This is a genomic window from Prolixibacter denitrificans (assembly GCF_003014495.1).
Taxonomy (GTDB): Bacteria; Bacteroidota; Bacteroidia; order Bacteroidales; family Prolixibacteraceae; genus Prolixibacter; species Prolixibacter denitrificans.
The window spans coordinates 57,672-173,014 of record NZ_PYGC01000007.1; the positions used below are offsets into that span (position 1 = coordinate 57,672).

Genomic DNA, 115,343 nt, shown 5'->3' on the forward strand with positions numbered 1-115,343 from the left:
CGGTTTTATTGTTTTATTTCCGTTCAATCCATATATCAGTGCTGTCGCGTTGTACTTTGATGGGAATCGTTAGGTTGACCAAATCAAAGAACTTTTCAATATTATCGTCCTTGTAGGCGGCTCCCGAGAAGACTTCTTTGCCCAGTTCTGCATCCCGGAAGTGTATGTTTACTTTGTACATCCGCTCCAACGTTTTCGCTATCTCGTTTAACGGTTGCCGGTTAAAATGATATTCGCCGGTTCGCCAGGTGGTCACCAAATTGGTGTTGGCTTGTATCACCTTGTCCTCTCCGGTACTCTTATCGTACCGCCACTGTTCGCCGGGCTTGAGCATCACCGGTGCTTCTTTTTGCGGAATATCTTTAATTTCCACAACTCCTTTCAATAGCGTGGTTTCTGTTCGGTTGTCTTCCGGATATGCTCGTACATCAAACTGTGTCCCCAGCACGTTGACACTCATATCGGGCGTGATGACCCGGAATACGCGTGATTTATTATGCGTCACTTTAAAATAGGCTTCTCCAACCAATTCGATTTCCTGTAGTTTTTTGTCGGGCGAAATGTGGTATTTCAGTTTGGAATCGTAATTCAGCGCCACAAACGTTCCGTCGGGAAGCGTTACCTCCGATTGCTGTCCACGCGGTGTTTTGAATTCAATGACCTGGGCTTGCCTATCACCAGGTGAGAAGAAGTGCTTTTCTCCGAGCAAATAGCTCGCTACTCCAAGGATAATTAGTATGGAAGCTGCTGCTGCAATACGGGGAAGTCGCCTGATGGTAAAACCAGATGAGCTTGAACGGCGGAAAATCTCAAGAGACTCGTGCTTGATTTTTTGGAAATCCTTTTCTCCAATATGTGAGTGGTCAATTTCTCTTCTTTTCCATTTCAGCACATAGCCAATCAGCATGGCCAATGCCGATTCTTTGTCCTTTGTCTTCTCTTCCGGGAATTTCTTCAAAGAATCCTTCGTCAGGCTTTCCTTAAACTGCTTGTCAAACAAATGATCAGAGGTTTCCTTCTTCATGGTGTTCGTATTGCTCTTTGTAAGAAAAAGCAGTTACACTCAGAATATACCCCTGACTATTTTATGCTGTAGAACATATTTCGTGGAAAATGTGATTGGAGACAGGAACAACAAGTTTTGCAATAGAAAGGACATCAAGGGATTGCTGTCTGCAGAAATAATAAAATAGATTCGCAAGAAGTATCTAATATTTTTTTCAGCTTAGCTATTGCTTTCTGAACGCTGTTGCCAACCGATTGATAATTCACCTGCATTACTTCCGCCACCTCTTTGTTCGACAGGTTTTTATAAAATTTAAGGTAGATGGTTTCTTTCAGACGAGGAGGAAGCTGATTGAGCGCATCAGCCACCAAATCTAGCCGAAGCTCTTTTTCTTCCGGATTAACTTCCGTTGAATAACTCAATCGGAACGCGTCGATACGTTCATCATCCAGTTCTGTTTCGGCTATTCTGTGAGACTTCCGGATGTTGGCAAAAATCTTTATTCGCAGAGATTTCAGCAAGTAAAAAAGGATGTTGTCAGTGGGAGAGAGTCGATCCTTTTTTCGGGCTAATTCGAAAAAAACATCCTGTATGCTATCGCGAACCAAAAACTCATCGGACGTGAAACGCTGCCCGTACTCACACAACGCCAGGTGGTACGTGTCGAAAATGTAGGAAAAGGCTTCTTCATCGCCACGTTTAAAGCGCTCCCAGATTTCTGCATCCAGATTTCGTTGCATAGGTTTCAATGTCGCATCCCCAAAGTTTAGTGGTGGTACAAAACTAACTGAAATTTTTCAATCCGGTTACAGGCCCGTACATTTCTGTTTTCTGATAAGGGGGGTGAAATGGAGAACAAGTGGCATAATGCGAACAGGAAAAACCGAAACATTCGGACACAAAAAAAGCTCCCTTGTCGAGGAAGCTTTATCGAAAAGTGACTGAGCTGGGGCTCGAACCCAGGACCCACGCCTTAAAAGGGCGTTGCTCTACCAGCTGAGCTACTCAGTCATCCTTTGTAGTACCCTTGTTTTTCAAAGGCGGTGCAAATATACGGTCATTTTTCTTTTATGCAAAAGATGAATTACAAAAAATTGACACTAATTGACCGATGATTTTCGACTTTGCCGTTATTCATCTGAAACCCATTCAATTCCCATTGGCGCGCAATGTAAACTCACCGGTAACATTTTCAGTTTTGATGGTAAATTTCCAGTTGCCGGTAAATTCTGAGTGGTTTTCTTTCACATTGACTACACGCGACCAGCTGGCATAATTTCCGTTTTTCATGTGTATGCTGGCCATTTTATTTCCATTGGGCGTCAACAGCTCGATTTCCATATTGCCAATGGTGCTGTGTCCGTTAATCGACAGTTCCAGTTGATCGACTTTTCGGTTCACCCGGAATTCAATCTCTTTCTGTAACGTGTTGTTGTGAAGTTTCTGGTGTTCCTGTACCAGATTGCCTGGCTCGGCTTCCTGACCGGAGGTTTGCTTCATTTCATCCCGCATGTCTTTCATCGCCGATTCCATTTTTTTGTGGAATTTCTCGGCCTGCTTCTGAATTTCAGCATGCGGATCCTGTGCTTTTGCAAATAGGAATATGGCCATAAGCGGGAACATTAAAATGATTTGTTTCACGTGCTTGCTTTTTATGGTTACACAATTGCTGGTTGGGGCTAAAATAATAATCTAAAAATACAACGGATTCAGGTCGATTAAAAGTATGTCCCTTCTTTTTATCCCACATTTAAACTTGCAAAAACGACCGGTTTGCGAAAAAAGCATACTTTTGTTTACCATAAAACAAACCGGTAGAAGACAGTTCCGGTTTCCTAATTTTCGGATTTTTGTACAATGAAAAATAAGGTAGTAATTATTACCGGAGCTTCTTCCGGAATTGGACGAGCACTGGCTGTGGAATTTGCTTCACGCGGCGCGAAACTGGTTTTGGGAGCACGCCGGACTGATCGTTTACAGGAACTGGAACAAGAGCTTCCGGGTACGGAAATTCTTTCGGTCAAAACGGATGTTTCCGTCGAGGAGGAGTGTAAGAACCTGATAAAACAGGCTGTTTCGCGCTTTGGGCACATCGACATACTGATTAACAATGCAGGCATTTCCATGCGGGCCAATTTTCAGGATATGGACCTGGAAGTGATGCATAAGGTGATGGATGTGAACTTCTACGGGACAGTTTATTGCACCAAATATGCTTTGCCATATCTGCTCGAAAGCAAAGGTTCGCTGGTTGGGGTGATTTCTATTGCGGGCCATGTGGGCCTACCGGGAAGAACCGCTTATTCGGCTTCGAAGTTTGCCGTTCGCGGATTCTTGGATACTGTTCGCATCGAGAACCTGAAAAAGGGGTTGCATGTGCTGGTAGCCGCTCCGGGCTTTACTGCTTCCGAAGTGAGAAAATCGGCGCTTACCGCCAATGGAACTGCTCAAGGCGAAACTCCGCGTAAAGAGGAGAAAATGATGACTTCGGAAGAGTGCGCCCTACATATTGCCAACGCGGTAAAAAAACGGAAGCGGCAGTTGATTCTCACTTTCGTGGAAGGAAAATTTACCGTTTTCCTGGGCAAGTTTTTCCCTTCGCTGCTCGACAAGTTAACCTTTAATCACATGGCCAAAGAGCCTGATTCACCCATCAAGTAAAGCAATATGTTTTCATTCGATACCCAATACCGGGTTTGTTACGGCGACACCGACAAAATGGGCGTGGTTTATTATGGCAATTATCCTCGCTTCTACGAAATCGGGCGAACCGATATGATTCGCGAAATCTACAAATCGTACCGGTTACTCGAGGAGGAGGATAAGATTTTTCTTCCCGCACGGTCGCTTCATATTAATTACCACAAACCAGCTTACTACGACGAGTTGCTGACGATTCGTACCGTTATTAAGGAAATGCCCAAAGTGAAGTTTCCTCTAATATCTGAAATTTACAACGAGGCGGGGGAATTGATCAACGAAGGGAAAGTCGTACTGGCTTTTATGGATTTCAACACAGGCCGGCCGTGTAAAATTCCGGACCAATTTGAAGAAATTCTTCGCGAAAGGCTGGGAGAATAATCAGTCGAACCGCAAATAGATAAACGAAGCTACGGCAAAAACGATGATCATGATACCAACGATTTTGTTGGCCCACCACAGCATGTGAAGATTGATTTTGTGGCGGAACAGATTTACCAGGCCGGTTAACACAAACCACCAACTCGACGCCCCGCCGAATACGCCGGTAATAATCATCAGCGATTTAATCGGCGCAGACAGTTTCAATGCCAGTCCAGAGCCGGCAAATACGGCAATGAAAACAAAGACGGCCATCGGGTTGGAAACAGTTAGTAGCAAGGTGAAAAGATAATCCTGTAGGTAGGTCGATCCTTTCTTCTTGAACTTTTGTAACTCCTGCGACGGATTGGATTTGAAGATGTGCAGTCCGAGGAGAATAAGGATAATCGCACCGGAAATTTCGAAATAGATGGAGTGTGCCGTGATGAAATCGATAATCATCGTCATACTGAAACCGGCTATAATCGCATAGATCGTATCAGACGTTGCAGCTCCCAGCCCTGACGACATACCGGAACGCCAGTTTTTGTTCACTGTACGTTGTATGCAAAGCATTCCGATTGGTCCTAAGGGAACGGAGACAGCAATTCCAATAATGAATCCTTTCCAGATTAATTCCAGTTCCATGGCCGCAAAATTAAGTTAAAAATTGTAACACCTCCCGATTTCGTTGGTTAAAAATGAGTCTATGTTTGTGGACAAATATTCTGTTTTTAAAAGAATTTAAAATAAGTTTATGGCTTCCGTTCGGATACTCACAACCTGCTTCATACAATAAGCAGAAAAACTAATGGCAAATCCAGTGTTATGAAGAATCTCTTGCTACTTACCCTATTGTTTATGTTTAGTTTACAGCCTTCTTTCTCACAGGAAACGTTAAAGCTTTGGCCTGATGGAGTTCCGGGGCCCAATGTTTCGCCCAAACCTGAAGAGGTATTTGATAGTGTGCGGGTCCGTTATGTTTCGGAGCCAACGCTGACCGTTTATCTTCCGGAAAAGAAAAAAAACAGTGGAACGGCTGTGGTTATATGTCCCGGAGGAGGTTATTGGATTGAGGCAATGGATCACGAGGGATATGATTTTGCAAAATATTTGCAGGAGCGTGGAATTGCCGGTATCGTATTAAAGTACCGCCTCCCATATGGCCATTCAAATATTCCACTGCAGGATGTGCAACAGGCCATCCGAACGGTTCGGGCTAATGCCCAAAAGTGGGGGATTGACCCGAATAAAGTGGGAATTGCAGGATTCTCTGCTGGTGGACACCTGGCATCGACTGCCGAGACACACTTCGACGCTGGAAACCCGGATGCTTCTGAGCTCATAGCTCGGGAGAGCAGTCGCCCCGATTTTGCCATTCTGGGTTACCCGGTAATTACCATGAATAAAGCCTGGACGCATTTGGGATCGCGGGAAAATTTACTCGGGAAGAATCCGTCAAAGGAATTGGTTAAAAAATATTCAAACGAACTGCAGGTAACTCCGCAAACTCCGCCTACTTTCATTTTTCTGGCGGATGATGACGATGTTGTTCCTCCCAAAAACAGTGTTGAGTTCTATATGGCTTTAAGAAAAAACAAGGTGCCGGCTGAGATGCATATTTTCGCAGAAGGCGGGCACGGCTTTGGAATGCACATTAGCGGAAAACCACACGACCAATGGCGAAATTTGGTCATCGATTGGATGCGCGTCCGTAAATTGATTCCTTAAATATGGAGAACCTGTTCAAACTCCCAACTTATTGTTAAGTTTATTGTCTATGTTGTCTGACACACATCCTCACAAAGTCATAAATCATTGTCCCCGTTGTGGTTCAAGCCAGTTTATTAGTAGGGAAGAAGGTATCTCTTTTTCTTGCGAAGATTGTGGCTTCGTTTATTTCGTCAATAGTTCGGCAGCGGTGGCTTGTCTTATTTTTAATTCGAAAGGCGAATTGATGCTTTCGCGAAGAGCGATTGAACCGAACCGCGGAATGCTGGACTTGCCGGGAGGATTTGTTGATGTGATGGAAACCGCAGAAGAGGCGGTTCGAAGAGAAATCAACGAAGAGTTGGGAATTGCAGTTACCGGTTTGCAGTATCTCACGTCCTTTCCCAACGAATATGTCTTTTCGGGCTACAGCGTTTTTACGCTCGACATGGCTTTTGTTTGCCGGGTCGATGACCTCGCTTCTGCCCATCCCAAAGACGATATTTCAGCCATCGAATTTTACGATGTGAAAACTGTTCCGTTCCAGGAATTGTGTTCCGACAGCATGCGAAATATTATTGAGTTCTATCTTGAAAATAAAATAAAATGACTGTACCAGAACGTCTTGCTGCTGCAAGAGATTTGATGAAACAGCGTGGAATCGATGCGTGGATTATCTCCGGCACCGATCCGCACATGAGTGAATATCTTCCAAAACATTGGTATACAAGAGAGTGGATATCCGGATTTACCGGCTCCTATGGAAAGGTGGTCGTTACACAAAACGAGGCCATCCTGTCTACCGATTCGCGTTACTTTTTACAGGCCGACGAGCAATTGGCCGGAACCGGAATTCAACTGATGAAGGATCTTCGCCAGCCGGGCGATGCGCCTTACATCAGTTGGCTGAAAAAATCGCTTCCGGAAGGAAGTAGAGTTGCCATCAACGGACTGACAATTCCGGTAAACAAAAAACGCAGTTTGGAGGCTTCATTGGGTGCGAAGGGCATTACTTTGGATATTACCATTGATCTGGTCAGTGAACTGTGGGATGACCGACCATCGCTTCCCAACTCGCCGGCTTATGAGTTAATGCCCGAATTTGCCGGTACTTCCCGCAAGGAAAAACTGGCGACGTTGCAAAATAGTCTGCTGGAAAAAGAGGCGGACGGATTGGTGATAACAGCGTTGGATGAACTGGCCTGGATTTTCAATCTTCGCGGTAGCGACATCGATTACAATCCGGTTTTTGTTGGGTATGGATATATCGACAGGGAAGAGGCGCATCTTTTCGTTCCGGAAGGAAAGATTGACAGCGCATTAAGTGAAAAACTGGAGTCGGAAGGAATTCGCATCCATGGTTATGACGAATTTCTCTCTTTCGTGAAGAATGTAGAGGATAAAACGTTGTTAATCGATCCATCACGAACCAGCGCTTTGTTGTTCGAGTCGGTTCCGAAATCGTGCCGAATCGTAGAAGCTTCATCTTTAGCTAATTTACTGAAGTCTGTTAAAGGACCGATCGAAATAGAAGGAATGAAAAAGGCGCATGTACGCGACGGTGCTGCGATGGTGAATTTTCTGTATTGGTTGGAAAATCACCTGGGAAAAGAGAAAATAACCGAGCTGACAGTCGACGGAAAACTGAGGGAATTCAGAGCTGAGCAGGATTTGTTTGCCGGCGAAAGTTTCCATTCCATTGTAGGGTATGCCGACCACGGTGCGGTTGTTCATTATAGTGTGACCGAAGAAACCGATAAGGAAGTATTGTCTGAGGGTTTCTTGCTCATTGATTCTGGAGGTCAATATCTTGACGGAACGACAGATATCACAAGGACGGTTGCTGTTGGTCCACTTTCGGACCAGCAGAAACGCGATTTCACGTTGGTACTAAGGGGCATGATCGGTTTAAGTCTGGCGCGTTTCCCGGAAGGAACACGTGGGGTGGCGTTGGATATTCTGGCCAGAAAGCCATTGTGGGACAACGATATGGATTATGGTCACGGAACAGGTCATGGCGTCGGACATTTTCTGAATGTGCACGAGGGGCCGATGAGCATCCGACAGGATTTGAACCCTGAACCGATTCGCCTGGGTCAGATTTTGTCGAACGAGCCGGGCATATACAAGACTGGTCAGTATGGTATCCGAACGGAGAATATGATTCTTTGTGTCCCTGGAAATGAGTCGGAGTTTGGCCAATTTCTGAAATTTGAAACATTGACTCGTTGTCCGATTGATACGAGTGCTGTAATTCCTGAATTGTTAACAACGGAAGAGCGTGAGTGGCTGAATGACTATCACCACACCGTTTTGCAGGAAGTCGGACCGCTGGTTTCTACACCGGTAAGAGAATGGCTGACAGCCAAATGTGCGCGAATCTGACATCTTAATTTTTAATATTGATTGTGTAAATCATTCTGAATATGAGGAGATTTTTCGTGGTTTTCATCCTGCTGATAAGCAGTTTGACGTCGTACGGCCAGTACTACGTTAACGGGCAGGATCCTGCTTCGATTCACTGGGGACAAATCAATACGCCAAATTTCCAGGTAATTTACCCGGATGATTTTGAGCAGAAGGCTCAGCAGGTGGCCTATATCCTGGAAAAGGTTTATGGCTATGCCAGTGAAACGCTACAACATCAACCAAGAAAAATCTCTGTCATTTTACATACGAAAACCGTTCATGCCAATGGTTTTGCCGCCTGGGCACCTGCCCGGGTCGAAATGTTCCCTACGCCATCGCAGGATATTTATCCACAGAAATGGCTGGAACAGTTGGCTATTCATGAGTTTCGGCATGTGGTGCAGATTGATAAAATCGGTGAGGAGTTGCCCGGTATTTTCAAGGTGATTCTCGGTCAGCAAGCTGCAGCTGCAGTGGTTGGTGCTTACTTGCCTTTTTGGTTTCTGGAAGGTGATGCCGTTTCAACAGAAACCACTCTTTCACACGCTGGTCGGGGACGCCTGCCTTCTTTCGAAATGCCTTTACGGGCGCAGGTTCTTCAGAAAAAGATCTATTCCTACGACAAGGCTTATCTGGGGTCTTTCAAAAATTTCATTCCCGATCATTATGAATTGGGTTACCAACTAGTGGCTGGAGCCCGTAGCCGTTATGGTGCCGATGTGTGGGCCGGTGTGCTGGACCGCGTCGCCCGGCAGCCTTTGTCGCTGACGGCTTTCGATAAGGGATTGAAACTGGCTACCGGAAAGAACAAGATTGGCATGTATCACGAAATATTCAACGGACTGAAAGCCAAATGGCAACATCAGGATAGCCTGAACGAGTTGACCCCGGTTCAGGTTCTTTCGGCTAAGCCAAAGTATTTTACGAGTTACCGGTATCCTTATTATGTGAATGATTCAACGGTCGTTGCCCTGAAAACTTCCATCGACGATATCGACCGGTTTGTTCTGATTGAACCCAATGGCAAAGAACACAAGCTGGTTGCACCGGGTCCCTGGTTTCGCGAATCGGTGACATACGGAAACAACCGGATTTACTGGGTCGAACAGAAATCGGATGTCCGCTGGCAACATCGTGAATTTTCGTTGCTCCGCGTATATGATATCAATCGGGGAATGGTTTGGCAACGACGCTATCAGGTAAAAGTGCTGGCACCCTCGGTTTCGAAAAATGGAAAACAATTATGCGCAGTGAAAGTGGGGAGCGAAAATCAAAGTTCCATTGTGTTGCTTTCGCCGGAAAATGGTGATATCATCAAATCGTTTCCGGCTCCTGACGGGCAATTGTTTCTGACACCTTCGTGGAGCCAGGACGGGAAACATATTTTCACGGTAGTGTTAGGCGACAAAGGGAAGACACTCGCCGAGCTGAATGTAGCGACCGGCAAACTCAAAACATTGATGCCTTTTTCGTATGTGGAAATCCGCAGGCCGGTGCAACAGGGGAATTACCTATTCTATGCTTCGGCTCAAACGGGGATCGACAATATTTTCGCATTGGATCTAAAGACCGGTGAAAACTTCCAGGTAACGTCTTCGCGTTTTGGTATCCGGGATATTCAGTTTTCTCCGAACGGAAAGAAACTATTGTATGCCGATTATTCTGCTAATGGTTTCCGGGCGGTTCAGGCAAACGAGAAATCATTGCTTTGGAAGAGTTCGCCACAGCAGGAAGAGGTGCATATGGAACCGGCACAGACGATTGCCCGGCAGGGACCGGGGGCTGTGCAACTGGATGAGCCGGATTCGGCTTTATATCCATCAACAAAATACAGTAAGCTGGGACATCTTTTCAATATTCACAGTTGGGCACCGGTTTATGTGAACACGACGGATTACACGATTCATCCCGGAGTGTCGATCATGTCGCAGAATAAGCTGAGCAGCATGATTGCGCAGTTTGGTTACGATTACTCGGTGAATGACAAAGAGGGTAAGTGGTATGCAAACCTCGAGTATGAAGGTTGGTTCCCGATTTTTAAACTGGAGACTAGTTTCGGAAAACAAAAATCGCAGTATTACCAGGTAACCAATTATACCAATCAGGCCGGCCAGGTGGTCCGGTCGGATACTTCGCTGGTCGATTTTTCCTGGAATCAGTGGAACATCGATCTGGATGCCCGGATTCCGCTGGATTTGTCGAGAGGGAAATGGTACCGGCTCCTTCAGCCCGAAGCAAAAATGGAGTTCACGGGTATTCAGCACAATTCGACTACGCCTTCCCAGTTTTTCTCGGGCAGCATTGTACCGATTACTTACCGGCTGTATTTTCATAACTTACTGCGACAGAGCATGCGGGATTTGCAGCCTCGCTGGGGACAGATTGTGGATTTCAGTTTCCGGCATACGCCTTTTGGCAATTTGGATTATGGAACGGCCTGGTCGGCTGAGGGATATGAATACCTTCCCGGATTTTTCCGCCACCATGGAATCCGGGTGTATGGTGGTTACCAGCGGAAGGAGCTATCGGCAACCGGGAATATGTTGTCGGACCTGATTTTGTACCCGCGTGGTTACAAGAGTTTTTCCAACCGGCAGTTGTTTACACTTCGAACGGACTATACGCTGCCGTTGCTGTACCCGGACTGGAACCTGGGACGGTGGATTTACCTGAAGCGAATCAACCTGCGCGGTTTTTATGATTATGGATGGACAGAGGCACTTGCTTCTCAAAACAACCAGACAATCAACTATAATTTTAGTTTTCAATCTTACGGGGCAGAAGTAACAACCAATTGTCATTTCCTTCGATTTAAAGCTCCGGCCAACTTAGGAGTCAGGTATAGTTACATGCCCGATTTAAATGACTACCGTTTTGACGTACTTTTCTCCATCAACTTTTCAGCGCTGTAGTTTTTGACAAAGAATATAGAACTGGAAGCCGTTCATCAAGCGGAAATGAACGGCTCGTTTTTTACGCAGTCATCTGACGTTGATTCATTGATTCCTGCGCCTAAAAATCCGCATCATTACCGGACGGACTCGGAAACATGCAATTCTCAACAGGTTTATGACACTTAAATCTCATTGTATTGGGCTGATTGTACGCTAATTAATATCTATCCATATAAAGAGAAAACGATCTCCAAATAAGAGCTTCAAGCCGTTTGAGTTGCCAATTTGCTTAAATTCCCACTTATCGATCCGATTGACACGTTGAAACCGGATCTCCTTTCCTGGAAAAACGCCATTTTCGATTTACAAGAAACAATCGCTGTAGTCATACTTGTTGTTCTTCAACATAAGCAGAAAAGACAAATGTCAACCAAACGTATGAATACATATGTAAATAATGTATTTTTGAAACATTTGTGATTTAACCATCTGTTTTACTAATGTAATCAATCAGAATTTACATAAAATGAATTTAAATTCACATTTATTATTACTGATAGTGTCTTATTGTAAATAAGATTCATTAGTCAATAAATACGCCACATACGAACATATTAAGCCCACTAAATCAATGACTTAACATCAAAACTATAAGTTTAACTTTAAGTATTTGGATACATTTGTATGCAAATAGGCTTTAAATCACACATATACCGCATAAATTAATAATTAATAGACTAATATTCAGTTATTAATGAAAATTAGTAATACTAATACTTTAAGTATTTCATTTTATTATTCCGGATATTCTTTGTGTATGATTAAAGTATAGAAAAACAACACATTAGGTGTATATGCGAGTAAACATGATGTTTTAATCAACTTGTATTCATGTAGTTTGATATATTTTCAGAAGATACAATTGTAAATTGCAATGTGTATATCAAATCTATTGTTTGTTCGATTCTATATTATTACATTTGTCACAGATAGAGTTTACAAATGAGTGGTCGTAGATAAATAACATTTCTGTATCGTCAGAAGCTGGCTGCTAAATGTGAATTCACTCAATTACCAAAATTCAACTGTAAACAGATGAAGGAACGGATCAATGAGTTTTTGCTAAGTGAACATTTGTCTCCGGCTGAATTTGCCGACCGGATTGGAGTGCAGCGCTCCAGTGTTTCACATGTGCTGAACGGACGAAATAACCCCAGCGCTTCGTTTATTCAGAAGATGATTGCTGCTTTTCCCGGACTGAGCACTCGGTGGCTGTTGCTTGGCGAAGGAAACATGACAGAGCAATCAACCAGGTCGGGCAGTGACTTATTCACCGAGCCAAGGCAGCCGGAAGCTACGACAACCAACCATGAACCGGTTCAAAAGAAGGCGGAAGGTCCCGAAATTACGCAGAAACCTACTCACGAACCGTCAGTGGTCCAATCGGAAGAACCAATCTCTTATGCATCGAAAAAAGAGGTACAGGACATCTGGGATGACGGCCCGGGCGAAATCGAACGTATTGTGGTGTTTTATTCCGACAAAACTTTTAAAGCATACAAACCCTCAAAATAGTTTTTTCGGCTATCTTTGCCCTTCAAATAGTGGCTCAAGATGATGAATAAGACTGTTCAGAACCTCAGGGTTTTATCGAATATCCAACTTAACCGGGACCATCATCTCCTGGAGTTGCAGGCTCCCGTCAAGTTGGAACAGATCGCCCCCGGCCAGTTTGTGAATGTTCGTGTTGAGAAATCACAAAGTACGTTCCTTCGCCGACCGTTTTCTATCTACGGGGTTGATTACGAAAAGAATACTATCTCTTTGTTTATTAAAGATGTGGGCCCAGGTTCGCATGTGCTGACATCAACGCCTGAAGGTGAGGAGGTCGATGTGGTTTTTCCGCTTGGAAACGGCTTCTCGTACCCCGAAGAGAACGAACGTATCCTGCTGGTGGGCGGCGGTTTTGGTATCGCTCCTTTACTTTTCTTCGCCAGAGAACTGAAAAAACGCAACCTTGATGTGCATATCCACGCTCTGGTTGGTGCCCGCACTTCGGATGATCTGATGGAACTGAATTCGTTTGCTCAGTGTGGTGAGGTTTATTCAACGACTGAAGATGGTTCGCACGGTGTGAAAGGCCGGGTGACTGACCATCCGGCTCTAAAGGATAGATTACAAAAGTTTGACAGAGTTTACAGTTGTGGACCAGAGCCAATGATGGAGGCTGTGGCGGCTAAAGCTGCCGCGGTTGATGTCTTTTGTGAAGTATCGCTGGAGAATACAATGGCTTGTGGTTTTGGAGTGTGCTTGTGTTGTGTAACCGATACGACCAGCGGTCATCAGTGCGTTTGTACAGACGGGCCGGTATTTAATATAAAGGATTTGAAATGGTAGATTTAGGTGTAAAAATAGGCAATCTCGACCTGAAAAACCCGGTTATGACGGCTTCCGGGACATTTGGGTACGGCCTGGAATTCGAGGATTTTTTCGACTTAAACCGACTGGGTGGCTTTGTGGTCAAGGGTACAACCTTGCATGCACGCCAGGGAAATCCTTATCCGCGTTCTGCTGAAACACCTTCCGGTATGTTGAATGCGGTGGGTTTACAGAATCGTGGAGTAAAGTACTTTGCCGAAAATATCTACCCGAGACTGGAGAAATTTCAGACCAATGTGTTGGTCAATGTTTCGGGTTCTACCGTGGAAGAATACGTGGAATGTGCCGAAGTGATTAACGAACTGGAACATATTCCCGGTATCGAACTAAATATTTCCTGCCCGAATGTAAAGGAAGGCGGAATGACTTTCGGAACAAGCTGTCCGTCGGCTGAAGCGGTAGTCCGTGCAGTACGGAAAGTTTACGATAAGCATCTGATGGTGAAGTTGTCGCCAAATGTAACTTCCATTGAGGAGATTGCCCGTGCGGTAGAAAATGTGGGTGCTGATAGTGTTTCACTTATTAATACATTGCTGGCTATGGCCATCGATGCTGAATCGCGTAAGCCTTTGCTTTCGACGATTACCGGTGGATTATCAGGTCCAGCTGTGAAGCCTGTAGCACTGCGGATGGTCTGGCAGGTGGCCCAGGCGGTGAAAATTCCGATTGTCGGTATGGGAGGTATCATGAATGCCGCGGATGCAGTTGAGTTTATGCTAGCGGGTGCTTCTGCCATCCAGGTGGGAACGGCTGGCTTTGTCGACCCGCTTGCTCCGGTAAAGATTGTGGAAGGGATTGAAGATTACCTGAAACGTCACAAAATTGAATCGGTCACTGACTTAGTGGGCAGTTTACAATTGTAATTACATCTGTAAACATACGAATTAATGAATTTTAACGTTATATAACATGCAGCCTGTTTTTTGAACAGGCTTTTGTTTATAAAATTGCGCACGTTATTAAATTGTGCTACGATATTTTAGTGAATTTTCGAAATATTATTTCCAGAACAGTGCCTATGAGGTATTTATTGGGATCTATTTTGGCATTACTGTTTGTCATGTCCGACTTTACACCCGGCTTTTCTGACCTGGGTGTTCCCAAACACAGCTTTTCGGTTCCAGATATGAAACCGCTTAATGAGCGGTTGACCAACGATTTATCGACGTTTGAATATTCCGATTACATCGAGCGTACGGTCGATCGGTTTATGGAACGGAATGAACTACGTGGCGTTTCCATCGCCGTAGTAAAGGATGAGAAGCTGGTATTTGCACATGGATACGGTTATGCTGACAAAGAAAACAATGTCATTACCGAACCTCGTAATATTTTCAGAATTGCCAGTGTTTCTAAGTTGGTCACAGCGGTGGCTATTTTTAAACTCATCGAGAGTGGCAAATTATCACTCGACTCAAAGGTGTTTGGCAAGGACGGCGTTATCAACGACGAAAAATATATGCCATATCGTGATCGTCGCATGAAAGATATTACCGTGCGGGAATTACTGAATCACTCTGGCGGCTGGACGCAAAAATATGGCGACCCGATGTTCATGCCTGATGTCATTGCCCGTAAAGTGGGCGATCCACTTCCGGCGACCATCGATACCTATTTAAAGTTTGTAACCAGCCACCGGTTGCATTTCAAGCCGGGTACCATGAGTTCGTATTCGAACCTGGGCTTTGTGTTGCTGGGCGAAGTGATTGCCCGTGCTTCCGGAATGTCGTACGAAGATTATGTGCGGGCCAATGTTTTATTGCCTGCCGGGATTACCGATATGCACATCGGGCATAATACTTATAAGGACAAATATCCAAATGAAGTCAAATATTACGAACAACGGGGATCGCTTCCGGTAACGGCCTGCGACGGTTCGGGACTGATTCTTCCGAAATCGAACGGTGGAAACGATATTACACTGCTGAGTTCTGCGGGTGGATGGGTCGCATCCCCTGTTGAACTGATGAAGTTACTGGTGGTCATTGATGGTTTTCCCGGTGTACCGGACATTCTTTCGCCTGAAAGCATCCGGGAAATGACAACGCCTAATCCCCGCGGATTCGAACCGCTTGGTTGGCGCGGTACTACAGCTTCAGGGTATTGGTGGCGAACTGGCAGCATGCCTGGTACAGCTGCAATCATGAAACGTCGTCCGGACGGTCTTGAGTATGTGATCATTTCGAATACAAGTAGCTGGAAAGGGCCGAACTTTACACGGGACCTGAGCCACCTAATGGACCGCATTTGCCGCCGGGTAAAAGAGTGGCCCGACCAAAATTTGTTCGAATATCACCGTCCCAAAGATATGTTGGCAATTAATTAATACACAATATAATCGAATTGAAAAGAGCACCACATTTTGGTGCTCTTTTTTTTAATTGATATCTCCACATTACATTTTTATACATTTTTTTTAAAGTAGAATGAACCCTTTTCAAACCTTTCAGGCTTTAGTGTGTTAAAGGAGGTGAAAAAAAAATTGATTTATAATCATTCACCATAAAACCGTTTAATTACAATGTCTGATTTTCAAGTGATGATGCCCAAAATGGGTGAAAGTGTCCAGGAGGCTACAATCACCAAAATGTTTGTCAAAAAGGGCGATACTGTTGAAGAGGACGATGTTCTTTTCGAAATTGCTACCGATAAGGTGGATTCGGAAATTCCCTCGCCGGTTGCCGGTAAGGTAAAAGAAATTAAATACAACGAAGATGACCTGGTTGCGGTTGGGGAAGTTGTTATGTTGATTTCAATGGATGGGGAAGACGAAGGAGATGATACTTCTTCGGAAGAGACTACCGATAAAAAGGCAGAGGAACAACCTGCCGCCAAGGAAGAAAAATCGGAAACACCGAAAGATTCCGGTGCTCCGCAAGGAAATGTAAACAAACAATCGGGCCGGTTCTATTCACCGCTGGTTCGCAGCATTGCCGATAAAGAAGGCGTTTCGTTTGACGAGCTCGAATCGATTGAAGGAAGTGGCCAGGGAGGTCGTGTTCAGAAGAAGGATATTCTGGCTTACCTCGAAAACCGTGGCTCCGGAAAAGCTGCTCAACCCGCAGCGGCCAGTGCACCTGCACAGGAAGCCAAAGCTGCTCCCCAAGCTCAACAACACAAAGTATCGGTTTCCATCGGTGCCGAAGATACTATCGTGGAAATGGATCGCGTGCGCAAGATGATTGCCGACCACATGGTGACATCGAAACATGTAGCACCTCACGTAACTTCAGTTGTCGAAGCCGATATGACCAATATGGTGCTGTGGCGAAACAAAGTGAAGGGCGAATACCAGGAGAAATACGGTGAGAAAATTACGTTCATGCCCTTGATTACGGAAGCTGTTGCCAAAGCATTGGCTGAGTTCCCGTATGTAAACTCTTCGGTTGACGGTTATAATATTGTTCTGCGCAAGCATGTAAATATTGGTATGGCGGTAGCTACCGAGAATAATAACCTGGTAGTTCCGGTTATTAAAGATGCCGATACGAAGAATCTGCTTGGTTTGACCAAAGACGTGAATCGTCTGGCTGCGCTGGGACGTAAGAACAACCTGGGGCCCGACGATCTGCAGGGCGGAACATTTGCCATTACCAACTTCGGTTCGTTTGGTAACATCATCGGAACTCCGATTATCAACCAGCCGCAAACAGCTATTCTGGCTGTGGGTACCATCGAAAAGAAACCGGCTGTTATGGAAACACCTACCGGCGACGCTATCGTGGTTCGTCACAAAATGTTTCTGTCGCTGTCATACGACCACCGTGTGATTGACGGAATGTTGGGTGGTAAATTCCTGCGCCGCGTGGCTGATATTCTGGAAGAACATGATCCCAACCGCGAAATCTAATTGACAAACGGATAAAAGATTATTACTACAAAAGGAGATAAAATGAAAGAGAATCTTCACGAACTTGAAGTTCCCAAGAAATACCATATTAAGAAGACCGATAAGGAGACCCTGGCTAAGTGGTTTTACCTAATGACCGTTGGTCGTGCTATTGATGAAAAGGCTCCCAATTACCTGAAACAGGCGATTGGATGGTCGTACCATGCACCATACGCCGGTCACGATGGAATCCAGCTGGCCATTGGTCAGGTTTTCGATAAGGAAACAGACCACCTGTTTCCTTACTACCGTGATATGCTGACCAACCTTTCGGCTGGGATGACTTCCGAAGAGTTAATCCTGAACGGAATTTCGAAAGCAACTGATGTTACTTCGGGTGGCCGGCACATGTCGAACCACTTTGGTAAACCCGAGTGGAACATTCACAACGTTTCATCGTGTACCGGTAACCATACGCTTCATGCTGTTGGTGTGGGACGTGCCATGCGTTATTACAAACACAAGGGCGTTTCCATCAGTTCGCAGGGAGAATCGTCGGTGTCTGAAGGATACGTTTATGAAGCCATCAACGGTGCTTCGAACGAGCAACTACCCGTGATATTCGTTTTACAGGATAATGGTTACGGAATTTCGGTTCCGAAACGTGACCAGACGGCCAACCGAAAAGTGGCTAATAACTTCACCGGATTCAAAAATCTGCGTATCATCCATTGTAACGGTAAGGACGTATTCGATTCGATGAATGCCATGGCTGAAGCAAAAGCGTGGTCGATTGAGAACCAGATGCCGGTGATTGTTCAGGCCAACTGCGTGCGTATTCATTCACACTCGAATTCCGACCGTCACGAACTGTATCGTAACGATTACGAGTTGAATTATGTGTCGGAATACGACCCGCTGGGCAAATTCCGCCGGATGTTGCTTCGTTACAACCGCTTCACGGAAGATGAGCTGGACGAGTTGACCAACAAGGCTTTACAGGAAGTTAAGGATGTACACAAGAAAGCGCTGAAAGCTCCGGATCCGGATCCGGAATCTATCTTCGATTTTGTACTTCCCGAGCCTTACGTGTCAGAAAATTACCCTGACGGAACCCACAACGAAGACGGCGATAAAAAGAAACTAATCGAAGCTTTGAACGGTACCTTGAAAGAGGAATTCCGTCGCAACCCCGATACTTTTATTTGGGGACAGGATATGGCCAACAAGGACAAAGGCGGTATCTTCAACGTTTCGAAAGGAATGCAGCAGGAATTCGGTATCGAGCGCGTATTTAACGGCCCGATTGCCGAGGACTATATCACAGGAACAGCCAACGGAATGTCCCGCTTCAAAGAGGATATCCGTATTGTGGTAGAAGGGGCTGAATTTGCCGACTATTTCTGGCCGGCAATGGAGCAGTTTGTGGAAATGACGCACGAATACTGGCGAACCAACGGTAAATTTTCTCCGAATGTGACCATTCGTCTGGCTTCCGGAGGATACATCGGTGGTGGTTTATATCACTCACAGACCATTGAAGGTGCTCTATCGACATTCCCGGGTATCCGCATTGTGTATCCGTCGTTTGCTGACGATGCAGCCGGACTGCTTCGTACGTCCATTCGTTCCAAAGGACCGACGTTATTCCTCGAACCGAAAGCGCTTTACAACTCACCGATTGCCGCTACGCCAATCCCTGAAGAATTTGAAGTACCTTTCGGCAGGGCACGCGTGCGCAAAGAAGGGTCCGATTTGACTGTTATCACTTATGGTAATACAACCCATATGTGTCTTAATGCAGCTAACAAACTGGAAGAAGAAGGCTACAGCGTAGAAGTAATTGACCTGCGTTCACTGATTCCGCTCGATAAGGAAACCATTCTCGAATCGGTTAAGAAGACCAACAAGGCAATTGTTGTTCACGAAGATAAAGTGTTTGCCGGCTTTGGTGGCGAAATCGCTGCGACCATTACGTCGGAAGCGTTCGAATACCTCGATGGTCCGGTGCAACGCGTTGGTTCAACCTTCACACCTGTTGGTTTTAACCGTATTCTTGAAAAAGCCATTCTTCCGAACGATGATAAGGTTTACGATGCGATGGCCAAATTGCTCAAGTACTAAAACTTTAGTTGAAGATTAATCAGTAGAAAATGAAAAAAATAGGATTATTCTATAGTTTCCATACACAGAAAACCGCTAAAGTGGCCGAGAAAATACAGAAAGCTTTTGACGAAAAAGGCATCGAGGCCATTAATGTGGAAGAAGTGGATGAGAAGACTTTCTTGAAATATGACAATTTGATTCTGGGCGTTCCAACCTGGTTTGACGGCGAATTACCCAACTACTGGGATGAATTTGTTCCGGCCATCGAAGAGATGGACCTAAAAGGCAAAAAAGTTGCCATTTACGGATTGGGTGACCAGGTCAATTATCCCGAAAATTTCTGTGACGGAATTGGCATTCTGGGCAAACTGATGGAACAGCAGGGCGCTGAGCTCGTTGGTTTTGTTTCGGCCGATGACTACAACTTCGAAAGCTCAAGAAGCGTTCGGGGTGACAAATTTGCAGGACTTGCGCTTGACCAGGAAAATCAGGCACGTAAAACCAATAAACGTATCGAAGATTGGGTAGCTGACCTTAAGAAGTCATTTAGCTGATTACCAGATACAATTTATTGACAAGATAAACGATACCATGCTGCGGGAGGTTCTCCCTGGCATGGTATTCGTATATTTAGGCTACATTTGTAGCATAATTTCAACTTATGAAACTAAGGCAAAGAAACAGACTATTTCAAATTATTGTTGTTACCGGAATAGTGATATTAGTTGCTTTACTGACCCGAACACCCGAATTCAAAACCCGAAATATACAGATGCTGGAGAAAAACATTACCAGCGTCGACAGCATTATTCCACCCGGCGATTCCACTATTGTTCCGGTTAAATACCAGGGAGTTCCCGATTTTACCGATCTCGATCCACAGGTTCGCAAAGAAAAATTTATCCAGTTTATGCTCCCGGCCGTTCTGATCGTTCGCCACCAGTTACTGGAAGACCTGCGGCATGTCGAATACATTGAGGACCGGAAAGCTAAAGGTGATCCGATCGCTCCGGCTGATACCGTTTTCCTTCATCGTATGTTCTCGAAATATCGGACTGATTCCGTCAATGTGCTGAAACGGAGGATTTACCCCCATCCTGTGAGTCTGGTAATTGCGCAGGCAGCGCTGGAATCAGGTTGGGGTACCTCTCGGTTCTTCCGTAAGGGAAATAACATTTTCGGCGTCTGGTCGTTCAACAGCGACGATTCACGTATTGCTTCGAAATACAAGCGCAACGGACGGACGGTCTACCTTAAGAGCTATGACTCTTACATTCAGTCCATCAGCAACTATTATCTAACCATTGCCCGAGTACCGTATTACAAGAAGTTTCGGAAGGAACGTTGGAAAGGCGCTTCGTCGCTTGATTTGCTGCCATATTTGAGTCGGTATTCGGAAAAAAGCCAGTACGCCCAACTGGCTGGTTCCATTATCCGTGAAAACGGAATACAGAAATACGACAAGTACTCATTAAGAGAATATGAACACAAATCGGGCATTATGTTGCTTATTCAGGATAAGTTGAAGTTTTGGTAAGCATTTTTTCGTCTCTGATGTTATGTTTATTTATTAGTTTTACGACAAAATAATATCAGGATTTACCGCCTGTGTGGAATAAATCAGGATATAATGACAGAAATAATGAAAAAGAAGAAAAGAATTGCACTGGTTGCCCATGACAACCGGAAGAAAGATATGATCGAATGGGTTAGCTACAACTGGAAAGAGCTGGCTCAGCATTCGCTGGTAGGAACCGGTACTACGGGTAGATTGGTAGAGGAAACCATCAACCAGAAATGCATTGAAAACGATGCGGTTCCACCCGAAGTAACCCGCTTAAAATCAGGACCATTAGGTGGAGATCAACAACTGGGTTCAATGATTTGCGAAGGCTTGATCGATATGGTTATCTTTTTCTGGGACCCGATGCAACCACAGCCACACGACGTCGATGTGAAAGCTTTACTGCGTATCTCAGTATTGTACAATATCCCGACGGCTTCAAACCGTTCAACGGCAGATTTTCTGATTTCATCAGAACTGTTTCACAAAGAATACAAGCCGCGTATTAAGGATTATTCAGGCTACATTACCCGTTCCATTGATATGGAGTAGGAGCCTCTGTGATATTTATTTAACCTTTACATAACAATTTTATTCATTTCTCTCTGACTGAAAGGCCGTAACTTTATATTGTTAACCTCTAATCCCTTGAGTTATGAGAAGAAAGAGAGAGAAATTGAGAAAAATGATTAAAGCCATGTATCTTCTGAAGGAAGTTATTGGCGAGAAGCAGGAAAATGACGTGTCGTTCAGTAAAACTCCCAAAAAGAAAATCATTGCCGATCTCAACGAGATTATTGATTTGAGCCTGGAAGATTATTATTCGACAAATTTATCCTGATGAAATACATGTTATTACGTAACACCAACTGAAAACATCGCCACAGATTGCTGAGACGGTGTTTTTTTATTTTACTGATTCAGCCGCAGTATCGGGTACAAATTTTAAGGCAGCAGAATTAATACAGTAACGCAGGCCCGTTGGTGGCGGGCCGTCATTGAAAACATGCCCTAAATGAGCACCACAGTGTGCGCAGCGTACTTCCGTCCGAATCATACCGTGACTGGTATCTCTTACTTCCTTGATGTTTTTGTTATTCGCGATATCGCTAAAGCTGGGCCAGCCACAACCTGACTGGAATTTGGAATCGGAATCGAACAGCAAAGCACCGCAACAAACACAGTGATAGGTACCTTTTTGATAGAAATCGTAGTAAACGCCGGTAAATGGTCTTTCAGTAGCCGATTTCCGCGTAACTTCATATTGCAACGGCGTCAATGTTTCTTTCCATTCTTGGTCAGTCTTCTTTACCATAGTTTGCTCGCTTTGTTTCGATTTATGACTTTGTGCCTGGGATGTAAACATTCCAGACCAAATTATACCGATAATGAGAATAGTCCGTTTCATGCTACTACATACGTAATCCAGACAATTTTGTTTATTCGCTGGCATTTTATCTCAATGAGATTTTCATATTTACTAAAAGCTGCACGTTGCACATAAAGAAAGCCGCCTGAATCGGTATTTTGTAGTGATAAGTTGTGTTGAGTGAATTGATTTCTGTTAATATTCACTCCTTACTCACTTTTCAACATGCTTGTCTTATAATTAATATTATGTTATTTTTATAAACAGAAAAACAGGGAAGCGATTTGGCCTCCCTGCTCTTATGATATTATTTACAGATTATTTCAAGCTGTCGAGCTTTGCTGACACTTCTTTGAATTTATCCATCATTTTCAAACGGTAGTACAAATTCTTCAGGTGCTCCAGGATAAAACGATCCTTCGGATTCAGCGTACTGGCTTTTTCCATATAAGGAATTGCTTTCTTGAACTGAACATCAGCTTTTGCTTTTTCTGCTTCGTACTTGTCCTGTTCTGTCGGCGGAATTTTCGCAGCAACTTCCAGCTGTTTTACACCACGGTTGAAATAAACCACACCCATGTTGTAATAAGCGTCGGCAAATTTCGGATTTACTTCCGTTGCCTGCTGGTAAGCTTTCAGTGCTTCATCCGAACGGCCCAGTTTGTCGAGAGCGGCTCCTTTAGCAAAATAGAAAGTCGGGTTTTTCGGATCTTTCTCAATTGCTTTGTTAAGATACGAGATGGCATCTTCTGATTTGTTTTTCGACATGTAGTAGTTAATCAGAGAAACCAGAATATTCTGACTTTCAGGATAAGCTTCGAAACCTTCTTTCATTGCATTAACAGCAGCGGTGGTATCCCCCATTGCTTCGTATGCATTGATGATCTGGCCATAAGAAGCGCCGCCGTTATAGTCATACTTGATGCACTGCTTAAAGTAATCAATTGCTTTCTTGTACTGCTTGGCATTGGTTGCCGCCAAACCAGTGTTGTAAATAATTACTGTATCAACCGGTGTATCTTTTTTGAACATATCGGTTTTCTCGACATCGAGAATGTTTTCGAAGTACTTGGTCGCTTCGTCATATTTCTCTGCCTGGAAGGCGTTCACAGCAGCCTTTGTCAAATCCTGAATCAGGAATGTGAGCTTAATTTTAATGGCGTTGGTATAACGGCCTTTATCATCCAATGACAAAGCTTTCATATATGACTTGTAAGCTTCTTCCAAAGGATTATCGCTCAGCTTTTTATAGTTTTCGTCTTTTGAGGCGAAAATTGCCTGATAGATTTCACCGCGAACTTCCCAGGTACGAGGCCAATCAAGTGTTTTGTCTGATTTTGGATTATCCGGACTAATTGTATACTCAATTGTCTCCAAAGCCTTGTCGAGCTTTCCGCTTTCCTTGTAATTTTCAGCGCTGGATACTTTACCTTTCTGCGCGAATACAGTAGTCCCCGCGAGAAGTAAAATGGCTACAAAAAATACTTTTTTCATGTTTGAATTGATTATCATTTTGCTAATTACAAATTTGCTTGATTTTTCAGAAAGTACAAACTTTCCAACCAATTATTCTGATACTTCATCATTTGATTCATTATCAGCCTCTAATACATCATCTGAAGCTTCAATTTCAGTCTCGGATGCCTTCACCCGGGCAACAGATGCAATCTTATCGGTATCTTTCAGGTTGATCAGTTTAACTCCCTGAGCTGCACGACCTGTCATCCGAATATCCTCGACGGGAACACGAATGGTCACACCTGTTTGGGTAATGATCATCAGGTCATCATCGTTGCTTGCGCTTTTAATCGCTACCAACGATCCGGTTTTCGGGGTAACATTCAGCGTTTTAACTCCTTTACCTCCCCGGTTGGTAATCCGGTAGTCATCAATCTTAGAACGCTTTCCGAATCCATTTTCGGAAACAACAAGGATATCCTCGCTTTCATTCTCTACACAAACCATACCAACCAGCTCGTCGTTCTCTCCTCCCAGTGTAATTCCGCGGACTCCAGCGCCTGTACGACCAATGGCCCGAACCTTATCTTCGGGGAAGCGGATGGCTTTTCCAGTACGAACCGCCATCATAATTTCGTGATTACCGTTGGTCAGACGTGCTTCCAGCAACTGGTCATTTTCACGAATGGTAATGGCATTTACTCCGTTTTGACGCGGACGGGAATATGCTTCAAGCGAAGTCTTCTTGATAACTCCCTTCTTGGTACAAAGAATGATGTAGTTATTATTGATGTACTCTTCATCCTTCAGATTCTTGACATTGATGAAAGCCTTGACGTTGTCATCCGGTTCAATATTCAGGAGGTTCTGAATAGCACGGCCTTTGGAAGCCTTCGCCCCTTCCGGAATTTCATACACTTTCAGCCAGAAACATTTACCTTTTTCGGTAAAAAGAAGAATGGTATTGTGCATCGTAGCGATGAACATGTGCTCGAGGAAGTCTTCATCACGGGTTGTCGAACCGCGGGAGCCAACGCCTCCGCGCGATTGTGTGCGGAACTCAGTCAATGGAGTACGCTTCATGTATCCCATGTGCGAAATGGTAATTACCATTTCATCATCGGCGTAGAAATCTTCCGGGTTGAATTCTTCTGCTGAATGGATGATTTCCGTTTTTCTTTCATCCCCGTAGCGACTTTGGATCTCAGCTAATTCATCCTTAATAATCTGCATCCGAAGTGGCTCGTTGGCCAGAATATCTTTCAGATGTTCGATTTGCTTCATCAGCTCATCGTATTCTTCGTGCAGCTTATCGCGTTCAAGTCCGGTCAGCTTCTGAAGACGCATATCGAGAATAGCGCGCGCCTGAATTTCGTCCAACTCGAAATTGGTCATCAAACCTTCTCTCGCTTCTTCCGGCGTTTTGGAACCGCGAATCAAACTGATGACAGCGTCCAGATTGTCGATTGCGATAATCAAACCGCGCAAGACGTGTGCTTTCTTTTCTGCCTGATCCAGCTCATATTGTGTGCGACGCACAACCACTTCGTGACGGTGCTCGACAAAATAGTGAATCAGGTCACGAAGGTTCAGCATGCGGGGCCGGCCTTTAACCAGTGCAATGTTATTAACGCTGAAAGTCGACTGCAGCTGTGTGTATTTGTAAAGCTTGTTCAGCACCACACTGGCCATGTCATCGCGTTTGATATCTACCACGATGCGCATTCCTTTGCGGTCCGACTCATCATTTACGTTGGCAATTCCATCAATTCTCTTTTCATTAACAAGGTCAGCGATTTTGATAATCAATTCAGCCTTGTTAACCAGGTATGGAATCTCTGTAATAATCAGCTTTTCTCTTCCGTTCGGAGCTACCTCGATCTCTGATTTACCACGCATCACAATCCGGCCGCGACCAGTCTCGTAGGCTTCGCGCACTCCAGAGTAGCCATAAATGATTCCTCCTGTCGGGAAATCAGGTGCTTTGATTAAATCAATCAACTCGTCCATTTCGATGTCCGGGTTGTCGATATAAGCATTGATCGCCTCAATGGTATCGGTCAGGTTGTGTGGCGGCATATTCGTTGCCATACCGACAGCAATACCTGATGCACCGTTAACCAAAAGGTTCGGAAATTTGGCCGGGAGAACGGTGGGTTCTTTCAACGACTCGTCGAAGTTGGGTGCAAAATCAACCGTATTCTTGTCCAGGTCGGCTAATGCCTCTTCGGCAAGTTTCTGGAGGCGAGCCTCCGTGTACCGCATGGCAGCAGGACTGTCACCGTCAACTGAACCGAAGTTTCCCTGCCCATCAACCAGCCGGTATCTCATGGACCATTGCTGTGCCATACGAACCATGGCAAAATATACCGAGGAATCACCATGAGGGTGATATTTACCCAGCACTTCACCAACAATCCTTGCTGATTTCTTATACGAGCGATTGGAGTAGATTCCCAACTCTCCCATCCCAAACAAGATTCTTCGGTGAACAGGCTTCAGCCCGTCCCGAACATCCGGAAGAGCTCTCGATACAATCACCGACATCGAGTAATCGATGTAGGCAGATTTCATCTGCTCTTCGATATTTATCTTAATTATCTTTTCTCCGTCAGCCATTTATTTTAAATTAAAAATTTCTAACGTGTCTTTTAAGGTCACACAAAAATAGTAAAATATGGGTATCTCAGTGAATTATTTGCGCTTCAATTTACTAACAAATTCAAGTTGCTGCTTTACATATTATTTATGCATTTTAATGACGAAAAGACAGTTATTTTACCTATTTTGACAGCTAATAAATTATGAATAGGTAAACTTTCTCGTTTACAGCGCAAATCCACTGAACATGCATGTACAGTCGGTTGTTAATTTGGCTAAAACATCATGAAAAAACTGAAATAATAGCTATTTTAGTAATTCCGGATTCCCCGGAACAGTATTTGATAAGCAATTGCAAACACAGTTAGCTGATGAGTATGGATTCAAAATTTTCACCCAGAATAAAAGACGTCCTTTCCTACAGTCGTGAAGAAGCCATTCGGTTGGGGAATGATCATATAGGCACCGAACACCTTTTCCTCGGGATTCTCCGGGACGGTGAAGGCGTTGCCATTGATATTATGACCCAATTAGGAATTGACTTTTCCGGCATTAAAAAGGATGTGGAGAAAGCAGTTATTAATGATAAGCCTTTGGAACCTGATGCATCGGTACCATTGATGAAAAGTACCGAAAAGGTCCTCAAAATAGTGTACCTCGAAGCGCGCTCATTGAACGAACAGACCATTAGTACCGGACATCTGCTTCTGGCTATTTTGAAAGATCAAAATAGTCTGGTTAGTCAGTTGTTTAACGACTATGGACTCGGTTACGATGACGTGAAGACGGAATTGGAGCACCTTTCGAAGACAGAAAACAAATCCGATTTTCCGGAAGACAGTGATGACCAGGATGAAATGTATGGTGGTCGTGGCAGCGGTACAGGCGGTTCCGGAAGTGCCAAAGGTTCTTCCCCTAAAACAGAAACACCGGTACTCGATAATTTCGGTATTGATATTACCAAGGCTGCGGTTGAAGGAAGTCTTGACCCGATAGTTGGCCGCCAGAAAGAAATTGAACGGATTGCCCAGGTGCTGAGTCGTCGTAAAAAGAACAACCCTGTACTGATTGGTGAGCCTGGCGTTGGTAAATCGGCCATTGTCGAAGGTTTGGCATTGCGCATTGCTCAGAAGAAAGTTTCCCGTGTGCTGTTTGACAAGCGCGTGGTTAGCCTCGATTTGGCTTCAATCGTAGCTGGCACCAAATATCGCGGTCAGTTCGAGGAGCGAATGAAAGCAATCCTGAATGAACTTTCAAAAGTGGACAACGTGATTCTTTTCATCGATGAGATTCACACCATCGTTGGTGCCGGCGGAGCAACCGGTTCGCTGGATGCAGCCAATATGCTGAAACCGGCCTTGGCACGTGGTGATATTCAATGTATTGGCGCAACCACACTGGATGAGTACCGTCAACACATCGAAAAAGATGGTGCACTGGAACGTCGTTTTCAGAAAGTGATGGTTGAACCAACCAGCATTGAGGAAACCATCGAGATTCTGAATAATATTAAAGAACGTTACGAGGATCACCACAACGTGATGTACACCCCGGAAGCTATTGACGCCTGCGTTAAGCTGACGACTCGCTACATTACCGACCGGCATCTTCCCGATAAGGCTATTGATGCGCTGGACGAATCGGGTTCCCGCGTTCATATTTCCAACATTACGGTTCCCGATCGGATTGTGAAGTTAGAAGAGGAAATTGAAGATACCCGGAACGAAAAAATCCAGGCGGTAAAAAGCCAGAATTTTGAATTGGCTGCCAGCTTCCGTGACAAGGAGAAAAACCTGCTTGCAAACCTCGACAAAGAGAAGGAAGATTGGGAAAAAGAGCTGGAAAGTCATCGTGAAACCGTTGGCGAAGAACAAGTTGCCGATGTTGTTTCCATGATGTCGGGTATTCCGGTACAGCGTATCGCCGAAGCGGAAGGTAAAAAGCTGAAAAATATGCTGGCCGACCTGAAAGCAAATGTGATTGGTCAGGATGAAGCGCTGACAAAAATTACCAAGGCAATTCAGCGTAACCGTGCCGGACTGAAAGATCCGAATAAACCGATTGGTACCTTCATTTTCTTAGGTCCAACCGGTGTAGGTAAAACCCAGTTGGCAAAGGTTTTGGCTGAATACCTGTTCGATACAACCGAAGCGTTGATTCGTATCGACATGAGCGAATACATGGAGAAATTTTCCGTCTCGCGTCTGGTTGGTGCACCTCCGGGATATGTCGGTTACGAAGAAGGTGGACAGCTGACCGAGAAAGTCAGAAGAAAGCCCTACGCGGTTGTACTGCTCGACGAAATCGAGAAAGCGCATCCTGATGTGTTCAACCTGTTGCTTCAGGTACTCGACGAAGGACGCTTAACCGACAGTTTAGGCCGTAAAATCGATTTCCGGAACACGATTATTATTATGACATCGAATATCGGAACCCGCCAGTTGAAAGACTTCGGACAGGGGCTGGGATTCAATATAAGAAAGTCTCCGGATGAAGAAAACGAGCACGCCAAATACATCATTCAAAAGGCCTTGAAACGCGCGTTTGCACCTGAGTTTCTAAACCGTGTAGATGATGTCGTACTCTTCAACACCTTGTCGAAAGAGCACATTAGTAAGATTATCGACATTGAGCTGAAAGGACTGTTTGAACGCGTTGAAGCATTGAATTACAAGCTTAAAATCACTGCGAAAGCGAAAGATTTTATTGCCGGAAAAGGCTTTGACCCGCAGTTTGGTGCACGTCCGTTGAAACGGGCTATTCAGAAATACCTGGAAGATGAAATGGCTGAAGCCATTATTCAGAACCGGATTGAAGATGGCTCGACGATAACGATTGATTACAATGCCAAAGAAGATAAGATGGTGGTGAAAATTGTTTCTCCGACAGAACCACCCAAAGCTTTGGAAAATAACAATAACAACTAAAAAAAGCGGTCCTTTCGGGGGCCGCTTTTCTTTACATCAATTTATTTACCACGATTACTTCTTATCAAGCTTTTTGGCCTCTTCCCAGTAATGATCCATCTCTTCCAGGCTCATATCATGAAGTGAGCGCCCGTTTCCCAGTGTTTTTTCTTCCAAATAATTGAAACGACGAATGAATTTCCGGTTAGTTCGTTCCAGCGCTGTTTCCGGATCGATATCGTACAACCGTGCGGCATTGACCAGCGAGAAAAGCAAATCACCAAATTCCTGTTCCAGCTTTGCCTGATCATTTGCTCTCATTTCGTGTTCAACTTCCGACAACTCTTCTTTCACCTTGTCCCAAACCTGTTCGCGTTCTTCCCAGTCGAAGCCTACTCCCCTCACCTTTTCCTGAATACGATTGGCTTTTATCAATGCTGGAAGCGAAGCCGGCACACCTTCCAATACTTTCTTTTTGCGCCCTTTCTCTTTTAATTTGAGCGCTTCCCAGTTCTCTTCTACCTCGGAAGCATCTGCCACTGAAACATCGCCAAATACGTGCGGATGACGGTAAATCAGCTTTTCGTTAAGCGAGTTGATCACGTCTTCGATGTCAAACGCTTCCATCTCGTCACCGATTTTGGCATAAAAAACGATGTGCAGTAGAATATCGCCTAATTCCTTTTTTATTTCCGCCATGTCGCGCTCAATGATGGCATCTCCCAGTTCGTATGTTTCTTCAATGGTCAACTTGCGAAGCGATTCAAGGGTTTGTTTGCGGTCCCAGGGACATTTTACCCTAAGCTCATCCATAATATCCAGCAACTTTCCGAAGGCCTCCAGCTGTTCTTTCTTCGCCATTTATTGATTATTTTTTGGTAATAAAATTCATTTTCTCTGAACCAATTCGGCTTTCCCGAGTTTTGATTTGCGAACGAAGTTAACAAATTCTTGTGTAGGGTTAATCTGTTGGGCTGTTACCTTAGCAACACGAAAAAAAGTGTTTATTTTGTAGTGCCTCTCAGAAAGGTGATAATAACTGTTTATGATCGAAAAGATTTTTGAACTCGAAGGCGTAGAACATACTTCTTTCTTTGGAGTAAGGAACAGTAAAATTGAACTGATAAAATCCTACTTCCCAAAACTCATCATCACAGCCCGCGGGCACAATGTTAAAGTAAAAGGTGACCCTGCAGAAATAGAGGAATTTACCACAAAATTTCAGCTGGTTCTTGACCATTACTACCACTACAATTCCTTGTCGGAAGAAAGCATTCATCAAATTATGATGGACGCGGTGACGACAATCGAGCAACAGTTTCCCGGACAGGAAGATATTTTACTCTTCGGAAATTCCGGAAAACCGATACGTGCCCGCACGCCCAACCAGCGAAAACTGGTCGAAAAAGCAAAGAACGACGATTTGATTTTTGCCATCGGACCGGCTGGTTCCGGAAAGACCTACACGGCCATTGCCCTGGCCGTTCGCGCGTTGAAAAACCGTGAAATCAAGCGGATTATTTTGAGTCGTCCGGCAGTGGAAGCTGGAGAAAATCTGGGGTTCCTACCGGGAGATTTAAAAGAAAAAATCGATCCGTACCTGCAGCCATTGTACGATGCGCTGCTCGATATGATTCCTCCGCGTAAGCTGGAAGAGTTCCTGAAAGATGGTGTAATTCAGATTGCACCGCTGGCATTTATGCGGGGGCGAACGCTCAGCAATGCCTACGTCATTCTGGATGAAGCACAGAATACATCCATCCCCCAGCTGAAAATGTTTTTGACCCGGATGGGACTGAATACCAAGTATGTAATTACCGGCGATATTACACAGATTGATTTGCCGAAAAAGCAGCCGTCGGGTTTGATAATGGCACTAAGGATTTTAAAGAATCTGGAAGGAATTTCCATCATCGAATTCGACAAGGGCGATATTATCCGGCACCGTTTGGTACGCGACATTGTAGAGGCGTACGACCGTTACGACGATTCGAAATAAGCAATATAAAAACCGTTAAACTTAATCAACATGAGCAGTAAAGCCATTACTCAGACAGATTTCAATTTTCCCGGACAAAAAAGCGTTTACAAAGGAAAAGTACGTGATGTGTACAACATCAACGACGACCACCTCGTAATGATTGTATCCGACCGTATTTCTGCCTTCGATGTGGTGCTCCCTGAAGGGATTCCTTACAAAGGACAGGTTCTGAACCAAATTGCAGCCAAGTTCCTGGATGCAACTTCGGACATTGTTCCGAACTGGAAAATTGCTACTCCGGATCCGATGGTAACCGTTGGACATATGTGCGAACCGTTTAAGGTTGAGATGGTCATTCGCGGGTATCTCACCGGTCACGCCTGGCGCGAATACCGCGACGGAAAACGCTCGTTGTGCGGCGTTCCACTCCCGGAAGGAATGATAGAGAATCAGAAGTTCGATCAACCGTTGCTCACTCCTACTACCAAAGCCGATGAAGGCCATGATGAAGATATTTCCCGTGAGGAAATTCTGGCCCAGGGATTGGTAAGCGAGGAAGACTACGTATTACTGGAGAAATACACACGCGAATTATTTCAGCGGGGAACGGAAATGGCGGCCGAAAAAGGATTGATTTTGGTGGATACCAAGTATGAATTCGGTAAGAAAAATGGAAAAATCTACCTGATCGACGAGATTAATACGCCTGATTCATCGCGCTATTTCTATGCCGATGGATACGAAGAAAGACTGGCCAAAGGCGAAAAACAGAAGCAGCTATCAAAAGAATTTGTACGCCAGTGGCTGATAGAAAATGGTTTCCAGGGACAAGAAGGCCAAAAAGTACCGGAAATGAATGAAGATTTCGTTAACCAGGTTTCTGAGCGTTACATTGAGTTGTTTGAAAAAATCACCGGCGACAAATTTCAGAAAGCTGAAGCCAGCGATGTTGCAGCTCGTATTGAAGAAAATGTAACGAACTACATTAAGCAGAATCTTTGATAATTTCCATCATTAACTAATGATTTAGTTGATGGGTATTCATTAAAATAAATCAGATGAAAAAAACCATCCTCCTCAGCCTGTTTCTGGCTTTTGCCACATTGGCTTTCGCCGATGGAAAAGGAACAAAGGTAGAAACGGGACAACCGGTTCCTGAATTCAAATTTCACGATCAAAACGGGAAAAAGGTCTCCATTGCTGATTTCAAAGGTAAGGTGGTCGTAATTGATTTTTTTGCCACCTGGTGTCCGCCTTGTCGGAAAGAGCTTCCTGAAGTTCAGACAAAAATATGGGACAAATACAAGGACAATCCCAATTTTGCCCTGTTTGTTTTCGGTCGTGAGCAGAAAGCGACGGAACTGGATAAATTCAAGAAGGAGAATCACTACACCTTCCCCATCATTCCTGATGAAAAGCGGAAAATCTTTAGCTTGTTTGCCGATCAGTACATTCCCCGCACCTTCGTTATCGACCAAGCCGGGAAAATTATTTTTGATTCTGTCGGCTATAGCCAGAAAGATTTTCAAAAACTGCTGAATGTATTGGCGAAGAACATTCAGTAATAACACCATTACAAGATAAGCCGGGGGAATCGATTGATTCCCCTTTTTTTGTTCGTTATTTTGTCGAGACTCCCCTTTTGTCTACATTTATTTTTATTTAACAGGAATAAATGGCGGAAAGCAATGACATCCATCGGCTTCGGGAACGTGTAGCTGAATTGGAAAACAGAGTAAAAGAACTGGAGAAGATTCATGACCTGACTGGAACCGGGTATTTCAAAGATGACGGTTCCAAAGGATATTGGTCGGATGAATTGCTGAAAATCACCGGGTATCAGCGTGGAGAAACAGACGAACGGTTCTACTCTTTCCTTGACACCGTTGTGCATCCGGAGGATTTGGAGTACATCGACCGCCAGCACACGGCGCTAACGCCCGGAACGAACCGGATTCTCAACTACCGTATCGTCAGAAAAGACAGAAGTATTCTGCTGGTTCAGGAAAATGTCCGGCTGGATGTTACTCCTGATAAGCAGAGAATAATAACCGGTGCCATCAGGGACATTTCCGACATTTTTACCGTTGATGCAACGCAGAAAGAAAACCGTACCTCCTATCGTGCATTGATTAATGGCGCCAACGACCGGATTGCTTTACTGAAGGAAGACCAGACAAAAGTACTGGTGAATACGGCCTACTACCAATCGCTGGGCTTTGACGAGTCAGACCAACAGGAGTTGCTGGAGCGCAACCTGGTTTCCCCGGAAGACAAAATGGCTTATGACGATGCGATTTGTCAGGCGTTGACCTCTGGCAGTTCGGTTGCCGAATACCGCGTGCTCGCTCGCAATGGTTCTGTTCACCATATGGACACCCGCTTTACCCGAATTTGGTCCGATAACGGGACGACGCCTTATATTCTCCAGATTTCACGCGATGTCAGCTCTTTGAAAAAAGCGGAAGAAAAACAATCGGAAAGCGAAAAAAAATTCCGCCAGTTATTCGAAATGTCTAACGACGCTATTCTTTTATTAAAGGAGTCGGGCGAGATAGTGGATTGTAACCGCAAAACTAACGATCTCTTTGAAATGGAACGTGAGGCGTTAATCGGGCGTTTCCCCTGGGAATTATCACCTGAAACGCAACCCGATGGAGCACTTTCCAGGGAAAAAGCACTGAACATTTTCCAAGACGCTTTATCCGGAAAGAAACCGGTATTCAGGTGGGAACATCTGAGTCATAAAGGGTATTTGTTTGATGCTGAAATTCAAATCACTGCCATTCAGGTTAATAATCAAAAACTTCTGCTGAGCAACCTGCGGGATATCACCAAACAAAACCTGGCCGAAAGCGCGCTGCTCGAATCAGAGCAGAAATTCCGTAAGTTCTTCGATACCAGCTTGCTTGGAAACATCATCGCTTTAGCTGATCATTCCTTTGCCGAAGTAAATGATAAGGCTTGTACGATGCTGGGATATTCGCAGGCAGAATTCAAGGTGATGAACTGGAACCAGATCATTCATCCCGATGATCATTCAGAACTGCTTTTCGAAGTTGGACAAATTTTTCAGGGAAAGAAAAAAGAAATCACCCGCGAAGTAAGGCTCGAGCGCAAGAATGGTCATCTGTTATTTGGACTGGTGGCAATAACGCCGCTCAGGAACGACGCCGGACATGTATACGCCATTCTTACTTCATTACTCGATATCACCGACAGGAAATTAGCTGAAAACGCTTTAAAACAAAGTCAGAATCGGCTTTCATCAATCTTTGAAAATGCTCCGTTGGGTATCATTATCCTCGACGGTGACGGCAAGCTTTTCATGTGGAATGAGCGGTTTGTCAGCATTCTGAATGCCCGCGGTGAACGAATTGACATGAATTACATTGCCCGGCACATGCACCCCGATGACGTGAACGATGCCCGGGAGGCATTGAAACGGTTAATTGTCGGCCGGACAGATTCGCTCGTGATGACCAAAGCTTACCGATTGGATAATTCTGAAACCTTATGGCTGAAAGTAACCGCTTCTTCCATTAAATCCGATAGCAATGACGTTCAGTATATCGTGTGCATGATTGAGGATATCACCACACAGACTTCCATTAGTGAATCGCTGAAAGCCAGCGAACAGCGATTCCGGTCCTTATTTTCGCATATGCGCAACGGCTTTATGATCATCGATGTAATAAAAGATGAAAATGATCGCATTGTAAATTTTCAGTTTGCTGAAGTTAACGAAGCGATTGAAGAAGTAACCGGCATTTCCCGAACTCAGTATGCCGCCAAACTTGCTTCCACTTTGATGGGAAGGCAGTCGCGCTATTGGTTTCCGTATATCGAAGAAATACTGAAGAGTCAATCGGTTATCCGTGAAGAATTCTTCATTAAAGATACGGGGCGATACCTCGAAATCACAGCTTATCCTTTGCAGGGAAATCAAATTGCAGCGATACTGGAAGACGTAAGTGAGCGAAAAATGACCGAAACTTCGCTCATGGTTAACGAGCAAAAGTTCCGAAGCCTGGCCGAAAATAATCAGGATGCCATTATTCGCTACGATAGTCATCAATGGGTAACGTACCTGAACCGGCAAGCAGAAGAGCTTTTTCAGGTCCGGCTGATTGATATCATGAGTCAACCACTTCCTGAGAAAGTATGGAAGAAAAGCCAGCGGAAAAAATGGCAGGAAACGCTGGATTATGTTTTAAAATCCGGCGAATCGAAACACATCGAGACGCACCACAAAAGAAAAGGGAAACAGGTCATCATGCTCTGGCGCCTCACGCCCGAGTTTTCGACGAACAACAAGATCATTTCCATTCTCGCCGTATCGCGGGATGTTACGCTCATGAAAGAGGCGCAACAGCAACTGTTGGTGGCCAAGGAAAAAGCGGAGGAGAGCGACAAATTGAAATCGGCATTCCTGGCTAACATGTCCCATGAAATCAGGACTCCGCTGAACGGAATAATGGGCTTCGCCGAGCTGCTGAAACTGTCGAATATTGGTGAGGATGAAAAACAGGACTTCCTGGAAAACATCACGCAAAGCGGATATAAACTGCTCACGATTATCAACGACATCCTCGACCTGTCGAAGATTGAAGCCGGCCAGATTAATATTGTTCGCAATCGTTTTTCGGTTAACCGGATGCTGAATGACCTGTACAAACTCTTTCAGCCGAAGCTCAGTCTTTCGAATTCGAAGGTGAGTATGTCAGTTACGACTACATTGGAGGACAACGAAAGCTTTATTTACAGCGACGAAGGCCGATTGCGACAAATCATCATCAACCTGGTTGACAATGCACTTAAATTTACCGAAGAAGGTGAGATTGAATTTGGTTACGAAATTATCGACCATTCGCAGATTCGCTTTCTCGTTAAGGATTCGGGAATTGGAATTCCTGATGATAAACGCCAGGCCATTTTCGAACGATTTAGACAAGCGCAGGACACGCACCTAAACAAATACGGAGGCACTGGCCTGGGATTGTCTATCGCGAAAGGTTTTGCAGAGCTACTCGGTGGAACTATCGATTTTACTTCGGAAGTTGGTAAAGGCACCACTTTCTATCTAACACTTCCCTTCCCTGCCGGTTCGGATCACAAACCCGAAAATACCTCACCTGATGAGTTAGCTTTTGACCCGGAAATGTACGACTGGACCGGTAAGAAAATTCTGTTGATTGACGACGATCGGAGTAATTTCTTCCTGTTGAGAAGACTACTTAAAGAGACAGGATGTAAAGTTGATTTTGCTCAAAATGCAAGCGAAGGGTTAGACAATTTAATAAATAACGAATATTCGACTATACTAATGGACATTCGTCTGCCTGACATCAACGGGTTTGATTTGACAAAAAAGCTAAGAAAAGAACAGAACGATATTCCGATTATTTTCCAAACGGCTAATGCCGTGGAGCAGGATCGGAAGAAGGCATTTGAAGTGGGTGCCGATGATTTCCTTTCCAAGCCACTCGATTTCGAAGATCTGTTTCATGTGCTCGAGAAATTTCTGCAATAAAAAAAGGGCACTCTAAACTGAATGCCCTCTTTTCTATCTAAATGTAAGTTTTATTCTTTGCTATCATCAGCTTCTTCCGAAGTTTCGCTTTCTTCTGACTCTTCTTCGTCTTCGTCGTTAAGCAGCTCCTTTTCCTGAAGCAGATTATACCACTGAATCACTTTCCGGATATCGGAAATGTAAACCTGGTCGCGATCATACTCAGGCAAAACTTCACCAAAATAATTGGTAAGCTCTTCGGTTGATGCCTTATGGCTGATGGCCTTTCCACCATCTTCCTTCTCCATGATGTTTTTGAAGACTTCTTTCAACGGAACATCTTCCTGCGAAGTATAAATGGCAATATCTTCCAGCGAGCTGATTTTAGAGCTGGCAAATGCCGGCATCTTTTTACCGTTCAGCAACGATTCTACGATGATGTTATTCTTTCCTTCGGATACTACTTTAAAAAGTCCGGGCTGACCGGAAATCGCCAAAATTCCTTTTAACATATGCTTCGTTTCTTATTTTTTGGTGCACGAATATAGTAAATAAATTGGCGCAAAACGTTGACACCTGTTCAGTGGATTCAATCCGGAACGTATTTTTTCCAACATCCCGGACTGAATCCTTTTAGATATTATCAGAGATCGATTTGCTGCATAATTCCAAAGCGAATCCATCGACCTGGCTGTACCAGATTTCCGAAATCGTAATAGGTTCTATCCAACAGATTGGAAACTCCCATGTAGATATTCGTTCCTTTTTTCTTCCAATACAAACGGGCGTCAGCTAACCAGAATGGCTTGTAATCTACCTCTTGTCCATAGCCGGTTCCGGTCCATTGGGTGTAAGCGCCGTTTCTATCCTGATAAGAGAACTGCCAGTTGGCACCGAAATGATTCCAGATAGCATGCGAAATACCGATATCGAGCTTGTTCTTCATGTAATCGAGCACATAGCGCGACGCATAAATCCCACTCTGCTTGTTCTGGTTCATCCAGGCGTACGATACTTCCACATAGTGCAGGAACGTTTTCTGTCCAAGCAGCTGGTCCAGACTGACGCGCGCCGAAAACTCAATTCCGTCGGTATTTATTTTCGTCAGGTTCTCGGCGTGCCACACCGTCTCATTGGGTTGATGAACCCAGTCGATCATGTTCTTTCCCCAGCGATGAAACCAGGAAACGTGCCCTATCAGACCTTTCTGTTCCAATTTGATACCTGATTCCAGAGTGGTTGCTTCTTCCGGTTTTAAATCCGGATTTCCGACATTCGTCGGACTACTGTAATACAAATCGGTAAAGGTTGGCATACGCAGTGACTTATTCACCGATGCATACCAGCGGGCTATCTTGCTGAAATTCCAACTGATATCAGCTCCGGGGTACAAATTCCATTTCATCCCCAGCTGCGAGTTCCAGTTGGTCATCAGTCCGGCCGAGAACATCCAGTTTTTCAAGTAAACCGAATGCTCCAGAAATATACTGAAGTTGGTCCGGGAATCTGATTTCGTAAACTGAATTCCATCTTCTCCCGGAACATTAATTGGCTTGTCCATTTCTTTTCCCAACACGGTACTCCAGATGTTTTCACTCCGGAAATCGGAACCAAACGCTGTTTTCCCTAACGGTGAAGTAAACCAGGCATTCAGATTCGTTCCGTACACATCGGTCAGATGATAATTGTGCTGTGTGTACCACGAAGGCGCATCGACCATACCACGGAACAGTTCAAACTTGTCCTGGTTCCGCCGCCAGTAAACCGATGGCGTGAAATGCACAACCTTTCCGGTCTCCATTTTAGCTGACGCGAAAGTAGTTTTGATACGCTCGTACTGATTGGGAAATGCAGGCGTATAGAAGCTGTTCGCTCCAAATCCCCGGTTGGTATAACCAGTCTGGATTTCCAGGTTGCCTGCATTGGTCATGATTTTCCCCTCGTAGAATCCTTCACCGATGTTGAAATCCGTGTTGCTAATGTAACCATCGGATTTCCGGTAATCAGCTGCCACGAAGTTTTTCATGTGTTTCGAAACCCAGGTACCCGACAAACCGGCATTATAATAGCCGTGCTGTCCGCCTGCTGCGCGTACTTTTACATTCGAATGGTCACTGGTTCCGGTAATGATGTTAATGGCTCCGCTGAAGGCGTTGGGTCCGTAAACCCTTGATGCGGGCCCTTCGAGGATTTCGATGCGTTCCACTGCATCGAGGCTGATGGGGAGATTTAAATTGTGGTGACCCGTTTGTGGGTCGGTGATGTTGATGCCGTTGAGAAGGATTAAAACCTGGTCGAAAGAACCACCGCGGATACTGACATCGGCCTGGACGCCGAAATTGCCGCGTTGTCGTACATCAACATTTAGGGCATACTCTAAAAGGTCCTGAATACTCTGAACCGGAGCAGCCTCAATTTCGTCCTTCCCGATTACGGTAACGACACGAGCCACCTGCGAGAAGGTTACAGGGGCACGTTGCGCACTCACCACAACCTCACCGACCGGATGGGTATCCTTTGTCAGATCAAGGGTGTCGCGGCGGGCATCCATAAGGTTGGTTGCTGCGTTCGAGGGTAAGGCGTGCAGGAGATACATCACTCCCAGCGAGCCAATGCGCAAAACTTTGTGCAGGCTGCTGAAGACGGAGTATCCTTTCCGGCCCCACTTTTTGAACGTCACCACTTCGGATGCCTGGCGCTTGCCAGTTGTTTTGTTCATAAAATGATTATTTAAGTTAAAATGAAACGGCGCAAAGTTAGGCAATCATTTCTTTTATTACTTTCAATTTTGGATCTTAGTACCTGACACCGACCGAAACTAACACAAACTGATACTACTAGATAATGAAGACTAACCGAAGAAATTTTTTCCGCCTTGCGGGAATAACCGGTGCCGGAATTCTTTCCGGCGGAATGGCATCCTGCCAGCAAGAAATCCAAAACACAACGCCAATAAGTTCCCTTCCTGAAATTGAAGAGGCCGTTAAAAAGAAACATACACAGCGATTTAATATGTCGGGTTATGCCGCTCCGAAAATGGACAAAGTGCGAATCGGATTTATTGGTCTCGGCGATCGGGGTTCCGGCGCTGTCGTCAGAATGGCCCACATCGACGGGGTTGAAATCAAAGCGCTTTGCGACAAACGACCTGCAGCAGTTGAAGCTTCCCAAAAGACGCTTGTTGAGATGGGGCTTCCGGAAGCAACAACCTATACCGGCGATGAATCGGCATGGAAAGAGCTATGCCAACGCGATGATTTAGACTTGGTATACATCTGCACACCGTGGAGCTGGCATACGCCGATGTCGATTTATGCCATGGAAAACGGCAAACATGCGGCAACGGAAGTTCCTGCTGCAACCACAGTTGACGAAGCCTGGCAACTGGTTGAAACTTCGGAAAGAACAAAGAAGCATTGCATGATGCTGGAAAACTGTTGTTACGACTTCTTCGAGTTGCTTACGCTGAATATGGCCCGGCAAGGTTATTTCGGTGACATTGTGCATGCCGAAGGAGCTTATCTGCATACCTTACTCGGAATGAATTTCGCCAAGCCACAGGACAATAAGCAATCCGACGGAGCCTATACCGATATGTGGCGATTGAAGGAAAATTTCCGGAATGGAAACCTTTATCCTACTCATGGTTTGGGCCCGGTTTGTCAGGTGATGAATGTCAATCGCGGTGATAAGATGGAATACCTAACAGCCATGCAAACCAACGATTTTCAGATGGCCCAGATGGCCAACGAATTAGCAAAAGAGGATTCGTTTTATGAAGAGTTTGCAAGGAAACAATACCGGGGAAACCACAATACCACATCGATACGAACGGCTAAAGGAAGGACCATAACCGTAAAACACGATGTAACCTCTACCCGTCCCTATTCCCGTATTCACCAGATTACAGGAACAAAAGCCACTGCTCAAAAATGGCCGTCTCCTCAGCGAATTTCCATTGAACATCGCTGGGCTTCGCCCGAAGAATTCAAAAAGTTTGAAGATCAATATACACCGGAAATTGTAAAAAGAGTTGGTGAAATGGCGAAAGAAGTTGGTGGACATGGCGGCATGGATTTCATTATGGACTGGCGATTGATAGATTGTTTGCGCAATGGCTTGCCACTGGATCAAGACGTATACGACGCTGCGTTGTGGAGCGTTGTAGCACCATTGAGCGAATGGTCGGTTGCGAACCGTTCAAACTCCATTGAAGTTCCCGATTTTACCTGTGGTTCGTGGGAAAAGAATACTCCGGTTGACCTTTCGATGAAAGAAGGAGGTAATACACGGGTTGTTAATCCTGAAAAAGCTGACAAAACAAAGCAACTACAAGTGTAGTCCGGAGATAAAAAAGGTCTGCTTCCCCTCGGAAACAGACCTTTTAATCTATGAAAGGACATAATTACACTGTTGTCTTATCTTCGGGCTCCCATAAATATTAGTATATAATAAATAAGGGTGGCCAACGACGCCAGAGCTGCAACTACATAAGTGTATGCGGCCCACTTTAAGGCGTCAAAAGCTTTTTCCTGTGTCTGAACGGTTGTAATCCCGGTTGTTTTCAACCAGGCCAAAGCGCGACTACTGGCATTAATTTCTACCGGAAGGGTAATGAAACTAAACAACGTAGTCAGTCCAAACAGGATGATACCGATCAGCATAATAGCCGGGAAACGCTGAACAGTAAAAATACCGGCCAGCAAAATCCACATAGTATATTTCGACGTGGCGCTCACAATCGGGACTAATTTTGAGCGTAAGCCCAACCACTCGTAAGCTCTGGCGTGTTGGACCGCGTGTCCACATTCGTGAGCTGCGATGGCTGCAGCTGCAATACTATGACCGTAATACACATCACGGCTCAGATTAATTGTTTTGTTGGCAGGATTATAATGGTCGCTTAGCTGCCCCGAAACGGTTCCAATCCTTACGCCTTGAATTCCATGATCCCGCAACATCTGCTCAGCCACGTCACGTCCGCTCATTCCGTTTGCCGTCGGAATCTTGCTATATTCTTTGAAGCGGCTTTTCAGCTGGTAACTTACCAACCAGCTCAATAGAGCAAAACCGATGAAAATAATCCAAATCATATCTTTTTGTTTTTAGTTTTTCATGTTTGTCATAACATCGTGAGATGAACAAATGCCCTGCCAAATTATAAATCCAGACCGTTTGGCAGCGTTCAAATTATCTTAAATTTTCTTAATACTGTCACGTTTTCCCGGTAAGGTTCATCATATTTGTATCATCAAAATTCAAAAGACTCATGAAACAACTGGCAACCATATTTGCTGTTTTTACATTATTACTTTCAAACGCTTTCGCTGAAACTCCTTCAGGAGATGACATACAATTCTTAAAAGACGGGGTATCATTCAGTCTTCCAGCCGACTGGAAAATTATTTCGGATGAACCCGTAGGTAAAGACGGACACTATTTTTCGGCAGAGCATAACACAGAAGATGCCACTGGTGTGATTACCGTTACCTGGCTAAACGCACATATAGAACCGGATGTGGTGATCGACTCGCACAAAAAAAACATGCGGGCCGCCGATATTTACCAGCAGCCGGGTATTGAATTTACTGCCATCGAGCCTGTCACTTTTGCCGGACGGAAGGCTTATCGCTCAAAATATGCCACTTTGGTCAACGGTGACAAAATGGAAGGTGAAATTATCTGTCTGAATTGTGAAGGAAAAACCATCAGCTTATTCATGCAGAGCGGACTGGATGACAAGAAAGCAACCGAGGCGGCATTTTTACAGTTGGAGCAGACTTTTGGCTGCCGCGAAGAATAATTGTTGTTTTTCGTCAAACCAACTTTCCATTTTTCTGTTTTTAGAAACAGACACCGACCTATTTTGGCAATCTATAAACCAGCTGGATTCCAGACAAAAACCCAATTTTCATTATTAAAAATGAGGAAAAGTTATGGAAACAGTTTGGGATCACCATCCAACAGCCGCGGAAATTGAAGAGCTCTCGCTGATATCGCAGGAGGAATACATGCGGGTCAATCAGGAAACAGTCAACCTCGATCTTTTTCTGCTATTCAGCCACCGGAAAGAAAATGGGAAGGCGGCAGTTTATTTTAACCGCTTAAGCGAAGAAACAAAACAGCTTTTTATTACGCAAAGCGATTTCGACTGCTAAATACAAATGTAGACTGGAGGCTTTTAGTGAGCAGCGGCCAAAGAAAAAGCCATTTACAGCGACAACCGTTGTAAGTGGCTTTTTTCATGAGCGGCAAACGAGATTCGAACTCGCGACCCTCAGCTTGGGAAGCTGATGCTCTACCGACTGAGCTATTGCCGCCTTTAAAATGAACAGGGCAAATGTACTTTTTTTCGTTTGTGTTTTTCCATGTTTTTCTAAAAATACTCCTTCTCTGTAACCATTTTTTCATTTCAATTTCATAAAAAGCAGTCTGTGCGGAACTTTCTTTCCTTGTTATACGAAAAAGTAATTATCATCATTTAACCATTCCTTTCAACTTCTCTGTTCATCAAATATTGATTATTGCTTTTTCAGGGAATTTCGAAACCTGCGATTTCCTGTTATACAATATATTGTCAAACCGAATGAAAACTAGTACGTTCATAAAGAAACTATCCATTAAATAGGCAACTTATGATAATTGGATTACTGAAGGAGACCGGTTCAGAGAAACGGGTCGCCATGTTACCCGAAGTTGTTTCAGGCCTCATAGAACGAAAAGTGGAAATTTTCGTCGAGGAAGGGGCCGGTGAAACAGCTTACCAAAATGATGAAAGTTATAAAAAGGCTGGTGCCCAGGTTGTATCACGGAAAGAAGTTTTGGAAAAAGCGGAAGTCCTGATACAAATTCAACCTCCTGAGACCGATTTAGTTGAAAGTCTGAAAAAAGAGCAGATATGGATTAGCCAGTATAATCCGCTCTGGAATACCGATTTGGTAAAGGCTTTCATTTCGAAAGGAATGGTCAGCTTCAGTCTTGATTCGGTTCCCCGGATTACACGTGCCCAGGCGATGGACGTTCTGTCGTCGATGGCAACGGTTTCGGGTTACAAGGCTGTATTGGAAGCTGCTTCTCTCCTTCCCTCTTTTTTCCCGATGTTCATGACAGCTGCCGGAACCATCCGCCCGGCCAATGTACTGATTCTTGGTGCCGGCGTTGCCGGACTGCAGGCCATTGCGATTTCCCGCAAGCTGGGGGCTCAGGTTCAGGTTTTCGATGTGCGTTCGGCCGTTAAAGAGGAAGTTATGAGCCTCGGCGCTAAATTCGTTGAAGTGGAAGGCGCCCGAGAGGATGCCGCTGCTGGCGGCTACGCGGTTGAACAAACCGACGATTTCAAAAAAAGGCAGCAGGAAGCCATCAATGAAAAAGCGATAAAAGCTGATGTTGTTATTGGGACGGCGCAAATTCCTGGTAAGAAGGCCCCTGTTTTAATTCCTAACGATGTGGTAGAAAAAATGAAGCCCGGATCGGTGATCATCGATTTGGCCGCTTCGACAGGTGGAAACTGTGAGCTTTCGAAAGACAACGAAATAGCCGAACATCATGGTGTGCGCATCGTGGGACAGTCCAATTATCCTGCTCAAATGCCTGTGGATGCCAGTAAAATGTTTGGCAAAAACCTCTCCAATTTTCTCGCTCTCATGATTGATGAAGAAGGTCAGCTTCAGCTCGATTTTGAAGACGAGATTATCAAGGGAACCTGTATAACCCGCGATGGTGAAATCATTAATGAGCGGGTAAAGTCGATGTTGGACAGTAAAAACGAATGATATGGAACAAGTATTAGTTTATTTCTATACCTACAAAGAAGTCATCTTTATCATCGCCCTTTCTATTTTTCTTGGTATTGAAGTGATTTCCCATGTGCCGTCGGTGTTGCATACGCCACTCATGTCGGGTGCCAATGCTATTAGCGGTGTTATTATCATCGGGGGAATTATCCTGGTCGGTCATGCCGATACCAGCCATATTTCTACCGAACTGGTGCTCGGCATTTTGGCCATTATTTTCGCCACACTCAATGTGGCCGGAGGTTTTGTGGTGACGGACAGAATGCTGGAAATGTTTAAGAAGAAAAAGAAATAAGCGATCGATATGGATAAAATTATCGGAACACTAAACGGTACGCCCTTTACGATGGGCGAAACCCTCCTTCAGCTGAGCTATTTGCTGGCTGCACTATTATTTGTTTACGGATTGAAATTACTGAGTCATCCTGAGACGGCGCGCCGCGGAAACATCATTGCCGGCGCCGGTATGCTGCTGGCCATGATTTCGACAATGTTTCTGCATAAAAATGCCGACGGACAAGGTATCGCATTAACGAACATCTGGATCATCATCATATCGATTGGGGTTGGAACTGTCCTTGGCTGGTACATTGCCCGGACGGTGAAAATGACTGCCATGCCACAACTGGTATCGTTCTTCAATGCCACCGGAGGTTTGGCATCGGCACTGGTTGCGCTACTCGAATTTCCACACGCCGACATCACCGATGTGCGGCTTGTTTTGGTCACACTTTTGGGGCTCGTCATCGGTAGCATCGCTTTCAGCGGTTCAATGATAGCTTATGGTAAACTTGACGGAAAAATCAAGGATATTCGCGCTGGGATCATGAAGTATGTGAATATTGCGCTCCTCATTTTTGTAGTAGCCATGTTTGTATACATGCTCGTATCCGGGAAAAGCACTCAAGAACTTGGATGGGAACTTTATGTCCTGTTCGGTATATCCCTGCTTTACGGCGTTCTGTTTGTGATGCCGATTGGAGGCGCCGACATGCCCGTGGTTATCTCGTTACTGAACAGTTTCACCGGTATTGCAGCTGCGATGGCAGGTTTTATCTATAACAACCAGGCGATGATTCTCGGCGGTATTTTAGTTGGCTCGGCCGGAAGTATTCTGACCGTACTGATGTGTAACGCCATGAACCGCTCGTTACTGAATGTGATTGTGGGCGCTTTTGGCGGCGGTCCCTCTTCCGCGCAAGCCGAAGGTGGTACGATGAAGGAAATTACGCTAAGCGACGCTTCCATCCTGTTAAGCTATTCGCAAAATGTGGTTATTATTCCCGGTTACGGACTAGCCGTTGCCCAGGCACAACATGTTTGTCACGAGCTTGACCAGTTGTTGTCGTCGAAAGGCGTCAATGTGCGGTACGCCATTCACCCCGTTGCAGGGCGTATGCCCGGCCATATGAATGTGTTGTTGGCAGAAGCGGATGTTCCTTACAGCCAGTTAGTCGAAATGGACGACATCAACCCGGATATGCCAAGTACTGACGTCGCGGTAGTGATTGGTGCCAACGACACCGTCAACCCGGCAGCATTGAACGATCCGGGAAGTCCCATTGCCGGAATGCCGATAATACACGCACATGAAGCGAAGAACATTATCGTTATGAAGCGTGGACGAGGAAAAGGTTATGCGGGGATTGAAAATCAGTTATTCTTTGGTGAGAAAACACGATTACTTTTCGGCAACGCTAAGGACTCGTTGCAGGCACTGGTTAATGAAATTAAGAGTTTGTAACTAATCGTGATATAAAAAGTTCCCGGATTTGCTTCGAGGCTTATTCGGGGATTTTTTATTCGTCAAACCAGGGATCCATAAAAAGATTGGTATTAGCATAGATATCCAGATTTTGATACCTCAGGATTTCCTCCAGTTGACTTCGTAATATTTTTCCTTCCGGGAATTGATGATGATCCGCTTCCCATTTGTTTAATTCATTGAGGGCTTCACCGTAGCGCTGTTCTCCAATCAATTGGGAAATACGTTCATACTTCTCCCGGTTAGTTTCTTTCGGATTCATCAAAAAACATTTTACGATGCACCGGCTTATCCTGCCTTACTGAAGATTTCAGGATTCCCTGATTAATCTGAAAAAGCTGAAACGAACCAACGTGTTTGCGGCGTTCCTCTGTCAGCCAACGAACGTGTTTTTGCAGAATTTCCAACACTTCTACAGGAGAATCGAGCGAAATAATGACTGGAATAAAATATTGATTGATCCTTTTCAGGTTACCACCAAACTTTTTGGAAACAAGAACATCAACCTCTTCACCCCGGAATAAGCTTGTCAACAACCGGGCCTTTTCCGGGGAACCGTGAGCGATACTATGCTGCAATTCTTTTGCAGGATTCGATATTTCCCGGTGGAAATTTATTTTGCCTTCACAATAGTCATATAGAAGGTATTTATCCGCATCACCAAAATGTTGCGGTTCAAAAATATGTTCGTTATTCACAGCTAAAGCAAAACGCAAGTTCGATTTCATAAAGTCTGATTTTTACGGTTGGAAGCGTTGTAATATCAGCTCAAATCCAATTCAGGTCATTCTAAAGATAATAAAGTGCATGAACATATGTTCCTTTAAGAAGAAAACCTTTCCAACATTTACATGCAGAAAACAGAAAGCCTGAAAAATAACCAAGGATACGATTAAAGGATACCAGACCAGAGACAAAATGTGTAGAAGATGACAAACAAAAAAAGTCTGCTGAATATTCAACAGACTTTTCTTTCACGAGAGCCACTCATGGGACTCGAACCCACGACCTGCTCATTACGAATGAGCTGCTCTACCAGCTGAGCTAAAGTGGCGATTTTCGGGTGGCAAATTTAGCAAAATTGGCATTTACTACAACACTCCCCTACCCGAAAATAGATGTTTTTAGTCTTCCCAGTCGAGAATAATTTTTCCGCAGTTTCCTTCTTCCATGATTTCGAATGCTTTCTGGAATTCGGTATAATGGAATCTATGTGTAATAACCGGAGAAATATCGAGGCCTGAAAGCAACATTTTTTCCATTTTATACCAGGTTTCATACATCTCCCGACCGTAAATTCCCTTCAGGGTAATTCCCTTAAAGATGACTTTATCCCATTCAATTTGTGTGGTATCAGGCAAGATTCCCAACAAAGAGATTTTACTGCCATTGTACATGTGCTTAATCATGGTATCGAACGCAACGGGCGAACCTGAAACTTCCAATCCAATATCGAACCCGGATACCATGCCGTTATCGTGCATCGCTTTTTCCAGGCTTTCGGTACGCGGATCGATAACCTGGGTTGCACCCATTTTCATTGCCAATTCGCGACGGTAAGGGCTTAATTCGGTACCAATCACGTTTCGGGCGCCAACAAATTTACTTACGGCAATCGCCATACATCCGATGGGACCGCCAGCTCCGGTAACCAGGACATCTTCACCAATCAAAGGAAATGAAAGCGCTGTATGAGTAGCATTGCCGAGCGGGTCCATGATAGAAACAATCTCATCAGGAATCCGGGCGTCAATTTTCAGCACGTTTTCCGAAGGGACAACTACATATTCAGCAAATCCACCATCACGATTCACACCAATTCCCACTGTATGGTCGCAAATGTGCTTCCGTCCGCGACGGCAGTTCCGGCAATATCCGCAAGCGATGTGACCTTCTACTGTTACCCGCTCTCCAATTTCAAAATGAGTTACTTCATTGCCTTTGTCCGCAATTACGCCAACATACTCATGTCCGATGGTCATCGGGGTCTTAATGGTTTTCTGCGCCCACGCATCCCATTTATATATATGCAAATCAGTTCCGCATACGGCCGACTTTTTTATTTTGACCAATACTTCGTTGACCCCCACTTCCGGGATGACAACATCTTCGAGCCAAAGGCCCTTTTCCGGTTTGCTTTTTCTTATTGCTTTCATGAATTTCTTCTTTATCTGATGATTGACTTTTTTTCTACCAGTCCGGACAGATTTGTATAAATCCATTCGCGGAGACAATTAAGTACCTCCTTTACAAAATAAGGCAATTTGCCGATCCAAATCGCTAATAAAAGTCATTTATTGAAAGCAATCACGCTGAAAAAAAATGAACAAATGACCGTAAATCGTTTGTATTCAAGACAAATTGGTCTTCTATACCACATATGCTGAAAAACATATCGCTGATAAAAGTCATATTATTCACTGTTTATGTGAACGTTAAACACATTCTACAGGATCAAATGGAGAGTAATTGTTTTAATTACATTAACATTTTTAACAAAAATTAATAATTAGTGCTAAATTAGCTACTGCTAAACCTGATGAGCATTTTGATTGAATCTGAAGGTTCAGACCTTTTACTAAAACCACAACATTTTCTGACCTAGCTATGCTAAACTAATGAAGCGGGAACTTTCTTCTTCCCGCTTTTATTTTACAATGTGCCGGATGTTGTACCGAATGCGGATGTAAAACAATATTCCGGCGGAAGCCAAACCAGCCAGAAAGCCAATCCAGATCCCTGCCGCCCCAACGTTCAGAACGAATGCAAACAAGTAACTGACTGGTATGCCAATTACCAGGTATGAAATACCAGCCATGTACATCGGATACTTTACATCGGCCATTCCTCGCAAACATCCCAGTGAGACAACTTGCAATCCGTCGAAAATCTGGAAGAAAGCTGCAACAATCAACAAAATAGTTGCCTGATGAATGACCGTCTTATCGGGCGTAAACAGAATCGGAAGAAAATTCCGAAAGACAATAAATACAACTGCCGAGAATCCCATGAAAAGTAAAACCAGATGGCGCGAAGCTTCAATAGCCATCCGCATTTCCTTAAGGCGATGTGCTCCCATCCAGTTACTCACCCTCACTGTTGTTGCCATGGCAATTCCATTGGAAATCATAAAAGTCATAGTTGCCAGTCCCAATGCAACCTGATGCGCTGCGAGCGGAACGGCTCCCAACCATCCCATCATGATTCCGCCAAAATTGAATGCAACGATTTCGAGTACCAGTTGTATCCCAATTGGTAAACCAATTTTAAGCAATTCAACCATCTTCTGTACACTCGTTTGAACCGAAGGAAAGAACAGTAGGTATTTTCTGAAATTACCTCTGAAATAGAGTAACAAAGCCATCAAAACCGGCATGGCCATTCGGGCGACTAACGTAGCATAACCCGCTCCCAGCAATCCCAAGGCCGGGAATCCTACTTTACCATAAATCAGGATATAGTTCAAAAGAATGTTTAGCGCATTGGCGGTGAGCGTTACCACCATGGCAATATGAGTATTTCCTAACCCTTCGGCGAATTGTTTCAACGTAAAGAACAACAAAAACGGCAACATGGAAATGGTTAATACCCTAAAATACGGAATCGCCAGGGCAACCACGTTGGCGGGCTGTCCCATGTATGGCATCAAATAAGAAACTCCCCACGAAGCAGAAGTCAATACTACCGTGAAAGCAAAATTCAACCACAGACTGTTCTTAAAATATATCGCCACTTCGCGGAAATGGTTGCGACCAAATGATTGCCCCACCAAAGGCGTAAGACCAAATGTTATTCCCATCCCCAACATCATCACCAGGTAAAAAAGGTTGCTGGCGAACGAGGCAGCTGCCAGTTCCGGAGTGCCGACATGACCGACCATCACTGAATCGGCCAGCTGTACTACCACCTGTCCTGCCTGCGAAAGCATCAAGGGAAAAGCAAGGTGTAATATATTCTTATAGTACGATCGGTAATTCCGGAACATAGGCCTCTTTGTTTTCGGCCTCAAAAGTACGACACTTTACTGAATAAACTGAAGTGGCTTTCATTAGCACAAAACGGAAGGTAAATGAACTGACACAATCTTTGATTTCATACAAATAGTTCCTATATTTGCGCGGTTTTAAAACATGTTATTATTAATAAAACTGAAACAGTATGTTGAATCAGTATGAAACCGTTTTCATTGCAACTCCCGTTTTATCTGAAGCCCAGATAAAGGAAGCGGTTGAAAAGTTCAGAGAGCTGATTACCGGCAACAACGGTGAATTGCTCCACGAAGAACACTGGGGATTAAAAAAACTGGCTTACCCCATTCAAAAAAAATCGACTGGGTTCTATCACCTTTTCGAATTTAAAGCCGACCCGGCTTTTATCAACAAGCTCGAAACTGAGTTTCGTCGCGACGAGCGTGTCATTCGTTTCCAGACAGTAAAACTGGAAAAATATGCCGCAGAGTACAGCGAGAAGAGAAGAAACAAAGTAAATGCGAAAAAAGAAAAGGAGAACTAAACTATGGCAGGTAATACAAGCGAAATCAGGTATCTGACCCCGCCGTCAGTCGAAATCAAAAAGAAAAAATACTGCCGTTTCAAAAAGAACGGAATCAAGTATGTTGATTACAAGGATCCGGAATTCCTGAAGAAATTCCTGAACGAGCAGGGTAAAATTCTTCCCCGTCGTATCACCGGAACTTCTTTGAAATACCAGCGTAAAGTAGCGCAGGCTGTAAAAAGAGCCCGTCAGATTGCTTTGCTGCCTTATGTAACCGATTTGTTGAAATAAAAAAGGAGGAGGTAAGACTATGGAAATCATTCTGCTTCAAGACGTACCCCGCCTGGGTAGCAAAGATGATATTGTGAATGTAAAGGACGGTTATGCACGTAACTTCCTCATTCCGCAAAGACACGCTGTTGTAGCCACCGAATCGGCAAAGAAAGTACTGAGTGAAAATCAACGTCAGCGCGCTCACAAAGAAGCGAAACTGAAAGAGGAAGCTCAGGCAGTTGCTGCCAAACTCGAAGGCTTGAAAATCAGCATTGGTGCTAAAACAAGCACCACCGGAAAAATCTTCGGTTCAGTTAATAATATTCAGATTGCTGAAGCTCTTAAAGAAAATGGCTTCGACATCGATCGCAAACAGATTACCATTAAAGAAGACGCCATTAAAGAGGTTGGTAAGCATATTGCGAAAATAAAACTGCACCGTGAGGTATACTTCGAACTCGAATTTGAAGTTGTTTCCGAGTAAGTTTATATAACTTATAAAACATTATTATTGATTAAATTCTTTCCGAACATTACATTTTCAAACAACATAAAAGCCGTCAAAATTTTGACGGCTTTTTTTTTGAATATCTGTTTTGTCTGCTGAAACGTTCTTCGTTAGTGAAACATTTTTTACGATTTTACAGCAATAGTTTCAATCTCAACCAATACGCCAAGCGGCAATTCTTTTACCGCGAAAGCAGCTCTTGCCGGCGGATTTGTTTCATAGTACTTTCCATACACCTCATTCATGGCTTTAAAATTGGCCATGTCCGATAAAAAACAAGTTGACTTCACGACATCATCAAAGCCATAACCAGCGGCCTTTAAAATAGCTTCAACGTTTTTCATTACCCGCTCGGTTTGGGCAGTTATGCCTTCGGGTATTTCCTTTGTTAAAGAATTAAGCGGTATCTGCCCGGAAATATAAAGCGTCCCGTTTACTTCAATAGCCTGGCTATACGGGCCAATTGCTTCGGGGGCATTCGAAGTAGCAATAATTCTCTTCATATCGTTTTATTAGATTGAAATTTCCATTCGTCATGTAAATATAATACATACCCGGCATCAGAAATTCATAAAAGACAAGTTTCTGAAAAAGAATAAAAACAAAAATTTTATAGAAAAGTGAGGGGAAATTTACAAACGAAAGAATCCACGACAAGATTGAAGTCAGTTTAAAACCAAATGATCTTTTAAAACCCAAATACAAAAAACCAATCTTAAAACCGAAAACGACTGTCGTGGATTCAATTGCAATATTGGTAAACCCTGACGAAAAAAACAACAAATTTTGAGCAATTCTCTACCCCAAAACAAGCATTATTTCGCTTATTGAAAATCGATCAAAACAGTCTTCATCACTCCTACTAACGTATGTTTTTGAAAAATATTTTGCAAAAAATGATTTTTTTTCACATTTCCGAAAGCGGCGATTTTATTGGGTTATAGCCTATCCTTCGATGTCCGATAGCCACTTTTTTATAAAATTTCTTGTCAAAGATCTTGACACGTAAGGTTAGACTTTCGTAACTTGGCGTTACCAAATACAAAACAAAAACCAATTTTAAAACCAGGTTATGACAAAGCATCTAACGGTGCTGGTTCCTAAATTCTTGGTCAACACTTCCTCCTTCCCCCAGGAAATTGCCCAGTATGGAAACCAGTTGAAAAATGAAGGTTTCGAGGGTCACCCCTCCAGCCATCGTAACGGTGGGAAAAACAATCCGAATACATTAGGGAGAATTGAAGATGCCATTGCCTACTTTGTTTTTGATGGTCTGTCTCGACTAGTGAACACTACAACTTTTTTACTAAAAAATAAATAAGTTAAAAAATTCTTCCGAGCTCTTGCTTTTTAGAATTGATGTTCATAAATTGTATTACGTTAAAATGGATTAAATCTTAATAAAGATACTTAAAACCCAAAATCTCCTTTTTATAAACCAATCTTAAAATTGAAAATTATGAAAAAAGTAATTTTACTCTTAGTAGCTGTAATGATCAGCAGTGTGCTTTGGGCACAAAACCAGTATGCCGATGCAACTGTAAAACAACTCGGTGACAACAACAAGGCCTTTGTCGATCAAAGAGGCGCATACGGCGGTGGTTGGTATTACGAGGCCGGTAGTGGTACCGATGCAACAATCAAGGTGCATGGAGATAAGAACAATACAGCAATCCAACAGTTCGGAGAAAAGAATGTTGCTGGTCAAGACATCCGTGTTGGAGGGTCTGCTTGCGATGGCTTTTATGCATCATTGGTAGGGGCCAAATTTTCTGAAAGTGTTTCTATCAAGCTTTGTAAAGTAAAATTGGCTTGCTGCGAAAAAGTAGGCGGAGGTTCCTTTGAAATTGATTCAAAATCGCTGTTTCCAGGTATTTATGTAACTGGTGATAAAAACAAAGCATCTATCTATCAGGATGGTACAAAGAATCTCGCTGGCATTAAAATCGTAGGCGATCACAACAAAGCTGGTGTCAAGCAAGTTGGCGAAGAAAACATGGCTTCTCTGAAGATTAATGGTGACCACAACACTTCGCTTATCGAGCAACAAGGTGAAAATGGTGGTATGAACTTGGCTATTGTTAAGCTCAATGGCGATCACAACAAATCAACTATCTATCAACGTGGATGGAACAACGAAGTAGCTCAGAAAGTTAAGGGTGACCGTAATATTGTATCTGCTAGTCAAATTGGATGGTATGACGGAGTTTACGGTGGAGGAAACCTGGCTATTCAGAAAGTTGTTGGTAATGACAACGCACTGCTGCTCGACCAACAAGGTCCTGGAAACAAGAGTGTACAGATTACCACAGATAACATGAATAACTCATGGGTAGTTCAGCACGGTTCTAACAACCAATCCTTGGTTCGTCAGTAATAGTAGATTTAAATTTTTCTCCAAGGTTAGTTTTCGATCCAATTTTCAAAAGAATTCTTAAAAAATAAATCATAACTGATTTTGGGTCTTAGCTGCCTGCTTCGGCAGGCAGCTTTTTTATAATGAAAATTAAATCAAGATTCATGAAAGTTTCCGTCATCATCACACTATTAACTTTAATCAACGTGCATCTTTATGCGAAAACGGCTCAAGATGAAAAGAAGCCTACTATTTTGTTTGCACCTAACTGGAAAGTCAATACAACAGTTGTGTATAAAGGAGAAATACAACGTTCAATAAAACGTGATGATTATACATGGACGGGGCAATACACTAGTAATCAAACATTGACAGTAAAAGCTAAGACAGATTCTAGTTATACCGTTAACTGGGAGGCAGCGGGGTTTCCCATTAATGTTTTTCAAGAATTTCCTGGACCGATGTATGACTGGTTTCAGGAATGGAGCGAAGGCAAAAAACTAAATTTAAAAATCCGTTTTAGTAATTTGGGGGTTCCGGTAGCAGTAGAAAATATTGATTCGGTACGCTCTTTCTATCAATCAATGGTCGATGAATTTATAAAAGAGTTAGCTTCCCGCGATGTTTCGCCGCTAAATAAAGATCGGGTTAAGCAATCCCTACTAAATATGAAAACCTTAGTAATACCGTCAGACGCTTTTCCCCAAGTTTTTATCAGCAATTTTAATTTACTGTTTCCACTGTACGGAAAAACCTTTTTTGCGAATCAGAACGAAAAAATCACGGATTACCGAAAGTTACCTACCATGGGGTTTGCAGTTCCCATCCAAATTCACACCCAACTGTCCAAAGAACCCAATAACATTTATCAGTTGACCTCTAATCAAGCGCCACTGCCTTATGACAAATGGCGAATTAGACCTTCGGGTTATTCTTCAATAGACTTTGACTATACCGATTCATTGGACTTCCAATACGATGCGGTAAAACAATGGATAAATTATGCCAAACATTCGATGAATTTTCATCGCAATAACTTTTCAGATAATTTCACTATTTCATACACTAAAGTGAATTAATTTTAGTTAATTAGTATAAAAAGAGCAATATGAAGAGGTTAATTATAATGTGTTTCTTGGCGTTTCCACTAATGGCTGCTGCACAAGATTTTGTTTATACACCAGTAAATCCGGCTTTCGGGGGGAATACATACAACTACAGTTGGTTGATGAGCTCAGCTGATGCACAAAAAAAACAACCGTCTTCTTCAACAAGTTCGGCACTGGACTTATTCAACCAATCGCAGACAAGTCTGAGTGATTTCACCAACAATTTAAACAGCCAGATTCTTAATCAGCTGTCATCCCGTATCCTGCAAGATCAATTCGGCAATTTCAGTTTGCAAAACGGTCAATACAACATTGGCAATTATCAAATTGATATCAAGCAAGGGACGCAAGGCATTGATATCAATATTTTAGATACTCAGACCGGGGGACAATCCAGTGTGACCATTCCCAATCAATAATTATTTTGACCATATTTAATCGATCTTCCCCCATGAAAAAAATCGAATCTGCCATCATATTGACTCTTTCGCTGGTTTTGACTTCGTGCAATGCCTACTTTAATCAACCCATGGCACCAACACCTGCCCGTATCGGACAGGAAACTAAAGTTACCTCACAATTTGCTGAGCTACCTGCCCCTGAAGAACCCATTGTTGCAGCGGTATATAAATTCAGAGATCAGACTGGCCAATACAAGGCTACCGATTACGGTTCCTCCTGGTCTACGGCCATTACACAAGGAGCGACCTCCATTCTACTCAAAGCATTGGAAGACTCGAAATGGTTTGTCCCTATCGAGCGGGAAGGCTTGGCCAACCTATTGAATGAGCGAAAAATTATCAATTCAAGCCGGATGAACTACTCACAACAATCCGGGCAAGAAGAGCCGTCGTTACCTCCTCTTCTGTTTGCTGGAATCATTCTGGAAGGGGGCATCATATCTTATGATTACAATATTTTAACGGGCGGGGCTGGAGCCCGATATTTGGGTATTGGAGCTGACACAAAATATAGAGAAGACCGGATCTCTATATATTTGAGAGCGATTTCAACTAATAGCGGAAGAATATTAAAGTCAGTAAATGTAACAAAACGCATTATATCTCAAGAAGTCAGCGCTGGCGTTTTCAAATATGTGGCAACGAACAAATTACTGGAAGCAGAAACAGGCTTCACTTACAATGAACCGACCGATATTGCTGTAAAAGAAGCCATTGAAAAAGCAGTTTTGGATTTGATCATGGAAGGCGTGTTTGATGGTCTTTGGAAATTGAAGAATCCGGCTGATGTGGAAGCGCCAATTTTTACGCAGTACCTCCATGAAAAAGATGAAGATCAACAAGAAAATTTCTGGGGTAATAAACTGCAGCAGCGAAGAGATAAGTTCTCGCTTAACTTTGCTGCGAATGCCTATCAGTTGCAGAGTGACTGGGGGAAAACAAGCCTGACGGGTGGCGGTACTGTCGGTATTTCTTTCTTACCGAAGAAGCGCACTTCATTTCTTAATTTTTCAACGGGAATAGGAAAATTAAAAAGTGGGAAGGATTTTGAGACCACAGCACTCAATAGCGAGCTTAACTACGGGATTAATTTGTTTCCGAAACGTTCATTTACCCCCTATTTTTCGGCCGGAGTGGGTGCTACTTACACCAATGATTTTTATCCGTACATAAAGGGTTCGCTTGGGATGGAGTTCTTACTTCATAATAATGCGGGGCTCTTCATGGAGATGAGTAGTAGTTATTTGCTGAACGACAATCTGGATGGTATCAATCACGGATACTTCAACGATTATTTTCTGGGTGCCAGGGTAGGACTCAACATCTATCTCGACTTCAAAAAGCAAAAACAGAAGTAGGGAGTTAATTGACAATATTCCTGACTTTTTGTAACTTATGTAAAAATGAGCGCTATGAAAAAATTTACAATCATATTTATCATATTGGGGTTGACGATGGTCTCAATATGTTCGCGGGCCCAGGACAATAACCGGGAGAAGCAAGATGAGAGTATTCATCAGCATCAGATGATGCAGCAGATGTTTATCAACGAGCAGAAGGCATTACAAAATATGTCTTTGCAAACTCAGGTTAATCAAAAAGGTAATAACAATAATGCCTTAATCAATGATCAATCAGTACAATCGAATCTGAATTATACATCCATCAATCAGGAAGGCAACTACAATAATACTCAAATACAGCTCGATGGAAAAAATTTACGAACGAATACAATGCAAAACGGTAACTACAACAACATTGATTTAAACGTTGGAGGTAATGACATTACTTCGTCGATTGTTCAATATGGAGATAACAACAATTATATTAATCATTTTTCCAATTTCTCATCGGGAAATAAAAAGTATAATATTCAACAGCAAGACGGTGCCCAATTATATATTCAGGAAAATTACTTTAACCGGATAAACGGCATTTCCGTTAAGATGAAAGGTGATATGAAGCTGCTTCTCAAAAATGGTGGCAACTAAAATTTTACCGAATGGTTCGTACTGTATTATTCACTAATATCTAACCCCCTCAGAGACAATGAAAAAATTCTCCTCATTTAAGCTTCTTTTCGTTATTGCTTTGCTTTTAAGTCTATGGCGATGTAAGGAACAACCCTACGATGTTGTCCAATATGGATCGCTTGAAGGAGTTATTTTGAGCGAATACGACGATAAACCAATAAATGGAGTAAAGATTACAACTTCACCAACTTCTGAAACCGTTTATACCGATTCGGTCGGACATTTTAGTATCCCGGAAGTAGAGTCTGGTGACATTACGGTAACAGCTTCCCGTGACGGATATCTGAATTACACCGAAAAACTATCAATCACTGAAAGCGAAACCAGCTCGATAAGTATGTACTTGACCAAAGATAGTACTTCAAATCCGGCTGATGACGTAATGACTTTGACATCTCCGTTGGATGGATCCGTTGACCAGCCTGTTAACCTGACTTTTAGCTGGCATTTTAATGCAACTACTTACAAAAACACGCCAATCGATGTTAGTTTGGTAACAGTAAACACAGCTACGTTGGAAGAAAAAACATGGATTGCCAATACGACTGATACCACCTATACGGTGCAAGGGCTAAAATACAATTCAACTTACCTTTGGTATCTGAAGGTGGAAGCAGATGGAGCTTTCATTGGGAATACCCAATTCCAGCGGATTCAAACGCAGGCTGTCCCTAAAAACCTTTTGGTATATGCCAAGGTATTTAATAATAATTACGAGATCTTCTCATACGATAGCACCACCCAGATAAACTATCAGCTGACAGATTATCCATCCAGAGATTGGTATCCAAGAAAATCGCCAACCGAAAATAAAGTAGCTTTTGTTTCGGATCGGGATAATTCCAATCAGATTTATACGATGGACATGGACGGGCGCAATGTTACCAAAATATCACAATTGTCGGTAACCGGATACAACAACAACGGTACCGGTTTTGCCTGGTCACCGGATGGCGGGTACATCATCTACCCCCACAACAATAAGCTCATAAAAATCAATAAAAATGGTTACGACAGCCAGGTATTGGCTACTGCCCCGGGCGGACGTGATTTTTGGAAATGCGATTGGTCCCGCTACGGCCACAAAATTGTAGTGCAGACTGTGGGAGAAAATATCTATGATTCGGAAATCTATATCATGGACGACGACGGTAGTAATATGCAGTTACTGGTTGCAAACGAACCTGGAAGAACCGATTCTCCAACGTTTTCGTTCGACGGCAATACGGTTTACTACACGCATGATGCTGGAGGGGTAGATGCACCAGATGGATGGCAAAAAGATGCCCGATTATACCAGATTAATATAGATGGGACCAGTCTGCAGGAGATTAATATCGGCAAAGCGGCTGGTGAATCTGTCTATAACCCACATATCTTGAATGCCGGAGTTGGATTGGTATACTCTCTGGGGATTCCGGATGGGCCTAAAACCATTTACCTGTCTTATTTACAGACCAACCCAGATGGAACTATTTCAGGAACGAACCAATCGATTATTGCCGGAGAGATGCCGGATTGGTAAGAAAAAATTAATCAATAATAATAATAACGATTATATAAAAGGGGCTTTATTAGCCCCTTTTTTGATATGCTTATAGAATATGAAACAGGTAACTTCGTATAATCTGGACTTTAAAGTATTCTGCACGCATCGAATTAGTATATAATATTCAACGAATCTGCAATAAGCTATTAAGGTGAGCGTTGCAAATACGGATCAGTAAATTCAACTTAGATATAGTAAAGAGGCTTTAAATACTGAAGGAAAAAATTCATTGCCAAAACAACAGCAATAGCCTTTGGGACGAAACGCAATCCTTCATCGACTGAAGCAGCCGCCTAATTCTATTTTTCTGTAGTTCAAGATGGAGCATCAATATATTCCGTTCCCCATCATATCCGGATCTTGTAATGTCTGCGAAACATTCTCTCTCTGTTTCAGGTAATCTTGAACCTGTCCAACGGCATAATCAGCATATGCATTTATGATCTCCTCTCGTGGCGATAAATACGAAGAAAATACTTCATCGTCATTTACATAAATAGACACCATCACCCGATTCATTCGGGGTGGACTCTCTTTGATAAAAAGAGTATAATCTTTTGCGTCAACAGGTGCTACCCATTTGGAATAAAAAGCCTCGTAAAAATCGCGTCCGACCTTCGAAAGCGTCTCATCCACAACCAACCCATCAATCTCAACACTCAATGACTCCTCACTCTCCTTTTGCTTCTGCTCGTTGAGCAATGCTACCAGTTTTTCGAGCATCATTTTTTGGAACGCTTTCTGGCGAAAGGTCAAATTACCCAACTTATTTAAGGTCGAATCAGGTGCGGCTGGCAATTGCTTTGATGGCACTGAAGGAAGAGGCTTTAAAGCAAGAAGCACTTTTACCCCATCAACATAAATTGTGTCAGGGTAAGGCCTTTGGTTTAAAATTTCATCAACATGTTTTTTCCATTCAGCACCATAAGTATCCGGAACCTTGTATAGTGCGGAACGGGAAGCCCCATCAATAGTGCTATCTTGATCGACAACTTGAGGAGTAGTAATTCCTACCAATGAATTACTTGATAATAGTGTCTGAGATTTGGCCTGAATATTTAATATCAGCAAGAAAAATGCTGCGAGGTAAAAATATTTTTTGAGTTCTTTCTTCATAACACATCTGGGGGTTATCTGGCTTCAAGTTACTACAAAATATCGTTAAATTCAATCATTGAAGGCATCCCTTTCCCTCTAAAAACACGGCGAAATAGAAGCACTATTTTTCTTTTCCAGTAGCTTCGCATTTCACTACAAACGAAATATTCTTCCCTGTTGGTATAACCCGTATCGAAAATCTGACTTTAGCACGAATCAAAAATTTGCTTATTTTCACCAATTAATTAGGAAAGTATGTCGGATACGATTGATATAACAGGGCGATGGCTGTTCTCGGAAGATTTTGGCTATGGTACCGATAGCGGATACGTCGATTTGGAACAAAAAGGTTCCAGATTATCGGGGACACTTCAGTTTGCCGAGCAGATAGAAGGTGAAGAGACATTTATTGTCCGACAGGAAATTTACGGAACTGTTACCGGCCGTATCGTTTCAATGAAGTCCAAGTCATGTGAAATTCTCTTCAATAACCAGGATATAACTTATGAGCTGGATTCCTGGAAAGGAAAAATTACCGATGAAGGGAAAATTACCGGGAATAGCATCGACGACGAAGGAACAACGGGCAGATTTGTTATGGAACGGGTTAACGTCCAGACTTCCCGCTCTTCTGACGATATTTCATTTGGAATAAACTAATCCATATGCCTAATAAAAGCTCTAAAAACTGTTTTGTTTGTCAGGCATCGGAGGAAGAAAAACTACTGCTGATCCATCCCCAGGTGATGTTACCCGTATGTCTGGATTGTCACAATACAGATGCTGAAAAACAAAAGGTTGACGAACTGCTGGAAGGATTGGCCGACGGTTTCGTCTGCGGCTGCATCTGATACTAACTTACCATGATTAATTTTCTCGATTTAGCCGGTACATTCGTATTTGCTGTGAGCGGAACCCATACCGCTATGCAGAAACGATTTGATCTCTTCGGAGCCCTTTTTATTGGTTTTGTTACAGCAGTTGGTGGCGGAACGCTTCGGGACATTTTGATCGGAAACACTCCGGTATCATGGATGAAGGACATCAACTATTTCTATATCATCGTAGCAGCAGTTATTTTTACCATCCTTTTCAGGAACTTTGTTCAAAAGCTCAGGAAAACGCTTTTTCTTTTCGATACCATCGGCATTGGTGTTTTTACAGTCATCGGACTTGAAAAGGCACTTATGATTGGAATTCCCATCCCTATGGCCATTATGATGGGTGTCGCCTCGGCAGTTGCCGGCGGTATACTTCGCGATGTTTTCAGTAACGAAATTCCCCTCATTTTCCATAAAGAGATATATGCTACTGCTTGTTTTGCCGGTGGAGTTCTCTTCATTATTCTATACAAGTTTACATCACTTTCCGAATCATTTACCGTGCTATCGACGATATTGGTGATCATTACCATCCGCATTTTAAGCGTGCGTTTTAACTGGTCGCTACCCCGATTGCCCAAACATCATGAAAGCCATGGAGATTAATGCCGAACAGCAACGCCAGGAGTTACTGGAGCTTGCTCGTACCCGCATGCCCTTTGGAAAATATAAAGACCGGCTACTGGTTGATTTACCCGAACCTTACCTGGTATGGTTTAAACAGAAAGGCTTCCCAAAAGGAAAATTAGGAAGGATGCTTGAGTTGATGCTCGAAATTAAAATCAATGGTCTGGAATACATAATCAGAAAAATAAACAAGCATTTTTAACACTGAATATCAATACATTGCCTATTTTTGTTTAATTATTTTCAATTATTCTTAAACATTTTGACATCCTCATGCGTATTACATGCAGAATGAAAACGATTTACGTCTAATCAAACACTGCATGTTATGAAAGCAATTAAAATTTCAAGACTTTTAGTCACGATGTTGGTTTTAGGTTTTGTCTTTATGTCCTGTAAAGACGATGATGATAATACCACCACGGTAGAGCAACCACAAATGGAACAAACCATTGCTGAAAAGGCAATCGGAACTGAAAACTTAAGTAGCCTCGTTGCAGCACTTCAGGCTGCCGACTTAGTTGATCCTTTCACCAAATCGGGAAACTATACCGTTTTTGCACCTACTAACGAAGCGTTTGCACAATTTTTGACTGACAACAACTTTGCCTCTTTGAGTGAAGTACCTAAAGAAGTACTCGCCAATGTACTACTCTACCATGTAGTTAACTCGCGCGTGATGTCGTCTGATTTATCGGCCGGATACTCACCATCCATGTTGCCGGCATCCGAAGACAATTACGTGAGTTTATATTTCCCTGAAGGAAATGTTACGCGAATTAATGGATACTCGAATGTAACAACAGCTGATATTGAGGCCAGCAATGGTGTGATTCACATCGTCGATAAAGTGCTAACGCCTCCAACGGTCGTTGACCATGCTGTTATGAATTCTTCCTTTTCATCGCTGGTAGCTGCTGTTACCAAAGCCAGTTTAGTAGATGCTTTAAACGATGGTGAGAATCTTACCGTATTTGCACCAGTTGACGCTGCATTTGCATCGCTTCTGTCGGACCTTGGTTTGTCAAGCCTTGATGACCTGACAGCTGAAGATTTAACTCCCATTTTGCTTTATCATGTTCTTGGAACAAGCGTTCCTGCGGCCAGTGTAGCAGAAGGATACGTTCCTACCCTATCGATGGCCAATGATAACAATTTGAGTTTGTATATCCAGCTGATGGATGGAAATGTGATGCTGAATGGCCAATCGAACGTGGTAGCAACCGACGTATTTGGAACCAACGGCGTAATACATGTCATTGACAAGGTGATTTTGCCTCAGACAATCGCTGACTTCGCTGTTTCCAATCCCGCATTTTCACAGCTGGTGGCTGCGCTTTCACAAGCCAATCTTGTCGACGCATTTAATGGTTCCGATGTTTACACGGTTTTTGCCCCGGTAGACGCAGCTTTTGACGCACTTTATTCTCAGCTCGGAATTTCGGGAGCAACCGACCTGACTGCTGAAGATTTGACTCCGATTCTTACAGCTCATGCGGTAAACGGTAATGTACTCTCGAGCACACTCACATCAGGCTCAGTGCCTACTCTTAATTCGAACAAGTCGCTGGATATCGCTGTCGCAGAGAGTGGAGTAACCATTGATGGAGACATCAACGTAGTAGCCACTGATGTACAAGCCACCAACGGCGTTATTCACGTCATCGATAAAGTAATCGTTCCCTAATATATAAACGTTTGGTTGATCAATGTAAGGGCCGGAAATCTCTTCCGGCCTTTTTACTCAAAATGCTTATCTTTAGCCTAACATCATTTTGAAAGCAATGCCTGGAACTTATACGATAAAAGATTTGGAGAATCTCTCCGGAATTAAAGCGCATACCATTCGCATCTGGGAGAAAAGGTACGGTCTTCTGATTCCGCAACGAACAGATACCAATATTCGTCGGTATACGGATGATGATTTGAAGAAAATCATCAACATTTCGCTACTGGTCAACCGTGGCTTTAAAATCTCGAAAATTGCAGCACTTTCCGAAGAGGAACTGTATAATCATGCTTTGAAGGCCAATTCGAAACCCGAAGATACCAACGACCGCATTGAAAAGTTGATCTTTCATATGCTTTCGCTCGATGTTAACAGTATAGAGCAGGAAGTAGAATCGCTGATACAGGAAGCCGGTGTAGAAAAGGCGATCTATCAATACATATTTCCCCTAATGGAGAAAATTGGTGCCTTGTGGCAGGCCAACAGTATTGTTCCTGCGCAGGAGCATTTCATGTTTAATTTCTTACGCCAAAAGTTAATTGTCGAAACGGACAAACTCCCAAAGACCAATGGTCAGACTGAACCTTCGGGTCTTTTTTTCCTGCCGGAAGGCGAAAATCACGAGTTTAGTTTACTCTTTTACAATTACCTGGCGCGAAAAAACGGGCATCACACCCTATATTTGGGACAGTCGGTTCCACTTTCCGACATTCTTACCATCGCCGAATCGTTCCACTTCGATTACTACTTTACAGCGATCATAACTTCGACGCCTAAGAGTGATTTCGAGCAGTTTCTGGGAGATTTTTCCCATAAGGTGAGCACGTCTACGTTGTTTGTTACGGGAAAAGAAGCGCAACACTACAAACGTAAACATCCGAGAAATACGCGGATCATCAGCCGGCCGGAAAAGTTCTCAGAAGAAATCAGAAGCCTAACCAGAAAAGAGAATTAACCGCTATTTGATATCCTTCAGATTGAACGGAGTTTCCTGGTATACGTAGTAGTTTAGCCAGTTCGAAAACAACAGGTTGGAATGTGCACGCCACAACATCAACGGCTTTTTCGAGCTGTCGTCGTTCGGGTAGTAATTTTTGGGGACTTCAATCGGTAAATTCTTGGCCAAATCCCTTTTATATTCCAAATCGAGATTGATACGTGCATATTCAGAGTGACCAGTCACAAAAATCTGCTTCCCTTTGCGTGCCATTACCATGTACACGCCTGATTCTTTTGACGACGAAACGATCTTCAAATCCGGGATCTTCTCGATATCTTCCCGGCGGGTTTCGGTATGCCGTGAATGGGGAACGTAAAAGATATCATCGAAACCTCTGAATATCGGCAACTTATTACTGGTCATCGTGTGCTCGAAAACACCGAACATCTTCTTCTCAAGTGGATGCTTGGGGACACCGTAAAAGTGATAAAGCCCCGCCTGTGCACCCCAGCAAATAAACAAGGTAGAGGTCACATGATGAACCGACCAATCCATTACCGCTTTCAGTTCATTCCAGTAATCAACTTCTTCAAACGGCAACAATTCCACCGGAGCGCCGGTAATGATCATACCGTCGTAGTTGTTTTGCGAAACCGCATCGAAACGCTGGTAAAATGCCTGCATGTGCTCCGCCGGAGTATGCTTCGGAGTATGCCCGCCAAGCTGCAGCAAATCAATTTCTACCTGCAAAGGAGTATTTGACAGCAGTCGGATTAAATCCGTCTCTGTGTTCACCTTCAGCGGCATCAGGTTAACAATCGCAATTCTCAGCGGCCTGATATCCTGATGCGCAGCCCTGCTCTTGCTCATGACAAAGATGTTCTCTTTTTTGAGCATTTTGATAGCTGGCAGTTTATCGGGCAAATTTAAAGGCATTTCACTCTGTTTTTGTTGTTAAAATTGCAGGACTCGAAAATAACGAATCCTGCAATATATTCCTATTCGGCCGTTTCCAAATCAAAGCGACTGGAACGCCTGGTCAAAGTCAGCAATGATATCATCAATATGCTCGATACCAACCGACACACGCAACAACGCGGGTAATACTCCGGCAGCCAGTTGTTCTTCGTCACTCAACTGTTGGTGAGTTGTAGCAGCAGGCTGAATGATCAGTGTTTTCGCATCACCCACATTCGCAAGGTGACTAACCAACTCGAGCTTATCGACGAGCTGGCGGGCTTTTTCTTTTCCACCTTTTACAATGAATGAAAGCACAGCACCAGCACCGCTAGGCAGATACTTTTTCGCCAAACCATGGTCTGGATGACTCTCCAAACCGGGATAGCTAATTGATTCCACCTGCGGATGATTCGACAACCACTTAGCCAGTTTCTGTGTATTCTCAACGTGACGCTCGACACGAAGCGACAATGTTTCCAATCCTTGTAAAAGCAGGAATGCATTAAACGGACTCAATGCAGGTCCAAAATCACGAAGCGCTTCCACCCGAGCTTTGATGATAAACGCAATGTTCTGGAACGTTTCCCAGTAGCGCAAACCATGATATCCTTCTGAAGGCTCTGTCAACCCAGGGAATTTGCCATTATTCCAGTTGAAATTTCCACCATCGATAATCACTCCACCGATAGAAGTTCCGTGTCCTCCAATCCATTTGGTGGCTGATTCAACCACAATGTTTGCACCATGTTCCAATGGGCGGAACAATTTACCAGCGCAACCAAATGTATTATCAACGATCACCGGAATGTCGTGCTTTTTGGCAACAGCCGCAATCGCTTCAAAATCCGGAATAGCGAAACTCGGGTTTCCAATCGTTTCGAAATAAAGCGCTTTGGTATTCTCATCAATCAACGCTTCGAAACTCTCCGGTTTCAAATCTTTGGTGAAACGTGCATCAATTCCCAGTTTCTTAAGCGATACTTTGAACTGGTTGAACGAACCTCCATACAAAAATGGTGAGGTAACAAAGTTATCGCCTTGCTCCAACAAAGTGGTAAGAGTAACAAACTGGGCTGCGTGACCAGATGAAAGTCCCAGAGCTGCTACTCCCCCTTCGAGGGCAGCCATACGCTGCTCAAATACATCCGTTGTCGGATTATTGATTCGGGTGTAAATGTTACCGAATTCCTGCAATCCGAACAAGTTAGCTGCATGCTCCGAATCGTTGAACACGTAGGATGTGGTTTGATAAATCGGCACAGCCCGCGACAAAGATGATTCATCCGGCTCGTGCCCTGCGTGAATTTGTAATGTTTCGAAGTGTTTACTTCCCTGACTCATAATGCTCATTTTTTATAATTAATAATTGATTTATCCCTATTTCGTATGACACCGACAAGTCGCCTGTGTCAATTTCCCGGCCGGGGAATGATTTTAAACTGCAATAGATTTTGACTCGAAAAATTCCTGGTGAACTGCTTTCACCGCTTTGGAACGGTCATCGCGGTTGACCAAAAAATAACTGACAACCGGCGATGCACCAGAACAACTCATGACTACGTTAATTCCTTTACTTGCCATCGATGAAAAGATTCGTGCCGCAATTCCGTAATTATCGATCAAACCGTCGCCAACGGCAGCTATAACTGAGATTTTTTCCATGACTAGTAACTCACTAACAGCCGGCAACTCTTCGGCACTTACAACCGCATACGCATTGCGCAAATCTTTTTTGGCTAAAAGAATATTAATGGAAATCTGCGAAGTAATGACCGAGCTAATGTTGATTCCTGCCAGATGCAAAGCCGTAGTTACTTTTGCCAGAATACCAGGCTTCAATCCTACTCCGGGACCTTTTAGCTTTAATACACCAAAATCATCGCTGTAGGTGACGCTCTTCACTACACCTTCGCGAATGGTTTGGTCAGAATTCACGATGGAAAGTGGCTTTTCCACATCCATATCACCATAGATATTGAATACCCTGATTGGAATATGCGGGTCGACCAATGGCTCGACAGTGCGCGGATGCAGAATCTTTGCACCGAAATAGGCCAATTCTGCTGCTTCTGCGTAGGCCAATCGCTCAATTCGTACCGGCTCGTCAACCAGCTTCGGATCGGCGCTTAAAAAGCCATCTACATCTTTCCAGATATCCAACGACGATGCTCCGACACAACGGGCAAGCGCGGCTGCCGAATAATCGCTTCCGCCCCGTCCCAACAACGTCACTTTCCCTTCATCTGAAACACCATAAAACCCGGGAACCACATAAATCCGGTTTCCCGAAAGGGCTTCTCTTACCTGCGTTGTGGCTTTCTGGAAATCAATGGAAGCACTTCCAAATTCTCCGTCGGTAACCAGTCCAATATCTTCAGGCGACGCATACGCGGCGTCCACTCCGTAACCTTCGAGTACGCCCTGCAGGAATACTGCAGACAAACGCTCGCCAAATGCCAGAATCAAATCTTCCAGTGCCGGCGATGCATCACCGGTCAGGGCGATTCCCTGCAAATAATTTTCCAGTTCATCCAGCAATTCCCGGATGTAGCTTTCTATGCGCTCAAGCAAATCCTTTTCAATCGGATGCTCTTCCAACGCTTCTTTCTTTAGCTGGAAAAGAAAATGACTTACTTCGCCGGCCACTTTCTCGTTCTGGCGGGCTTTCTCCAACGATTCAATCAGATAGTTGGTAACTCCATAGAAGGCGGACACTACAACCACAAGAGGCTCATCATAGTTCGTGATAACGTTTACCACGCGGCGCACGTCACTCTTGCTTTTAAGGTTCGATCCGCCGAATTTTACGACAATCTTCGGCATAGATATCCTTAATGAGATGTAAGAAAATAAAGTGTTTCAGATGATAAATGGTCCGGAATGGACCGGTCGGAAATGCCTCCAAGCACGGATATGCCTGAAGGCTATCGCATGGCCATAGTCATGTTGGGCATCATAGAAGAAGCAGTCATCAATCCAGAGGTGTAAATGGTTACCTCGGCAATAAATTTTGGTGTAATGATTTGTTCTTTTTTCATTTTTCTGCTGTTTATTATGATTAGGTTTTGGCACCATAGATGTTTCCGGTTGCCAGAGCTTCACAGAGCCTAATCTCTCCACTCTTCTTCATAATATCAAACATCTTCTTTGCCCAAGAATATGTATGATGTGCTGACAAACATATGGACATGATTTCAAAAATGCAAACATCTCAACATAAAAATCGGACAAATTCCTATTTTTTAAAACGGGCTTAATATTGGCACTCAATATTTTTGTGCAAACCGGTCACACATATTATGACATCAAAAATCTTCTTTGTAGCTTTAACCCACAACTAACACAAAACCTGACGACGATGAGATGCTCCCTCTGCATTATACTGAAATACCTACGTGTATTAACTTCCGAATGATATCCCACATTTATTAAAACTGGAAACTAAACAACAGACAAATGAAACTTAAAAAAGGATTCTTTATGCTGGTTATTCTTGCTGCGGCGGTTGGATGTTCAACCAAACAATACACGCGGCCTGAAGTAAAAATTGTACCGGAACCGGCCAAAGTTGTGAACGCGGATGGCGTGTTTGTCCTGAATGAAAAAACGCCTATTCTGGTTAACGAAGACAACCCGGAGTTGAAACAAATTGCAGGTTTTTTAACCGAGCAGCTTTCTGATTTTTATGGATTAAACACTTCAGTCGACGTGGCAGACTCACCACAAAAAAGGGCAATCTTTATCGGTCTCGATAAAAGTCTCAACCTGGGGAAAGAAGCTTATAATCTTTCGGTAACACCGAAACAAATTGTTTTGAAGGCTTCGGCGCCAAACGGTTTGTTTTATGGCGTTCAGACCCTGATTCAACTGCTGCCACCTTCTCGTCAACAGCTAACGGAAGCCGTATTTCCTGCTGTTGAAATTGAAGATGCGCCACGATTCAGCTGGCGAGGAATGCACCTCGATGTCGGCCGTCATTTTATGCCGGTTGATTTCGTGAAAAAGTACATCGATTACATTGCCATGAACAAAATGAATGTGTTTCACTGGCACCTCACCGAAGATCAGGGATGGCGTATCGAAATCAAGAAATATCCGAAACTGACAGAAATCGGTTCGAAGCGGAAAGAGACAATCATTGGGCATGCGCACGAGTCGAAGGAATACGATGGAACACCTTACGGTGGATTCTATACACAGGACGAAATCAAGGATGTAGTAGCGTACGCTAAAGCCCGTTATGTCACCGTCGTTCCGGAAATCGAACTTCCCGGACATGCCTTAGCAGCGTTGGCGTCGTACCCCGAATTGGGATGTACCGGTGGTCCGTATGAAGTGGCAACAACCTGGGGCGTTTTCGATGATGTATATTGTGCCGGAAAGGAAAACACTTTTAAATTCCTCGAAGATGTTATCTCAGAGGTTATGCCTTTGTTCCCGGGTGAATATTTCCACATTGGTGGCGATGAATGTCCAAAAACACAATGGAAGAAGTGTCCTTACTGCCAGGCCCGCATGAAAAAAGAAGGTCTGAAGAATGAGCATGAGCTGCAAAGTTATTTCGTACAACGCATCGAAAAATTCCTGAACGAACATGGCAAGAAGATGATCGGCTGGGACGAAATCCTCGAAGGTGGATTGGCTCCGAATGCAACCGTTATGTCATGGCGGGGTGAAGAAGGCGGTATCGCTGCAGCCCAGGCACATCACGATGCCGTGATGACTCCTGGTAATTATTGCTATTTCGACCACTACCAGGCCGATCCGAAAACACAGCCTTTGGCCATTGGTGGGCTCACTCCACTGAAAGAGGTTTATGAGTACGAACCGATTCCCAAAGAGTTGTCCGCAGAAGAAGGAAAATACATTCTGGGCGCTCAGGGAAATGTTTGGACCGAGTATATGAAAACTCCCGAACGTGTCGAATACATGGTTTTCCCGCGTATTGCTGCCCTGGCCGAAGTGGTTTGGTCGCCTAAAGCAAGCCGCAACTACGACGACTTTATGAGCCGCATGCAGGATGAGGTGAAACGCTATGATGCTCTCGGTATCAATTATTGTAAAGTCGAATTTCAGTAGAGACTGAGATATTCTCAAAAGAAAAGGATGGCAGTTTTGCTGTCCTTTTTTCATTTATGCGTATTTTCCCTTCTCAATTAAAACTTAGCCATGCACCTGATACTTCTGGCCATTGCGCCGGTAATTATTATTCTGTTTTATATCTACTGGCGCGATAAATATGAAAAAGAACCTTTCTATCTGTTAGCCAGGGGACTTCTGTTTGGCGTTATCAGTGTACTGCCGGTTACATTGGTCGAAGGCGTATTGATGATGTTTGGTCCGCTGTTTACCGGTTACTGGAACACGTTTTACCAGGCTTTCGTGGTGGCCGGAGCTACCGAAGAAGGCTTCAAGTTTCTTGCTTCTTTCATACTCGTGTGGCACAGCCGGGAGTTCAATCAACGGTTCGACGGGATTGTCTATGCCGTTTTCGTTTCCATGGGCTTTGCCTTAGTGGAAAACCTACTGTACGTTTTCAGCAGTCCTGATGGACTTTCTGTTGGGTTAACCAGAGCACTGACTGCTGTTCCGGCTCACGCTATGTTTGGTGTGTTAATGGGATTTCATCTCAGCCTGGCTAAATTTTATCCTCAGGCTCGTCGCCTTTTCCTGGGATATGCTTTTTTGATTCCCTTTACTTTTCACGGATTATACGATTTTATCCTGATGTCAGGTAATCAGATTCTTTTGGCTCTTTTCGTTCCGTTTATCATCTACATGGTGTTTAGGGTTCATCGCCGAATGAAGCTATTATCGGACGCAGATAACCTGATACATAACGGTCAGGAGTAGCCGACGGACAGTTTTCTTTGTATATTTGTTCTCATCACGCCCAAAAACGACTGGATATGCAATTTATCGAATTGGTAGAACAACGTCATTCTGTGAGGAAATTTTCAGCAACTCCTGTTGAAAAAGAAAAGCTGGAAGCTATCCTGGAAGCAGCGCGAATGGCTCCGTCAGCTGTTAACTTCCAACCCTGGCATTTCATCGTGCTAACCGATAAAGACGTTCTCGAGAAATTTTATCCCGTGTATCACCGCGACTGGTTCCGCACGGCTCCCGCTGTTATTGTTGTTCTGGGCGACCATCATCAGGGCTGGCACCGAAAGGAAGATGGAAAGGACCATACCGATATTGATGTCGCGATAGCAGTCGACCATATCACGCTGGCTGCAACTGAACTCGGACTGGGAACCTGCTGGGTCTGCAATTTTCACGTATCGCAGGTAACTGATTTTTTCGAGCTCCCAAGCCATTTGGAGCCCATTGCTTTAATTCCGGTAGGTTATCCTGTAGAAGGACAGGCTATTCCGACAAAAAAACGGAAAGATGCTTCCGAAATCATTCACTGGAATAAGTTTTAATTCGTTTCACTGAAAAAGAAAGTGTAATCCGTTTGTACTGACACCGATTGGGTTGTAACTTGAATATAAGAAACCAACCTATTGAACTAATATGTGCCTGCGTCAAACCATTAAACGGATTTTCAGCATCATTCTTATCCTTTCACTCGCTTTAGCTGCAAATGCTCAATTTGTTCCGAAACTAGCTATTGTGGGTGGTCTCGGTGTTCCTGAGTTGTATCACGCGGGACTGAAATTACAGACCTCTCCCCGCTCCGAGTTCGGCATTTATTATGGATTTATCTACGCTTCTTCTCACAATTCTTCCGGATGGTTTCGCGACTTCGAACTCAATATGCGCTCGCTCACACTGGATCATAGCTATTTCTTTGGAAAAGTCAGTCCACTAAGTCACCGGCGTAGCTGGTTTACCCAACAGGGACTCAATTATTACCATGAAGTTGGAGGTCGTGACGATACTTTTTCAGGAATGCTCACTATTGGAAGAAAATTTCCGTTTAGCGATGCGGCCGGACTGGCACTGGATATCGGTACGGCGATTCCCTTTTCCAATAGGAAAAACATCATTCCCGCAGCGCGACTGCAAGTTTATATTCTGCTGAGCAAACCTCCAATAGAGAAATAATAATCAGCTTAATGAGACTGAAAATAAATAAGATAGAAGTAATAACATTACGTTTACCTGAGCAAACCTTATTTTCATTTACCTGTTTAGGGTACAGTTAAAGTCGACAAAATGAAATGACTACCCTAATCGCCATATTACTCCTTCTGTTCTTCCTGACTTTAACTATTTCAGCCATTAGAGATTTACTTGCCAGAACACCTCGTTACAATACCCGCGTTTTTTGGGCTATTGTTATTCTTTTCCTTTTTCCGATAGGCACTTTTATCTATTTCCTTTTCAGAAGTAATGACCCGACATTTTAGTTGAACGAAAGTGACTTAATTGCTGGCTCCCTGCAGCAAACTGTTATCAACTGACATGGAAATGAGATTAAGCACCAGTTGCACCGTTAATGGATCGTAGTGAAATTCACCCTTCAGACCCTGAATTTTTCCATTGGGCTTGAGCAATCGTCCATCCGTTAGCAATTGTGAGAGAATTACTTTTCCATGACCTCTGCCGATAGAGATCGAAACAACGGGGAAACGGTATGGATTGGTTCCGGTTTGGATTAGATTCTTTGTTGTACCGCCTTTTACCTTCAGAAACATGTGCACCGGAGGAACAGTAACTTTATCAAATCCGTTCCAGTTACCACTTTCCATACCTTGCAAATGGTAATTAAGCTCCTTGCTCTTCGAAATAATAGAAAAGTTGGTTTCCGGTTTTGCCTCACCTGAAAAATAGGCGGAAATCCGGAACGGTAAATCGATTTCCTGCTGATCGACATCAGGCATTTCTGCCGGCCCAAAATCGAGAAAAATAACCGACATGTTGCGACGTAAAGCCCGTTCTATTTCAGCACTCACATCCGAATCACCGTTTTTCAGGCGTTGCCAGGTCCGGTATGAGCAAAGCATGCATTGCCCCCAGCTAAACGACGGCGCTTTGATGTTCTGTTCTTCCACAAACTGCTTCAAAGAAGTTTCGTATTCGGGAACATAGACCATAATCTTCGACATCTTTTGGGACTTCTCCGGCTTGAATACATCGAAAGGAATATCTTCACACAACTTCTTACCGCTTTCCTCTTCACAGGCACGTAAAACATACTTTCCTTCCGCTTCGGGAACTTTCACCATCATGGGAATATGGAAAGGCTGGTTAGCTTTCAACGGAATCCGCAACAACGTACTCCAACTCTCAATGCCGCCCTGGTTCACAATCTTCAATTGTGTCCGGCTTCTAATCAAACCGGAAGAATGATTATTCAGGTTGATGTCTACTTTGACGGCTTGTCCTGGCAGGAAATGACTGGCGCCAATATTAATTATCGCATTCACGTCATCCGAGTTCTGAGCGACACTTATCAGTGGCCAAATACTCAAAAACAAACCAATAAAAAGGAGTGAAAATATACTATGCTGTTTCATGGGCTATCTACAAAAATACCCTGTCCGGATTTATTCACGGACAGGGTACTTCATTAATAAATATCGTGAAGATTATTCTTCCGGATCGCCGTAAGTAAACGAAACGAAAGCCAAACGTTTTCCGTCGGGACTCCACGAAGGCACGTTCATGGTACCTTGTCCGCCGTAAAGGTAAGCAATCACTTTCGATTCCTTGCTATCTGTATCCTGCATCTGGATCATCACCCGCTTGTTGTGCGGATGATTGCCCGGTGCCACCGTTGGTGGATACGAAACATATACCATACGCTTACCATCCGGTGAAATGTGTGCAAACCAATCGTTATACGGACCAAAACTCACCTGTTCCTGATCACTTCCATCCGGTTTCATACGCCAGATTTTCATCAGGCCCGAACGCACCGAGTTGAAGTAGATGTATTTTCCATCCGGTGAATATTCCGGTCCGTCATCCAGCCCTTCCGCAGTTGTCAAACGGACTTCTTTTCCGCCGGTGGCCGGGATGCTATATACATCGTAATTGCCATTTCGTTCGGCACAATATACCAGTGTTTTTCCGTCAGGCGACCAGCCATGCCAGTACGAAGGTGCCTTATCGGTTACCCGGAACGCGTCTCCTCCTTCGATAGGAATGGTATAAATGATAGAGCCTGACTTTCCGTCGCCTAAATCGGTCTGACTGGAAACGGCCAGCATGGTTCCATCAAATGAAATACCATGGTCGTTATTGCAACTTTGAGCCACACCGGTATTTAAAACCTGCGGATTAAGCGTATCTAACGGAAATTTGATGATTTTGCCATCCGAGTTATACAGAAGGAATTTGCCATCAGGCGACCAGTTTGGCGCTTCGATATGGGTATTCGTTGTATAAATAACCTTGCGGTGACCTGTCTCAACATCCAGTATTTCCAGACGGCTTGGCGAAAGATTCTGGTAACCGTCAACTCCGTCCGCAGCCGGAACATCAATTCGGAAATTCTCGAACACAGCTGTTTCCGACACATCGGGATTATGAGAGCCAATAAACAAGCCAGCGTATACCGTGTCGGGCAATTGCAGCTCAACCCGGCCGGTTTCCTGCAACGGATTTCCAAATTTCGCGGCCCGCATGATAATCGTGTCTCCCTGGCGTTCCAGTTGAATCACATCCGGAGCGGAAAGTTCCGCTTTGACTTCTTTAGTTTCGACATTTGCTTCCGGGCGATATTGCAGTGAAGTAAGCCCGTCACCGTGAATTGCAGCGTCGGCATACACCGAACCACCGGTTAAATCGCTGCGAAACATCAATCCCATTTTTCGGTGTGGATCAACACCTTCACCTTTAAAATGAGCCATACAGGTCATGATGAAATCGCCGCCCAGTTTCTTGTGGGCAAACTGAAATTCATCGCTGGTTCCCCAAATGTTGGCTCCACTTCCTGTTAAGGTATAGGTTTGCATCTCCGGATTGTAAATCGTACTTCCTTTGATTTTTACCTTACCAATGTCGGTAGCCTGATTAAATACGCCAATATCAGCTACATTGGCCGGAGGCGTTGAGCAGGAAAAGAAAGCAATGATGGGAATCAATAACATAAATCGCTTCATCGGTTTGTTATTTTAGATTTATTAGTCATGTAGTCTGAATGAATTAAGCAAAGAATCTGAGAATTCTTCTGCCGGAAGCTTTCCAATATTAAGCATAATTCCAATAATTTCGAAAGGATGAAGCCAATAAATGTGCACACTACAATATGCCCCTGTTTTATTGATTTTACTTACCTTGCCTGCTTCAGTTGTAGCCGAAAACACCGATATGAAAAGAATTACGCGACATTTGTACCTCGACAAATATCCGGTTAAGCCGGAAGCAGAGAAGTTGATTGTTGGTACCATTCATCCGCACGACAAGTCGCAATTCCAACTACCCTTCTTTTATGGCAACCGGCTTAGTTTATGGAAAATACTGCAGCAAGCCTTTCCGGATGATTTTGGGCCAGAACTTACCGTGAATTCTATTCTCAGTTTCCTGCAGAAGCATCGAATTGCCATGAGCGATACCATCCGGGAATGCATCCGGACAAATGATTCGGCGCTGGACAAGGATTTAATTCCAACCCGTTTGAATTGGGAACTGATTGATCAAATTCGGCAGTCTAATATTCGTGAAATCTTTTTTACCAGCGGATTTCAGAAGAACAATGCTTTCAAACTGTTCTATGTCGATATACTGGGGATGAAAATCACGAAAGAAATTCGAAAAAATCGTGAGGTAATGCTTTCTCCCCATATATTTGGCAGACCTGTGAAACTGACCATCCTCTACTCGCCATCCGGAGCCGCCAATCGTGCCTGGGCGCAAACGCAGATATGGAAAGATAATCAACACAAGTATGTTGACTCCCCCACTCCGCTTCAGGACTTCAAAGTAGATTACTACCGTGAAAAATTTAGCTGAGCGGTTCATGCTCTTTTACTCACCACCGACTTCTTCTTGCAAATATTTCGATTGGAAAATTTTATGTTATCTATTTCCTGCAATATCAATGTAGTGCGGAATAGCATGCATTTTTTTCGAAAAAAGGTATTGCGAAAAACCGAAAATCCCTTACATTTGCAGCCGTCAAACGACATCAGTCACCTGACAAAAAGTTCGGGGTGTAGCGCAGCCCGGTTAGCGCGCGTCGTTCGGGACGACGAGGTCGAAGGTTCGAATCCTTTCACCCCGACAACTAGAGCCAGTTTGTATTTTACAAGCTGGCTTTTTTTACTTCTGGACAGTGACCATTTTCCCAAAAGCATTCAATACTATGGAGTTCGGCGGAAACCTTCGGGAAGGTTTATTTGCCTGATTGGAACGCCAGTTTTGTCGATTTTTTTAAACCGGCTGTTTATCACTATTTTTTTAAGAGTAAAACTTAAACATATAAAATATTGATTTTTAGCGACATATTGATTAACTTCCTTCCTGCTCCAACTTTATTGAACGGAATGTATGGACAGTCATTACCATGATATGAACCAATTATTCCTTCAACGACTGACAGAAATTACCGAAGAGAACCTGACAAACGAGCATTTTAATGTCGACGACCTTGCCAGCGCTATGAATATGAGCCATACCAAACTCTACCGAAAACTAAAATCTTTATCCCATCATACGATTAGCCAGTTTATTCGCGAAATCAGATTGCGAAAAGCACAGGAGATATTATTAAATGAAGACGTCACTGCGTCAGAAATTGCTTACCGGACAGGATTTGGAAGTCCTACCTATTTCAATAAGTGTTTCCACGAATATTATGGCTATTCTCCTCTTGAATTCAAGAAGCGTGAGATACAAAAAAGATACGGCTTTGTTTCTTTTTTATCCCGAAAACTGAAAAGCAAAATACACTATTTTCTAATTATCATAGCTTTGGCAATAATAGCTGCCCTTTTCTTTTTTGCTTTAATAAATCACGATAATTCCGATCCGGAAAAGAGCCATTCTCATAACAAAGTAATCATTTCATCGAAAGGTTTTAATAGATATCCCGAAGCAAATACGACCTGCCTAATTCGTTAAATTTTTGAACGATTATCACAATGGATGCACATAATTGGCCATGTTCAGCCCGTTATTTGCTATTCCCAACCTCGATTCCTGTTGGACATTTGTATAGTCTAATTACTCCACTTTAGTATTCACCAAAACTCTGCTATCATGAAAAAGATTCTGCTACTATTTATGTGCCTGCTCGCTTCGGCTTTGGTATACAGTCAACACGAGAAAGGCCATACAGAACTGGAACAAGTGGAAGTATCTCCACCTGAATTCACCGGCATAAAAGGTTCTACAAATCTTTTAAATGGCGAAACTACTAGTTCAACGCTGCTAAGCGAATACATATTGAACCATGTTAAGTACCCGGAAACCGATATTGAACGCAGCCGGGAGGGAAAAGAGATTATCCAGTTTGTTGTTCAGCCCGATGGTACCTTGACCAATTTTACGGTAATTAATAGTGTTTCAGAGACTATTGATGAGGAAGTTGTTAATACACTGAAAACCACAGAGGGAATGTGGAAACCAGGCTTTAATAATGAAAAACTGGTGCCGATGGAAAAAGAATTCAGTGTGGTTTTCAAGCTCCCTACAACACGCGACCTAATTACGCAAGCTGCTGCACAGTATAAAAGGGGAAATAAATTACTATTGTTAAAATATAAACCCAAAAGAGCTCTTCGTCATTTCGAACAAGGGTTGGTATATGCGCCAAAAAGCAAGCCATTACTTTTTTTGCGCGGCTTTGCTCAGTACCAGCTCGGTGAAAAAGATGCCGCCTGTCAGGACTGGAACCGGGTTAAAGAACTGGGTGGTATTGACGCCGACGGGTGGCTGGATAACCTATGCGAAATGAAGGGATATGCCGAAATGCAAGAAATTATGGAGGAATAAATTGAGCATAATATGGGAGATTTCGATTTCAAACAACAGGCACGGGAAGAGGAGTCGCCATTATTTGTCGGCTCCTCTTTGTTTGTTAATTCAATATGCGACCAGACCGTTGCTCAAATTCGTAAATCAATTAGTCCACCTTTTCAACTCTCAGTTTTTCGCAAACCGGGTGAGTTAGTGTTTCTGCAGGATGATTATCGTAGCTAACCACCATGCTTCCGTCATAGGCTTCAATCGAAACTATTCTCATCTCCACCCCCAACGACAAATCACGATTGTTCAGGTATCTTAGAAAATCAGAAGCAGAATGGGCCAGCGCTATCAACCGGACTTTCTCTCCTGTCCGGCAATTGCTGAGCTGCTCATAAACTTCCTCGGCAATATGCCCATCTTTGTCCGGGATTGGTGAGCCATGGGGATCGATGGTTGGATGCCCCATCAACTTGTCCATTCGGTCGAAAAAAATAGGTGAGTTAATATGCTCTATTTGTTCCGCAATTTCGTGGACTTCTTCCCAGCCAAATCCCATCTCATTTACCAGAAACATTTCAGTCAGGCGGTGCTTACGCAGAACCAGGGCAGCTTCTCTCCTTCCCTTTTCCGTCAGCGAAAGCGGCTTGTATTTTTCGTAATTTACCAGTTCCTGCTTTTTCAGATTTTTAATCATGCTGTTGGCTGTAGGAAGACTCACCTTCAGCAATTTACTTAGGTCAGAAATCGTTGCCATTCCTCGTTCTGTAACGAGTATAAACAAAGCTTTCAGATAATTCTCTTCGGTTACGGACGCCATAATTCTTCAATATTCGAAACAAAAGTAATAAAAAGATTAAAATAATTTTGTTAGAATAATCTAACTCCATACTTTTGTCTTCCAAATAATATGCAAATGTACCAACCAATATATGAGAACAGAATCATTAAGTGAAGTACACTCCACTGTCAGAACCGATAAGAAAGGATGGAGAAAGATTTTAGCGTTTATCGGACCTGCATACCTGGTTAGTGTGGGTTATATGGACCCGGGGAACTGGGCTACCGATATTGCGGGTGGTTCAGAATTCGGCTACAAACTGATTTGGGTTCTGTTGATGTCTAACCTAATTGCCCTCCTTTTGCAATCGCTTAGTGCCCGGTTGGGAGTTGTCAGGGGAATGGATTTAGCGCAGGCTTCCAAAAATGCGTACCCAAAATGGGCCAATATTCCACTGTATATATTGGCCGAAATTGCCATCGCTGCCTGCGATCTGGCTGAGATTGTCGGGATGGCCATTGGGCTCAATCTTTTATTTGGATTGCCATTGATATGGGGTGTCAGCCTCACAGCCATGGATACCGTGCTACTGCTTTTTTTGATGAATAAAGGCATGCGAACCATGGAAGCGTTTATCGTTGCGCTAGTTTCTGTCATAGGACTCTCATTTTTGGTTGAAATGTTTATCGTTTCCCCGGTGTACGGCGATGTAATGAAAGGGTTCGTTCCTTCCAAACTAGGTGGTGACGCGTTGTACATCGCTATTGGAATCATCGGAGCGACTGTGATGCCGCACAATTTGTACCTACACTCCTCGTTGGTGCAAACCCGGCAAATCGATCGTTCGAAAAAGGGATTGAAAGCAGCCTTAAAATTCAACTTCGTCGACTCAGCGATTGCTCTCAACATGGCATTTCTGGTTAACTCGGCAATATTAGTTCTGGCAGCTGCAGCTTTTTACGTCAATGGTTATTTCCATATTGCTGAAATACAAGATGCCTCTAAATTATTGGACCATCTGTTTGGAAAAACAGCTCCTACATTTTTCGGTATCGCACTGATTGCAGCAGGACAGAGCTCGACCATTACAGGCACTCTGGCCGGACAAATTGTGATGGAAGGGCACCTGAATCTCCGGATTCAGCCGTGGTTGCGAAGATTGATTACCCGCTTACTGGCGATTATACCTGCACTTTTCACTATTATCTATTTCGGAGGCGATGCACTGGGAAGTCTTCTGATATTAAGCCAGGTTGTATTGAGTCTACAATTGGGATTTGCTGTGATTCCGCTTATCCATTTCACCTCAGACAGGAAAACAATGAAGGAGTTCACCATCAAATTGTGGGTTAAAGTCCTGGCCTGGATAAGTGCTGCAGTGATCGTTTACCTGAACATCAAAATGGTCATCGACGAGATTGCTAAATGGGTTGCCAATTCCGGAAACGATAAAATATACATTTATTTGATTGTAGTCCCATTGGCAATTGCAGTTTTGGCTCTGTTGATTTTTATCTTCGTCTACCCGTTCTTTACCTCTTCCAAGAAAAAGAAGAAACAGTGGCCACATGGCAAAGCCGAAGTATTTAAACTGACGGAGCCCGTCAAATACCGGCACATCGGTATTGCTATCGATTTTTCCGGTAATGAGCAAAAGATTATCCAGAATGCTCTGTCACAGGGAGGCAAATCAGCTTCCTATACGCTTATTCACGTAGTCGAGAGTGCTGCGGCCCGTTACCATGGCGATAAGTCGATGGACTATGAAACACAGCTGGACGCTGCCAATTTGGAAGCTTACCAGAAGAGCCTGGAAGAACTGGGCTACAGTGCCGATTCGCAAATCGGTTTTGGTGACCCGGCATCAGAGATCAGCAAACTAATCACCAAAAACGATATCGATTTTCTGGTGGTGGGTTCACATGGACACAAAAGAGTTAAAGACATGGTGTATGGTACCACCGTTGATTCCCTAAGGCATACAATTCAGATTCCTTTACTAATCGTTACCTAAGCCGAAAAGAAATGTATTTGAAAACTACCGGAAAGTACTGGCTTATATCTACTTGAAGACAGGAGATGATTTCAGTCTAAAAGGCTCTTCACCAGCAGTCTATTTTGTCAGACTCTCACTCAGTTTGCAAGAAAAAAAGCAGGTAATATTTCAGCAAAAGCTCAAACTTTTTCTAAATATTCGAAAAATAGTGCCCCCGAAACTAATACAATATCATGTTCCGGAGGCATTGTTTTTATTAACGATCCGCGTATGATGAAAGATTATTTCAAGCCGCTGTTCATCACTAAATTGCTTTAAAATTGCTATTAGGTTCGAAAAGATTGAATTTGGGTATTGGTTTGATTAATTTTAAATAATAGCATGTGACATAAAAGACAGATTTGGAAGTTCACCAGACCAATATGGAACCAACCTTCATCGAGCGGGTGACTCGTATAACAGAAGAAAACCTGACGAACGAGCAGTTTAGCGTAGAGGAGCTTGCCAACGCGATGGGTATGAGTTATGCCTCTCTTTACCGTCAAGTTAAAGGGAACACACATAAAACCATCAGTCAGTTTGTGCGGGAAATTCGCCTGAAAAAGGCCAATGAAATTCTTTTACAAGAAGATATTACCGCATCAGAAGTAGCGTACCGGGTTGGCTTTGGAAGTCCCACCTATTTCAGTAAATGTTTTCACAATTATTTTGGCTATGCCCCTGGAGAATTCCGAAAAAGAAATCTCAGGAACAAAAGAAAACGCTCGTTAAAATTGTTCCGAATGAATAAGAAGCAAAGAAACATTGTCATCGTTCTCGCTCTTATTTTTATTGCTGCTCTATCCATCCTACTTGCCCGAAATAATCGTTCTCCCCAATGGCAGGAAAGCCCGACTCAAAACAAACCCGGATTCGCCATCGACTTGTCGGTGACTTGAAACACATCGGTTCCTACCACCATTGACTTTGCTTTTTCCAAAGTCAAGCAAAGTCTTATAAAAGTGACGAAAAACCTGTTCTTTTTTCGAACCGTTCATCCCTAATTTTTCTGATTAATCTACGTATTGCCTTAATTTTAATACTATTTAGACCAATTTAAAATAAAGACAGATAACAACCTTTTGAAGTTATTACAATCAATTTGTCCCTCCAAACTTGAATTTTAGAAGAGAGAAATTCACCAGATATTGAAAGATACGTGCTATTTCTTCGGGAGTATTTCGTCGGAAATTTGCTTAGTGACAGATAAAACATTTCTATTCTTAGTATTCACTAAAACCGTTTATTATGAAAAAGTTTCTGCTTTTAGTATTGTTTCTGGTCATTTCAGGACTTGCCTATAGTCAGCAAGAAAAGGACCACAAGACTCTGAACCAGGTGGAAGTCGCACCTCCTGAGTTTATTGGCGTTCATAACGCAGCTATCTTTCTTAATGAAAAAACTCCCCATTCCTCGCTGCTGATGGATTACATGAAAACAAAAGTTGAATACCCGGCTATTGATATTGACCGTACCAATGAAGGGAAAGAAATCATCCGGTTTGTTGTTAATCCAGACGGTACACTGAGCAATTTTAAAGTAATCAACAGCGTATCATCAAGTATCGATGCCGAGGTGATTAATGCATTGAAAACAACTGACGGCATGTGGAAACCCGGCTACAACAATGAAGAATTTGTGCCGATGGAAAAAGAGTTCAGCATGGTTTTCAAAATTATTGGCACCAATGATTTGCTTAGCAGGGCAACCGTGCAGTTCAAACGCGGAAATAAATTGCTGCTAATAAAAGAGAAACCGAAGCGAGCTCTTCAGCATTTCGACCAAGGGCTGGTTTATGTTCCGGAAAGTAAACCACTGTTATTCCTGCGTGGATTGACCCGTTACGAATTAGGCGACAAAGACGGTGCTTACCTGGATTGGAAACGGATAAAATCACTGGGAGGAATTGAAGCCGACGGGTGGCTTGATAAATATAGTGAAATGGAAGGCTATGCCGAAATGATGAAAACCGTTAATGAATGATGAAACACACAAATAAAAATCAATTAACCAGGACAGAGTTAAAGAGGATTCAAAGCCCATTTGAGTCCTCTTTTTTTTTATTCGACCTAATTTTTCTAAAAAATACTACTGTTGTCCACAATAGGTTATTTAGATTCATTTAGTTTTAACCTATCTTTTCCGAACATCCGATACTTTTCATCCCTTTTTAACTCGTATTATGGGACAGAAATAGACAACACAATGACAAATAAGTGCTATTTCTCCTGATTCTTTTCGTCAGAAATTTGTATCGCGACAGAGCACAGAGTAAACTCCAATTCCTAGTATTCATTAAACCGTTTTTTATGAAAAAATTTCTGCTTTTAATTCTATGTCTGGCCATTTCCGGGCTGACTTTCAGTCAAAACGAAAAAGGCCGCAAGACGCTGGAAGAGGTGGAAGTTTCACCTCCAGAGTTTATTGGCGTTCAAAACGCCACTCTCTACTTCAATAGTGACAAAACTATCGGAGCCTCTCTACTTTCAGAATATGTGAAGAATCGTGTCGAGTACCCGGCAGCGGATATCGAGGCTTTCAGAGAGGGAAAAGAAATCGTCCGGTTCACTGTACAACCAGACGGTTCACTCACCAATTTCAAGGTAGTCAACAGCGTGTCTGCCAGCATCGATGGCGAGGTTATCAATGCACTGAAAAGTACCGACGGCATGTGGAAACCGGGATACAACAATGAAAACATTGTGCCAATGGATAAAGAATTCAGTATGGTATTCAAACTTATGGAAACGAATGACTTGATGACCAAGGCCACCGTCCAGTTTAAACGTGGAAATAAGTTGCTGTTGATTAAAGAGAGACCTAAGAGAGCCCTTCAGCATTTTGACCAGGGCCTGGTTTACGTACCAGATAGCAAACCTTTGTTATTCCTGCGCGGTTTGACCCGTTATCAACTGGGAGACGACGAAGGTGCTTGCCGGGATTGGAACCGCATTAAATCTCTTGGAGGTATTGAGGCTGACGGTTGGGTTGAAAATTACTGTGAAATGCCAGGTTACGCCGAAATGATGGAAATAATAAACGAATAATGGAACAAACGAAAGAGAATCAATTTTTCAGGACAGTTTTTAAGAGAGAGGAGTCAAAATCCCTTTGATTCCTCTCTATTTTTCATCCAACTATTCGTCAATAATATACCAAGATAAGATTGCTTACACCTTTAAAAATCAATCACCTTTAGCCCCACAAAAAGTTAAATCTCCCAGATAGTATAAATTCTTTTGACGAAATGAAAACTTAAAAAAACGGTCCAATCCCGTCGGTCTTTATTCTCTCGTCTTTCTCTCTTACAACAGAAGCTATTTCAGAGCGATAGTTGTTTATATTTTCAGATATTGAAGGGAAGAAAACTCCAGCGATTTGCGCTCCATATAGTGCCGCATTTTGATATCTGTTGATACCCATGAATGCAACAGCTCCCCAATTGGGCATTATTTTGAATTCCTCTAATATTAAGCGGTCATGCAGCATTCCCCGGGTTATTTCATCCACGGCCAGATCGGCATCAGTAACAACCGGAAGCACGATATTGGGAATATCGGTACGGGAAGACCAAAATCCGGGAGAGAGTTCCCCGTCTATTCGATGGTACACCGAATAAACGATGATGTTAGCCACTGCGCCTTTGCGCTCCAATTCCGCTAAATAATGCACTGCTTCGTCTTTCGTCTGGCTAGTAACATCATACTCGATAGTTTCAATACCCGCTTTTTGCAAAAACGAAACCATTTTTTGATACTTTATTGGGTCAAAATGCGCGGTATTTGTTTTTACAACGCCAATAACAGGATTTATGTTGATTTGCCCCGACAACTTGCTTTTAATTCCGAGGAAAGCCCGTATCTTATTCCTTATCTCATTCTCCCCCAGGTAAGCAATTTGGGCGGCCAGAAGAGCGGCATGCTCACTTTGCCCAACCCCCGTTGTTCCGACCGGGATTCCTTCAGGCATCTGAATGATGGACAATACCGAATCAATGCCACCCATTATAGAGGTTTGAACTGGAATACCGACTACTGGTAGAAGCGTTTCTGAAGCCGTCATACCAGGTAGATGTGCCGAACCACCCGCAGCAGCTATACAGACCCGAAAACCATTTTCTGACAGCCGACTGGCTTCATCGGCCATGACCCCAGGTGTACGGTGTGCCGAAAGAATACGCGGCGTATAGGGAATCCCCAAATGTTCGAGAAGTTGGTAGGCTGCTTTTATGCGGGGAATATCTGAATCGCTTCCGGTTCGAATTTCTATATGCGATTGAATACTTTTCATCACGCTTACATTTTTTTGATTTACATCTATCTACCGATAGTAAACATTTTATTTTCCTCTTCCTTTTTTTCAGAAAGAGGGCGATCGTTTTGACGAACAATTTTTATTTTTTTAAACAGTTTTTGGGCACGCTGAATCAATGCCTCCTGTGACTCAAATGGTTTTGCCAGAACCGTGAGATGTCCCATCTTTCTGTTCGGTTTGACAAGCGCTTTATGATAATGATGTATCACCGCCCTATCGCCGATCTGCCTGACTCCTTTTACCGTTATTCCGTCGAACAGAATCTCATAATCACCAGAATAGTCATTTTCTCCAATGATATTGTGCATCACAGCCGATTCAGCGATCAAACCGGTATCACCAAGGTTATTTCCGGTAATTGCCCGAATGTGTTGCTCAAACTGTGATGTCTGGCAACCTTCAATACTGTAATGACCAGTATTATGCGCTCTTGGCGCGATCTCATTAATGAGCACTTCCTCCCCTTTCACGAACATCTCGATACCAAACACTCCGGCTCCCCGAAAGGCTTCCATAGCCTCTCTCGCAATTCGTTCTGCGTTTTCGATAACTTTCTTTGAAACCCTTGCAGGAACAATCGTCGTTTTCAAAATATTATAATCGGTTCCATGAATATTCTCCCCAACCGGGAAAGTCGCCACTTCACCCTGAATATTTCTTGCCGAAATGACAGATATTTCGAGATCAAAAGGAATAAATTGCTGCGCCATCAACGGCTTATCCTTAAAATAAGTCATCACCTTTTCGATGTCATCGGCCGACCGAACGACGTAATTTCCTCTGCCATCATAGGAGTCTCTTCGGGCTTTTACCATTAATGGCAGCCCCATTTCGCGGATGGCCCGTTCTAAATCGGCTCTTTGATTGATAGCTGTAAAGGCAGGAACCGGAAGTTGATTTCGAGCCAGGTAATCGGCCTGTGTATATTTATCCTGGATAATCTGCAATGTTTTTGGCGAAGGATCGACCGACATTCCATTGTTGCTCAAATTGTTTAAAACGATGCTATCCGCCAACTCGATTTCAAAGGTAATTTGGTCGGCTTTTTCAGCCAGCTCCTTTATTTTCTTTTCATCCTTGTAGTCACCAATAATCAGCTCTTCAAGGTATGGACGAGCGGGACAATTGGGGGATGGATCGAGAGCAATAATTTCGTATGGAAGGTTTTTACTTTTGATAGCCTGGGCCATCATCAGGCAGAGCTGTCCACCTCCTACAATTCCAATAACAGATTTATTCATATCATTCGCTACTTTTTTAATTAAGGGTTGCAATAATCACAATACGTTGGGTCTTCCTTTTCTTTCTCAGGATTTCTAATTTCTTCCGAATAACCGCAACGGTTGCATGTATAGATGTACGAGAAAACGGATCGGGTGGGCGCTCCGCACAGACTGCAAGGCAATCCATCCCGATGACCAGTTATTCCAAAGCCGGGAGCACTGCAATCAGGGCACAACCGGGCTGCACGTTTCAGAAGATCCCGGGTTGCCTCCTGAATAGCCTTCATTCTCGTGGGATTTAGGAAGGCGCGCATGTCTGTCTCGACGAATGCATTACCAAATTCCTTCAAAGCCTGATCAAAACTCTCGTATAATAGCTCCCTCGAAACGATTCCCTTTTTAAGAAACAAGTTCTGGTTTCTCGCATTCCGGATGATGAGACCATGTGACGGAAATCCAGCTTTTTGGGCAAAATCCTCTAACTGCTGTTTGTTAATGACTTCGCGACCGTTGAAGTTGGTCTCCACGGTCAAATTTCTGCCAACAATTTCCAGTTGATGACGCCGGTCGACAAGAACCACCAACTCATCGTCCGAAGGCAAAAAGGGGATAAAGGGATGCATGCCAAAAGAACCTTCGCTGGCAATGGCCAGATCGCAGCCACTTAGTTCCATCGCCATATGACATTTGGCCCTGGCAGTTGACAACGGATCAAGCTTTCGCTCAATCTCACCGGTAAAGGTTCCCAACAAATCGGTATCGAGCCCGTCAATAACGAACGGCTCTACTTGCAGTTCGGAAGCCACCAGCGGAGCAATGACTTCCTCTTTTTGGTGCTTGGTGGCAATGACGAGTTTACGATTCTTGAATATTTCCTTTCCCATCAATTTTAAGCCACTAGTGCTCCTTTTTCAGATTCACTAACCGATGTCCAACGCAAGTTTCCGAGGTATCGCTGTGTGATTTGTCCTGCTTCATTCATGGCCAGTAAATTTATCCAGCCATGGTCGCATAGATTTTTTACAATTCCGTTTGCCTCCAATACTTTGTTCATGGCTTCAATTGGAGCTTCGATGACAACATTCAGCCGGTGGGGTAAATGCTGATATTGTTCTCCATCATGTAACGACTGCCATGGTAATCCGACACGCAAATCGCCTGAATACCCTTCCAAAACACCAATACCTCCCGTTACATTATGAAGCGTTTTATTTCCCGAACCGAAATTCTTATTGTCAACCAGAGAAGCATAATACTGGAGATTGATCCAACTGGTTACAACCATCGGCGCAGTCATGATCAATTCAAGCACATCGAAGTCCTCGTCTGATTTCCAATTGTAGGAGTGCAAAAAGGATTTTCCGCCCAGGTCGATATGTGCCGTCCGCTCGCGGGGAGCAACAATAAAAGTATTACAGCCTGCCAGTCCCCATTCGGGCCTCACCTGCGACCAATCCTTACTCCTGCGTAAAATGGCTTTATCGATGTCCTTCCCGGTGTCTGTTAAGAGGCGCACCGCCCGTTCACTCCGCGAAATCCGGCCCGCAAGAGCTAACCACTCTTTTAGTTCGGTTAAGTCGGCTAAATGACTTTCAGGAAGTTCCTCTTCGTTAAGCAACTGCACATCATCGGTTGTCGTATCGTGCAGAGCTGCCACAAAAAGGGTTTCGTCGGGAATGAAAATGTTTCGTTGGGCAAGTCCTTTTCTCACTGCCGGGTTGTTGAGTACTTTTACTGCCACACGAGAGTTCGCTTCACCACTGTGACCGCCACAGGCACCACAATCCAGCCCGGTAGCGTGAGGATTATTCACCGATGATGAGCCGTGACCGGCAATCAATACAATTCTGGCAAAATGGTCGGTAAACGACATCGCTTTCAACGCCGAAAAAGCCATCTCAATTTGTTCTTCCATGGACATACCAACGGCTTGATCATTCAGTTGTCTTACATCAAGACTGATGTCTGCCTGCTGATAGGCACCATATTTTATTCCTTCACTTGCCGGATGAGGAACAGGCCGGGTAAGGCCGAATGCATCCGTGTACATCTTCGGAAGATAGGATATACCTACAGGTCCCATAAAACTGAAACACGAAACGGCGCCTTTTTTAAACGATTTCCAGGCTTTCTCCACCTGGTGATGGAGCAAACGCTGTTTTACAGCCTTTTGATGCGCCTCTATTTCAGGAATTACCTCCATTACCTTCGTCTTGGCAGGAATGAGAACCGGACATTGGTTTTCGCCGGTTTCATGGCCGATAGGAACATGTTCCACCGGAAAACCAAAAAATCCGGCGACACCCATGGTCTGAACCCGCGACGATACATGTTCCAGGTTTCGGCGGAATAGTTCCGAGCGAACATCGATGCAGAATATGGCCTGAACCAGAGGCTCCCTATTAGGAATATATTTTTTGGTATTTGCCTTATTGACCTGTTGAATTAACTGACGTTGATTAGCATTATCATACGCCTGCTGAAGGATAAGGCGATGACCAAGCAGACTATCTACCTGCTTTTCATTACCGATTTCTTCCAGTTGTTTGATGTTTTCCTGCCAGTGCTTTTTCAAATCAGGTTGTTGAACAGAATCCAACAGGCAACTCTCCCAACTGAGCAATGCACTGAGAAACATCAGCAAATGCCCCTGTTCTCCTCCATACAACCGATTATCCCAATCTAAACCGGCCATATAAGCCGACCAACCGCCCACTCGCTGTAGAAGGGTGTGCAAGTAGATACCCAGCGACTTTTCTGTTAATTGCAGGCGTTCGATGCTTTCCGTTGCAGCCTGGAACGGCTCATTGGGAAGAGTTTTCAACGCTTTCCCGAAACCTCTTAGTCCCATAATGTACGGTGTTACATCGGTGAGGGTTTCGATTTTCCAGGACGTGAAAATATCCTGACCCGGAGCTGCCGTTCGCCACAAAGCCTGACCTTTATCGAAATAAGCCGCAGCCCAGCCGCTGATTCGTTCTATCATCCATGCACTCCAGTCTTTCGCGGTCAACTGAGCTGCTACATCGGCTACGAGAGCGACTCTTCGCCGGGGCCGATTGGCATCTGATTCGCGTTCAACTTGCTTTAAAAAATCATGAACAGAAACGTCTTCAAACTCATCGTATCCTGATAAAGCATTTTCCAAATCATCGTACGAAATCTCTTTCTTGCGGACAGCGTCGAGATAAAAAGAGACCGGCATGGTCATCTGTACACCTCCTGTTTTTGAAAGAAGATTGGCTGCCTCTTCAAATGATTTGTCTCTTAGCCCCCAGTAGGGATTCACGGCAACAAAGTTTTCGAGCGACCAAAGAGGCGCTATTTTTTGGCACGTATCCTCCATGATGGAATGTACAGAACGTGCGTCCAACATCGTTTTTCTATTGATATAATTTCCCATTCTTTTAGCTTTTACTACTTCAACTTTTGAGAGAGATATTGAATATCGAAAGCACCTGTCAATCGGTCAAAAAATGCATTAACATAGAAGCCATTCCGGAAATGAACCCCCAGCTTCTGCCAGAAAATGGTATGTTTTACCACCGGAGCGATAATCTGAATGAAAACGGTGACAGCGAACACTGCTAATACCGAAACGATCAGGAGTTTAGTTAGCGTATTCGGCTCTATCAGCTCAGGCAGTTGCGTGTGGAGCAGATAATGGGATACACTCTCCAGTGAGAAGAACAGAAGTGCCACCAGAATGCTTAACAGGGAGGCTCTCACGACGCTGATCCAGTAACCATCGGAATCGAGAGCAGGTGCAATAATCTGCGATAAGCCCATCACGACAATGGCACCCGTAGCCAACAACGCAAAATCTCTTGAATGATCGATTCCCCAAAATGCTGAAAACACAAAATAGATAAGGAAGGCAAAAAAGATACTTACGGCTATCTTTATTGGATTCCCTGTACGTCTCGGTTCTTTTATCCTGGAAGCCCGAATGGTGTCAACGGTGCTGCCCGAGGCCAGAAAAGCATGCGCCTTGTAAAAGCTATGGGATACCAGGTGCAACATCGCTGCCGGATAAACCCCGATGCCACAAACCAGAAGCATAAATCCCATGTGCGCTACGCTCGAATACCCCAGCGCAGTTTTCACAGAGGCCTGAGTCATGTAAGATACCGATGCAATTAAGGCTGTTAATGCCCCCATGATAATCAAAAGGACTGGTGCAGCAATGGAATGGCTGACCAAAAACGCCATCCGGATCATTAGAAAAGGGCCTGCGTTCAGTAGCCCCGCGTGTAAAAGTGCCGAAACCGGAGTCGGTGTTTCCATTACCTCAATCAGCCAGCCATGTGTTGGGAATTGTGCCGATTTCAACAGCGCCGCAATTGCGAGTAGCAACGCGGCTATCTCCACCCCAATTGGCAAATTCGCTGATTCTTTTACAGCCTTGAATATGGTCTCCAGGTTCCCGGTTGAATATTGCAGGTAAATTAAAATACTGGCGACGAGAAGTGATAAATCCCCCAGCCGCGCAACAATGAATTTCTTTCTTGCAGCGACAACTGCACGCCTTCTTTCAGGATAAAAAATCAACAATCGGTGAAGCATCAGACTGGTTAATACCCAGGACAAAAACAAAACCAGCAGATTTCCTGAAAGAACCAGGAACTGCACAGCCGCAATAGTAGCTGAAAGTCTTCCCATGAAAACACCATGCCGTGCATCACCATCTAAATAATTACGGCTAAACTTTATGATGATAAACCCTAGCAGGGCAATCATGCTATACATGAGCATACTCAGCGGATCGAGGCGGAACGTCAGTCCCAAACCCCCTAATTCCGGCGTTCCTCCTTCCGACGCTCCGTAGATAGCAACAAGCATTATCCCATATAAGGCTACAACCAGATTCACTTTCGTAGCTGCCGCACCCATCCTTATCACCGGAGCTGGACGTGTGCCCGGCCAAAAAGATGACAGAATGGAGGTAAGGATAAACAGCAATGGAGAAATTATGATGGGTACTACGAGCAATGTTTGGTTTACCATTTCATTTTCTTTTTAAGTTTTACATCAAAACCCGGCCTGGTTGTTTTTCATCTTTGGTACAAAGGAAAATCATTTAATTCATAAATTTTTATTTATATTTACTATGTTAATCATAAACGATATTTATGAACTATACCATCCAACAGCTGCGTATCTTCCTTAAAGTGGTGCAGGTGAACAGTATAACCAAGGCCTCGGAAGAGCTATTTATGACGCAGCCTGCAGTATCCATCCAGCTTAAAAAGTTCCAGGAGCATTTTGATATACCACTGACCGAAGTAATTGGACGACGGTTGTACATCACTGAATTTGGCTATGAGGTAGCCGAAATGGCTGAGAGGGCTATGAACGAGCTCAATGCGTTACAATTCAAAACGAGGGAGTACCAGGGAAAATTAACCGGGAGATTGCGTTTGTCATCTGCTTCTACCGGGAAGTATGTAATCCCTTATTTCCTGGCTGATTTTGTCGAGAAATACCCGGGGATAGATTTACGACTCGATGTAACCAATAAAAACATGGTGGTAGAAAGTATTCTGCAAAATGAAGTCGATTTTGCACTTGTCTCGGTGATGCCTGAAAATATTGAACTGGAAGAAGAGAAGCTGATTGATAATAAACTCTACCTGATTGGTAATACACCCAACTATCAGAAAGAAAAACCACTGATTTATCGCGAGCCGGGGTCGGCTACCCGTATTCAAATGGAAAAGTACTACAACGTTCATGAGAAAAAAAGTCGAAAGAAACTGGAATTAACCTCCAACGAAGCAGTAAAGGAAGCCATCATTGCTGGTTTGGGCTACTCCATCCTGCCACTCATCGGGGTCAAAAATGAATTGATCAACCATCAGTTGTTTATTCTTCCATCAAAAGATTTACCGGTGCATACATTTTGGCGATTGGTATGGCTAAAGAGCAAAAAACTGTCACCGGTTGCACAGGCTTACCTGGAGTTTATAAAAGCAAGCAAAGAAGAGATTATACGAAAACATTTTAGCTGGTACAGCAACTACCGGTAATTTATCTGCCGACGTTACACTTTTCCTAAAGCATAACGGTCATTATCTCCGTAACAAATTTATTTTGCTTCTCCCCTTCCCGCCCTTGCCGAACAGTATGATTCGCCATTGGGTAGCTGGCCACCTTAACGACTTCCCGTTCCGGCTGCCAGCGAATAACCGAACAAGCGCCCCACGAACGCATCGTAAACCGGGAACGGATTTTAATGATATGGTCCTGCTTTCCAATGTAGGTTACCACGTATTCGGCCGCCAATTCATCCCTCAGCCGCTCAAGCGGAAAATCTTCCTTCTTCCATTCCAACTGGTTCATCACGACTTCGGGAAAATCCGGAAATTCCGTTTCCGGCCCTTCGATATAATCCAAACGGGGTTTAAATCGCTTGACCAGGTACGCCCAATAAACGGCACTGAAAATAATGATCCACAGGGTACCGGTTGCCAACACCGAAAAATCGACCACTTCACCGGTGAATGCAGCTCTCAATATCCGATAAACCACAAAAATTCCCCACAGGATGAAAAAGTAGATAATGATGAGTTTTCGATAAGGCTTTAGCATATTTCATCACCGTTTCTAAAAGGCAACGAACTTCGCGGGCTACAGGTTCAAATTAATAATGAGCGATGCAATCGCCTCACTCTGCTTTCTTCCGGATCCTCCCTGTTTCATTGTCCGGTTCGACATCGGGTAGCTGGCTAGTAGCAAAATTCCTTCATTCTCTTGATAATGAATAAATGTACAGGCCCCCCACGACGACATGGAGAACCGATCCCGAAGCTTCATGATTCGCTCTCCTTCATCAACGTACGTTACTTCGTAAAAACGAACCAGTTCATTATGAAGCTTTTGAAATGAAAAACTGTTATTGGAGATTTCGACCTCTTTGGTAACCGTTGCCTTGAAAACAGGTGGTTGTGTCCCGGGGCTTTGAATGTAATCCAACCGCGGTTTAAATTCCCGGATAAGGACTCCCCAGTAAATCAAACTGAACAGGATAATCCAAACAATCCCGGTGACCAGCACCGGCGCATCCATCGGCCGCCCAAGCAGCCACACAGCCAACAGGCGCAGCAGGAGAAACATTCCCAGCAGCACAAAGAGGTAGGTCACAATTAGTTTCACATAAGGTTTCATTCGGTTAGTTATGATTTGTTATTGTATATCCCCTACGGGGAAATTCATCCTTTTCTATTCCGTTCTCTACGATACTGGAACCGCTACGCGGTATTCGGGCGCCATTGTTGACATTTCATTCGATTTTCTTCAAATCTCCAATGAACACGAACGATTGCCCGCAGGGCATCCGGTATTGTAGCAACACGTTTCCTACAACAACCATTTACGCCGTAGGCGTTACGCATCCTCCGGTTCATCTAGTACCTGAACCAGTTGTGCAAGCGCTTCGTTTTGTTCTTTCGCTTTCCGCGTGGCGGTCTTTGTGTATCCCGACATGGGAAAGCTCGACAATACCACCGTGCCACTCTCCTGCTGCCAGGCTACATGGGTCAGAATTCCCCAGGCCTTACGGTTATACGGTGTCCGGAACTTCATCACTCCGGCTTCTTCGTCCATATACGTCACATGCACATGTGGCGGCAGGATTTCGCGCAGACGCGTCACACTGAAACCGGCATCCGGCACCGCCACCTCCAGGGTTTGGGTATCCCGGAACTCCGGTTTAGCATTGGTGGCTGCCTCAATGTACCTGAGTTTCGGTTTGAAGGTAAACCAGAGCAGGCCCCAGTATATCACCTCGAAAAACACCGCCGAGGCCAAACCGGTCCAGACCACCGATTTATCAAACGTTATGTGCCCAAACAGGCTGAACAGATACATCGCACCGATGTAACCTCCCCAGTAAATAAAAAAAGTAATGATGATGATTTTGCGGAAAGATTTCATGAGTAATTATAATTTTAGCTTTTTGATTTTAAATAAGGCGATGGTTCTTCACCTTCTCCACTCCACATTGCACGTGAACACCGATTATAATACATTCCTTCGAACTCGAGAATGTTCAACATGGCTACTTCTATATACCATAATCCTAATTCCAAAGCCTCAAACTTTACGTCTCCATCTAAGTTTTTGATCTCCTTCCGTTTATTCTCCTGCGAATGCACTATTGAGTTCCGTATCAAAACAAACGCTTCAATTCCATCTTCCAATTTATTTTCTTTAATGAATAATCCTAATTTTTCTAGTGTTTCAGGACATTTGCTTTTAAGATTAATTTGAGATAATAGTAGACGAATCTTATTGGCTGCGGTTATATTCGCCCCATCCCTTCCTATTAGTAATTTTTGTTCTTCAATAATCAACCAGTTGTATAAAAGTTCGAGAGCAACTTGTGTCATAATGATTGCTCCTTCCAAGTATCCAGAATTCATATTGGCTTCGACATACCAGTGTATTATGGAGCGGGCAAAGTCTTTATTTTGTTTCCATAAGACTCTATAATTTCTCCATAGTGTGTCGAGTCCATCTATCGATACTTGCGCAGGCCAGGAAACTACGTATTTATAAGGATCGACAATTCGACTTGAAAAATCAGTCCATTTTACTTTCCCCTCATATACTCCTTGAATAAAAAGTGGAGCTGTTCTGCGGCCGTTTAGGAAAGTGAGGAATTTCTGGAAGCAGAATAGCAGATCTTGTAATTCACTATAATTAATGTCGCCTTGTCTTTTCTTAATCTCACCAGCATAGAGAGAAATAAATCCACCACTATCTTTCAATGCTCTATTTAACTTCTCAAAATCAGGAAATCTATCAATAAAAATTTCAAAATCATCATCTTCAAATTTAAGTCTGCTGTTAAAATATTGTCCATTTTCTTTTGTACCATCTTTTGTATTACTTCCATTAAAATACCTCAGGTTGGGAATAACAAAATTTAGACTTGTAACAGGTATTGTCTTATCACCTTGTACCGCATCATATGATATATATCCATTGATCGATATAATATCTGGTTTCGTACGGACTCCAAGAATAGAAGCTTTTCCAAAATACGCTTGCTCAATAAAAAGATCAATCTCTTCATCTTTTTCTAGTAACTTAAAGGCTTCTATTGAGCTACCACTAAACACCCCTTCAAAAAGGACTTCCCTTCTTGGAAACCAATTAAAATACAGATTTCCATCTACGTCAACACACATCGCATTATCTTGTACCTTGAAGCTTCCTCTAAATATCTCAATAGGTTTGTTGATCGATTCCATCATATAAGGAGAGGTCAGGATTCGCGGTGTCTTATCCCAAAACTCATCTTCTTTATTTTCCATATCAATTAGTATTGCTAGCTTAAATACAAGATGCGAGAACTTATAGATACAAATTTTTGGTTACGGTTTCCAATTTACCCATTTCATTTTACAATATATTCCTGTTCGCTACACTTTTTATTCGTTTCCACCGGAAATAGGGTGTATCCCCTACGGGAAAATGCTATTTGGCTACATTCCGTTCTACAATACGGCAACCGCTACGCGATATTCAGTTGCCATTGCCGGCATTTCATTGGTCTTGCATCAAATTACCATCTTACGCTCTACCGGAGAACCAAAAACCGGGCGCGTTCTCTCGTGTCCGGGAGCGCGGAAACAAAAAAATCACGCAACATTCTCGTGCCCTGACGCACGGGCACTTAAAAATCAAGCAACATTCTAATGCCCGGCGCCGCGGGGATGGAAAAAACACGCAACATTCTCGTGCACGGGAATACGGGGACGAAAAAATCACGTAACATTTTCATGCCCGGGAGCACTGGCACTGAAAAATCACGCAACATTCTTCTGCCCCAGCTCCCAGGGGCCAAAAAAATGAGCAACATTCTCTTGCCTATGTTCCAGCAAACGATTAAAATAGTTGATTTTAGTACCTTTCGTTTCGGCTAAACCAAACTAGTTATGACTTTTCTCCAATCGGCGCAGATAGCTATCTGATTTGCATGATATTATTTAGATTATGTCTAAATCACCGCCACAAAATGGACATTCAACGCCTGCATGCTCTTTTATGCCTAATTATATGATCATAAACATGTTTTTCGCTGTTGCCTCATAAAACGGATAGCCGTAACTTCTATCTTATTTTATCACCAAGACCAAAAATTATGGAACAAATTATCGATTTTAGCAGGGGGCGCCTGCGCAACAACGAACACTACCAGTTCATGTCCGATTTGAGTAAAATGATTACGGCGACCACTCCCGAAACGCTTGGCGTGGTAAACCAGTTTCCCGCTTTTACTGAAGTGCTAAGTAAAGAGGCTATCGCCATCGGGGTTGAAGATGGCAGCAGTCTGTCGAAAAAAATGAGCCTGCTGGATATTCGCCGCGATAACACCTGGAGCGCTATTAACTTCCGTATCAAATCGACCCTGACAAGCCCCATCGATGAAGAGGCGGAAAGCGCGGCCTTACTGGAACGGCTGATGAACCAGCACGGAAATGTACGCGAACTTCCCTACAATGAGGAAACCGCTGCTGTGCAAAGTCTCGTGAAGGATTTGCAGGGTGAAACGTATGCTCCCCATGTAGCCCAAATCGGACTGACCTCCTGGGTAGAAGCGCTGAAGAGCCAAAATGAGGAATTTGCCACGACTTTCAATCTGCGTAACAGCGAAATGGCCGGCCGCCCCAATGGTAATGTTAAATCAGTACGACAGGAACTGGACCCGCTGTACGACGAAATCGTCGACCGCATTAACGCAGCTATCACGCTGGAGATAGCTGCCGATGGCGTGAAAACGTTTGTGAACGAGTTGAACGAAAAAATCAGGTACTATCAGAATACCCTGGCCATTCGCAGCGGCCGCAGTCAGAAGGACGAAGCTGAGGCAGAAGAAGCCTGATGAATAGAATTGTTGTTGCTTTGGCATAGCCATATGCCATATGGATTTTAGGTTAAACAAAAGCCGCAGCGAGTATTTCGTTGCGGCTTTCTTTATTAAAATTCCTCTCGGATAAACTTCGATTCCGGTTACCGCAGTAAACACATAAATGCTCCTGCGCTATAGATTTTGTTCAATCAACGTTATTTAGATTAAAAATAAATTAACCTCTTCTATTATTTTACACCTACGGAATATAAAGCGGTGGAAGCCATTGGATAAACTTCGTTTTCTTCGCTCTACGATAACATGACAAATAAACTTATTGACTAATGGTTTTTTCCTTATTTTCGCCCCTCATTTTGGAGCTATTTTATACTCCCAATGCCGCCATAATCGTCTATCGGTGCACAACAGTGGTCATCTCCAGAGAATGGAAACGAGGATTATGATACGTTATGTACGAAATAGTATAAATACAGTGGCGGAAAATGAAAAGACAGGTAATAATAAGGTTTGATTTTGCGTTTAGTTTTTTGAAAGCAAGCATCAGCACAATGTAAGATATAGAGAGGACGAAAGATGTATAAGAAGAGATGGCAGGGCATCTGCATTACGCTGCTTCTGGTTGTTTTATTTCCGTTTCATGGCATATCAAACACCACACAGAGCCGCGGCATGATTTCCATCGCGGATGCCAAACTGGATGTTGATAATAATTATGTACCCGACCGTTTAGGAGAACCGGTCACCATAGCCGGACGGGTAACGGTTGGCTCCGGAGTGTTGCGTACCCAAAAACTGTTTATCGCTCTTCAGGACCAATCGGCAGGCATTTTTATCTACCAGCCAGAATATAATGGTCCGAAGATTCATGCCGGCGACAGCCTCCGCGTAACCGGGGTTATCGATCAATACCACGGCCTCACTCAACTTGTCCATCCGGTTATTACCTTTTGCGAAACCAGTCACCGTCAAATTCCCCCTGCAGTGTCTATCCGTGATGGCTCGTACGAAAAACTGGAAGGAAGGCTGGTAAAGGTAATGGGCCGCATCATCAACAAAGGGGTCAATGATGGAGGAAATTACTTGCTGATTGCCCCCGGTGCCGGAACCAATAATACCCTTTTTGTTTTCAATGCCTGGAGACATCGCGATACATCGCTGTTCGATAAATACAAAGCTGGAGAGATGGTCGAAATCACCGGACTGCTTTCGCAGTTCGACAGCCGCGGTGAACCCGATGGTGTGTACCAACTGCTTCCCCGCAGTAAAGCCGATTTACAAATTGTACAATATAGCCCCGGTTATTACAGCCGGCTGGCATTGCTTGTTGGCTGCATCGCCATAGCCATATTGGCCTTTAACCTGATTCTGCAAAAAAGGGTGCGACAGCGGACCCGCAAACTGAAAGCGTCGGAAAGCCGGTTCGCGAAGCTGACGGAAACTACCACTTCAGCGATACTAATCTACCAGAATGGACAATTCGTCTACCAAAACCCCGTGATGGCATCGATTACCACCGGAGGTGACCTGAACCGGCTCCTGGATCAATGGACTGAAGAACTGAAAAAAACTGGCAGGACAATCAACGCTCCATCTGAATTTCGCTATACCTCCATCGACGGCCAAACGTTCTGGTTCACCTACACATCGGAGCCCATTGCCTGGAACGACCGGGATGCCCTGATTATCACCGCAACCAATATTACCCAACGCAAACAAACAGAAGAAGAACTCAGACGCAGTGAGGAGCGTTTTCAATCCATGGCCCAGGCAGCTACCGTTGGAATTTTCCGTACGCGTCCGGATGGCTACACCACCTATGTAAACCCCAAATGGAGCGAACTTTCCGGGCTGCCGTTAAGTCAAGCTACCGGATACGGCTGGATGGAAGCCGTTCACCCGGATGACCGGGACTGGTTATTGCAACGCTGGTCGGACGATCGTGAATCCTCGCATGAGTCGGTCGCCGAATACCGCTTTCTGCGCCCGGATGGAACTGTGCGATGGGTATTAGGCGATGCTGTTCCTGAGTTTGACAGCCGGGGAGAACTGATTAGCTTCGTCGGAACCATTACCGACATTACCCAGCAGAAACAGGCCCAACAGGAAATTCGTCAAAGCGAAGAAAAATACAAGTACCTGTTCTATCAGAATCCGCAACCTTTGCTTATTTACTGTACGGAGAGTCTGAGGTTCATTGAGGTGAATGAACGTGCCATCAGGCACTATGGCTATTCCCGGGAAGAGTTTTTGAACATGACCGTGGAAGACATCCGGCCACCGGAAGATGCAGCTGCGGTACGAAAAGCGATTAAAGAGCAGAAAACCAAATACAAAGACTATGGCACCTGGCGACATCTGAAGAAAAATGGTGAAGTCATCCAGGTAGAGATTGCCAATCATGAAATTGAATATAATGGTAAACCGGCCCGTATTGTATTGATCAACGACGTAACAGAACGGTTAAAAGCACAGCAGAAACTGGAAGAGAGCGAGAAATCACTAAACACGGCTCAGGAAATTGCTCGTATGGGCGACTGGGAATACGATCTTGTACACAACCAAACGACGTGGTCAGATAATAATTTCCGTTTGTTCGACTTAGTCCCCGGGGAGACCAAGCCCACTTTCGAGTATTTCATCAACCGGGTACATCCGGAAGACCGGAAGCTAGTTGAATTAGCCAACCGGAAAATGATGGAAACCCATCAACCTACAGATTTTGATTTTCGGATAACCGACAAAAACGGACAAACAATCTGGTTATCCAATAATATCGTCCCCTACTTTAAAGATGGTCAACTGATTCGGCTGAAAGGCGTCAACATTGATATCACCGAACGAAAACAAATTCTGGAACGGTTAAAGTTGCTCAATACCTCCATCGAACAGAGTCCGATTAGTATCGTCATTACTGATCCGGAAGGAGTGATCGAATTTGTCAACCCGAACTTCACCCGGAAAACAGGGTATCTATTCAACGAAGCGGTAGGCAATACGATGCGTATTATCAAATCGGGTGCTCATACCAATCAGTTCTACCGTGAGATGTGGGAAACCATCAAAAGCGGGAAAGTCTGGAATGGGGAGATTCAAAACCGGAAAAAAAACGGTGAACTGTTTTGGGATAAAGTACTGATATCACCGGTTAAGGATGACCATAGCCAAATAACACATTTCGTTTCCATTAAAGAAGACATCACCGAAAAAAAGCGGTTGTTTGACGAATTGGTAGAAGCAAAGGAGAAGGCGGAAGAGAGCAACCGCCTGAAAAGCGCTTTCCTGGCCAATATCAGTCACGAAATCCGTACCCCAATGAACAGCATTCTCGGTTTTTCCGAATTGTTGCAATCGTCCGATTTATCCGTGGAAGAGAAAGAGGAGTTTTTCGATATCATCGAACAAAGCGGCAAACGGATGTTGAAGACCATCACGAAAATCGTGGAGATTTCCCGGCTCGACACCAACCAGGTTGAATTGGTTGCTTCAACAGTCCCGGTTAATTTAATGCTTCGAAAGCTGGAGCAACAATTTAAAACCCGCGCATCGGAAAGACAACTTGTTCTATCGCTTGAACCCGGCTTGCCTGACGAGCAGGCGTTGGTGCACACCGATGAAGAGAAGCTGGAAACCGTGGTCAGATACCTGCTCAACAATGCCTTTAAATATACCCATAGAGGTTCGGTGCGATTTGGTTACCGCCCGAATGGCAAAATGCTTCAGTTTTTTGTAGAAGATACCGGCATTGGCATGAATGAAAGTGCGTGCCGGAAGATTTTTCGTCCCTTCGTACAGACGGACGGCACTTATACCCGCAGTTACGAAGGGCTAGGACTGGGCCTGGTAATCGCCAAGGGCTATGTCGAAAAACTCGGTGGGAAAATTGAACTGGAATCGGAATTCAAAAAGGGAACGACCGTTACCTTCACCCTTCCCTTTCGAACCTGACCGGGAAGTGAAGAAATATTACAGAAAAATGCCATTTTTTTTTACTGCGTAACACAATTGCTACAAGAAGGTTACAACAGAGACGATATTTTTTTGGCTCTTTGACTGGTAAACAACGGCAATATTTTTTCAGACTGGCCGTTGTTTTTTTAGGTAGCATGTGATCATCCCGATTGCAATGTTGTATTTCGATGGGTTAACGTGCTCCTAATTGCCTTTTATTTCCATGGGGGCCCAGCATTACCGCATGAATATTCGGAAATATTGAAACCTTTTTGCTCCTCAATATCTACTGAATTTCAACACCCTCCCGGGCCCCCTTCTTTTCTTTGTTCAGCGATATCCGGCGGGTGCTGTAGTTCGCTAAAATATTTTGTCACAAATCAGCGTTTTTTCACAAAAAATATTTTTCCTTTGCAGCCGACTTAAAATTTAGATGTAGCCCCAATTATTTAGCCTCCATACATTTTCAACTATTAACGGCCCACTCATTAGCTTGTAGAAAAATGAATTTGCGTCCCCCCGGACTTAAAAAACGGTTTAATTTCTTTGCTTTAGGAAAAACCGGTCTGACATTGATCGTCTTCTTGCTGATCGACATTTACTGGATATTTACCACACGTGACTACGTGGAGGCCTCGAAGCTTGAGCCTTATACACATCATATTATGGCATCCATGGCTCGAGCGCAATCGCAACTAACGGCCGCCCGGAATCATTATTTCGAATTTTACCTCTCGAAGGATTCACTCGCACGCGATTCCGCCGCCGAACACATCGCGAACTTTGAGCGGCTGCTGAACAACGTCCGTCGGATGGCGAGCGATTCGGAACAGATTCGACGGCTGCAGAATATTACTGTACTATTAAACGATTCGCTCAAAAAAGCATCATTGCCGGATGGCTACCAGCCCGACCAGTTGAACGGAAACCAACTGCATATTGTCATTCCGGAATTGAGATACCTGAAAATGCTCGATGATAGCATCGTTGCGTTTCACAGCCGGGAAAAAGAGATCCTGCAGAGCCGCCTGGAGATTTTTACCAGAACATTCCATCGCGCGATGGCGGTAAGTATCCTGGTTTTACTGACCAACTTATTCCTGATTTTCTTTTTTGCCTGGCAAGTCCGGAGAAAAATTCTGGAACGCCAAAATGCGAATGAGGAATTAGCCCGCCGGCAAGAGAGTTATAAGACCATACTGGGGAATATACCTTTATCGGTAGCGCTGTCGAACATCCACACAGGCGAAATCATCTATATCAATCAGACCTTTCAGCAGCATTTCGAAGTTACCGCGAATGATGAAGCAGAAGAAGTATTTCAAAAGTTGCGAATCGGCTTTACCACACCGAAGCGCGCAAAAGAAAAAACAAAAAGTGCTGAATATTGCTGGAAAATGGCCAATGGCGAACATCATATCTACTTGTACGAAGCTAATGTCGTACAAATACACGATGAAGAATTAATACTACACGCGCTACTGGATATTACCGCCAGGAAGAATTACGAAAAGGAACTGAAAAAGTCGCAGCACAAGCTTCAGGAAACCCTGGATGCCAAAGATAGGTTTTTCTCGATTCTGTCACACGACATTCGTTCACCGCTGAGCACGGTAATCGGCTTTTCCGATTTACTAGTGGAAGAGACTGACCACCCATATGCAAAAACCATTTGTGAAACGTCCGAAAATCTGCTAACCCTGCTGAACAATGTGCTTCAGTGGTCGAGGGCACAATCAGGAACCATGCGTTTCCAACCGGCAATGGTAAACCTGCATCAGATTGTCGAACAGGTCTACTCCATTCATCGAAGCACCGCCGGGGAAAATGGGATTCGTCTGTCTAACGAGGTAACGCCGGATGAAGAGTGGACAGCAGATCCTTATATGCTGGAAACTATTCTGCGAAACCTGGTATCGAATTCCCTGAAGTTTACCAGCAACGGGGATTCGATTACTGTCTCTGCCCGGAAAAAACAAAATAACCTGTTAATTGAAGTAATAGATACAGGAAGTGGCATAGCACCGGAGAAACTACCAACGCTGTTTTCTCTGAGGAAATATAACGGAACCCCTCAAAAATCTGGCAACAATAGCGGATTGGGATTACTCCTGTGCAAAGAGTTGGTCAAACGCCACCAGGGAACGATTTCAGCGGAAAGCATTCCCGGAAAGGTAACAATCTTCAAAATCAGGCTACCCGAAATATCAAAGATATCGCCTGCCATTCACTAAAGAATCAACAGGCGACATGCAATTATTTTGCCGTGACTGGCTTATTTCGATGCCTGGTCGGCCAGTTTTTTGCTGTACCGGGCACCAATATCGGGATACTGTTTCAGTAGTGCTTCAATCGCGTTTAAGTCAGCGCCGGAAAGTTCGACATCCACGGCACCGGCATTGTCTTCGAGGTATTTTATACGTTTCGTTCCGGGAATCGGGATGATATCGTCGCCCTGAGCCAGTACCCAGGCAAGCGCCAGCTGAGCAGGAGTACAACCTTTTTTACCAGCTAACTCAGCGAAAGCTGCTGCCAGTTTCTGGTTGTTATCCCAGTGCTTTCCGCTATAGCGTGGCAATGACTTCCGGAAGTCGGTATCGGTCAAACCGGAAACATCCAGTTTGTTGGTCATCAATCCACGGGCCAGTGGCGAGAACGGAACCAACGAGATTCCCAACTCACGAATAGTCGGTAATATTTCATTCTCCACATCGCGGGTTAACAGCGAATATTCGCTTTGCAACGCCTGAATGGGATGCACCGCATTTGCTTTACGGATCGATTCAGCGGAAGCTTCACTAAGACCGAGGTAACGGACCTTTCCCTCTTTCACCAGCTCAGCCATCGCTCCTACGGTCTCCTCGATGGGCACATTCGGGTCGACCCGATGTGCGTAATACAAATCGATGGTGTCGATGCCCAGTCTTGTCAGGCTTTTCTCTACCGCCTGCTTGATCCACTTGGGAGAGCAGTCAATGTAGGCTCCGTTGGCGTTCGGCACGTAACCGGTTCCTTCCGGAAAACGGAATCCAAACTTCGTCGCTAAAAAGACTTTTTCGCGCTTATTCTTCAACAATTTGGAAAGCAATTCTTCATTGGCCCCGTTGCCATACACATCGGCTGTATCCAGGAAGTTGATTCCCAATTCCAATGCCCTGTCCAGCGTAGCCAAACTCTCTTTCTCATTGGCAGGTCCGTAGGCAAAGCTCATTCCCATGCAGCCCAGTCCTACTGCCGACAGTTTCTCTTCTGTTTTTCCGAGTTTTCTGTATTTCATATGCACATTTTTTGGATCGATTATTCAGGTAGTCACCATTAAAACAGTCGCCCAAACCTTTTGTTTCCAATTAAGAGAAGTAGTCTCGAAGAGATTTAGCTTCGCTTAAACAAGAGGTAAAACAAATTGGCCAGTAATGACAGGCTAAACATGACCACCCCAATGGGAACCAGATCACCCGATTGAAACAAAGCCGGAATGGTTCCCGCAATGAAGCTCAGAATGAACCGGGACACTCCAATGGTAGCATTGGCCGAGCCGCTAATCTCCGGCATCAGATTTAGGATTACTGCTGTACCATTACCGAATATCAATCCCAGGCTACCCACAAACAACACAATGGCTCCAAAAACAAGCGCGAAAGGCGGATGATGAAGCGAAACACCAACCAACATCAAAACACCGCCAATTAGTTGAATGATAAGCCCTAATTTCATCATTTGCTCGGGCTCTTTATTTTTTAACCGCCAATTATTGAGCAACGACAACGCGATATACAAAACCACATTCGAACCAAATAGCAAGGGGAAAACGCGATGAGTGAAACCGTAGTATTCTATGTAAATAAAAGAGGAACTGGTGATGAAGGTAAACATGCCCGCCGTAGCGAAACTAATGGTCATGAGCATCAGAACCGGACGACGATGGCTGAAGAATATCCGGTATTTCCCGATCAGCTGCTCTTTGGTAATGCGGTGCGTCAAATGGGTATGATGACGTGATTCGGGCATCACCGCAAGGAAAATAAGAAACAACACCGCCGCATAAACGGCCAGGAAGAAAAAGATGGAATGCCAGCCTCCCCAGTCAAGCAGAAACGAACCAATAACCGGAGCAAACAACGGTGCCAGCATCATGATCATCCCGATAAGGGTCGCCAGTTTAGCCACCTGCTTTCCCTCAAACCAGTCGCGCACGAAAACCATGGCAGTGACCGAGGCGAAACCGCCGCCGAATGCCTGTGTGGCTCTTAACAGCCATACCATCTCGACATTGGGAGCGAACGGTATGCTGGCTGATGATAATCCGTATAATAAAACGCCGGTTAACGCTATTTTTTTCCTACCGAAAGAATCAGACATCGGTCCACCAAATACATTCCCGGTAGCAAATCCCAGGAAATATAGCGTCAGCGTAATCTCAATCAGATGAATGCTAACACCAAACGATTTGGCCATGACCGGCATGGCAGACAAATACGTATCAATGCCGAATGGTGAGAGAGCTGTCAAAAAGGCCAATAAAACGGAAGTGACAGCGATGAAGTATTTGCTTGATTTGTGAATCGTCATAAATCTGTTCTGAATTTTAAATTCTTCCGAAGACTTAGCTGAACCAGGATTTCACCCCTTCCTGGCCGTCGTGAAAGCGGAACTCCACCACATGATATTCCTGTATTCCTGCTTTTTGGAACGGATCTTCTTCCAGAAAATCATCGACTTCCTTCCGCGATTCCGCCTTCATCAGAATAACGCCTCCACCGGAATGCGCCTTAGGTCCGGAGAAAAGTATCCAACCTTCATTGAATCCTTTTTGCAGATAAGTCAGATGTCCTTTGATTAACTTTTGCAATTCGTCCGGTTCAACCGGAAGCGGGTCATAAAACGTCCCTTCAATCATGAAATAAAGCATATGATTCTATTTTGATAAGTTTGAACCTGGAGTACACGTTCGTCCTGCGGAATGAAATAAGGTTCCCATAACTGGTTATCAGGTAATCGAAAAATCTTCAATTTGCGCTGAAAATAAAACAGAAAAGCCCGTTGTGAAGTACCGATGAATCCGCCAACCGAACGATGATATTTCATAATCGTCAAATTATGTTCGGGGAACAAAAGTAATGTACTTCGTTGGAGTTTCAACCTTGTTTAAAAACACCCGTAAGCGCTCTGACGGTACTATTATTTCTGACAGTTAATCTTGTAAACAAAGAAGAGCGAGAACAATACAATGGCCATGAACAAATTGAAGAATACCGTGAATCCGAATTGACTGATGAGCCACCCGCCAACGATGGGAAACAAAGCGGGAATGATATTACCAGCACCGGCAAATCCTGCGTACAACGCCCGGTTATCGTTGCCCGACACTTCCAGCAATACGCCATTCATGGCAATGGAATACATAGCGTACACTACCCCGCCGATGATAAATACCGGGAAGAATGACGGTCTTCCACCAGGCAGCATGATGAGCAATGGCATCACTAGAGCCAGGATAACATTGGAATAGAGCAGATACCGGTAACGAACGTGTTTCCGGAAAGCAAATACCAGCATCGAGACAGCCACGCTGCCCAGCACTTTACTAATTAAAAAGAAGCCGGTATCGCTGCTTTCGGTACCGTAAATATCTTTTGCGTACAGAATGACAAAAGGGAGAAAACCAATGGCAATGCCTTGTGTATTGATGAAACCGAGAAAGTACTTTAACCGTGGATTGGTCTTCAGTTCCTGCTTCATTACATCAATAAACTCACGTACTCCTGATATCCGTGTTTGTGAGGGAACTGTTTCACGGATCGACCAGAATCCCAGCGAAGCGATAAACAGCGCTGCAAAACCAATGAAAAACATAAACGCATAGTTTACCGGGTATGGCCTCGACACGAGCACTTGCCGCGCTGCCAAAACCGATAACAACACGATGGTTCCATTGATGATTTGCTTGGAGGAGAAAAAAGACTTTCGGGCAACCGGTTCGATGGATTTACCCAGAATATCGGTGTAACTGATGTTGGCAAAAGCTCCTCCTAACGCGAACAACGTAATGAAAAGGAATATCATCCATAAAATGGGAAAACCACTGCCCGCTTGCCAGAAGTAAAGTATCAGGCCCAGCCCCAGCAACGAGAGTATTCGTGAGTTAATTCCCAGCAGCAGAAATTTCTTCTTGTGTGACTGATTGCTCAGGTAAGGGGCGAAAATAATCTGTGTAAAGCTGGAACCTCCGAGCAAAATAGCGGACATGATACCGACATGGACTGAATTTCCCCCGGCCTCAATCAACATGGCGGGGATTACCGTATCGATGTCCATGAAATTTTGGGCGAAAGCCAGAAACGCGGCATGCCAAAGAAAAGCGGTGAAATTATGCTGAGACGTTGTGAAGCGGTCTCCCGTAAGATTTTTTTTCATTCTGTTTAGTGCGTGGAAGAAAGAGTTTAGGTTCCTTTCTCAACACAAAAATAACAGAAAGCAGCAATTATCCGCTTGATGAGTAAAAGCCGTAAAACAAAAAGGGAGCCCGCCTATTCAGCAGGGCTCCTGGTTACACAAGGAGTGTTTTGGGTCGATACATAGCTTACCTGTAATCTCTCTACCAAGACTGTCGCAGGGATTAACTAAAATGAAATACCAAAAAGCTGTGTTGTAGAAATCACCGGATATTTTCCTGTCCTGGAAAACAAACTCCTTAAAAACCGGTATTGTCAGGGATAGTGGGAGTTTTTTGAGGGGGAAATAATGGTGAAAGTATAATTTTCACCGGTTCGGTTTAATATATTTATTCCTTTCTGAAATGCATCAGATGACCAACGTTGTAAAACCTGTCGGCAATACTTGGATTCTCCTTTAACTCCTCATCTGTATACGGAAAATAAGGAACGAGGACGTCATCACCGGGGTACCAATTGGCCGGAGTGTACACCATCTCTTTATCGGTTGTCTGGAGGGCCATAACGGTGCGTTTGATTTCGTCCATATTACGACCAATACTATGAGGATAAAAGAACACAGCGCGAACAATATTCTTTCCGTCGATAACAAACACACCGCGCGCATATTCGGAAGTACTGACAGGTCGATGCAACATTCCGTACTTCCGGGCGATAACATAGCGATTGTCTTCAATCAACGGAAAGTTGATTTTGGCCGGGGCCTGGTCTTTGTACCGAAGCTCATTCATAGCATCGACCCAATGATGGTGCTGCATGAGCGTGTCGGATGAAATCACCATCAACTTGACACCCAAATCCTCAAAATCCTTTTGCATCTGCGCCAGAACCATAATCTCCGAAGAGCAAACCGGAGTAAAATCCCGTGGATGGCTAAAGATAATCTTCCAGCTTCTCCCAAAATCGCGTGGGAAATTGATCAATCCTTGTGTTGATTGTGCCGTAAAAGACGGTGCTTTCTCCCCTATCAGAGGAATCCTTACTGAATCTTCTGCCAGCAGACTCGGAGCTGCCAGTAGAAAACAAAGGAACATTGAAAGGAACATGTACTTTTTCATAACTATTTTTATTTGGTTTAAATAACAATGAAATGTATGCTATTTTCACACCAAAAAAAATGTAGTACTCCCAAAATCGAATAATTTTGTGAAAACTTTAACATATTGATTTTCTTCTATTTATACTATAATATCGAATTTGTTTAATACAAGAAATCTCTTTAGTGAAATACGGCGGAAGGAACCAGGGATAATCACCTCTGCAAATACATATAAACTCTACAAAACGGACATTAAAAACTGAATTACAGCACATAAGAAATATCCATTCATAATTATTATTATCAATTAATTCTTTATTTATTATGTGCACCGAATAAAATAACGTGACCATAAATAGCTATATATCTGCAAAATATATTATTTACAGAAATCGGCCGCCTGGTGCGTGAAACTTTAACAGCTTCAGATTCTTTTTCTTCTGAAAAGGAAGAAGGCAGGAATTCCAATTAGAATAACCGTTATAGCCACAAAGGATTCAAAGGGGCGTTCGATAGCTGTGAGAACGAGGATACACAAGGCTGCCAAAGTATAGAAGACGGGAACGAAGGGATAGCCGGGATGCCGGTAATCGGATTGCTTCAACCTGCGTAACCGGAACACGCCTAACACAGCAATCATCGGAAAGATTCCCAGGGCAAATCCCATGAAAGTTAGTATTTGGTCGAATGTACCGGTTAAGACCATTACTACCGATACACTGCTCTGCAGAATGACAGAGCGCACCGGCACATGGTATTTGGGACTCACACGGGCTGCAAAGCGGAAAAAGTAGCCTTCTTTTGCCATGGCATAGTAAACACGTGGCCCAAGCACAATGAAAGCGCTAATGGATGAAAACAAAGCGAAGGCAATAAGAATTGATAGTATGTATTTGGCACTACTGCCAAAAAGATGGATGACAGCTGTTGCTCCAACGGTTACCTCTCCCTGAAAATTGTCGGGAGGGATGGCATATATGAAAAGTGTGTTCAACGAGAGGTACAATAAAACGACAATAAGAGTTCCGAAAATCAGCGAACGCGGTATGTTTTTCTGCGGTCGGAATGCTTCGCTTCCCAGATAGGTAGCGGCATTCCATCCGCTATAGGCGAACATAATCCAGACAAGCGAAAGACCGATACTTCGCCAACCGGGACCAACTTCTGTGCTTAGTTCCATCGAAAAATGTTCCCAACTCCCTTTTCCCCAGATAAAGCCACCCAATATTAATCCGGCAATCAATATGACTTTCAGAATAGTCAGAAAGTTTTGCCAGCGTGCACTGCTCTCTATTCCCCGGATATGAACTAATGTGAAAAGAAGAATGACTGCAACGGCGATTGCTTTAAGAAAAAACGGTTGTGAAAGAACTTGCGATACGGGCCATTCTGAAGGTATTCCCTGCACAAGATATTCGCTAAAACCAATAGCAGAAGCGGCTATCGGGGCCGAAAAGCCGACCACAAATGAAATCCAGCCGCTGAGAAATCCGGGCAACGGGTGGTAAAGTCTGGACAGAAAGACGTATTCGCCACCAGCTTCGGGCATCGCTGCACCAAGTTCGCTGTACACCAAAGCTCCGCACAAAGCAATAAAACCCCCGAATATCCACAATATGATGAGAAGATATGGGTTTCGCAGTTGAGCCATAATGAGCCCGGAAGATGTAAATATCCCGGCACCAATCATATTAGCGACCACCATACTCAATAAGGCCAACAATCCCAGTTTCCGTCGTAGCAAATGATTTTCCTGCGAAAGCACTATTTAAGGTTTTGCTGTTTTGTAACTGATGGAAACACCTCCTCCGCCATCCTCTACCGAAGTTTTAAAATTGGGGAGACTTTCGACGTAGCGGAGAAAATCGCCGGTTCCGTAATATCCGCCACTCTTGCTGATGTTGTGTGCGGTAAAACAACCACCGATTTTCAACTTTGGCGCCATCGCCTTGAAATAATTGGTGTACCAATTCTTATCGGCATCACTGAAAACAAAGTCGTATTCCCCCTTCAACTGTGGAACCAATTCCCGGGCATTCCCTAACCGGGCATCGACATAATCCGATAAGCCAGCAGCCTTAAAATTCTCGAGCGCCTCCAGGTATCTCCGTTCGTTCATTTCGAAAGTAGTCAGCTTTCCTCCGGTCTTACTCAAAGCCCAGGCAATCCATATTCCGGAATGGCCAGTGGACGTTCCTATTTCTACAGCTTTTTTATAGTTATTGTCGACAATGAGTTTGAAAAGCAGTTTTCCGTCATACCGCGGAATATTCATATCGCGCCAACTGTTCTTGTGCGCAATGAGAAACCTCTGGACTTTCCGATCCAGGTCATTCTCGGGTTCTGTGTATAAGCCCTGACCACTTAAAAGCTGGGGAACAAAAAGAGCCCCTGCAAGAAAAATAAACGCGAACCAATGCTTGAGTGGATGTTTCATTTCGGCGTTATTTAGGTTTGTTTTTCGAACCGAATTACAACAACGAATACACACTCCAATCAATCTAAATTAATTCATTTTCATGAAGATGAAAAGCCACAACTTCTATCCCTAAAAACATCGCGGCATAAAAAAAGGAGAGTCAAATGACCCTCCTTTTTCAATACCAGCACCCGGCTGGCAGCAAAATATCAATCAATAAACATCAATTTGGTATCTCTTCTGTTTCTTCAGTTCCTTCAGGAATTCTTCTGCTTTTTCAGGTTCAAGACCGCCTTCAGAAGCCACTATCGCTTTGAGTGTTTCGTGAACATCGTGTGCCATGTGGGTCTTATCACCACAAACGTAGAGATAAGCTCCTTTTTGCAGCCAATCGTACAGCTCTTTGCTCTTTTCTACCATTCGATGCTGAACGTATACTTTCTGTTCCTGGTCACGCGAGAATGCCAGTGAAAGCTCTGTCAGAACCCCTTGTTGTCTGTAGTTCTCCCAATCTTCGCGATAGAGATAATCTGTTTTCTTGTGTTGGTCGCCAAAGAACAACCACGAATCTCCATGAGCATGATCACCGTTTCGCTGCTGAATAAAGCTACGATACGGTGCAACGCCGGTACCAGCTCCCACCATGATCATCGGTGCATCCAATTCTTCCGGCATTTTAAAGCCAAGATTGCGATCGATGAAAATCGGAATCCAACTTCCTTCTTCGATCCGGTCGGTCAGGAATGTTGAACAGGTTCCCTTCCGGTCACGATCCCGGTTCCGATAACGTACCGCTACTACCGTGATGTGAACTTCATCCGGGTAAATCTTTTGGCTGGATGCAATAGAATACAAACGAGCTGACAACTCAGGCAAAACACTCACCAACTGACTGGCGGTTAGCTTGGCCGGGAAATCAATCAACATATCCAATACATCATGACCATATAAATATTCATCCAGCTTATCTTCATCAGCCAGTAAATCACCTAATGCTTCATTGTTAGTTAACTCATGATAGCTGGCCAGCATGTGACTCGTAAGAACATTTATTTCTAAACGGTTGCGCAATGCTGTTTCCAGCGGAAGCGACCAGTCTTTTAAGGCTACCTCCGTCTGGCCATCCAGACCGGTATGCTCCAGAATACCTTTCACCAATTCGGCCGGATTGTTTCCAAATACGCCCACGTTATCACCCGGCTCGTAAGTAAAACCGGAGTCAGCAATATCGAGCTCTACGTGATAAACGTCTTTCAGCGAGTCTTCGCCAGATAAACGTACTTTCCGCTTAACGCGGGAAAAGTATGGATTCTGCCACGAATAACCGGTATCCTTTGCGTTGGTATCCTCGGCTACTTCAGCCACAGGCTCACTGCCCGATGCTCCGTTAACCTCACGGACAACCTGCAATACCGTATTAATCCAATTCGCGGCATCTTCTTCATAATCTACATCGCACTTTACGATGGGCAAAATATTGTTGGCCCCCCGTTCCTTCATCACCTCATCGAAATCGACTCCAGCCTTGCAGTAGCTTTTATAAATTTTGTCGCCCAATGCCAACACAGCATAGTTTACACCATCCAGTGATGTACATTCATCGCCTCTCAGGTAGGCCAGCATATCAACCGAGTTCACCGGCGGATCGCCTTCACCATGCGTTGGAAGAATCATTAGCACATTTTGCGCATTGGCTATTTCCGGGTAGCTGTACTCTTCCATCAGGAAAATTTCCGCTTCGAAGCCTGAAGCTTCTGCAACGTCGAAAAGACGGTATGCAATATCCTCACTATGTCCCGTATGAGTTCCATACAGGATGGTCACCGAAACTTTTTTATCGTCTGAGCCTTTTTGTTGCTGCTCGGCATGCACGAAGTATTTTCCGGGAATAAAACTTTCCCCTTTTAAGTGGTTGTTTATCCAGTCCAGCTGTTTCTTCTGCTGTGTGACACTCTCAATATTCACAGCCCGAAACTCGTTTTTTATTTCCGAACCAAATGTATTACTCATAGTATCTTTAACTTGACAATTAAGGTATTGCAAGCAATAACCTTTAAAATTTTTCAGTCCTCCGGACAATCATCTAATGATGCTTATTATATATTCATCCTACTGGTTATTAACACTTTTTTACAACCAGTAATGATTCATCTCAATGTCGGGAAACCGCTTATTAATAACGCCTCAAAATTAGTGTAATATTTGTTAGAAGCATCTTTATTTAGAAAGAATTTAATCTACTGATAACAAACCACTCAAATCTCGGTTTGTTCATCACCATTCAGCCAGTTGATTCTGCCTCCGGAAAAACGATCAAGGAAGTGGATTTTATAAAAAATCAGAAGCAAAAAAAATCCGGTATAAAAACCGGATTTTTCAGTATCTATTTTAATGGATATTAATTGTCTTCCATCTTCATCTTGTCACGGAAGTAAACATTCCATGCAATGTAATTTACCAGATGTGTGGCAAACTTCATTTCATGCATAGATGTGAACAACTGGCTCATGGTGTCTCTTGTCGGACCGAGCAAGTCAGATAACAGTACAGTTGTGCTGTCGTCGAAAGTAATCTGATAATCGCGGTACTTATTGCAGAAGGTGGTGTATTCAGCATCGCTGTCATTCTCGCTGCTGTTATTGTCAACAACAGTTACCGTAGCATTCTGCTGAAGTTCTCCGCCTTTGTATACTTCCAGCGAATCAGAGCCAGCTGTGCGGGTATGCACAATCTGCACATCTCCAATCGTCAGAGAGTGTACCTTCGTGTACGTGTCAGCACCTGAGTCTTTACTCCACTTAACCATTTCGTCATAAATCGTCTGATCTCCGTCTGACAGGTTATAATCATAAAGCTTAGTGGTATCGGTTCTCTCAGCCTGCATGCTCACTGCATAGCCACTGGCGAAAGTGAATGTCGAAGAATAGCTGTATGGCTTATCCGAGCCACCCATCATCCATTCAATATCCAAATTACCAACGGCAGTATCGGAAACGGCAATGTCACTTCCAAGACTGTAATTTAAGCCACCCGGGAAAGCATATGAGTATTTATACTTTGATGTCGTAATGACAAAATTGTTTCCCAACGAATCTGTGTCCTGCTTCGTTTTGTAGAAGCAATATTCCGGATGATGAAGGGCCAATTTTTCAGGAAGTTTAATAATAAACAAGGAAGTATCAGCCGTCATTTTGAAGTGATTGTACATATACGAGCTATAACCCCAGTGCATTTCATTCAGTACAGAATCCTGGTATTCGTAAACTCCGGCTACATCAGCCAACGTGATGCTGTCTGAAAACATTTCGCCATCACTAACTGAAGCGTCTGCTGATTTCAAGTTACTGTTCCCTGAGGTAATTACTTTGTAGCCATCAGAACTACTAATATCATTCATGGCAGTACTGACCTGATCTGCACTGTTATTGATGGCTTCCTTTAATGATTGATTAGCGACGTCAGTAGCCCCTCCGCCGGAATTCTGAGTACAACTCCACATTCCCACAGCTGCCAGTGCAACAATTGCGGACAAAAATATCCTATTTTTCATAACCATAAGATTTTGTTTACAAGTGATTATTTTTTAATACAAAGGGGATTTTGCTATTAAAAAAACAGACGCATTAGTGAATAACTGACTTGCATACATTCGGGATAATGGTGGGGTTCCGGAATGACTCAAGCCTGCCAAACAAAATGCTCCGTCAATAATTCTTAAGGTTTTGAGTAGTTGCTTTCTCTAAGCAAAAATGCAAATTCCTCATTAACTTACAACGATGAAACTGCATAATTTATTACCAACCAACTGAAATTTAACGTTTTTTAACCACTAATACAAATATCTATAATTAAATATAGGTATTTATGACCGGTAATACTCACGATACTCAAATCGATTGATATTACATAATATTTATTAACGAATAAAGAAAAAGATTATTGTATATTCCGAGATATTTCATTACTTTTATG

Annotated in this window: 100 protein-coding genes, 4 tRNA genes and 1 riboswitch; of the genes, 60 read left to right on the forward strand and 44 right to left on the reverse strand. The window is 43.8% G+C overall.

What is annotated here, in order from left to right:
* Positions 1-13: 13 nt before the first annotated feature.
* The 4 genes from CLV93_RS13545 to CLV93_RS13560 form a co-directional block, all read right to left on the reverse strand.
* Positions 14-1,024 (reverse strand): FecR family protein, encoded by a 1,011-nt coding sequence (locus CLV93_RS13545; protein ID WP_106542750.1) that lies wholly within the window; start codon positions 1,022-1,024, stop codon positions 14-16.
* A 134-nt stretch (positions 1,025-1,158) separates the two neighbouring features.
* Complete coding sequence (locus CLV93_RS13550) at positions 1,159-1,746, reverse strand: RNA polymerase sigma factor (protein ID WP_106542751.1); 588 nt, start codon at positions 1,744-1,746, stop codon at positions 1,159-1,161.
* A 198-nt stretch (positions 1,747-1,944) separates the two neighbouring features.
* Positions 1,945-2,017 (reverse strand) — tRNA-Lys (locus CLV93_RS13555).
* Positions 2,018-2,155: 138 nt separating this feature from the next.
* On the reverse strand, positions 2,156-2,617 hold the full coding sequence (locus tag CLV93_RS13560; protein WP_146142026.1) for a hypothetical protein: 462 nt from the start codon (positions 2,615-2,617) through the stop codon (positions 2,156-2,158).
* Positions 2,618-2,863: 246 nt separating this feature from the next.
* Between CLV93_RS13560 and CLV93_RS13565 the strand changes: the two genes are divergently transcribed.
* A complete protein-coding gene (locus CLV93_RS13565; RefSeq protein WP_106542753.1) occupies positions 2,864-3,667 on the forward strand; it encodes an SDR family oxidoreductase in 804 nt (267 codons plus the stop codon).
* A 6-nt stretch (positions 3,668-3,673) separates the two neighbouring features.
* Positions 3,674-4,087 (forward strand): acyl-CoA thioesterase, encoded by a 414-nt coding sequence (locus tag CLV93_RS13570; protein ID WP_106542754.1) that lies wholly within the window; start codon positions 3,674-3,676, stop codon positions 4,085-4,087.
* Here CLV93_RS13570 and CLV93_RS13575 read toward each other — a convergent pair whose 3' ends face one another.
* Positions 4,088-4,714, reverse strand: a complete 627-nt coding sequence (locus tag CLV93_RS13575) for a LysE family translocator (protein WP_106542755.1) — start codon at positions 4,712-4,714, stop codon at positions 4,088-4,090. It abuts the gene before it with no gap.
* A 180-nt stretch (positions 4,715-4,894) separates the two neighbouring features.
* Between CLV93_RS13575 and CLV93_RS13580 the strand changes: the two genes are divergently transcribed.
* The 14 genes from CLV93_RS13580 (at position 4,895) to CLV93_RS20130 (ending at position 21,858) form a co-directional block, all read left to right on the forward strand.
* Positions 4,895-5,797 carry an alpha/beta hydrolase gene (locus CLV93_RS13580; RefSeq protein ID WP_106542756.1) on the forward strand — a complete coding sequence of 301 codons (903 nt, stop codon included), beginning with the start codon at positions 4,895-4,897 and terminating at the stop codon, positions 5,795-5,797.
* 49 nt (positions 5,798-5,846) lie between these two features.
* Positions 5,847-6,386: an NUDIX hydrolase gene (locus CLV93_RS13585; RefSeq protein WP_106542757.1), complete on the forward strand. Its 540-nt coding sequence runs from the start codon at positions 5,847-5,849 to the stop codon at positions 6,384-6,386.
* Positions 6,383-8,161, forward strand: a complete 1,779-nt coding sequence (locus CLV93_RS13590; RefSeq protein WP_106542758.1) for an aminopeptidase P family protein — start codon at positions 6,383-6,385, stop codon at positions 8,159-8,161. The genes CLV93_RS13585 and CLV93_RS13590 overlap by 4 nt, the downstream gene beginning before the upstream one ends.
* 41 nt (positions 8,162-8,202) lie before the next feature.
* Positions 8,203-11,097 carry a hypothetical protein gene (locus CLV93_RS13595; protein ID WP_106542759.1) on the forward strand — a complete coding sequence of 965 codons (2,895 nt, stop codon included), beginning with the start codon at positions 8,203-8,205 and terminating at the stop codon, positions 11,095-11,097.
* Positions 11,098-12,174: 1,077 nt separating this feature from the next.
* Entirely contained in the window at positions 12,175-12,654 is a 480-nt protein-coding gene (locus CLV93_RS13605; protein WP_106542761.1) for a helix-turn-helix domain-containing protein, read from the forward strand.
* A 39-nt stretch (positions 12,655-12,693) separates the two neighbouring features.
* A complete protein-coding gene (locus CLV93_RS13610) occupies positions 12,694-13,476 on the forward strand; it encodes a dihydroorotate dehydrogenase electron transfer subunit (protein WP_211297846.1) in 783 nt (260 codons plus the stop codon).
* Entirely contained in the window at positions 13,470-14,381 is a 912-nt protein-coding gene (locus tag CLV93_RS13615; protein WP_106542762.1) for a dihydroorotate dehydrogenase, read from the forward strand. The genes CLV93_RS13610 and CLV93_RS13615 overlap by 7 nt, the downstream gene beginning before the upstream one ends.
* A gap of 155 nt (positions 14,382-14,536) precedes the next feature.
* Positions 14,537-15,844, forward strand: a complete 1,308-nt coding sequence (locus CLV93_RS13620) for a serine hydrolase domain-containing protein (protein ID WP_106542763.1) — start codon at positions 14,537-14,539, stop codon at positions 15,842-15,844.
* A gap of 195 nt (positions 15,845-16,039) precedes the next feature.
* Entirely contained in the window at positions 16,040-17,368 is a 1,329-nt protein-coding gene (locus CLV93_RS13625; RefSeq protein WP_106542764.1) for a dihydrolipoamide acetyltransferase family protein, read from the forward strand.
* A gap of 42 nt (positions 17,369-17,410) precedes the next feature.
* Positions 17,411-19,471 carry an alpha-ketoacid dehydrogenase subunit alpha/beta gene (locus tag CLV93_RS13630; RefSeq protein ID WP_106542765.1) on the forward strand — a complete coding sequence of 687 codons (2,061 nt, stop codon included), beginning with the start codon at positions 17,411-17,413 and terminating at the stop codon, positions 19,469-19,471.
* Positions 19,472-19,500: 29 nt separating this feature from the next.
* A complete protein-coding gene (locus tag CLV93_RS13635; RefSeq protein ID WP_106542766.1) occupies positions 19,501-20,007 on the forward strand; it encodes a flavodoxin in 507 nt (168 codons plus the stop codon).
* A gap of 218 nt (positions 20,008-20,225) precedes the next feature.
* Positions 20,226-20,990 carry a glucosaminidase domain-containing protein gene (locus CLV93_RS13640; protein ID WP_170108953.1) on the forward strand — a complete coding sequence of 255 codons (765 nt, stop codon included), beginning with the start codon at positions 20,226-20,228 and terminating at the stop codon, positions 20,988-20,990.
* A gap of 93 nt (positions 20,991-21,083) precedes the next feature.
* Positions 21,084-21,569, forward strand: a complete 486-nt coding sequence (locus CLV93_RS13645; RefSeq protein WP_211297847.1) for a methylglyoxal synthase — start codon at positions 21,084-21,086, stop codon at positions 21,567-21,569.
* Between the two features lie 103 nt (positions 21,570-21,672).
* Positions 21,673-21,858, forward strand: a complete 186-nt coding sequence (locus CLV93_RS20130; protein WP_146142027.1) for a hypothetical protein — start codon at positions 21,673-21,675, stop codon at positions 21,856-21,858.
* 66 nt (positions 21,859-21,924) lie between these two features.
* On the opposite strand, the gene msrB is transcribed toward CLV93_RS20130, so the two are convergent.
* From msrB to gyrA, 3 genes are all read right to left on the reverse strand, one after another.
* Positions 21,925-22,332 carry a peptide-methionine (R)-S-oxide reductase MsrB gene (msrB, locus tag CLV93_RS13650; protein ID WP_211297848.1) on the reverse strand — a complete coding sequence of 136 codons (408 nt, stop codon included), beginning with the start codon at positions 22,330-22,332 and terminating at the stop codon, positions 21,925-21,927.
* A 372-nt stretch (positions 22,333-22,704) separates the two neighbouring features.
* On the reverse strand, positions 22,705-23,880 hold the full coding sequence (locus CLV93_RS13655) for a tetratricopeptide repeat protein (RefSeq protein WP_170108954.1): 1,176 nt from the start codon (positions 23,878-23,880) through the stop codon (positions 22,705-22,707).
* 72 nt (positions 23,881-23,952) lie between these two features.
* Positions 23,953-26,463, reverse strand: a complete 2,511-nt coding sequence (gene gyrA / locus CLV93_RS13660) for a DNA gyrase subunit A (RefSeq protein ID WP_106542770.1) — start codon at positions 26,461-26,463, stop codon at positions 23,953-23,955.
* 359 nt (positions 26,464-26,822) lie between these two features.
* Between gyrA and CLV93_RS13665 the strand changes: the two genes are divergently transcribed.
* Positions 26,823-29,372, forward strand: coding sequence for an ATP-dependent Clp protease ATP-binding subunit (locus CLV93_RS13665; protein ID WP_106542771.1), 2,550 nt, complete (start codon positions 26,823-26,825; stop codon positions 29,370-29,372).
* Between the two features lie 54 nt (positions 29,373-29,426).
* Here CLV93_RS13665 and mazG read toward each other — a convergent pair whose 3' ends face one another.
* Positions 29,427-30,212: a nucleoside triphosphate pyrophosphohydrolase gene (gene mazG, locus CLV93_RS13670; RefSeq protein WP_106542772.1), complete on the reverse strand. Its 786-nt coding sequence runs from the start codon at positions 30,210-30,212 to the stop codon at positions 29,427-29,429.
* 184 nt (positions 30,213-30,396) lie between these two features.
* On the opposite strand from mazG, the gene CLV93_RS13675 reads away from it, so the two are divergent.
* The 4 genes from CLV93_RS13675 to CLV93_RS13690 all read left to right on the forward strand — a co-directional run bounded on the left by CLV93_RS13675 (position 30,397) and on the right by CLV93_RS13690 (position 36,865).
* Positions 30,397-31,350: a PhoH family protein gene (locus tag CLV93_RS13675; RefSeq protein WP_106542773.1), complete on the forward strand. Its 954-nt coding sequence runs from the start codon at positions 30,397-30,399 to the stop codon at positions 31,348-31,350.
* Between the two features lie 30 nt (positions 31,351-31,380).
* Positions 31,381-32,334 carry a phosphoribosylaminoimidazolesuccinocarboxamide synthase gene (locus CLV93_RS13680; RefSeq protein WP_106542774.1) on the forward strand — a complete coding sequence of 318 codons (954 nt, stop codon included), beginning with the start codon at positions 31,381-31,383 and terminating at the stop codon, positions 32,332-32,334.
* A gap of 56 nt (positions 32,335-32,390) precedes the next feature.
* Complete coding sequence (locus CLV93_RS13685; RefSeq protein ID WP_106542775.1) at positions 32,391-32,897, forward strand: TlpA family protein disulfide reductase; 507 nt, start codon at positions 32,391-32,393, stop codon at positions 32,895-32,897.
* 110 nt (positions 32,898-33,007) lie between these two features.
* Positions 33,008-36,865 carry a PAS domain-containing hybrid sensor histidine kinase/response regulator gene (locus tag CLV93_RS13690; RefSeq protein ID WP_106542776.1) on the forward strand — a complete coding sequence of 1,286 codons (3,858 nt, stop codon included), beginning with the start codon at positions 33,008-33,010 and terminating at the stop codon, positions 36,863-36,865.
* A gap of 50 nt (positions 36,866-36,915) precedes the next feature.
* Here CLV93_RS13690 and CLV93_RS13695 read toward each other — a convergent pair whose 3' ends face one another.
* Both CLV93_RS13695 and CLV93_RS13700 read right to left on the reverse strand, forming a co-directional pair.
* Entirely contained in the window at positions 36,916-37,356 is a 441-nt protein-coding gene (locus tag CLV93_RS13695) for a DUF5606 family protein (RefSeq protein WP_106542777.1), read from the reverse strand.
* Between the two features lie 131 nt (positions 37,357-37,487).
* The gene (locus CLV93_RS13700) at positions 37,488-39,563 is read right to left on the reverse strand and encodes a TonB-dependent receptor plug domain-containing protein (protein ID WP_106542778.1); all 2,076 of its coding nucleotides are present in this window, start codon (positions 39,561-39,563) and stop codon (positions 37,488-37,490) included.
* A 125-nt stretch (positions 39,564-39,688) separates the two neighbouring features.
* On the opposite strand from CLV93_RS13700, the gene CLV93_RS13705 reads away from it, so the two are divergent.
* A complete protein-coding gene (locus CLV93_RS13705) occupies positions 39,689-41,185 on the forward strand; it encodes a Gfo/Idh/MocA family protein (RefSeq protein WP_106542779.1) in 1,497 nt (498 codons plus the stop codon).
* A gap of 77 nt (positions 41,186-41,262) precedes the next feature.
* On the opposite strand, the gene CLV93_RS13710 is transcribed toward CLV93_RS13705, so the two are convergent.
* On the reverse strand, positions 41,263-41,937 hold the full coding sequence (locus tag CLV93_RS13710) for a zinc metallopeptidase (RefSeq protein WP_106542780.1): 675 nt from the start codon (positions 41,935-41,937) through the stop codon (positions 41,263-41,265).
* A 176-nt stretch (positions 41,938-42,113) separates the two neighbouring features.
* On the opposite strand from CLV93_RS13710, the gene CLV93_RS13715 reads away from it, so the two are divergent.
* Positions 42,114-42,647 (forward strand): DcrB/PsbP domain-containing protein, encoded by a 534-nt coding sequence (locus tag CLV93_RS13715; protein WP_106542781.1) that lies wholly within the window; start codon positions 42,114-42,116, stop codon positions 42,645-42,647.
* Between the two features lie 133 nt (positions 42,648-42,780).
* On the forward strand, positions 42,781-43,002 hold the full coding sequence (locus tag CLV93_RS13720) for a hypothetical protein (protein ID WP_106542782.1): 222 nt from the start codon (positions 42,781-42,783) through the stop codon (positions 43,000-43,002).
* Positions 43,003-43,091: 89 nt separating this feature from the next.
* Here the strand turns inward: CLV93_RS13720 and CLV93_RS13725 are convergent.
* Positions 43,092-43,164: transfer RNA gene (locus tag CLV93_RS13725), tRNA-Gly, on the reverse strand.
* A 315-nt stretch (positions 43,165-43,479) separates the two neighbouring features.
* Between CLV93_RS13725 and CLV93_RS13730 the strand changes: the two genes are divergently transcribed.
* From CLV93_RS13730 to CLV93_RS13740, 3 genes are read left to right on the forward strand one after another with little or no spacing between them, the layout of a single operon-like run.
* Positions 43,480-44,616: a Re/Si-specific NAD(P)(+) transhydrogenase subunit alpha gene (locus CLV93_RS13730; protein WP_106542783.1), complete on the forward strand. Its 1,137-nt coding sequence runs from the start codon at positions 43,480-43,482 to the stop codon at positions 44,614-44,616.
* A gap of 1 nt (position 44,617) precedes the next feature.
* Positions 44,618-44,932 (forward strand): NAD(P) transhydrogenase subunit alpha part 2, encoded by a 315-nt coding sequence (locus CLV93_RS13735; protein WP_106542784.1) that lies wholly within the window; start codon positions 44,618-44,620, stop codon positions 44,930-44,932.
* A gap of 9 nt (positions 44,933-44,941) precedes the next feature.
* Positions 44,942-46,381, forward strand: a complete 1,440-nt coding sequence (locus CLV93_RS13740) for an NAD(P)(+) transhydrogenase (Re/Si-specific) subunit beta (RefSeq protein ID WP_246187247.1) — start codon at positions 44,942-44,944, stop codon at positions 46,379-46,381.
* Positions 46,382-46,436: 55 nt separating this feature from the next.
* Here the strand turns inward: CLV93_RS13740 and CLV93_RS13745 are convergent, their stop codons facing one another.
* The 5 genes from CLV93_RS13745 to CLV93_RS13765 all read right to left on the reverse strand — a co-directional run bounded on the left by CLV93_RS13745 (position 46,437) and on the right by CLV93_RS13765 (position 50,387).
* Positions 46,437-46,664, reverse strand: coding sequence for a hypothetical protein (locus CLV93_RS13745; RefSeq protein ID WP_106542785.1), 228 nt, complete (start codon positions 46,662-46,664; stop codon positions 46,437-46,439).
* On the reverse strand, positions 46,645-47,130 hold the full coding sequence (locus CLV93_RS13750; RefSeq protein ID WP_106542786.1) for a NifB/NifX family molybdenum-iron cluster-binding protein: 486 nt from the start codon (positions 47,128-47,130) through the stop codon (positions 46,645-46,647). The genes CLV93_RS13745 and CLV93_RS13750 overlap by 20 nt, the downstream gene beginning before the upstream one ends.
* Positions 47,131-47,383: 253 nt before the next feature.
* Positions 47,384-47,456: transfer RNA gene (locus tag CLV93_RS13755), tRNA-Thr, on the reverse strand.
* 70 nt (positions 47,457-47,526) lie between these two features.
* Positions 47,527-48,558, reverse strand: a complete 1,032-nt coding sequence (gene tdh / locus CLV93_RS13760; protein WP_106542898.1) for an L-threonine 3-dehydrogenase — start codon at positions 48,556-48,558, stop codon at positions 47,527-47,529.
* A 491-nt stretch (positions 48,559-49,049) separates the two neighbouring features.
* Positions 49,050-50,387, reverse strand: coding sequence for an MATE family efflux transporter (locus CLV93_RS13765; RefSeq protein WP_106542787.1), 1,338 nt, complete (start codon positions 50,385-50,387; stop codon positions 49,050-49,052).
* Positions 50,388-50,560: 173 nt separating this feature from the next.
* On the opposite strand from CLV93_RS13765, the gene rpsF reads away from it, so the two are divergent.
* Genes rpsF through rplI form a run of 3 tightly spaced genes read left to right on the forward strand, consistent with a single transcriptional unit; the run spans position 50,561 to position 51,653 of the window.
* A complete protein-coding gene (gene rpsF, locus CLV93_RS13770) occupies positions 50,561-50,914 on the forward strand; it encodes a 30S ribosomal protein S6 (RefSeq protein ID WP_211297849.1) in 354 nt (117 codons plus the stop codon).
* Positions 50,915-50,917: 3 nt separating this feature from the next.
* Complete coding sequence (gene rpsR / locus CLV93_RS13775) at positions 50,918-51,187, forward strand: 30S ribosomal protein S18 (protein ID WP_025866281.1); 270 nt, start codon at positions 50,918-50,920, stop codon at positions 51,185-51,187.
* 19 nt (positions 51,188-51,206) lie between these two features.
* Positions 51,207-51,653 carry a 50S ribosomal protein L9 gene (gene rplI, locus CLV93_RS13780; RefSeq protein WP_106542788.1) on the forward strand — a complete coding sequence of 149 codons (447 nt, stop codon included), beginning with the start codon at positions 51,207-51,209 and terminating at the stop codon, positions 51,651-51,653.
* Positions 51,654-51,802: 149 nt separating this feature from the next.
* On the opposite strand, the gene CLV93_RS13785 is transcribed toward rplI, so the two are convergent.
* Positions 51,803-52,180 (reverse strand): RidA family protein, encoded by a 378-nt coding sequence (locus tag CLV93_RS13785; protein WP_106542789.1) that lies wholly within the window; start codon positions 52,178-52,180, stop codon positions 51,803-51,805.
* 569 nt (positions 52,181-52,749) lie between these two features.
* Here CLV93_RS13785 and CLV93_RS13790 point away from each other — a divergent pair.
* The 7 genes from CLV93_RS13790 to CLV93_RS13820 all read left to right on the forward strand — a co-directional run bounded on the left by CLV93_RS13790 (position 52,750) and on the right by CLV93_RS13820 (position 59,161).
* Positions 52,750-52,998, forward strand: a complete 249-nt coding sequence (locus CLV93_RS13790; RefSeq protein WP_106542790.1) for a hypothetical protein — start codon at positions 52,750-52,752, stop codon at positions 52,996-52,998.
* A gap of 138 nt (positions 52,999-53,136) precedes the next feature.
* Positions 53,137-54,054, forward strand: a complete 918-nt coding sequence (locus tag CLV93_RS13795; RefSeq protein ID WP_106542791.1) for a hypothetical protein — start codon at positions 53,137-53,139, stop codon at positions 54,052-54,054.
* A gap of 143 nt (positions 54,055-54,197) precedes the next feature.
* On the forward strand, positions 54,198-55,112 hold the full coding sequence (locus CLV93_RS13800; protein ID WP_106542792.1) for a hypothetical protein: 915 nt from the start codon (positions 54,198-54,200) through the stop codon (positions 55,110-55,112).
* 29 nt (positions 55,113-55,141) lie between these two features.
* Complete coding sequence (locus CLV93_RS13805; protein WP_106542793.1) at positions 55,142-55,561, forward strand: curli production assembly/transport component CsgF; 420 nt, start codon at positions 55,142-55,144, stop codon at positions 55,559-55,561.
* 5 nt (positions 55,562-55,566) lie between these two features.
* Positions 55,567-56,961 carry a CsgG/HfaB family protein gene (locus CLV93_RS13810; RefSeq protein WP_211297850.1) on the forward strand — a complete coding sequence of 465 codons (1,395 nt, stop codon included), beginning with the start codon at positions 55,567-55,569 and terminating at the stop codon, positions 56,959-56,961.
* 54 nt (positions 56,962-57,015) lie between these two features.
* Positions 57,016-57,594, forward strand: coding sequence for a hypothetical protein (locus tag CLV93_RS13815; protein ID WP_106542795.1), 579 nt, complete (start codon positions 57,016-57,018; stop codon positions 57,592-57,594).
* A gap of 58 nt (positions 57,595-57,652) precedes the next feature.
* Positions 57,653-59,161: a carboxypeptidase regulatory-like domain-containing protein gene (locus CLV93_RS13820; protein ID WP_106542796.1), complete on the forward strand. Its 1,509-nt coding sequence runs from the start codon at positions 57,653-57,655 to the stop codon at positions 59,159-59,161.
* A 351-nt stretch (positions 59,162-59,512) separates the two neighbouring features.
* Here the strand turns inward: CLV93_RS13820 and CLV93_RS13825 are convergent, their stop codons facing one another.
* On the reverse strand, positions 59,513-60,301 hold the full coding sequence (locus tag CLV93_RS13825) for a CsgE family curli-type amyloid fiber assembly protein (protein WP_106542797.1): 789 nt from the start codon (positions 60,299-60,301) through the stop codon (positions 59,513-59,515).
* Between the two features lie 237 nt (positions 60,302-60,538).
* On the opposite strand from CLV93_RS13825, the gene CLV93_RS13830 reads away from it, so the two are divergent.
* The 6 genes from CLV93_RS13830 to CLV93_RS13855 all read left to right on the forward strand — a co-directional run bounded on the left by CLV93_RS13830 (position 60,539) and on the right by CLV93_RS13855 (position 64,475).
* Positions 60,539-60,943 carry a hypothetical protein gene (locus tag CLV93_RS13830; protein ID WP_106542798.1) on the forward strand — a complete coding sequence of 135 codons (405 nt, stop codon included), beginning with the start codon at positions 60,539-60,541 and terminating at the stop codon, positions 60,941-60,943.
* A gap of 5 nt (positions 60,944-60,948) precedes the next feature.
* Positions 60,949-61,134 carry a hypothetical protein gene (locus CLV93_RS13835; RefSeq protein ID WP_106542799.1) on the forward strand — a complete coding sequence of 62 codons (186 nt, stop codon included), beginning with the start codon at positions 60,949-60,951 and terminating at the stop codon, positions 61,132-61,134.
* A gap of 12 nt (positions 61,135-61,146) precedes the next feature.
* Complete coding sequence (locus CLV93_RS13840; protein ID WP_106542800.1) at positions 61,147-61,770, forward strand: trimeric intracellular cation channel family protein; 624 nt, start codon at positions 61,147-61,149, stop codon at positions 61,768-61,770.
* Positions 61,760-61,993 (forward strand): DUF3820 family protein, encoded by a 234-nt coding sequence (locus tag CLV93_RS13845; protein WP_106542900.1) that lies wholly within the window; start codon positions 61,760-61,762, stop codon positions 61,991-61,993. Before CLV93_RS13840 ends, CLV93_RS13845 begins: the two co-directional genes overlap by 11 nt.
* Positions 61,994-62,119: 126 nt before the next feature.
* Complete coding sequence (locus CLV93_RS13850; RefSeq protein ID WP_106542801.1) at positions 62,120-63,478, forward strand: fasciclin domain-containing protein; 1,359 nt, start codon at positions 62,120-62,122, stop codon at positions 63,476-63,478.
* Between the two features lie 97 nt (positions 63,479-63,575).
* Positions 63,576-64,475, forward strand: a complete 900-nt coding sequence (locus CLV93_RS13855; RefSeq protein ID WP_106542802.1) for a MerR family transcriptional regulator — start codon at positions 63,576-63,578, stop codon at positions 64,473-64,475.
* A 3-nt stretch (positions 64,476-64,478) separates the two neighbouring features.
* On the opposite strand, the gene metA is transcribed toward CLV93_RS13855, so the two are convergent.
* From metA to CLV93_RS13870, 3 genes are all read right to left on the reverse strand, one after another.
* Entirely contained in the window at positions 64,479-65,396 is a 918-nt protein-coding gene (gene metA, locus CLV93_RS13860) for a homoserine O-acetyltransferase MetA (protein WP_106542803.1), read from the reverse strand.
* Positions 65,397-65,477: 81 nt separating this feature from the next.
* Positions 65,478-66,761 (reverse strand): O-acetylhomoserine aminocarboxypropyltransferase/cysteine synthase family protein, encoded by a 1,284-nt coding sequence (locus CLV93_RS13865; protein WP_106542804.1) that lies wholly within the window; start codon positions 66,759-66,761, stop codon positions 65,478-65,480.
* A gap of 93 nt (positions 66,762-66,854) precedes the next feature.
* The gene (locus tag CLV93_RS13870; protein WP_106542805.1) at positions 66,855-68,243 is read right to left on the reverse strand and encodes an aspartate kinase; all 1,389 of its coding nucleotides are present in this window, start codon (positions 68,241-68,243) and stop codon (positions 66,855-66,857) included.
* A 226-nt stretch (positions 68,244-68,469) separates the two neighbouring features.
* Positions 68,470-68,555, reverse strand: a riboswitch (SAM riboswitch).
* Positions 68,556-68,876: 321 nt separating this feature from the next.
* On the opposite strand from CLV93_RS13870, the gene CLV93_RS13875 reads away from it, so the two are divergent.
* The 5 genes from CLV93_RS13875 to CLV93_RS20680 all read left to right on the forward strand — a co-directional run bounded on the left by CLV93_RS13875 (position 68,877) and on the right by CLV93_RS20680 (position 72,778).
* Positions 68,877-70,499 (forward strand): beta-N-acetylhexosaminidase, encoded by a 1,623-nt coding sequence (locus CLV93_RS13875; protein WP_211297851.1) that lies wholly within the window; start codon positions 68,877-68,879, stop codon positions 70,497-70,499.
* A 90-nt stretch (positions 70,500-70,589) separates the two neighbouring features.
* Positions 70,590-71,273: a PrsW family glutamic-type intramembrane protease gene (locus CLV93_RS13880; protein ID WP_106542806.1), complete on the forward strand. Its 684-nt coding sequence runs from the start codon at positions 70,590-70,592 to the stop codon at positions 71,271-71,273.
* A 56-nt stretch (positions 71,274-71,329) separates the two neighbouring features.
* Positions 71,330-71,848 carry a nitroreductase family protein gene (locus tag CLV93_RS13885; RefSeq protein WP_106542807.1) on the forward strand — a complete coding sequence of 173 codons (519 nt, stop codon included), beginning with the start codon at positions 71,330-71,332 and terminating at the stop codon, positions 71,846-71,848.
* Between the two features lie 91 nt (positions 71,849-71,939).
* A complete protein-coding gene (locus tag CLV93_RS13890) occupies positions 71,940-72,473 on the forward strand; it encodes a hypothetical protein (protein ID WP_106542808.1) in 534 nt (177 codons plus the stop codon).
* 116 nt (positions 72,474-72,589) lie between these two features.
* Entirely contained in the window at positions 72,590-72,778 is a 189-nt protein-coding gene (locus CLV93_RS20680) for a PLDc N-terminal domain-containing protein (protein ID WP_106542809.1), read from the forward strand.
* A 15-nt stretch (positions 72,779-72,793) separates the two neighbouring features.
* Here CLV93_RS20680 and CLV93_RS13900 read toward each other — a convergent pair whose 3' ends face one another.
* Together CLV93_RS13900 and CLV93_RS13905 are read right to left on the reverse strand one after the other, a co-directional pair.
* Positions 72,794-73,798 carry a hypothetical protein gene (locus tag CLV93_RS13900; RefSeq protein WP_146142028.1) on the reverse strand — a complete coding sequence of 335 codons (1,005 nt, stop codon included), beginning with the start codon at positions 73,796-73,798 and terminating at the stop codon, positions 72,794-72,796.
* Positions 73,799-73,960: 162 nt separating this feature from the next.
* Positions 73,961-75,478 (reverse strand): TolB family protein, encoded by a 1,518-nt coding sequence (locus CLV93_RS13905; RefSeq protein WP_106542811.1) that lies wholly within the window; start codon positions 75,476-75,478, stop codon positions 73,961-73,963.
* Between the two features lie 208 nt (positions 75,479-75,686).
* On the opposite strand from CLV93_RS13905, the gene CLV93_RS13910 reads away from it, so the two are divergent.
* From CLV93_RS13910 to CLV93_RS13925, 4 genes are all read left to right on the forward strand, one after another.
* Positions 75,687-76,328 carry a uracil-DNA glycosylase family protein gene (locus tag CLV93_RS13910; RefSeq protein WP_106542812.1) on the forward strand — a complete coding sequence of 214 codons (642 nt, stop codon included), beginning with the start codon at positions 75,687-75,689 and terminating at the stop codon, positions 76,326-76,328.
* 196 nt (positions 76,329-76,524) lie between these two features.
* A tRNA-Pro gene (locus tag CLV93_RS13915) sits at positions 76,525-76,599 on the forward strand.
* A 266-nt stretch (positions 76,600-76,865) separates the two neighbouring features.
* A complete protein-coding gene (locus CLV93_RS13920; RefSeq protein ID WP_106542813.1) occupies positions 76,866-77,438 on the forward strand; it encodes a helix-turn-helix domain-containing protein in 573 nt (190 codons plus the stop codon).
* A gap of 138 nt (positions 77,439-77,576) precedes the next feature.
* Positions 77,577-78,311 (forward strand): energy transducer TonB, encoded by a 735-nt coding sequence (locus tag CLV93_RS13925; protein WP_106542814.1) that lies wholly within the window; start codon positions 77,577-77,579, stop codon positions 78,309-78,311.
* A 130-nt stretch (positions 78,312-78,441) separates the two neighbouring features.
* Here the strand turns inward: CLV93_RS13925 and CLV93_RS13930 are convergent, their stop codons facing one another.
* The gene (locus CLV93_RS13930) at positions 78,442-79,101 is read right to left on the reverse strand and encodes a metal-dependent transcriptional regulator (protein ID WP_106542815.1); all 660 of its coding nucleotides are present in this window, start codon (positions 79,099-79,101) and stop codon (positions 78,442-78,444) included.
* A gap of 112 nt (positions 79,102-79,213) precedes the next feature.
* On the opposite strand from CLV93_RS13930, the gene CLV93_RS13935 reads away from it, so the two are divergent.
* The 4 genes from CLV93_RS13935 to CLV93_RS13955 all read left to right on the forward strand — a co-directional run bounded on the left by CLV93_RS13935 (position 79,214) and on the right by CLV93_RS13955 (position 84,144).
* Positions 79,214-81,076 carry an Nramp family divalent metal transporter gene (locus tag CLV93_RS13935; protein ID WP_106542816.1) on the forward strand — a complete coding sequence of 621 codons (1,863 nt, stop codon included), beginning with the start codon at positions 79,214-79,216 and terminating at the stop codon, positions 81,074-81,076.
* Positions 81,077-81,459: 383 nt separating this feature from the next.
* Positions 81,460-81,996, forward strand: coding sequence for a helix-turn-helix domain-containing protein (locus CLV93_RS13945; RefSeq protein WP_146142029.1), 537 nt, complete (start codon positions 81,460-81,462; stop codon positions 81,994-81,996).
* A 349-nt stretch (positions 81,997-82,345) separates the two neighbouring features.
* Entirely contained in the window at positions 82,346-83,080 is a 735-nt protein-coding gene (locus CLV93_RS13950) for an energy transducer TonB (protein WP_106542819.1), read from the forward strand.
* A gap of 326 nt (positions 83,081-83,406) precedes the next feature.
* Complete coding sequence (locus CLV93_RS13955; protein WP_106542820.1) at positions 83,407-84,144, forward strand: energy transducer TonB; 738 nt, start codon at positions 83,407-83,409, stop codon at positions 84,142-84,144.
* A 208-nt stretch (positions 84,145-84,352) separates the two neighbouring features.
* Here the strand turns inward: CLV93_RS13955 and purE are convergent, their stop codons facing one another.
* From purE to CLV93_RS13980, 5 genes are read right to left on the reverse strand one after another with little or no spacing between them, the layout of a single operon-like run.
* The gene (gene purE / locus CLV93_RS13960) at positions 84,353-85,387 is read right to left on the reverse strand and encodes a 5-(carboxyamino)imidazole ribonucleotide mutase (RefSeq protein WP_106542821.1); all 1,035 of its coding nucleotides are present in this window, start codon (positions 85,385-85,387) and stop codon (positions 84,353-84,355) included.
* 26 nt (positions 85,388-85,413) lie between these two features.
* On the reverse strand, positions 85,414-86,652 hold the full coding sequence (locus CLV93_RS13965) for a 5-(carboxyamino)imidazole ribonucleotide synthase (RefSeq protein ID WP_106542822.1): 1,239 nt from the start codon (positions 86,650-86,652) through the stop codon (positions 85,414-85,416).
* 20 nt (positions 86,653-86,672) lie between these two features.
* Complete coding sequence (locus CLV93_RS13970) at positions 86,673-87,518, reverse strand: DUF6671 family protein (protein WP_211297852.1); 846 nt, start codon at positions 87,516-87,518, stop codon at positions 86,673-86,675.
* Between the two features lie 5 nt (positions 87,519-87,523).
* A complete protein-coding gene (locus CLV93_RS13975; protein WP_106542823.1) occupies positions 87,524-90,037 on the reverse strand; it encodes a YbcC family protein in 2,514 nt (837 codons plus the stop codon).
* Positions 90,038-90,051: 14 nt separating this feature from the next.
* Positions 90,052-91,641: a proton-conducting transporter transmembrane domain-containing protein gene (locus CLV93_RS13980; protein ID WP_106542824.1), complete on the reverse strand. Its 1,590-nt coding sequence runs from the start codon at positions 91,639-91,641 to the stop codon at positions 90,052-90,054.
* Positions 91,642-91,766: 125 nt separating this feature from the next.
* On the opposite strand from CLV93_RS13980, the gene CLV93_RS13985 reads away from it, so the two are divergent.
* Positions 91,767-92,663, forward strand: a complete 897-nt coding sequence (locus CLV93_RS13985; protein ID WP_106542825.1) for a LysR substrate-binding domain-containing protein — start codon at positions 91,767-91,769, stop codon at positions 92,661-92,663.
* 25 nt (positions 92,664-92,688) lie between these two features.
* Here CLV93_RS13985 and CLV93_RS13990 read toward each other — a convergent pair whose 3' ends face one another.
* The 4 genes from CLV93_RS13990 to CLV93_RS14005 form a co-directional block, all read right to left on the reverse strand.
* Entirely contained in the window at positions 92,689-93,225 is a 537-nt protein-coding gene (locus CLV93_RS13990) for a hypothetical protein (RefSeq protein ID WP_106542826.1), read from the reverse strand.
* A gap of 39 nt (positions 93,226-93,264) precedes the next feature.
* Positions 93,265-93,801 carry a hypothetical protein gene (locus CLV93_RS13995; RefSeq protein ID WP_106542827.1) on the reverse strand — a complete coding sequence of 179 codons (537 nt, stop codon included), beginning with the start codon at positions 93,799-93,801 and terminating at the stop codon, positions 93,265-93,267.
* Positions 93,802-94,020: 219 nt separating this feature from the next.
* Complete coding sequence (locus tag CLV93_RS14000; protein ID WP_106542828.1) at positions 94,021-94,569, reverse strand: hypothetical protein; 549 nt, start codon at positions 94,567-94,569, stop codon at positions 94,021-94,023.
* A 14-nt stretch (positions 94,570-94,583) separates the two neighbouring features.
* Positions 94,584-95,954: a YopA family protein gene (locus tag CLV93_RS14005; RefSeq protein WP_106542829.1), complete on the reverse strand. Its 1,371-nt coding sequence runs from the start codon at positions 95,952-95,954 to the stop codon at positions 94,584-94,586.
* A gap of 830 nt (positions 95,955-96,784) precedes the next feature.
* Between CLV93_RS14005 and CLV93_RS14020 the strand changes: the two genes are divergently transcribed.
* The 3 genes from CLV93_RS14020 (at position 96,785) to CLV93_RS14030 (ending at position 103,695) form a co-directional block, all read left to right on the forward strand.
* Complete coding sequence (locus CLV93_RS14020) at positions 96,785-97,525, forward strand: DUF6261 family protein (protein ID WP_106542832.1); 741 nt, start codon at positions 96,785-96,787, stop codon at positions 97,523-97,525.
* 561 nt (positions 97,526-98,086) lie between these two features.
* A complete protein-coding gene (locus CLV93_RS14025; RefSeq protein ID WP_106542833.1) occupies positions 98,087-101,458 on the forward strand; it encodes a PAS domain S-box protein in 3,372 nt (1,123 codons plus the stop codon).
* A 506-nt stretch (positions 101,459-101,964) separates the two neighbouring features.
* Entirely contained in the window at positions 101,965-103,695 is a 1,731-nt protein-coding gene (locus CLV93_RS14030) for a sensor histidine kinase (RefSeq protein WP_106542834.1), read from the forward strand.
* A gap of 41 nt (positions 103,696-103,736) precedes the next feature.
* Here CLV93_RS14030 and CLV93_RS14035 read toward each other — a convergent pair whose 3' ends face one another.
* The 9 genes from CLV93_RS14035 to CLV93_RS14080 all read right to left on the reverse strand — a co-directional run bounded on the left by CLV93_RS14035 (position 103,737) and on the right by CLV93_RS14080 (position 114,921).
* Positions 103,737-104,738 (reverse strand): aldo/keto reductase, encoded by a 1,002-nt coding sequence (locus CLV93_RS14035; protein ID WP_106542835.1) that lies wholly within the window; start codon positions 104,736-104,738, stop codon positions 103,737-103,739.
* A gap of 95 nt (positions 104,739-104,833) precedes the next feature.
* A complete protein-coding gene (locus CLV93_RS14040; protein WP_106542836.1) occupies positions 104,834-106,030 on the reverse strand; it encodes a multidrug effflux MFS transporter in 1,197 nt (398 codons plus the stop codon).
* A gap of 34 nt (positions 106,031-106,064) precedes the next feature.
* Positions 106,065-106,370 carry a YciI family protein gene (locus CLV93_RS14045; RefSeq protein ID WP_106542837.1) on the reverse strand — a complete coding sequence of 102 codons (306 nt, stop codon included), beginning with the start codon at positions 106,368-106,370 and terminating at the stop codon, positions 106,065-106,067.
* Positions 106,371-106,639: 269 nt separating this feature from the next.
* Positions 106,640-107,875 (reverse strand): MFS transporter, encoded by a 1,236-nt coding sequence (locus CLV93_RS14055; protein ID WP_106542839.1) that lies wholly within the window; start codon positions 107,873-107,875, stop codon positions 106,640-106,642.
* Between the two features lie 367 nt (positions 107,876-108,242).
* Complete coding sequence (locus tag CLV93_RS14060) at positions 108,243-108,971, reverse strand: redoxin domain-containing protein (protein ID WP_106542840.1); 729 nt, start codon at positions 108,969-108,971, stop codon at positions 108,243-108,245.
* A 405-nt stretch (positions 108,972-109,376) separates the two neighbouring features.
* Positions 109,377-110,717 (reverse strand): APC family permease, encoded by a 1,341-nt coding sequence (locus tag CLV93_RS14065; RefSeq protein WP_106542841.1) that lies wholly within the window; start codon positions 110,715-110,717, stop codon positions 109,377-109,379.
* 3 nt (positions 110,718-110,720) lie between these two features.
* The gene (locus CLV93_RS14070) at positions 110,721-111,389 is read right to left on the reverse strand and encodes an O-methyltransferase (RefSeq protein WP_106542842.1); all 669 of its coding nucleotides are present in this window, start codon (positions 111,387-111,389) and stop codon (positions 110,721-110,723) included.
* 195 nt (positions 111,390-111,584) lie between these two features.
* Entirely contained in the window at positions 111,585-113,381 is a 1,797-nt protein-coding gene (locus tag CLV93_RS14075; protein ID WP_106542843.1) for a diflavin oxidoreductase, read from the reverse strand.
* A gap of 388 nt (positions 113,382-113,769) precedes the next feature.
* Positions 113,770-114,921, reverse strand: coding sequence for a hypothetical protein (locus CLV93_RS14080; protein WP_146142030.1), 1,152 nt, complete (start codon positions 114,919-114,921; stop codon positions 113,770-113,772).
* Positions 114,922-115,343 lie beyond the last annotated feature (422 nt).

What these genes read in the sequence shown, in the direction of transcription:
- CLV93_RS13545 (WP_106542750.1), bottom strand. Translation starts at nt 1,024, where the DNA reads ATGAAGAAGGAAACCTCTGATCATTTGTTTGACAAGCAGTTTAAGGAA.
- CLV93_RS13550 (WP_106542751.1), bottom strand. Translation starts at nt 1,746, where the DNA reads ATGCAACGAAATCTGGATGCAGAAATCTGGGAGCGCTTTAAACGTGGC.
- CLV93_RS13560 (WP_146142026.1), bottom strand. Translation starts at nt 2,617, where the DNA reads ATGGCCATATTCCTATTTGCAAAAGCACAGGATCCGCATGCTGAAATT.
- CLV93_RS13565 (WP_106542753.1), top strand. Translation starts at nt 2,864, where the DNA reads ATGAAAAATAAGGTAGTAATTATTACCGGAGCTTCTTCCGGAATTGGA.
- CLV93_RS13570 (WP_106542754.1), top strand. Translation starts at nt 3,674, where the DNA reads ATGTTTTCATTCGATACCCAATACCGGGTTTGTTACGGCGACACCGAC.
- CLV93_RS13575 (WP_106542755.1), bottom strand. Translation starts at nt 4,714, where the DNA reads ATGGAACTGGAATTAATCTGGAAAGGATTCATTATTGGAATTGCTGTC.
- CLV93_RS13580 (WP_106542756.1), top strand. Translation starts at nt 4,895, where the DNA reads ATGAAGAATCTCTTGCTACTTACCCTATTGTTTATGTTTAGTTTACAG.
- CLV93_RS13585 (WP_106542757.1), top strand. Translation starts at nt 5,847, where the DNA reads ATGTTGTCTGACACACATCCTCACAAAGTCATAAATCATTGTCCCCGT.
- CLV93_RS13590 (WP_106542758.1), top strand. Translation starts at nt 6,383, where the DNA reads ATGACTGTACCAGAACGTCTTGCTGCTGCAAGAGATTTGATGAAACAG.
- CLV93_RS13595 (WP_106542759.1), top strand. Translation starts at nt 8,203, where the DNA reads ATGAGGAGATTTTTCGTGGTTTTCATCCTGCTGATAAGCAGTTTGACG.
- CLV93_RS13605 (WP_106542761.1), top strand. Translation starts at nt 12,175, where the DNA reads ATGAAGGAACGGATCAATGAGTTTTTGCTAAGTGAACATTTGTCTCCG.
- CLV93_RS13610 (WP_211297846.1), top strand. Translation starts at nt 12,694, where the DNA reads ATGATGAATAAGACTGTTCAGAACCTCAGGGTTTTATCGAATATCCAA.
- CLV93_RS13615 (WP_106542762.1), top strand. Translation starts at nt 13,470, where the DNA reads ATGGTAGATTTAGGTGTAAAAATAGGCAATCTCGACCTGAAAAACCCG.
- CLV93_RS13620 (WP_106542763.1), top strand. Translation starts at nt 14,537, where the DNA reads ATGAGGTATTTATTGGGATCTATTTTGGCATTACTGTTTGTCATGTCC.
- CLV93_RS13625 (WP_106542764.1), top strand. Translation starts at nt 16,040, where the DNA reads ATGTCTGATTTTCAAGTGATGATGCCCAAAATGGGTGAAAGTGTCCAG.
- CLV93_RS13630 (WP_106542765.1), top strand. Translation starts at nt 17,411, where the DNA reads ATGAAAGAGAATCTTCACGAACTTGAAGTTCCCAAGAAATACCATATT.
- CLV93_RS13635 (WP_106542766.1), top strand. Translation starts at nt 19,501, where the DNA reads ATGAAAAAAATAGGATTATTCTATAGTTTCCATACACAGAAAACCGCT.
- CLV93_RS13640 (WP_170108953.1), top strand. Translation starts at nt 20,226, where the DNA reads ATGCTGGAGAAAAACATTACCAGCGTCGACAGCATTATTCCACCCGGC.
- CLV93_RS13645 (WP_211297847.1), top strand. Translation starts at nt 21,084, where the DNA reads ATGACAGAAATAATGAAAAAGAAGAAAAGAATTGCACTGGTTGCCCAT.
- CLV93_RS20130 (WP_146142027.1), top strand. Translation starts at nt 21,673, where the DNA reads ATGAGAAGAAAGAGAGAGAAATTGAGAAAAATGATTAAAGCCATGTAT.
- msrB (WP_211297848.1), bottom strand. Translation starts at nt 22,332, where the DNA reads ATGGTAAAGAAGACTGACCAAGAATGGAAAGAAACATTGACGCCGTTG.
- CLV93_RS13655 (WP_170108954.1), bottom strand. Translation starts at nt 23,880, where the DNA reads ATGAAAAAAGTATTTTTTGTAGCCATTTTACTTCTCGCGGGGACTACT.
- gyrA (WP_106542770.1), bottom strand. Translation starts at nt 26,463, where the DNA reads ATGGCTGACGGAGAAAAGATAATTAAGATAAATATCGAAGAGCAGATG.
- CLV93_RS13665 (WP_106542771.1), top strand. Translation starts at nt 26,823, where the DNA reads ATGGATTCAAAATTTTCACCCAGAATAAAAGACGTCCTTTCCTACAGT.
- mazG (WP_106542772.1), bottom strand. Translation starts at nt 30,212, where the DNA reads ATGGCGAAGAAAGAACAGCTGGAGGCCTTCGGAAAGTTGCTGGATATT.
- CLV93_RS13675 (WP_106542773.1), top strand. Translation starts at nt 30,397, where the DNA reads ATGATCGAAAAGATTTTTGAACTCGAAGGCGTAGAACATACTTCTTTC.
- CLV93_RS13680 (WP_106542774.1), top strand. Translation starts at nt 31,381, where the DNA reads ATGAGCAGTAAAGCCATTACTCAGACAGATTTCAATTTTCCCGGACAA.
- CLV93_RS13685 (WP_106542775.1), top strand. Translation starts at nt 32,391, where the DNA reads ATGAAAAAAACCATCCTCCTCAGCCTGTTTCTGGCTTTTGCCACATTG.
- CLV93_RS13690 (WP_106542776.1), top strand. Translation starts at nt 33,008, where the DNA reads ATGGCGGAAAGCAATGACATCCATCGGCTTCGGGAACGTGTAGCTGAA.
- CLV93_RS13695 (WP_106542777.1), bottom strand. Translation starts at nt 37,356, where the DNA reads ATGTTAAAAGGAATTTTGGCGATTTCCGGTCAGCCCGGACTTTTTAAA.
- CLV93_RS13700 (WP_106542778.1), bottom strand. Translation starts at nt 39,563, where the DNA reads ATGAACAAAACAACTGGCAAGCGCCAGGCATCCGAAGTGGTGACGTTC.
- CLV93_RS13705 (WP_106542779.1), top strand. Translation starts at nt 39,689, where the DNA reads ATGAAGACTAACCGAAGAAATTTTTTCCGCCTTGCGGGAATAACCGGT.
- CLV93_RS13710 (WP_106542780.1), bottom strand. Translation starts at nt 41,937, where the DNA reads ATGATTTGGATTATTTTCATCGGTTTTGCTCTATTGAGCTGGTTGGTA.
- CLV93_RS13715 (WP_106542781.1), top strand. Translation starts at nt 42,114, where the DNA reads ATGAAACAACTGGCAACCATATTTGCTGTTTTTACATTATTACTTTCA.
- CLV93_RS13720 (WP_106542782.1), top strand. Translation starts at nt 42,781, where the DNA reads ATGGAAACAGTTTGGGATCACCATCCAACAGCCGCGGAAATTGAAGAG.
- CLV93_RS13730 (WP_106542783.1), top strand. Translation starts at nt 43,480, where the DNA reads ATGATAATTGGATTACTGAAGGAGACCGGTTCAGAGAAACGGGTCGCC.
- CLV93_RS13735 (WP_106542784.1), top strand. Translation starts at nt 44,618, where the DNA reads ATGGAACAAGTATTAGTTTATTTCTATACCTACAAAGAAGTCATCTTT.
- CLV93_RS13740 (WP_246187247.1), top strand. Translation starts at nt 44,942, where the DNA reads ATGGATAAAATTATCGGAACACTAAACGGTACGCCCTTTACGATGGGC.
- CLV93_RS13745 (WP_106542785.1), bottom strand. Translation starts at nt 46,664, where the DNA reads ATGAATCCGAAAGAAACTAACCGGGAGAAGTATGAACGTATTTCCCAA.
- CLV93_RS13750 (WP_106542786.1), bottom strand. Translation starts at nt 47,130, where the DNA reads ATGAAATCGAACTTGCGTTTTGCTTTAGCTGTGAATAACGAACATATT.
- tdh (WP_106542898.1), bottom strand. Translation starts at nt 48,558, where the DNA reads ATGAAAGCAATAAGAAAAAGCAAACCGGAAAAGGGCCTTTGGCTCGAA.
- CLV93_RS13765 (WP_106542787.1), bottom strand. Translation starts at nt 50,387, where the DNA reads ATGTTCCGGAATTACCGATCGTACTATAAGAATATATTACACCTTGCT.
- rpsF (WP_211297849.1), top strand. Translation starts at nt 50,561, where the DNA reads ATGTTGAATCAGTATGAAACCGTTTTCATTGCAACTCCCGTTTTATCT.
- rpsR (WP_025866281.1), top strand. Translation starts at nt 50,918, where the DNA reads ATGGCAGGTAATACAAGCGAAATCAGGTATCTGACCCCGCCGTCAGTC.
- rplI (WP_106542788.1), top strand. Translation starts at nt 51,207, where the DNA reads ATGGAAATCATTCTGCTTCAAGACGTACCCCGCCTGGGTAGCAAAGAT.
- CLV93_RS13785 (WP_106542789.1), bottom strand. Translation starts at nt 52,180, where the DNA reads ATGAAGAGAATTATTGCTACTTCGAATGCCCCCGAAGCAATTGGCCCG.
- CLV93_RS13790 (WP_106542790.1), top strand. Translation starts at nt 52,750, where the DNA reads ATGACAAAGCATCTAACGGTGCTGGTTCCTAAATTCTTGGTCAACACT.
- CLV93_RS13795 (WP_106542791.1), top strand. Translation starts at nt 53,137, where the DNA reads ATGAAAAAAGTAATTTTACTCTTAGTAGCTGTAATGATCAGCAGTGTG.
- CLV93_RS13800 (WP_106542792.1), top strand. Translation starts at nt 54,198, where the DNA reads ATGAAAGTTTCCGTCATCATCACACTATTAACTTTAATCAACGTGCAT.
- CLV93_RS13805 (WP_106542793.1), top strand. Translation starts at nt 55,142, where the DNA reads ATGAAGAGGTTAATTATAATGTGTTTCTTGGCGTTTCCACTAATGGCT.
- CLV93_RS13815 (WP_106542795.1), top strand. Translation starts at nt 57,016, where the DNA reads ATGAAAAAATTTACAATCATATTTATCATATTGGGGTTGACGATGGTC.
- CLV93_RS13820 (WP_106542796.1), top strand. Translation starts at nt 57,653, where the DNA reads ATGAAAAAATTCTCCTCATTTAAGCTTCTTTTCGTTATTGCTTTGCTT.
- CLV93_RS13825 (WP_106542797.1), bottom strand. Translation starts at nt 60,301, where the DNA reads ATGAAGAAAGAACTCAAAAAATATTTTTACCTCGCAGCATTTTTCTTG.
- CLV93_RS13830 (WP_106542798.1), top strand. Translation starts at nt 60,539, where the DNA reads ATGTCGGATACGATTGATATAACAGGGCGATGGCTGTTCTCGGAAGAT.
- CLV93_RS13835 (WP_106542799.1), top strand. Translation starts at nt 60,949, where the DNA reads ATGCCTAATAAAAGCTCTAAAAACTGTTTTGTTTGTCAGGCATCGGAG.
- CLV93_RS13840 (WP_106542800.1), top strand. Translation starts at nt 61,147, where the DNA reads ATGATTAATTTTCTCGATTTAGCCGGTACATTCGTATTTGCTGTGAGC.
- CLV93_RS13845 (WP_106542900.1), top strand. Translation starts at nt 61,760, where the DNA reads ATGGAGATTAATGCCGAACAGCAACGCCAGGAGTTACTGGAGCTTGCT.
- CLV93_RS13850 (WP_106542801.1), top strand. Translation starts at nt 62,120, where the DNA reads ATGAAAGCAATTAAAATTTCAAGACTTTTAGTCACGATGTTGGTTTTA.
- CLV93_RS13855 (WP_106542802.1), top strand. Translation starts at nt 63,576, where the DNA reads ATGCCTGGAACTTATACGATAAAAGATTTGGAGAATCTCTCCGGAATT.
- metA (WP_106542803.1), bottom strand. Translation starts at nt 65,396, where the DNA reads ATGCCTTTAAATTTGCCCGATAAACTGCCAGCTATCAAAATGCTCAAA.
- CLV93_RS13865 (WP_106542804.1), bottom strand. Translation starts at nt 66,761, where the DNA reads ATGAGTCAGGGAAGTAAACACTTCGAAACATTACAAATTCACGCAGGG.
- CLV93_RS13870 (WP_106542805.1), bottom strand. Translation starts at nt 68,243, where the DNA reads ATGCCGAAGATTGTCGTAAAATTCGGCGGATCGAACCTTAAAAGCAAG.
- CLV93_RS13875 (WP_211297851.1), top strand. Translation starts at nt 68,877, where the DNA reads ATGAAACTTAAAAAAGGATTCTTTATGCTGGTTATTCTTGCTGCGGCG.
- CLV93_RS13880 (WP_106542806.1), top strand. Translation starts at nt 70,590, where the DNA reads ATGCACCTGATACTTCTGGCCATTGCGCCGGTAATTATTATTCTGTTT.
- CLV93_RS13885 (WP_106542807.1), top strand. Translation starts at nt 71,330, where the DNA reads ATGCAATTTATCGAATTGGTAGAACAACGTCATTCTGTGAGGAAATTT.
- CLV93_RS13890 (WP_106542808.1), top strand. Translation starts at nt 71,940, where the DNA reads ATGTGCCTGCGTCAAACCATTAAACGGATTTTCAGCATCATTCTTATC.
- CLV93_RS20680 (WP_106542809.1), top strand. Translation starts at nt 72,590, where the DNA reads ATGACTACCCTAATCGCCATATTACTCCTTCTGTTCTTCCTGACTTTA.
- CLV93_RS13905 (WP_106542811.1), bottom strand. Translation starts at nt 75,478, where the DNA reads ATGAAGCGATTTATGTTATTGATTCCCATCATTGCTTTCTTTTCCTGC.
- CLV93_RS13910 (WP_106542812.1), top strand. Translation starts at nt 75,687, where the DNA reads ATGAAAAGAATTACGCGACATTTGTACCTCGACAAATATCCGGTTAAG.
- CLV93_RS13920 (WP_106542813.1), top strand. Translation starts at nt 76,866, where the DNA reads ATGGACAGTCATTACCATGATATGAACCAATTATTCCTTCAACGACTG.
- CLV93_RS13925 (WP_106542814.1), top strand. Translation starts at nt 77,577, where the DNA reads ATGAAAAAGATTCTGCTACTATTTATGTGCCTGCTCGCTTCGGCTTTG.
- CLV93_RS13930 (WP_106542815.1), bottom strand. Translation starts at nt 79,101, where the DNA reads ATGGCGTCCGTAACCGAAGAGAATTATCTGAAAGCTTTGTTTATACTC.
- CLV93_RS13935 (WP_106542816.1), top strand. Translation starts at nt 79,214, where the DNA reads ATGAGAACAGAATCATTAAGTGAAGTACACTCCACTGTCAGAACCGAT.
- CLV93_RS13950 (WP_106542819.1), top strand. Translation starts at nt 82,346, where the DNA reads ATGAAAAAGTTTCTGCTTTTAGTATTGTTTCTGGTCATTTCAGGACTT.
- CLV93_RS13955 (WP_106542820.1), top strand. Translation starts at nt 83,407, where the DNA reads ATGAAAAAATTTCTGCTTTTAATTCTATGTCTGGCCATTTCCGGGCTG.
- purE (WP_106542821.1), bottom strand. Translation starts at nt 85,387, where the DNA reads ATGAAAAGTATTCAATCGCATATAGAAATTCGAACCGGAAGCGATTCA.
- CLV93_RS13965 (WP_106542822.1), bottom strand. Translation starts at nt 86,652, where the DNA reads ATGAATAAATCTGTTATTGGAATTGTAGGAGGTGGACAGCTCTGCCTG.
- CLV93_RS13970 (WP_211297852.1), bottom strand. Translation starts at nt 87,518, where the DNA reads ATGGGAAAGGAAATATTCAAGAATCGTAAACTCGTCATTGCCACCAAG.
- CLV93_RS13975 (WP_106542823.1), bottom strand. Translation starts at nt 90,037, where the DNA reads ATGGGAAATTATATCAATAGAAAAACGATGTTGGACGCACGTTCTGTA.
- CLV93_RS13980 (WP_106542824.1), bottom strand. Translation starts at nt 91,641, where the DNA reads ATGGTAAACCAAACATTGCTCGTAGTACCCATCATAATTTCTCCATTG.
- CLV93_RS13985 (WP_106542825.1), top strand. Translation starts at nt 91,767, where the DNA reads ATGAACTATACCATCCAACAGCTGCGTATCTTCCTTAAAGTGGTGCAG.
- CLV93_RS13990 (WP_106542826.1), bottom strand. Translation starts at nt 93,225, where the DNA reads ATGCTAAAGCCTTATCGAAAACTCATCATTATCTACTTTTTCATCCTG.
- CLV93_RS13995 (WP_106542827.1), bottom strand. Translation starts at nt 93,801, where the DNA reads ATGAAACCTTATGTGAAACTAATTGTGACCTACCTCTTTGTGCTGCTG.
- CLV93_RS14000 (WP_106542828.1), bottom strand. Translation starts at nt 94,569, where the DNA reads ATGAAATCTTTCCGCAAAATCATCATCATTACTTTTTTTATTTACTGG.
- CLV93_RS14005 (WP_106542829.1), bottom strand. Translation starts at nt 95,954, where the DNA reads ATGGAAAATAAAGAAGATGAGTTTTGGGATAAGACACCGCGAATCCTG.
- CLV93_RS14020 (WP_106542832.1), top strand. Translation starts at nt 96,785, where the DNA reads ATGGAACAAATTATCGATTTTAGCAGGGGGCGCCTGCGCAACAACGAA.
- CLV93_RS14025 (WP_106542833.1), top strand. Translation starts at nt 98,087, where the DNA reads ATGTATAAGAAGAGATGGCAGGGCATCTGCATTACGCTGCTTCTGGTT.
- CLV93_RS14030 (WP_106542834.1), top strand. Translation starts at nt 101,965, where the DNA reads ATGAATTTGCGTCCCCCCGGACTTAAAAAACGGTTTAATTTCTTTGCT.
- CLV93_RS14035 (WP_106542835.1), bottom strand. Translation starts at nt 104,738, where the DNA reads ATGAAATACAGAAAACTCGGAAAAACAGAAGAGAAACTGTCGGCAGTA.
- CLV93_RS14040 (WP_106542836.1), bottom strand. Translation starts at nt 106,030, where the DNA reads ATGACGATTCACAAATCAAGCAAATACTTCATCGCTGTCACTTCCGTT.
- CLV93_RS14045 (WP_106542837.1), bottom strand. Translation starts at nt 106,370, where the DNA reads ATGCTTTATTTCATGATTGAAGGGACGTTTTATGACCCGCTTCCGGTT.
- CLV93_RS14055 (WP_106542839.1), bottom strand. Translation starts at nt 107,875, where the DNA reads ATGAAAAAAAATCTTACGGGAGACCGCTTCACAACGTCTCAGCATAAT.
- CLV93_RS14060 (WP_106542840.1), bottom strand. Translation starts at nt 108,971, where the DNA reads ATGAAAAAGTACATGTTCCTTTCAATGTTCCTTTGTTTTCTACTGGCA.
- CLV93_RS14070 (WP_106542842.1), bottom strand. Translation starts at nt 111,389, where the DNA reads ATGAAACATCCACTCAAGCATTGGTTCGCGTTTATTTTTCTTGCAGGG.
- CLV93_RS14075 (WP_106542843.1), bottom strand. Translation starts at nt 113,381, where the DNA reads ATGAGTAATACATTTGGTTCGGAAATAAAAAACGAGTTTCGGGCTGTG.
- CLV93_RS14080 (WP_146142030.1), bottom strand. Translation starts at nt 114,921, where the DNA reads ATGAAAAATAGGATATTTTTGTCCGCAATTGTTGCACTGGCAGCTGTG.